This is a genomic window from Actinorectispora metalli, from assembly GCF_056323685.1.
The window spans coordinates 153,839-259,669 of the sequence record NZ_JBREYE010000002.1 but is presented as its reverse complement, the minus strand read 5'-3'; the positions used below and the strand labels follow the sequence as shown (position 1 = coordinate 259,669).

Below are 105,831 nucleotides of genomic sequence, written 5' to 3'. Positions count from 1 at the left end.
GTGCCGCTCCCATTCGGAGCGGCACCGACGCCCAGGCTCAGACCCCGGAGACCGACCGGATCCACGACCGGTACGTACCGACGTGGGTGTGGGTGGATCGGTCCACCTTGTTGCCCGCGATGTGCACGCCCACCTGGATCTGGTTGACGAACACCGGGCCACCGGAGTCGCCGCCGTTGGTGAGACCGTCACCGCGCTGAGCCTTGATCAGCCCGCCGCTCACCGAGGTCACCTTCATGGTCGCGACCTTGAGGTACCGCTGGAGAACGTTGTTCTCGTTGTAGCCCCAGCCGTAGACCTTCTCGCTGTCGCCGACCTTCACCCCGCTGCCGAGGGTGGCGTAGGTGGTGGACACGCTGCGGTCCAGTTCCACGAGCGCGATGTCCCCCGAGCTGTGCCGGTGGATCGCCCTCGCGTTGGCCGGGGTGCCCGCCTGGTGGTCGACGTTGCCGATCTTGAAGCTGTACGTGGCGTTGTCGTCGACGCAGTGCGCCGCGGTGAGGACCCACCGGGCCGCGATGATCGATCCGGAGCACCACTGCTGGTTGTTCCGAAGCAGCATCGCGCCCCACGGTCCGCTGGACGCCCGCTGGCCGTCGATGATGTAGGACGAATCCGAGGCGGTGGGCGCCGCGGTGGCCGAGGGAGCAAATGTCCCCAAGGTCATTGCAGCCGCAATCAGTGCGAAAGCAGGGAATTTACGCACGTCTTCTCCATTGAATTGTCGAATAGAGCGGCGGAGCAGGGAGCCAAGCCGCACATTCGGATCTTCGAGATCCGACGGGATTGTCACATTCCGGCGCAACCATGAACAAGAACCGCGTTTTCATACACGCAGACGGTCAATACTGTTGAATCCCGGCCGGAGCTGGGCGCCACCCCCTACCAGCCCACTGCTCCGATATGTACGATTATCAGTAGTTTCAAGCATGTTTGCGCATTCTTCGACCCCGGGTGGTCAGGGATGGACAGAACTTCGCTGGTGGCGTGGGTGCGCGAGGTCATCGCACAACCACCCGCCGTGGTGCTGGTCGGCGGCGCATCGGGCATGGGTAAGTCGTGGCTCGCCGCCCAGGTCCTCGCGACCTCGCGGGCCGAGCGCCGCGTGGTGGTCGCCTGCGCGGGTCTGCCGGATGAACCGCATGTGGTGCTGAGGGAACTCGTGCGCGGCCTGGTCCAAAACGGTGGTGAGCCTGCCTCGGCGGCGGCGGTGATCGCCGCGGCCGACGAGGCGGAGCAGCGAGGAAAGCCGGACTACCGCACTTGCGCGCTGCTGCGGGACCTCACCGCGGCCGAGGTCGCGCGGACCGGCTCCGTGCTAATCGTGCTGGATGACCTCGATCTTGCCGATCGGTGGTCTCGGCACGTGCTGCGGTGCTGCGCCACCCGGCTGCCGGACGGCGTCGCGATGGTCATCACCGGGCGGCTCGGCCCTCGGTGGGGACCGGGCGTGGCGACGGGCCACCGCCTCGAGTTGGGGCCGCTGACGACGGCCGAGGTGGCGGCGCTGGCCTGCGAGCACCATGGCACCGCCCCGGACGGGTGGACCACCGAGGTGCACCGGCTGACCGGCGGGGTGCCGCTGTACGTCGGCGAGGTGCTGGCGCGAATCCGACCCGCCGACGGCGACCCGACGCACGCCCTGGCCCGGTGCGGAATACCGGCCGCCGTCGCGGAGGTGATCACCGACAGCCTGGCGGATTTGCCCGCCACCACGCGGACCGTGCTGACCACCGCCGCGCTGCTGCGCGGCCCGATCACCGCCCCGATACCGGCCGACGTGTGCCGCACCAGCACGGCGAAGGCGGAAGCCGCGCTCCTGCGCGCGGTCGACGCAGGCCTGCTGTCCGTACGCGGCGACGGCGCTTTCGAGTTCCAGCCGCCCCTGATCGGGCTCGCCGTGGCGCAGACGATGCCGACCGGCGATCGGCGGCGCGCGCACGCCGCGATCGTCCGCGCACTGCACCGACTGGACGGCGACGCGCTGCCGCGGCTGATCCACCACTGCCGCGCGGCGGGCGACCTGGCCGCGGCGGCGCGGTACGCGGAGCGGGCCGCGGACCGGGCGGTGCGCGCGGGGGATCCCGCGGAGGCCGTGGACCTGCTGCGTGAATTGCTGGGTGAGCAGGCACTGCCGCGACGGGCCCGCGCGCGGCTCGCGAGCAGGCTGGGGCGGCTGACGCTGGGCAGTCAGTCCTACAACGACACCGTTGGCCTGCTGCGGACGCTCGTCGCCGACGATCTGCTGCCCGACGGGATGCGCGGTGAACTGCGCCTGCACCTCGGCCTGCTGCTGACCAACCAGGCCGACGACGCTGACGCGGGCCGTGCCGAGGTCGCCCGAGCCATCCCCGAGCTGCGAAAGCGGCCCGCGTTGGCGGCCCGCGCGATGTCGGCCCTTGCCATGCCCCAATTGGGGACCTGCCCCGTGCAGGAACACCTGTGGTGGCTGGCCGAAGCGGAGCGGACCACCCCGCCGCGCGGTGACCCGGCGCTGCTCACCGCGATCAACGTCAACCGCGCGAGTGCCCTGATGCAACTTGGCGATCCGCGCGCCTGGGAGGCCGTCGCCGCGCTGTCCGCCGATGAGGCGACCGCGGCGCAGCGGCAGGAGCTGATGCGCGGCTACGTCAACTTCGCCGACGCCGCGATCGCGCTGGGCCACCACCAGGCGGCGGCCAAGTTCCTGGCGGCGGCCGACGCGTTGCTCGTGGACGCGGCGCCCTACGTGCGAGATGTGGCCGCGGCGAACCGACTGCGCTTGGCGTTGGCCACGGGACAGTGGGCGGGCCTCGCCGAGCAGGCGCAGCGCCATCTCGACACCGGCGCGCCCACTCCGCGCTCCTCCGCCGAATCGCACCTGGTCCTCGCGCAACTCACCTTCGCCCGCGGCGAATGGGACGACACGCGGCGCCTGCTCGCCGCGCCGGTGCTGGACACCGGCAAAGCCTGGTTCGGTACCGCCGTGCTCGCCGCGGCCGCCACCAGGATCCGGCTGGCCGCGGTGCGCGGCAGAGCACCCGACGCGTCGGCGGAACTGGCCAGAGTATTGGCGGTGCTGCGTCGAAAAAGAGTGTGGGCGTGGGCCGCGGAGTTGGTGGACGCGGGCGTGGACGCCCTGCTCCACCAGTCCGACCTGGACACGGCGAGGGCGCTGCTCGAGGAGTTCGCGGCCGATGTGGCCCACCGCGACTACCCCTTCGGGCATGCGCTGCTGCGGTGCGGGCAGGGCAGGCTCGCCGCCGCCGAGAACCGCACCGACGACGCCGTGGCGCTGCTGACCGAGGCGACGGCGCTGCTCGCCGCCCTCCCCCGTCCCTACGAACAGGCCCGCGCCACCGAGGCGACCGCCCGCTGTCTGTTCGCCGCCGAACGCCACGGCCCGGCGACCGAGTTGGCCGGCGAGGCCGTGCGAGCCTTCACCGCGCTCGGCGCGACCTCCGACGCCGCGCGCTGCGAACACCTGCTGCGCGAACACGGTGGCGCCGTGGGCGGCGGACCCGGCAGGCGCGGCTACGGCGGCGAACTGTCGCCCCGCGAGCACGAGGTGGCTCGCCTGATCACCACCGGCCACACCAACCGCGAGATCGCGGAGGTGCTGTTTCTGTCGCCCCGCACCGTGGAACGACACGTCGCGGGCGTACTGCGCAAACTCGGCGCGCGCACCCGAGGCGAGGTCACCCTGCCCGACCGCGAGACCCGGTGAAACGCGACGGTGCGGCCGGGCCACCCGACCGCACCGTCGCCTCTGTCAGGCGATCAGCCGAAGCACAGTGGCGCGTTGATGTGCTTGTGACAGCGGACCGTGTGGCTGCTGGAGCCGGTCTGGTTCTTGCCGTCGGTCACCGTCAAGGTCACGGTGTAGTTGGCGGCGTTGTTGGGGTAGGTGTGCGATGCGGTCTTGCCGGTGGCGGTGCCGCCGTCACCGAACTTCCAGGCGTAGCCGGCGACCGACCCTTCCTCGTCGGTCGAGGACCCGCCGTCGAAGGAACACGCGCCGCCCTTGCAGCGAACGGTGAACGCGGCGGTGGGCGGCAGGTCTCCCGCCTTGGCCAGCAGCCGGGTGGCGTTGGTCTTGCCCTCGTTGTCGGTCACGGTCAGCCGAACGCTGTAGTGGCCTGCCTTGCCGTAGGTGTGCGATGCGGTCTTGCCGGTGGCCGTGCCGCCGTCACCGAACTCCCAGGCGTAGCTCGTGATCGTGCCGTCGCTGTCCTTGCTGGCACCGGCGTCGAACGAGCAGGCCGTAGTGCTGTTCGAGCAGGCGGCGGTGAACGAGGGGCTCGGCCTGCCGGGATCGGCCGATCCCGCCGGGTAGTCCTGAGCCGACCCGACGTCCAGCAGCGGCTCCTTGACGTTGTCGCCCGAGTCGTCGGTCCACGCGGTGTTGGCGGTGTCGATCAGCTTCTGCCGCACCGCCATCACGCCATCGCGCCCGGTGGCCCGCTTCCCGTTCGCGGTCAGCAGTCCCGCCGCCCCCGCCACGTGCGGCGAGGCCATCGAGGTCCCGCTGAGCGCCTGGTATCCACCGTTGAGGTGCGTGGACAGAATGCAGGTACCGGGTGCGGCGATCTCCACGGTGGCACCGAAGTTGCTGAAGTCCGCCAACGTGTCGTCCTGATCGGCCCGACAAGTGGACGCGGCCCCACCACCGGGCGCGCCGTTGAAGTCCGCGAGCGCCGACACGGTGATCACATCGGGGTGACTGGCCGGGAAGAACGTCTTGGCGTCCTTGTGGTTGTTGCCTGCCGCCACGACGAACACGACGCCCTTGGCCACCGCAGTGGAGATGGCCTGGGTCATCGCCTCGTTGGCGCAGTTCTCGCAGCCCAGGCTCATGTTGGCGGCTTCGATCTCGTCGGCGTGCGCCGCGACCCAGTCCACGCCCGCGACCACGCCTGACAGCTGGCCGCTGCCGTTGGCGCCCAACACCTTGGCCGACCAGATCCGCGCGCCCGGCGCGACACCTGCCACGCCGACCCCGTCGTCCCGGGCGCCGATCGTGCCCGCCACGTGGGTGCCGTGACCGTGGTCGTCGGTGCCCGCGTTCTCCGTGCACGAGGTGCTGTTCACACAGTTGGCCTGTGCGACCACGTGCAGGTCGGGATGCTTCGAGTCGACGCCGGTGTCGATCACCGCGACGTCGACGTCCACGCTGTAGTCGTTCTTGCCGTTGATCTTCAGATTGGGGTTGTTGGTGGCGAATACCCGGTCAACACCGGTCGGCACGGTCTGATCGGTGGTACGCACCACGTGATCGACCTCGACCGACTTGACCCGCGGGTCGCGACGCAGCGCCGCAACACCCGCCGGGGACAGGGAAGCCGAGAATCCGCTCACCGCATGCCGGTACAGGTGCCCGACCTGTCCGCCATGCCTGCCCACCAGCCCGGACGCGAACCCCGCCGGGTCGCCTCCGCCATCCTTCAACACCACGATGTAGTCCACGGGCGCATCAGCTGCTACCGCGCCAGGCGCACCCGGAGTTGCCGCACACAGTGCCAGCACCCCCAGCCCGGTAAGCAATGCCCTCTTGATCCGCACGAGTTGATCCTCCTTGCGCAGGGTTTTCGGGAGGTACCGCGGATTTCGCCGCGATAGCGCCATCCTCAAGTCGGATCAACGCCGTGATCAACGCCGGAAACCGTGGGTGGTCTACCCAATCCACGCACAACCCGTGTCCCACGGTGCGTTCAAGCACCATCAGTCCTCGATACGGACCTGGCATCCGCCAACCGGGCGTTGGCGAAGCGGGCGTTCTTCAGGTTGCAGTGCGCGCACTGACGCCCGCCAAATCACAGTTCTCGATCACCGTCTGGGTAAACGTGGAGCCAGTCACCGTCGCACCAGACAGCGTGGTGTCGACAAACCGGCACTGTTCTATTTCCAGCGACTCCATTTTCGCGGAGAGGCATCTGATTTGGCTGGACTTCGACCCATGCCGGCGATCGTACAACTCGATCACCGTCCTCCTGCCGGGCTCCTCATTTATCCAAATCTTCTTTCGAAAGGTCAGGAGAGAATCAATAAAAGCAATAGCGCAACGTCCGAATTACTCGAACGGAGCACTCCCCCGCGTGGCATCGCCGACCGAGCGATGAGTTTCCGCCGTACCGTGAGTCTTCCTCCATGAGCGCAGGATCGAGCGAAGGAGAAGCTGTGAAGAACGATGTCTGGCCGATGGTGCATGCCGAGCGTGCGGCGCTGATCGAGGATCTCTCCCACCTCGATGACGAGCAGTGGACCCAGCCGTCACTCTGTCCCGGCTGGACCGTCCACGACGTGGCCGCCCACCTGGTAGACACCGCTCGGACCACGCGCCTCGGTTTCGTGGTGGGCCTCGCCAGCGCACGATTCGACTTCGACCTGCAAAACGCACGCGGCGTGGAGCGCGAACGCGGTACCTCCCCGCAAGACACGGTGCAGCGGCTCCGTGAGGTGGTATCGCGGACCTCGACCCCGCCCGCACCCCTCGACAGCAGGCTCGTGGAAGCGGTCGTCCACGGTGAGGACATCCGCCGCCCTTTGGGCATTCCCCGCTCTTACCCACAAGAGGCCGTCGTGAGGTCGCTGCGCCTGCAGACCCGAACCCCGGCGTCGTTCGGCGGTGCCAAAGAGCTGATGGCCCGGGTCCACCTCACCGCAACGGACACCGACCTGTCGATCGGAGACGGCCCGGAGGTGCGCGGAACCGCGCTGTCACTGCTCCTGGCCGTCTCCGGACGACGGGTGGCGCTGGATGAGCTCGCCGGGCCGGGGCTCACCACGCTGGCCTCGGCTACCTGACAAGCAGCCTTCGGCGGATGCCGAGCTGGTCACAGTGCCAGGCGGGGCCAGGATGCGGTGTCCCTCAGCAGCTGCCGGTCGTGGGTGGCGATCAGCACCGCGGCCGGAGTCGACTCGAGCGCAGCGGACAGCTCGTCGACGAGCGCGGCCGAGAGGTGGTTGGTCGGCTCGTCGAGCAGCAGCACGTGCGGTCGGCGGGCCAGCACCAGCGCCAGGTCCAGCCGCCTCCGCGCGCCGACCGACAACTCGGTCACCGGCCGGTGCAGGTCATACCGTTCCAGCAGGCCCAACTCACCGAGGCTCGGCAGATCCGACCGGGCACGGTCGTACAGCTCCACCGCCGTGCCCGGACCTGGCCGGTCGGACTCTTGGCCCAACCATCCGACCCGCACCGGCCGGGCGCGGGTGACGGTGCCCGTGCTCGGTTCCAGCTCGCCTGCCAGCACGCTCAGCAGTGTCGACTTGCCCGCACCGTTGGGCCCGGTGACCACCAGCCGGTCCCCGGAGTCCAACGCCAGGTCGACCGGCCGCGCGAGCCTGCCCGCCACGGTCACGCCCTCGGCTCGCAGCAGCGTCGCGCCGCGGTGCTCGGGAAGCTCGGGCATGGCGAACCGGGTCGGCGGTGGCGGCACGGCCACCACATGCGCGGCCAACTCCTCCTGCCGTCGGTGCACGGCCCGGACCAGGCCGGGAGCCCGGGTGGCCCGGGAGTGCTTGCCGTGTCCCTTGGCGGGCCGCCAGTTGTCGCGCAGCCGGTTCTGCGCCGCGGACAGGTCATCGGCCAGCCGCTGCCGCTGGGCCAGTTGCTCGGTGTGCAGCGCTTCCCATCGGGCACGCTCGGCTCGACGGGCCTGAACGTAGGCGGGGTAGCCGCCGCCGTAGGTCCGCGGCCTGCCGTCGCTGGACGGATCGAGGTCGACCACCGTGGTCGCGACATCGGCCAGCAACGCCCGGTCGTGGCTGACCAGCACCACCACACCCGGGTGAGCCCGCAGCCGCTCGGTGAGGTGATCCAGTCCCGCCGCGTCGAGGTGGTTGGTCGGCTCGTCGAGCAGCAGCACCGAGTGCCCCGCACCGAGCAGACAAGCCAGCCGCACCCGGTGACGCTGCCCGACCGACAGGGTGCCGAGCGGCCGGGCGCGGTCGTCGACGGCGCCGAGCGCGGCCAGCGAGACCTCGACCCGCCGGTCGGCATCCCATGCGTCCAGCGCCTCGACCTCCGCGAGGGCGGCGGCATAGGCGTCGTCCGCGCCGGGTGGGCCGTCGGCGAGCGCGTCGGTGGCGCGCTCCAACCGAGCCAGAGCCCCACGCACAGCGGCCAGCTCGACGTCGATCAGAGCGCCGACGGTGTCGGAAGGGCCGAGCGGGATCTGCTGGTCGGCAACGCCGACCGAGCCCGCCCGGTGCACGTCACCGCGGTCGACGGGCAGGTCACCGGAAAGCACCCGCAACAGGGTGGTCTTGCCACGACCGTTCTCCCCGACCACAGCGACCCGATCACCCGCGGCGGCGACAAGGTCCACCCCGGCGAGCACAGGCCGCCCGCCGAAGGAGAGGTGAACGTCGGACACCCGAACATGCGCGGCCCGCACGGATATAAACGAAAGATCAGCTGACATGAAGAAACTGCCTCCAACAAGAAGTGATGAGCAGAAAGGACGAAGACGGCACCGCGTTCCGCGGTACCGGTGGAGGCGTCGTCCCTCAGAGGAACAGAAGTTGCTGCATCACGCTCACCAGCGTAGACGGGCCGATGTGCCGGGTCATCCGAATTTCCTCGGATACGCACCACCCCGGCCGCACGTCAGGCCAATGCCCGTCTTCCTCGTAGGCTGAGTCCCACCCGTGATCGACAGGAGGCTGCGGTGACCGAGACAACGGCGGCCGAGTTGATGGCCGAACTGGCCGCGCTCGAGGACCCGAAGATTCGCGCGGTGAACGAGAAGCACGGTGACGATCACGGCGTGAACCTCGGCAAGCTGCGCGCGGTCGCGAAGCGGCTGAAGACGCAACAGGAACTCGCGCGCCAACTCTGGGAGACGGCCGATACCGCGGCGAGGCTGCTGGCCACCCTGATCTGCCGCCCCAAGGCGTTCGAGCGCGATGAGCTGGACGCCATGCTGCGCGAAGCACGCACCCCCAAGGTGCACGACTGGCTTGTGAACTACGTGGTGAAGAAGAACCCGCACTCCGAAGAGCTGCGCCTGGCCTGGTTCGCCGACCCTGACCCGGTGGTCGCCAGTGCGGGCTGGGCACTGACCACCGAACGCGTGGCCCGCAAGCCCGAAGGCCTCGACCTCACCGGTCTGCTCGACGTCATCGAGGCGGAGATGAAAGGCGCCCCGGACCGCCTGCAGTGGGCGATGAACCACTGCCTGGCGCAGATCGGGATCGAGCACCCCGAGCACCGCGCACGGGCGATCGACATCGGCGAGCGCCTTGAGGTGCTCAAGGACTACCCCACTCCCCCGAACTGCACCTCCCCGTTCGCGCCCACCTGGATCACCGAAATGGTGCGCCGACAGCAAGACAAGTAGAAGGCTTCGATCCGCTCGTACGACCACTCCTCAGGGCTGGGATCGGTGATGACCCCGAGGCAAGGCGATTCGGTGGGCAATAGATTGCTTCTCGTGGCCGGCCCTGACGACAGGCTCGGCCCTTTCGATGTGGGGGTCGAGATGATGGGTGCCGGACGGTGGGCGGCTGGAGCCGCCGCGCTGTACGCGTTGTGGGGTCTGCTGCACATGGGACTGGGTGTCTCTATGGTGGCCGGTGGCCTCGCCGATGGGGTGCCCCAGGCTGAACTGGCGGCGGAAAGCCTGCTGTTCTTCATCTGCGTGACCGTGTTCGGCGCGCAGGCTGTCGTTGTCGCCATGGCCATGAACCGGGTCAACAGCCGTCTCGGCTACTGGCTGAACGCGATCGTGCTCGGTGTTGTCGACGTGGCGTTCCTCGTCTTTCTCGTAGTGCCTGGCCATGTCGACCTCATCGGCGGAACCGCGGGGCCCGTCATCTGGCTGCTGGCCACCGTATGCGCCACTGTCGCGCTCCGACGCCCGGCTCCCCGTCGATGACGGAGAGCCGGGCAGGGTCGGTCACATCGGTTCGACCGGCAGCCACAGCTCGCAGGTCGCGGTGCTGAAGTCCGCCGCCCGTTCGAGGACCGCGACGATGGAGGGGCCCGGCCGCAGACTCCACGGGTTGGACGGGAACCACTCGGTCGCGGTCGCGGCCCAGGTGTTCTGCAGGGTCTGCGGATGGGGCCCTGCCGTGCGGAAGACCGCCCACCTGCCCGCCGATACGTCGATGGCATCGAGGTCGTCGGGAGCCGGTGTGTCCCGGGACAGGGCGACCCCGTGCAGGTAGGTCAGTTCGCTGCCCTCGGTGCCATCGGGGTCGAGGTCGTCGCAGACCTGCAGCAGACCACCCGGCTCGGTGTCGCCGAGTGCCTTTAGCCGGGCGTGTTCCTCCTGCGGCAGTGCCGCGACGTGCTGCTGAATGTGCGGGTTGACGCCCCGGTGGATGAGCGGAACCCGGGCCGCGTGTCCGACGAGCCGGAACGCGGGGCGGTCGACGATGCGGGTGTCCATGGGGATGCTCCCTTCGACGCTCAGGCGGAACCTGAGCTGCGGTTGTGTGCGAAGGGGGCCTCCATCACGGCGAACCTCACCAGGACCCGCGCCGTGGACCGCCCGGAACGCGCGCCCGAACGCCTCGGTCGAGCCGTAGCCGTGCCGGACGGCGATGCTCAGCAGATCGTCCTCGCCCCGGACCACGTCCGCGGCGGCCACGGTCATCCGACGTCGGCGCACGTACTCCGACAGCGGCATGCCCGCCAGCGACGAGAACATCCGACGCAGGTGGTACTCGGTGATGCCGAGCGCCCTGGCCAGTCCATTGACATCAAGCTCTTCGGTGAGGTGCTCCTCGACAAGGTCGACGAGCCGGTTGAGTGCCGAGATCACAAGGCCCCCCTTTCGACATCAACACTGATCGAAGGCACCCCGGCCGCGCCCGACCGCAGCGAACCGATCCGGTCATTCAGCGGACGACGTCGTAGACCAGCTTCTGGATCCCGTTGGCGTAGTACTCGCTCTCGACGAGCTTGAGGCTCTGCTTGTCCTTGTCGGTATCGCTGAACAGCCGCTTGCCCGCGCCGAGCAGGACCGGGAAGACCAGCAGGTGGTAGCGGTCGATGAGACGGGCATCTGAGAGGTTGCGGTTCAGGGTGGCGCTGCCGTGGATGGTGATCGGCCCGCCCTCGGTCTCCTTGAGCGCGGCCACCTCGTCCAGCGAACGGAGGATGCTGATCTCGCCCCAGTTGGACACCAGGTCCGCCTCCCGCAGCGTGGTCGACACGACGTACTTCGGGATCGCGTTGTAGCGGGGGAACTCCTCGGTCATGCCCGGCCACACCGGCGAGAACGCCTGGTAGCTGACGCGGCCCATCATCATGGCCGCGGATTCGTCCTGCTCACGGCCCTTGATCTCATAGGCGGCCTCGTCGAACTCGATGTCGTTGAAGGTCCAGCCCGAGTTGCGGTAGCCCGGTTCCCCTCCGGGCGCCTCGACGACGCCGTCGAGTGAGACGAACGCGGTGGCGATCAGGGTGCGCATTGGTTGCTCCTTGGTTGTGCTGAGAAGCCGTCGTCAGTGCGTCGAACGGGACAGGCCGGTTTCGACAGCTCCCGCCGGGAAAGTTTCGACGCGCCGATCCTGTCCTGTTCATGGCTCGTGGACCAGCCCAACCACCCGGCCCGGATGGGACGATCCGGGCCGGGAGCGGCCTGCCGATCAGGCGAACGCGGCGAACATGCCGGGCTCGTAGGAACCCCCCTTCTGGTGCAGGATCACCGCGAGCCGGTTGGCCGCGTTGATCAAGGCGACCAGGGAGACCAGCGCGGCCGTCTGGTCCTCGTCGTAGTGCTTGCGCACCTGCGCCCAGGTCTCGTCGGACACGCCGTGGTGGGCATCGGCAAGCCGCGTCCCCTCCTCGGCGAGGGCCAACGCGGCCCGCTCCGCCTCGGTGAACACCGAGGACTCGCGCCAGGCGGCGACCAGGTGGAGCCGGACCGCGGTCTCCCCGGCGGCCGCGGCCTCCTTCGTGTGCATGTCGATGCACCATCCGCAGCCGTTGATCTGGCTGGCGCGCAGGCTCACCAACTCCTGGGTGGCCTTCGGCAGCGTCGACTGCTCGATCACCTGGCCCGCGTTGGCGAACCGCTTCGCGAACTTGACGCCGATCTCGTTGGTGAACAGGTCGATACGAGGTTCCATGATCCGTCCTCACTCGTGGTGTTCGGGACGAACACGAGATGCCCGCGACCCCATCCGTGTGACGAGACGTGCGTCACCAGCCGTATTGGCTACCGTCTCGGTGTCACAAACCGGCGGGGCGCGGTGTCCAGTGGGTGACTCGGCCGGAAGCGAAGAGGAGCCACCCATGGCAGGAACGTCGCAGACCGCCCCCGACCCCGCCACCGAGGCGTTCCTCACCCACCGCAACCTGCTGTTCACCGTCGCCTACGAGATGCTCGGCTCGGCCGCCGACGCCGAAGACGTCCTCCAGGAGACCTGGCTCCGGTGGGTGGGCGTCGACCTGGGCACCGTGCAGAACCAGCGGGCATACCTGGTCCGGATCACCACCCGCCAGGCGCTGACCCGGCTGCGGACGCTAGGCCGCCGCAAGGAGTCCTACGTCGGCTCCTGGCTGCCGGAGCCGCTGCTCACCGCGCCCGACGTGGCCGAGGACGTCGAGTTGGCCGAGAGCGTGTCGATGGCGATGCTGCTGGTGCTGGAGACGCTCACGCCGACCGAGCGGGCGGTGTTCGTGCTGCGCGAGGTGTTCGACGTCGGCTACGACGAGATCGCGGAAGCCGTCGACAAGAGCCCGGCGGCGGTCCGCCAGATCGCCCACCGGGCCCGAGCACACGTCGCGGCCCGCCGACCGCGCGGAGTCGCCTCCCCCGCCGAGACCCGAGACGCGCTCGCCGCGTTCCAACGGGCGGTCGAAACGGGCGACCTGCAACGCCTGTTCGACATCCTCGCCCCGGACGTAGTCCTCATGGGTGACGGCGGCGGAGTGAAGCAGGCCGTGCCACGGCCCATCGTGGGCGCCGACAAGGTGGCCCGCCTGCTGGCCGCGGGCCTGAGCAAGGTTTCCGCCACGGTGTCGCTGCGGCCCGCACAGGTCAATGGCTACCCGGCGCTGATCGTGCGGTTCGACGGCGAGATCGACACCGTCATCGCGGCGCGCATCGACGACGGCCTCATCACCGGGCTCTACGCCGTGCGCAACCCCGAGAAGCTGTCCCACATGGACCGGGAAACCGCCTTGCGCCGCTGAGCGTCGCGACGCTACCTGCGGTCGGGCCTGGGCGGAGGACGTGACCGGGTCGCGCTAACGGGAGCGTGTTCGCAGGTGCGCTCGTTCGCCTTGCGGTCCGAACAGGACGAGTGTCTCGACAGGGTGACCGTCGGCTGACCCGAGCCAGTGCGGCAGGGTCGTGTCGAACTCGGCGGCCTCTCCGGGCGCCAGCGCCATGTCCCGGTCCCCGACCACCAGCCGAAGCCGTCCATTGAGGACGTACAGCCACTCGTATCCACCGTGCGTCTGCGGCGTGGGTTCGGCCGGTTCCGGACGGCTCGGGATGAGCATCTTGAAGGCCTGCACGCCGCCCGCGCGGCGAGTCAGCGGGATGAACGTCATGCCGTGGCGGTGGATCGGCTTCAGGTGAATCCGCGGGTCCCCCGTCCGAGGAGCTCCGACAAGATCGTCAAGAGGCACCCCGTATACGCGGGCCAGCGGCAACAGCAATTCCAGCGTGGGCCGCCGCCCGCCGCTTTCCAACCGCGACAGGGTGCTTTCCGACGTCCCTGTCGCCGCCGACAAATCGGCCAGGGTCAATCCGCGCTGCTTGCGCAGCGCGCAACCGGGGACCGACCGCGCCCAACACCTGGTCCATCTCCTCCGCCATACCGCCGACCTTGCCATACCGGCAATTTTCCGTGCCGGTTGCGCCGGCTCGACGCCACAGTGGCGAACATGAGCACTCACAACCAAGCCGCCCGCTTCTGGGACGACCTTTACAGCCAACGCACCGCCGAGCCCGCACCCAAGGTGAACCCAAGGCTGGCCGAAATCGCCGGACGGCTACCCCCGGGCACCGCCCTGGACGTCGGCTGCGGAGCAGGAGGAGACGCACTCTGGCTGGCAGGCCAGGGCTGGCGAGTGACCGCGGTGGACATCTCCGCGTCAGCCGCGCACTCCCTCCAGCAGCAAGCAAACCGAGCCGGCGTATCCGTCACCGCGCTGTGCGTCGACCTGTCCGAAGACTTCCCCACGGGAACCTTCGACCTCATTTCCGCGCAGTACTTCCACACCCCGTTCGCCCTGCACCGCGCCCACGTGCTGCGGACCGCCGCGCAAGCGGTGAACCCAGGCGGTCTGCTGGTCGTGGTCGACCACGGCTCCACCGCGCCGTGGTCCTGGAACCAAGACCCGGACGTCTACTACCCGACACCCAAGGAAGTGGCCACCGAACTGGCCCTCGACCCAACCGAATGGTCAATCGAACGCGCGGACACCCCGCAACGCCAAGCCACCGGCCCCGCAGGCCAGACAGGCACCGTCACCGACCACGTACTGGTCATTCGCCGAACGAGCACCACTCCGGAGGGACCGCGATGACCACGAAGCGCCCACGCGACACAAAGCCGCCCTCGACCGGGCCCGGCGAGAAGGAGGTTCTCATCGGCTTCCTCGACTACCTACGCGCCGCCGTCGCGGCCAGGGCCGAAGGGGTGCCGGAAATCCAGGCCCGCACCCCCGGCGTGCCCTCCGGCACCAACCTGCTCGGACTGGTGAACCACCTGACCTACGTGGAACAACACTGGCTTCTCGGTCACGACGTAGCCGACTGGCAAGCCACCTTCCACGCCGCCCCGGAAGACACCGCCGACACCATCATCGCCACCTACCGGGAAACCATCACCGAAGCGAACAAGGAGGTCGCGTCCTGGGACACCCTCACCGAATCAGGCCCCCGCCCAGCCAGACGCGGCCAACCGAGGCCAACCCGGCGGTGGACCCTGGCCCACCTGATCGAGGAAACCGCCCGGCACGCTGGACACGCCGACATCCTGCGAGAGCTGATCGACAACACCACCGGACGCTGAAACACCGACTGCCCGTTGCGCCCGATTCCAGCGCCGCTACCAGTACTGATGCCGCTTCCCGTCGGTGTCGGCGACAAAGATGACCGCATCGGCACCGTCCAGGTCCGCAGGGCGCAACGGGATGTGGCCGGGCACAATCGGCTCACCGGCGTTGATCGACTGGGGAAGCGCAGCGCGCAGAGTCGGCGTCGGGAACAAGGCGCGACGGGTGGTCGCCTCGGCCAGCACACCCTGAAGTGTGCCCGGATCGCTGTGCGGGTTGGCATCAGTTGCCACAAATACGTACCGCTCCCCCAGGGTGAGCGCAACAAGTGCCCCAGCGCCGAACCAGCTCACCTGGTCCTCGCCCAAGGGCTTGTGGCTCAACGGCATGGTGGACTGCGCACGCTGAAGGTGCACGTTGTGCGCGAACACCAGGCTCGGGCCGCGCCGCTGTTCCCGGGCAACGATCGCAAGCAGGTTGTCGGCCATCATCTCGTCCCGCAGACTGGACAAGGTCGCGATCCGGTCGGCTGCGCGGCTAGCCATAGCCGCGTGATAGCGCAACAGACCCTGAGCAGTGCGCGCATGCGCGACGGCGTGCTCGTACCCACGCGGGTCGGCTGGGCGCAACCCAGGAGCAGCGCGTCGCAACCTAGAGGCGAGGTCGTCGGCGACGATGCGTAACGCGCGAACACGGTCGGAGTCGCCGATGGACGCCGCCGGTTCGTACATGGCCTCCTGATTCGCCCAATCCGCCTCGTCGCCAAGCAGCGCGTCGAGGTCACCTGACTCCGGCCGCAACGCGACGGGCAGGTAGTCGATCACCGAGAACAACGCATGCCGCGGACTAGGCGCAGCGTAGATCTCCAACGGCGCGTCGAACCCATAGAAGCGAACCCGGTCCCGCGGCGCACGGTCAGCGTTGTAAGCCCGAAGCCATTCGACGAGTTCCCGGTTGCCCGGCACGGCGCCGAACCGGTGACTGAACCCTGTGTCGAGCACCCTGTCGACATCCGCCGTCGCGCCACCCACGTACTCATCGACAACAGACGCCGCAAAGAAGTCGGTCTCCAGCACGATCGACCGATACCCCTGTTCGACCAGGTGCCCAAGGAGCTCGTTGCGCAACAACGGAAACGCCGCGATCCCATGCGTCGGCTCCCCCAGCGCGAGCAACGCAGGCGGCTCGCTCCGCCCGGCGAGCAGCTCGTCGACGGCACGGCCCAGGCTCGCCGTGTCGTCAAGTTGGCAGCCGATCCCACGCAGCGATGTGGCAGTGGACATGAACACCCCTTTTCCGAAAGGACTGCCCTCAACCGTATCGTTGAAGAATCGGTTGAAACTTTTGTAGCATCCAGCTGGCGTTGAGAGATCCAAGCCTCAAAAGGAGGTGCAACCTGCGCCCCGTCGACCTTGCCCGAGAACACGAGTTGTCCGCTCAGGCGGTCCGCAACTACGAGGACGCAGGCATCCTCCCGCCTGCCGAGCGCAGCGGGACCGGCTATCGGCGCTACACACCCCTGCACGCCCAAGCCCTGCACACCTTCCTCGCGTTACGCGCAGGCCACGGACACCAGCAGGCAATGGAGATCATGCGCGCGACCAACCGGGGCGACACCGAGTCCACCTACCGGCTCATCGACGCCACACACATCGCGCTCCGCACCGAACGCGACACCCGCACCGAAGTCGCGGCAGCCCTCGGCACCCTGTCCACCACGACACCCAGCCCGATCAGCGGCCGGCCGCTCACCGTCGGAGAACTCGCCCGCCGACTCGGCGTGCACCCCGCCACGCTGCGCACCTGGGAAACCGCAGGCATCCTGCGCCCCGGACGCAACCGAGCAACGGGCTACCGCGAATACGGCCCTGACCGCGTGCGCGACGCCGAGATCGCCAGACAACTCCGCCGAGGCGGCTACCCCCTACGCCAAGTCGCGCAATTCATCGACTCCCTGCACGAAGCAGGCGGAGCGGACGCGCTGAGCACCTTCCTCGACTCCTGGCAGGACCGGCTGACCACCCGCAGCCGCAACCTCCTCGCAGGCGCAGCCCAACTCCATACCTACCTCACCCTGCTCGACCAGCCATAAACGGCCCGGCCTGCGCGGTTCGGCTCGCGCAGAGTGGTCCCACTACCCTCGCGGCGATCTTGTCGAACGCTCCGTCGGCCTCAGGCGCTACGAGGGGTGGGCATGCCCTGGTGGAAGCCTCCGCCGAAGAACAACAGCGCCTCACCGGGCTTCCGGGCCGCATCCAACACCGCGCCCAGGAAGATGGAGTGGTCCCCTGCGTCATAGACCTTGGTCACCTCACATTCCAACCAGGCCAACGAACCGGCCAACAGCGGCACACCGTTCCGCTTTCCCGGAAACCATTCAACTCGGTCGAACTGCGCGATCCCCTGCGGCCTGCCGCGACTGGCGAAGTAGCGGGCCAGGTGCTCCTGGTCAGCGCTGAGCACGTTGACCCCGAAACGGCGGGTGCGCAAGATGGCCTGATGCATCCGTGCTGTTCTGCCCACGCAACACATCACCATCGGAGGGTCCAATGACACAGAACTGAATGCATTCGCCGTCATGCCGTGGTAGGCGGCCCCCCCGGTGGTGAGCACGGTGACCCCGGTCGCGAAGCGGGACATGACATCCCGCAGCACGTCCGGTGGGGTCATCGACGGCAACGCCGGATACGAAATATCCGACAGCTGAGGTTCGCTTGTCATATCAGCTTCTCACCGGCTGTCCGGACAAATCCACAGCGGCGCCGACCGAGTACGGAGCCAATGCATCACGCAGCTGAGCGGGGATGCGAGTAGGCACGGTCGATTTATTGGATCCGCGCATGCAGGCAATCCGCTGCTTACCGCGGGCCACCAGGACTTCCAACCCGTCCTTGAGATGCATATAGTCGAAGACAAACTCGATCTGAGTCTGCGTCAGACTATCCAGTCGCATGCGTAACGACAGCTCGTCGAAGGCGGTGATCTCGGCAAAGAACTCGCACTGCGCACTCAGGGTGAACAATTTCAAATCATCGTGCATGATCTCGGCCAGCACGTCGGGTGCCTTCTCCACCAGGAACTGCTCTCGACAGTGACCCTGCCAACGCAGGTAGTGAGAGAAGTAGACATTGCCGACTACGTTGGTCTCCTCGAAACCCACCCTGTGCCGGACCTCGTAGTATCCAGCCATATCCGTCCGTGGCTCCTCTCCCGATCGGACAGCAATCTCGAAAGCTTCCGTCCTGGCCACTGTTCACGCAGCTGGACCGAACATCCGCGGGTCGCAGACGTCCGCAGCGCCCGTCGGGGCGAAAGAGAACGCGAATGGCGCGTGTTCGGGCGTTACCCGCTCCAGACGCACAGACACGTACTCGACTCGGCCCGAATGAACCATGACCGGCTTGGCGGCGGGGACCACCAGGATGTTTCGCTCATCCTCGACCACTCCCTCCGCCACGGCCGACACATACCAACGCCCTGCGGGCACCCCGGAAATCACCACTCTCTGATCGCCGATCTGCCGCGCATAGGCATAGGCCACCGGGGCACGCTGCGGAATACAGTCGGCATACACGCCTACCAGCACGTTCGCCGACGCAGCCGCCGCGGACAGCTGGACCGTGACGGTTCCCGTGACGGCTTCCGATACGACACACGGCGCCATAAGGCCGGCCTGTTTCATGGCCTGATACGTGGGCAGATGGAAAAAATCCGGTGAAATTGACACATGGAGATCGCGCACACGCGGATCCCGATATTGACTAGGGGTCATTCCGACCGTTTGAGCGAACCGAGTGGTGAACGTGCCAACACTACTGTAGCCGACGCTACACACTATATCGGCCACAGACTGCGAGGTGGTGAGCAACAACCGTTTTGCTTCAAACATCCGAACTGCCGCCAGATACTTTCCCGGCGTAACCCCAGTTGCGTTGGCAAAAATTCGACAGAAGTGGAATCGACTCACAAAGACCGAAGAGGCGATATCGCCCAGATGAATGGGCTCATGATATCTGGAATTTATGTACCTGATCGCCTGCTGCACGCTGGCGCGCATTCTGACCCCCAGACATGATTCCAATACTTATACAGAACACCACCGCTAAGTGTCCTGATCACCGAATCATTATCAAAACCGATATCCAGCCGACCGCGAATAGCAGTTGAACGACCTTATGCCCCCAACAGCACCCCAGCCCCAGTAAGCACCGAACAAGGCAGCTGCTTCGACCGGCCTATGATCACAACTCGGCGATCGAACGCTCCTGGAGTAAAGACTGACACGGTGCCAGTTCCCAGAACCAGGACACCAACCCGACATTCCCCCGACACTCGCCTGGTCGCCGCTGGGCATCTAGTCAGTACCCAAATGGCTCAACGCGAGGGCGAGACTCCGCCATTTCTCATCGTCACCCTATGTCGTTCTCGCGTAAAGATCCATACGTAGTAGTGCGTCCCCGGGCCGAACCGATGGGACTACTACGGCAGCAGCACTTCGGTGTTTTCGCTGGTGGTAGGCCCATAGGGGCCGGTGATCATGTGGACACCCGCGCCGCGGTGATCGCGTTGTGACGCAGAAAACTGTGGGGCGTCTGCCCCGCTGCCATCGCAGATAGTCAGCCCGCAGTGTCGAATCCGGCCGAGCCGCACTGGCGACTCGAGCCAATTTCCACCGGGTGGAAGCGTTTCGGCGAGCTCAGGAGTATGTCGCGGTACTGGTCAGTGACCTGCCATGCGGTGCGGGACGGCGAGCAGGGTGAACCACACCTGCTCAGCGGCACCGGACAGATCCGCCCCGCAGTTGCAGCACTCGGCCGGTGGGTCCACCCGCTCGGTGCGATCCGGTGTCGTCCAACCACGCCCATCCCGCAACGGGCTTATGCCTGTTGCTTCGCGTTTATCGCAATGGAAACCTTCGCCTGCCGAACCGACGAGTTCGACGAATCCTGCCCCAACTGCTGCTTCCGCGAGGCCAGTTCAGCCTCCATTGTGGCCAACGGTGCCATCTGTCGTTCCACCAATTATCGGAGCTCACCGCTCCGCGGCAATGTCCTTATAGGAGGGACTTTCGATCAGCGGATACCACAACATGGTCCACTCGACGTCACACCAGATCAGCCGCCACGGCGCCCAGGTCGGGACCTATACGTAAATGGACATATTCATCAAGCACAACTGAGGTAGCACAAATGGAGCAACAGATCTACATTACGATCGGGAGTTGAAGGCTGCCGTACCAGGGGGAGGCGCCTTACCAGGGGGGAGGCAGGGGTTGGAAAGCAAGCTTAGTGCGTTACTTCGTCACCAACGCCTACAGGCCGGAGTCACCCAGGACGAGCTGGCCGCGCGGTCGGGAGTTTCCGCACGCACCATCAGCCGGATTGAAAACGGGCAGCATCGACCGCGACCGACGACCGTACGCGAACTCAGCGTTGCACTCGGCCTGCCCGACGCCATAGGGGAACCACTCCTTGCCGCGGCGCGAAGCGCTGTTCCCGAGCAGACACCCGGACCTGGAAAGCGCTCGTTTCTGCCGCGCAGCCCGGGAAAACTGGTCGGGCGCTGTTGTGAGGCCACAAATCTGCGACTGGCCGTGGCCGACGCGGAAGGGCATGAGTCATGGATCTTCCTGATCGACGGCATGCCGGGTATAGGCAAGACGGCGTTCGCTCTGCACTTCGCCGACAGCATGGCCTCTCGTTTTCCCGATGCACAGTATTACCTGGATCTCCATGGGTTCACTCCAGGACGCTCGCCGATCACGACACAGGAAGCCCTGGAGAGGCTCCTACCCATGGCGGGTCTGCACGAAAGTCAGGTTCCGACCGCCCTGGAAGGGCAATCCGCGATCTGGCGGTCGACGCTGGCAGCGCAGCGGTCCATCCTGGTGTTGGAAAACGCCGCTGACGCGGACCAGGTCCAGCCACTACTGCCAGGCACAGCCAACTGCCTGGTGCTGGTGACGTCTCGCCGCTATCTATCCATTCCGTCCAGTACATTGTCCGTGTCGCTGGGAGCGCTTTCCCTGGACCAGGCGATCGAACTATTCCGTCAAACGGTGGGCCCGCAGCGGCTGATCGATGAGTCCGAGACCGTGGCCGAAATCGTCGAACTGTGCGGACGGCTGCCACTGGCGATCTGGATCGCCGCCATCCGCCTGGTTCGTCGTCCATCGTGGACAGTCGGACAACTCGCCGCCCGGCTACGCAACAGCCCGTGCAGGTTGGTCGAGCTGGCCGTCGACAATCAGGAGGTCTCGACAGCTTTCAGCGTGTCATACCAGCGCCTGAATCCAGCCGCCCGTCGTGCGTTCCGCCTGCTGGCGCTGCACCCAGGCGATGACTTCGAGCTGGACGCGGCGGCCGCCCTCATCGATGCGCCACCCGACGAGGCGTACCAGCTGTTGGAGACGCTTGTCGACCACCACCTGCTTCTGCAGCATTCGTTCACCCGGTACAGATTCCATGACCTTCTCCGAGAATATGCCTCGCATACCCTCATGGTCGAGGAATCCGACGCCGAACGGCGCCACGCCCGCACGCGGTGGTTCGGCTACCGCAATCAGCTGCGCGGCACGGACTCGACAACCGATACCCCCTTCCCCCGAACCAGGTACCTGCAACCACCTCTTCCCGAGCTCCAGCTGGACGGCCGCTCGCCGCATTCGGCAGCCCGGATCCGGGAAGCGGCACGACTCACCCTGCCGACAAATGTTCTCTCTTGTGCGGACATGTTCCGGAAATAAGTTCGACGCGGGCCCAAGGGCGGACGAAACCGCACGGCCCGAGTAGAGAGCAGACCAGAGAACATCGAATCCTGTCTCTGGAACGTGGACTGAATATCTCTGGTGACACCGACCGAACCCGACCTCACAGTGGATGTCAGCCACCGCCTGTGCAGCGTGGAACCCCCATCGATCACCACCCACGCCATACACCAGCAGAAAGGCCAGAGCATGACTACGGTATCCCCGTTGATCAACGACCTCACAGCAGCGGCTGCGGAGATCGACGACATGGTGGCTGATCTACCCGAAGACGGCTGGGGGCGTCCCACGCCTGCACCGGGCTGGACGATCAAGCATCAAGTTGGGCACCTGTCATTCATCTTTCGTATCGCGGGTCTCGCCGCGGCTCAACCTGATGCGTTCAAGCAGCTGACCTCCTCGATCTCCACCTCGTTCGACGCCGCCGTCAACGGTGCGTTGCAGGAATACCTCCGTGCCCCCGCCGCTTCGGTGCTTCAGCGGTGGCGTGCCGAGCGGGATGCCGGAATCGAGGCATTGGCCGCATTGCCCGAGACGCAGATGGTGCCCTGGCTGGTGCGACCGATCCCGGCTTCGGTCCTGGCCTGCGCAGGGATGATGGAGCTGTTCGGACACGGGCAGGACATAGCTGACACGCTCGGCGTCAAGCGGGTGAGTACGGACCGGCTCCAATACGTTGTCGGTTTCGCGGTGCAGGTGTGGGACTTCGGCTACGAGGCTCGACACCTGTCTCCGCCCGACACGACGTTCCGGTTCGAGCTGACCAGCCCGTCCGGAGCCGTGTGGGTATTCGGCCCCGACACTGCCGATCAGCAGATCTCCGGCCCCGCCGAGGACCTCTGTCTCCTCGTGACCCGCAGGCGGCACCGAGATGACCTCTCGCTGACCGCTGTCGGCCCGGATGCCGATCAGTGGCTCGACATCGCACAGGCTTATCGCGGTCCCGCAGGCCCTGGCCGCCAGCCGGGTCAGTTCGACGATGAGCGGTGATCAAGCACTGAAGGAGCGGTCTGTGTTCGAGCCGGCCAGGGCCTGTTCCCTGGCCGGCCGCGCCGGTTTCCAGCAATACGCTCGAATCTCCGGAGCGCCGCTTCTGCACTTGCTCCTAGCTCATCACCTTTGGTTCTGGAAGCGGGACGATAAATTTCCCGGTGAACCCCTCCATACGCAGGCGAGAAACCAATTCATCGGTTATGTGCCAGGAAAGCAATAGGGCGTATTCCGGCTGATCCGGGCCGCAAAGGTGCTCCTGGTGGCGAATAGGAATGTGTGTACCAGGAGACAATTTTCCTATTTTTCGCGGACTGATCTCTGAAATGAATTCGATGTCTTCCGGCCCCAGCGAGCAGAAATTGAGCAAAGTCACCGCACGAGCGGGGGAAGAAGCGGCAGCCACTCGGGAGCCGTCGCTTTTCAACTCCTTGAGCAAGGCGAGCAAATTTTTCCGGTGATCCTCCACCTGGACGGCAAACCGCTCGTACGTCGCCATATCAGTAAGACCGAGAGCATCCTCGTTACCGCGAAGCGCCCTGACGGATTCGCGCACCTCGTGCATGCCGGCAAACCCCGCATACACGCGGATTGAACCACCATGAGTTGGAATCCGGTCGACATGAAAGATTTCCAACCCGTGGCGCTCGAAAGCAACTTGGAGCGCAGTGAGGGAATAGTACCTGGAATGCTCATGGTAGGCGAAATCGTATTGCATCGTTTCGAGAAGATCAGGCAGATAATGGGACTCTGAAACAAACGTCCCGTCATTTGCGAGAATCGTGCTCGCGCCTGCCAGAAAGTCAGCCAGATCGGTGATGTGAGCCAAGGTGTTAAGCGCCAGGAAAAGATCGGCTGGACGATTCTCCCGGAGCAGTCGCGACGCAAGCTCCACACTGAAGAATTCCTTGACGACTGGTGATCCCGCTGACGAATCAGAACCGTTGGGATCAACCCCGAGGACATCGAAACCATGTTTAGCCAACTCGTCCAGCAAGCTGCCGTCATTGCTTCCGATTTCTACTGCGAAGTAGCGCTTCGAGCCATGATCGGGTCGTGCCTGGTGAAATTCTGCCAGGACCTCCGCAAGTTCCCGAAGGTGCCTGCGGTACCCCCCGGTCAGCCCCGCAAGATGATGGTAGTCGCCAGAGAAGAGGATTCGGTCACTGACCGGGTCCATCACTTGAACCAGACTACACCGCGGGCAAAAACCAAGGTGGAGCGGCCAACTTTGTTCTTTCTCGATCTCTGAGGAATTTTCCAGAAAGAGACAAGCCGGCTGCCGGCCAAGCGACAAGAATTCAGTGACTTCGACATCTTGACACGTCTGACAGAACGTTGTGACGTTACCCACGGCCCACTCCCACTCTGAACAAATGATGCTCACCCGTTGGCTTCAAGCAAACCGACCGCCGATCACCATGATCTGGTCAACCAAATTCATGCAACATCAACAGCGCATAGGCGGCCAGCGTAGAATTGTCTTTTATCTGACCCCTGTGAATCATCTGCTTAAATTCTGATCGCAACACCCAGCGGTGTTGCATATCTTGCTCGCTGATCTCACGATCGGGTACTCCCTGCACTAGCTCGGTGGCCACGACAACGTGAAATCTCTGACTCGATGCACCATGCCAGCTGAACAGACTCCCCAAATCGGTAAAGGACTGGGCACGCAATCCGGTCTCCTCGGCCAGTTCAGCGCGGGCCAATTCGATCGGGTCGACCGGGCGCCAATCCGGGAAAGAGCCCTGAGGAAACTCCCAGAACCGTCCGGCAACTGGATACCGGTACTGGGAGACCAGATGAAATCCATCGTTTTCAGTTGGCACGATCACTGCGAAGTCCGGCCGATCTATTACCGAATAGATACCCCGTGAACCATCCTGACGCTCGATCTGATCCTCTCGCAGTGCCAGCCAGGGGTTGCGATAGACCTCCCGAGACGAAAGCTGGCGCACCGGCAGAAGGTCACCATCCGTAAGCTCGGTCATCACACAATCTCCAGTTCCCCACTGCTCGGCCTGCAACGGTCGGATGAGCTCGAACGCTAATCGGCCCGCCTGCTTCGCCGCGTCTTCGCGCTTGCCTGCGCCGCGCCGGGTCCCTGCGGGCACCGATTTGGACGTCGCAGCACCACGAGACCGCACGGTCTGAGAAGAAAACGAGCAGGCAATCAACAAATCTTGCTCTGGGAACGAGCCGTCCGCCGACGGTGTCGTCCGGAGAGGCGACGGGAGGACATAGCCGCGTGAACCGTCAGATCTCGTTCGGCCGCACCGGTCTTCGAGTCGGCAGGCTGGCGATAGGAACGGTGAACTTCGGCGGACGCACCGAAGAACCCGAGGCACGCCGAATCCTGGACACGGCGTTGGCACACGATATGAACTTGATCGACACCGCCGACATGTACGGGTGGAGGGTGCACCGGGGTTATACCGAGGAACTGATTGGCCGCTGGCTGGCGGGCTCGTCCCGGCGTCGTGATGATGTCATCATCGCGACCAAGGTCGGTGAGCCGATGGGCGACGGCCCCAACGATCAAGGGCTGTCCGCACATCACATCATTCGAGGCTGCGAGGCGTCGCTGCGGCGACTCGGGACCGACACGATCGATCTATACCAAATGCACCGGTACGACCCGGACGTCTGCTGGGAAGTGGTGTGGCAAGCCATGAGCCAGTTGATCTCCCAGGGCAAGGTCCGCTATGTCGGATCGTCGAATTTCGCCGGCTGGCACATCGCAGGCGCTCAACATGCGGCCCACCAGCGCGGACTGGTCGGCTTGGTCTCCGAACAGTGCATATACAACCTGCTCACCCGGGAACCGGAATTGGAGATCTTGCCCGCTGCCCGTGCGTACGACCTCGCAGTGCTGGCCTGGGCGCCGCTGCATGGCGGGCTGCTGAGCGGAGCGATACGCAAGGCGCGGGACGGCACGGGTGCGAAGTCGGCGCAAGGGCGTTCCGCGTCGGCGTTACCGGTCAATCGGCCCGCCATCGAGCGGTACGAGCAGGTGTGTGCCGAGCTGGGACGTGGTCCAGCGGAGGTCGGACTGGCCTGGGTGCTCTCGCGGCCGAACGGCGTCATTCCGGTGATCGGTCCACGCACCGTCGGTCAGTTGGAGAGTGCGCTGCGGGCACTCGACACCCCGCTGTCCACCGAGACACTCGACCAGCTGGAGAAAATCTTTCCTCCGGTCGGTCACGGTGGCCCCGCCCCGCGTGCCTGGATCGACTGAACATCGTCCGCCGCGGCCATGACAATGAGAACCACGCGATGATGACGTAGGTCGTTGTCCACTGAAGCGGACAACGACCTACATCCTTCTCGCCGGTCAGGCAGCCCCGTTGGCCGCGCTCGGGTCGTGGAGCGGAGAGTTCTGGTAGGCGAACAGGCGCCACTGCCCATCCTGGCGGGTGACCAACCAGGAGGCCCGGATGGCGCCGCTGTCGGATACCTCGGTCTCACCTGGTTGCAGAACGCCACCCTTGCTCAGCAGGATCGCGGCGTCCGGGCCGAGAGCCCGGATGCTGATCGGGCTCCCGGTGACCTGGGTGCCCTTGAACCGGCCTGCGAACGCCTCCTCCATATAAGAACGGACCTGGTCCCGACCGGCGCAGAAAACACCGGGAAGGATCATGGTGCCGTCGTCGGTGAAGACACTGGCAAAGGTTTCCGCGTCCGCGTACGCCCAGGCGGCCACGACTTTCTGGGTCAGCGCGGCGATCGCTGCGTTGTCTGCGTCGGTGGTCATGCTGTCCTAGTCCTTTCTGACAGTCAGATGTAAAGCGTGTTCGGCTCAAGGCCACACAGCACCCGGCCGTACAGTTCCCTGTTCGTGTTCGGGTTCAGGAGGGCGTGCATGCTGACCGCTTGAACGTCCCGATTGATCCGTTGGATGGGGATTCCGGAGTAAATGGAAGATCCGCCGCTGGCGGAGGCGAAAATATCCACTGCTTCCTTGGCCAACCCGACCACCGCACCGACGTCGGCTCGTGCCTTGACTCGCTCTTCGAGCTTCCACTCGGCGCCGGTTTCGCATTTGGCGTCGACCAGGTTCGCGATCCGGCGCGCATGAAAGTCGGACTCGTCGATCTTCATCGCCGCCGAGGCCACCTGGAGGTGGGTAATCGGCGCCTCGCGTTGACTTTCGTACCCGGTATAGGTGATCTTGCGGTCCGGCAGCCGGTGTAAGAAGGCATCGCGAGCGCCGTTCGCCATACCCACAATGGCTCCGACCGAGGCTGCCGAGGCCATGGGCAACAGCGGTCCACGATAGACGGGTGAGTCACTATTCACCGCGGGGTTGGCCAGGCCTTCCAGCACAACGGGCAGCGGCAGGACGCGTTCCTGGGGAATGAACAGGTCCTTTGCCACCGTGCTCACACTGCCGGTACCGCGCAGTCCGGACGTCTGCCAATCGTCCACGATCAACAGATCCGCCATCGGTACCAGGGCCATCACCGGGTAGGGCTCTCCCGTCGGCGGCACCAGGATCGCGATGATCTCCTGCCAATGAGCGTGGTGCGCGCCGCTGATGAACCCCCACTTGCCGTTCACGACGATGCCGCCATCGACCGGCGCGGCCATAGCCGACGGGCTCAACGTGCCGCACACCCGGACATCCGGCGTGGCGAACACCTCGTCCTGCACCTCACCCGGGAACTGGCACGCCATCCAGGTCGGAATCCAGTAGACCGACGCGACCCACCCGGTCGACGCGCATCCCCGTCCGAGCTCGATACCGACCTCGAGCAGCGTGCGACAGTCCGCCTCATATCCGCCGTACCGCGTGGGACGACGCAACTTGAACACGCCGACATCGGCCAGCGCTTCGACCGTCTCCTCGTGCAGGCGGCGGTTCTCCTCGGCCCAAGCCGCATGCTTATGCAGGAGCGGAATCAAATCCGAAGCCTTGCGCACGAGTTCCTCGCGCACCGGGATCGTTGTAGCCAACTTAGCCTCCAAGCAACGGAACCAGCGAGAACGAACACCAAGTGACGCAAGGCTCGGCCGACGTGCGCCGATTCGAGCCTGTCCCGACTGGGCCCCTCGCGCATCTCCCGACTTGCCCGGTCTCCTGGCAAATGGCTCCGATGGCAGTCGAGAAGACGCGCCCCTCGACACCGAACTGCTCCCCTGTAGAACGCGGTCCCCTCAGCCGCCGCCACTGACCAGGGAGGAAATCGCGTGGAAGTGGATCTGTCATCCGAGGAAAGCGTCAAGGTCGCGACGCTGGAAGCATTCGCGGACACCATCGTCCCGGGCGAGAAGCGAACTCCCGATGATCGCGCTGTCGCAGGCGTCGTCACCGGTGGAGGCGCGGTCGCCGCGGGCGCGCTCGAACTGCTGAACACATCGGCCACCGGCATCACCGAGGGGCTCGATTACCTCGCATCCGCGCTGAACAATCATGCGGGCACCTTCGCCAAGGAACGAGGGCTCACACTCGACCAGGATCTGCCTGCATTCGTGGCCCTGTCGTTCGAGCACAGAATGGCGCTGGTTCATCAGCTCACCGTTCCCGGTTACCCGGAAAGGGACGGTTGGATCGCGCTCGCCATGTTCTGCAACATGGCCTTCGACAGCGCGGCGCACATGCACACCGCCGACGCGATAGCCGCCGGGCACCCTGGACTGCTCGCCATGGGGTGGGGACCACCGGATCAGGATGGGCTCTGGCGCTTCCCTTCCTATTCCTACGGTCGGAAATTGGCGGAACTCCACCCCGACACGACACCCTCAGGGAGCCCGGCATGACCAGTCCGGACAGCACCGATGTCCTCATCGTCGGCAGCGGGTTCGGCGGCGCGATTACCGCCTACCACCTGGCCGCCGGTGGTGCGAAGGTCACCATCCTGGAACGTGGGCCGTGGCTGGAGAGTCACGAGTTCGAACACGACTTCCTGCTCGGCACATCCTCCACCCGGATCTTCGACTTCGTCGTTGGCGACGGGATGAGCATCCTCGGCGGCAACTGTGTCGGCGGCGGCAGCGTGGTGTACTTCGCCGCGATGCCGCGGGCTCCTCGATTCGTGTTCGAGCGTCACGGCAGCATCGGACGCAGGATGTGGCCCGCCGGGATCACCCGCGACACGCTGGATCCTTGGTACGACAGGGTTTCCGAGGCACTTCCGGTATACAAGCAGGACTGGTCCGAGGTGTCCTATGCCGGTGGTCTGTGGGCGGCGGCCTGCCACCATTCCGGCCGCACGGCGAACCCGGCCCCGGTCGCGGTGGACAACTCTCGCTGCACCAACTGCAACTGGATGATGGCGGGCTGCCGCTTCGACGCGAAGCGCTCCCTGCTCACGAACTACCTGCCCGCGGCGCTGGCGCATGGCGCGAAGATCCGTCCGCTGCACGAGGTGCAGAAGCTGGAGCGCACCGATGACGGCGGATACCGGGTGCACTACAACACCATCGACGTCGAGGACTACCGAGTGCACACCGGCGGCGGAACCATCGACGCGAAGATGGTGATCCTCGCGGCGGGGGCAGGCGCCACCCCGGTCATCCTGCAACGCTCCGAGCCAAGCCTCGGCACGATTCCCCACGCCGTCGGACGGTATTTCTCCGGGAACGGCGAGCGCCTGAACACCGCGGTGCTCAACGAAGACCGGGTACGCGAGGTACTGGGACTCAGCCGCAGCGCCGACGTGGCCTATGAGGCCAATCAGATCGGCAAGGGCCCCACGGTGGCCTGTTGGGACCGGTTGGACGGCACCCTGCCGGAATACTCGCGCTACTCGCTGGAACAGCTGTACTTCCCACCAGGGCTTGGCACCACTCTCGCCCAGGCCCCCGGTGAGGAAGCACCTGCCTGGTTCGGCGCGAAGAAAAAGGAAATGCTCGAGCGCTGGAAGTCCTGGTTGATCATCTTCCAGATGGTCGAAGACGACAACGAGGGTGTCTTCGGCCCGCCGCCGCCGACCGGCAACGCCTACCGCATTTCGCAGCAGATGCTCGGCAGGGGCCCGCTGAGCTACGACCCGACGGAGAACACCCGCCGGGCCTGGGCGATGGCGGACGCGGAGTGCAAGGAGATCCTGGAAAAGGACGGCCTGGCCACGGTCACCGCGTGGACCAACGACGTCATCGGCGCCTACACCGTGCATCCCCTGGCCTCCTGTCGCATCGGCGACGATCCGGCGACCTCGGCCCTGCACCCCAATCACGAGCTTCGTGGGCATCCGGGCATCTTCGTCACCGATGGCTCGTCGGTGCCCGGCGCGCTGACGGTGAACCCGGCGATGACCATCGCCGCACTCGCCGAGCGCGCGGTGCCGGGCATCGTCCGTGCCGCGCAGGAACGGGGTATCGAGGTCACCTATGGTGCCCCGTCACCGGACGGCGCGACCAGTGGTCGCCGCGGGGTGGCGAAACTGGCCTTGGTCACCGAAGAACAACGCTGACCACACCGGCTCGAAGCAGCGTGCTCGAAACAATCCGAGACGTCGGGGTTCTCTCGCCTCGGAATGCACCAACAGCGGATAGAAATACCGCAAATAAGGAGGCGTGTCGTCCCGTTGCTGTCGCGACGATGGTTCCGTAGGGGATGAACCGCTTTCGGGGCAAGGAGTGTTGATGCGAGTTCTGTTCTGTGTCTACCCTAATTCGCGGGCGCATTTGTATCCGGTCGTTCCGATGGCGTGGGCTTTGCAGAGCGCGGGCCATGAGGTGCGGGTGGCCACACACGCCAGCGCGGTCGATCAGGTCGTCGCCGCGGGCCTGACGCCGGTCCCCCTCGGTGATCCCCATCAGCCGCTGGTACGGGAAACGGCCGACTGCGATCCCCCGAAACACCCGGACGAGGTGGAGCAGTACGCCGAGATCTTGGGGCTCAGCCCGGAAGACAAGGAACACTGGATCACCTACTTCCAGGTGATGCTCTGTCCTAGTTCGGACTATATCCGGGTGGACCGGCCGGAGCCGGAGGACCTTATTCGCTTCGCGCAGACCTGGCAGCCGGACCTGATCGTCTGGGATCCGGTCTTTCCGGCAGGAGGCATCGCGGCTCGGATCGCCGGTGCGGCGCATTGCCGACAGCCCATCGGACAGGACCTCTTCGCCTGGTCGATGGACCGACTCGCCGAACATCGCGATGAACTCGTTGCCGCTGGGCTCGACCCGAATCCGATGGCCACTCTGCTTCAGCCGTTGGCCGAGAAACATGGACTCACCGTCGATGACGATCTGCTGTACGGCCAGTGGACGACCGAGACCATGCTCGACGGATTCCGGCTGCCGACGAGCACCAGGAAGCTGCTCATCCGGCACGTGCCCTACGGAGACCCCAAGCCCCTCCCCGACTGGCTGTATCAGGATCATCCGCCACGAGTGGCCTTCACCCTGGGCGAGTCGACTCGCAGGTTCGTGGTCGGCGACTGGGACCGAACCCCCAAGATCATGAAGGCGCTGGACGGGCTCGACATCGAGGTGCTGGCCACACTCACCGACCGGCAGCTTCATGGCGTGGAGCGGGTACCGGACAATGTGCGCGCGTTCGAATGGCTCAACCTCCAGCACGTTCTGCCCACGTGTTCGTCCATCATCCATCATGGCGGCAATGGAACGTTCATGAGCGCGCTGGTCGCCAAAGTTCCCCAGCTCGTCTGTGACATCGAAGGCGAAACGCTGTTGATGCGCCTTATCGAGAGTGATCCGGGCCGGATGGATGTCGGTACAGTCCGCAGCGGCCTCGAACTCGATGTCTCCGAGCCGGGCGAGATCGAGAAGCCCGCAACGCTGTGGGAACTACCGGCCAAGAAGCTGGAGGCGACTCCGGTATCCGAATTCATGATCGCCAAGGGCGCGGGAGCGCGGCTGGACCACCGGGCACAGTCGATCTCCGAGATGCGTGAGCTGATCTGGCATGTCACCACGGATGCCGGCTATCGGGAACGTGCGGCGATGTTGTACGAGGAGTGGGCCGCCATGCCGAGCCCAGGTGAGGTCATTCCGGCGCTGGAGCGACTGGTCGCCGCGCACCGCCGCCGCTAGCCATCTCCCGGCCATGGAGAGAGCGCGTCGCAGCCGAAGCAATCCGGCTGCGGCGCACTCGCGCTAGTCAGGCTGCCCCCTTATCGGGGAGACTGAGCCACCAGTTGTTGGCCCGTGCCCACTCGATGGTCTTGCCCAACCCATCGTGCAAGGAAGTCTCCGGACGCCAGCCAAGCACCCGGCCTGCCTTGGCGTTATCCGGTACCCGTCGACTGAGGTCCTGATAGGACGCTCCCAGCTTTTCCGCGGTGTCGACCTCGACGATGACCTTGGAGCCGGTGAGCTCGGCGATGTGTCGCACGGCTTCTCCCACCGTCGTCTCCACCATGCTGCCGATGTTGAATACCTGGCCTGTCGCGCCGCCGTGGTCCCCAGCACGAATGGTTCCCTCGACGGCGTCGTCGACGTAGGTGAAACAGCGGGTCTGCCGCCCGTCGTCATAGATCACCAATGGGCGGCCGTTGACCGCCCGGTGCACCGAGCGGCTGACGACATAGGCGGGACGCTGCCGCGGGCCGTACACGTTGAAGTAGCGCACGATCGTTGCTTCGAGGCCGAATTGCCGCGCGAAGGCAAAGGTCACATGCTCAGCCAGGGCTTTGCTTGAGGAGTAAGACCATCGATCCGATGATGTCGGACCGAGCACCCGGTCGCTGTCCTCCGCCCACGGCACCGCGGGATTCTTGCCGAATACCTCACTGGTCGAACTGAGTACCACCTTGGCCCCGGTGTGACGAGCGGCTTCGAGCACATTGCGGGTACCGGAGAGGTTGATGTCGATGACATCCAGCGGCCGGGCCAGGTACTGATCGACCCCGACCACAGCGGCGAGGTGATAGATCACGTCGGCGCCCGCGGCCGCACGGCCGAGCGCCTCGCCATCACGCAGATCTCCCTCGAGATACCGCACCCCATCATGGGCACCCTCCTGCGGGGAAGCCACGTCGAAAACCGTCACCTCATCACCACGGTCCCGTAACCGCTCGACCAGGTGATGCCCGATGAACCCCGCACCGCCGGTGACGAGAACAGACTTCTGTTTCGGCTCGGCCATCAACTGGCCTCTGCCCGTGCCGGGTCGCCCAACGCGTCGCCGCGACCGATTCCGCGGTAGACGTATCCCGACGCGATGAGCTGTGCGATATACGCTTTGGGGTAGTAGGCACGTCCGTCGAAGACGATGCACTGGTCGGCCACCGGCAATACCCGGAAGTCGATATCGGCGAAGTCCCGGTGAAACGCCAGCACTGCCACACAGTCGGCCTCCCGCACGGTGTCCTCTACCGTCGCAGAGGGTGCGATCCCGAAGAGAGCCTGGACCTCCTCGGCGTCGACAAGCGGATCGTGCACGCGCACAGTGACCCCGACTTTCGCGAGCGCTTTCACGGTGCCCACAGTGGGTGTCGCGCGTAGATCACCGGTGTTGTTCTTGAACGAGAGTCCCAGGACTCCCACTGTCGACTGTGCCGGGTCCTTACCTTGGCGCAACAACTCGTCCACGATCAGCTGAGCGGCGTACTCCGGCATGTCGGTGTTGACCTCGCGGCCGACTGCCGCTGTACGAATGTCCACGCCGCGTTGTTTCGCCGACTTCCAGACCATCCATGGGTCTTTGGTCAGGCAAGATCCTCCGACGCCCACGCTCGGCGACAGGATGTTGAGGTTCCCGTTTCCCTTCGGAATCATATTGGCGGCGGACACGACGTCGAGAACATCCACGCCAAAGAGCGCGCAGAACTTGGCCAGCTCATTGGCTAGGGCGATGTTGAGGTCAATCCACCAGTTGCTCGCCAACTTCACGATTTCCGCGGTTTCCAATGAGTCCAGGCGAACGACTTCAACATCCAGCGCCATTCGCCAGAACTCGGTGACGTCTCGGACACTGTCCTCGTCGTAGCCGCCTGCCGCGATCGGGAAGGTGCGCAACTCAGCCAGCGCGGTCCCTTCGGCGAGGCGTTCGGGGGTGACCGCCAGTCCGAAGTCGACACCGCAACGCAGGCCGCTGCGTTCCAGCTCCGGCAACATGATGTGCCTGGTCGTACCTGGCGGGACGGTGCTCTTCAGCACCACGAGTTGCCCGGGTCTCAGATGGGGACGCAGTGCTCGGCAGGCGCCGCGCAGCTGCTCATCGAACAGGGAGCCGTCTTCGCGCACGGGAGTACCGACACAGATGAGGATCACATCCGCCGCCGCGCTCTCGGCGAAGTCGGTGGTCACCCGCAGTCGGCCCGCCTCGATGCCACGGAAGACCAGTTCGGCCAGCCCCGGTTCTTCCAGGCGAAAGAATCCTTGTGCGAGTTCCTCGGGCAATCGCGCGTCGGTGTCGATCGCGACGACATCAAATCCACGATCAGCCAGTGTCGCGGATATGCACGAGCCGACGTAACCAAATCCGATAACAGCGACCGCGGGGTGCCCGTCCTCAGGCAGAAATCGCATCCGCGCCTCCAATCAGTGGTCGTGGCCTGGAGACAGGCCACCGGCTACCGATCATTTTTCTGCGAAACGGAGCACAAATCTCCTTCTCACGTGCTGACGAATACGTATCCCGGAGATCCGCTCGTCAGGCGAGCCAGGTGCTGATCCGGCGGGCGGCGGCCATGCTCGCCCAGGAGGCCAGTTCCACCAGCGTGACGTCATCCGCTCCGGTGCGCCTGAAGGCGTCCACCATGCCCTCGTCGACCTGATAGGAGGCGAACACCACGGCCAGTGCCAGCCGTCCGGCGGGCTGTTCCGTGTCCGGCAGCCCGGCAACCGCACTGTCCATCCAGGACCGGCTGATACCGGGAGCTGTTCCGTCCCAAGCAGACAGTCGACTGTGGACGAGTGCACGGACCTCGTCAGGTACCGACCGCGCACCCGCGGCATCAATCGCCGCGAAGGCGCGGGCGAACGCCTCGGCGACAACGGGACTGCCCTCCGCCCAGCCCAGGTCGCCTGCCACCGGCGCGGCGGGCAGCAGTTCCAGCGAGGCCCCCAGTCGCGGGCCGCAGGCGGCCGAGGATCTCAGCACACCGCCGAGCACTTGCTTGGCCTTCGGCTTCGCATTCTCCGGGACGTGCGCGGGGAACGGTGAGTCGCGCAGGAAGATGTTGACCATGCGGTTGTAGTAGTGGAACGCCACGGCGACACCGATCAACTCGGCCACCTGGTCGGGTGGGCACGGTAACGCTGCACCACCGTTCGCCGTCGCGCTCTCCTGCGCCCAGACGCTCAGCGGATCGCTGGCGGTTGCGTCTCGTCCGGTGATGGCGTCCAGCGTCATGCCGTGCACGTCGAGGCAGTAGGGACAGCTGTTGGCCTGCGACACCCCGACCGCCACGGCCTCCTTGCTCGCCCGATCGGCGTTCCCGTCCGCGAGCAAGGTCTCCCGGAGGATCATCCATGAGGCCGCCATCGCGTGCGGCGCCACGGAGTGGAGCGCCACAGGAGGCGCGAGCATGCCGAAATCGCGCTCTACCTGCCGATAGATCTCGGCCACCAATCCCGTGGCCCGGCGACGCGGAACGACCGGCACATGGCGGGTGTCCCGGAGTGACCTACGCACTGCCAGGCGGACCAAACCTGCGACCATCCTCAGCTCCTGTCGGTTGCGTCCCGGCGAGCTATCACCGCACCCACTACGAAGTCCGGGTACTGCTCGGCGATGGCATCGACATCGGGAAAGATCGTCACGTCGCCCAGCCCCGCAGCCTCGAACGTGGCATGCCAGGCCGCCGGGGTCAGGAACCCGTGCGTCGGCCGTCGTACCGGATCTGTGATGACGTCGGTGAACGTGTCCAGAAAATCGAAGATGATCTCGGCGTGGATGGAGCGCGCCAGCTTGGTGGGACGCACGCATTCGGACACGACGACAGCCCCACCGGGTTTGAGCGCTTTGGCGGCCTCGGCGACGACGAAATCGAGGTCGGGTGCCACGTGGAAGCAGTTGACGGAGTAGACCACATCGAATGTGCCCGGCTCGACGCCCTGTTCGGCCCAGGATTTCGTCATGTCCAACCTGGCCGTCTCGAGGACCGTGGACCGTGACGCGGCTGCCTTCGCCACCTGGTCGCCGAATCGCGCGAAGGTCTCGGCGACCTCGGTGAACCGGTATCGCGCGATACCGGAGCCGAGTTGGGTGAGAGCCCACTCCGCCGCGCTGCCGCAGCCGCCCCCGACCTCAAGGATTTCCAACGGGCCCTTGAGCCGGGAGAGGGCCTCGGCCCCGATCTTGTTGTTGATCGCGTACAAGATGTTGTCGTTGGAGAAGTAGTTCAGCCAGAGCTGGAGCTTCGCAGGCGCGAACAGGATCTCGTCACCGGTCACCTCGCCGCGGAAGAACCGTGGCGCGCCGTCGACCAGCGTGCGGAGGATCTCCACGACAACGGCGGCGCCGGGCTCCGCATCGACGAGTTCGGCCGCCACCGCCTCGAAATCCGCCGCAGGCACCGTCCCCGGATAAAAGCGATCGTTCTCGGATCCGAGAATCTTCGCGTCACGAAGCTTCTCGTAGAGAGCCCGCAAGGCGATCGTGCGGCGCCAAGGGATCGCCAGCTCCCTTTTGGCCTGATGAACCGTCATGCCCTGGGCAGGCGGAAGTGCGCCCATCAAGGACAAGATGCGATACGCGGTCGCGTCGACGAGGCGGCCAAAGGTCTCATTCGCCGCCAGGAACCGGGTGGGGAACAGCTCCCGGCACCGCTCGTCGGTGATGGCGGCCCTCAGCTTCGAGAATTCTCCCGCCTTCGGATGTCCGACGAGATCAGTCATGGTGTATCGGCACCTTCCTCACGTTGGCCACGACGATCACGCTGCCGAATCGTCCGTGGCCGACTCCCACCGGTCGACCAGCATGGCGAGGCCGCCCCCCATGCGCAGCGACAACATCGGCTCCGGCTCGGGATGGCTGCCGGGTATTTCCACCAGACGCAGATCGCGCATCAGGGTGGAGATGATGAAGGTGGCCTCCATCATCCCCAGGTGGTTCCCCACGCAGAACCGGGGACCGGCGCCGAACGGGATGTAGGCGTAGCGGGGCCGGTCGGAGGCCGCGTCCGGATCGAACCGCTGCGGGTCGAACCGTTCCGGATCGGCCCAGTACCTCGGGTGCCGGTGCAACAGGTACGGGCAGATCAGGACCTCACCCCCGGCCGGGACGTGGTAGCCGCCGACCTCGTCGGCCTCCAGCGCCCGCCTCGGCAGGATCCAGACCGGCGGATACAGCCGCATGGCCTCCTGGAGCACCATGTTCGTGTAGGGAAGGGCGGTCAGGTCCTCGAAAGTCGGCCGACGATCGCCGTACACGGCCACCGCCTCCTCGTGTAGCCGCTGCCGAACTCGCGGATGCCGTCCGATCAGATGCAGCGTCCAGCCGACGGTGCTGGCCGTCGTCTCGTGCCCGGCCAGCAGCAGGGTCACCAGTTCGTCCCGCATGCGGCCGTCGGCGACCCGCTTGTCGGTCTCCTTGCCGGTGGAGGCGATGAGCCGGGTCAGCACATCGTCACCCGATTCGGACGGGCCTGCTTTCCGCTGCGCCACCAGGGCTTTCACGATCCGCTCGAGATCGGCGCGAGCCTTGCGGAACTTCCGCTGCCGCTTCGATGGCAGCCAGTGCGGTACCAGGCCCAGGGTCTCCATCTCGAACATGGCCTGATCCTGGACGACCTCGAAGGAGTGGCTGATGGTGTGGAACGCGCCGAGGTCGGCATCGAGCAGCGTCTCCCCCAGCACCCCCAGGGTCACGGTGGTGACCTCGGACAGCACATCCACCGGCAGGCCGGTGCCCTGATGGGCGCGCAGCCGGTCGACCAGGCCAAGCGCCTCGTCCACGATCACGTCCGCCTTGGCGGCGATCCGCTTGTGTTGGAAAACCGGTTGGATGGTGCGGCGCTGCTCCTTCCACAGCGTGCCCTCGCTGGTCAGCAACCCGTCGCCCATCGCCCTCTTGGCCTCGGTGTACCCGATGCCCTTGTGGTAGTTGGCGGCGTTGTCCGCGAGCACGTGCTTGGCATGGTCGGGGTGGTTGAAGATGTAGAGCTTCTTCGGACCGATCGCCACCCGGACCGCGTCGCCGTGCTCGGCGACCGCGCGGCCCATCAGCCCGAGCCGGTCCGCACGCAGATCCCGAAGGATCGCCAGGGCCTCCGTCCGCGGAGGCCCTGGCGGTACCCGGCCGGCGACCATCACGCCGCCACCTGCTGAGACTTCGATCCTTCGACGACGGAACCGTTCGAGTTACCGGCTCCGTTGGCGAGTTGCCCGGCCTCGAACTGCTTCCGTGACCTGTCCACGAAGTGCAGGCCCCACAGGAACAGTCCACGGATCAGGCAGACGATCGCGGTGGCGAAGAACAGCCCGTAGGCGATGTGCGCCACCATGAACAACCCGTAGAAAATCGCCACACCCGCGCCGAACACGAACTGCGCGCCCGGCTTGGACGGCGTGGTGCCGGGGTCGGTCACCATGTAGTTGGTGTAGAGCACGAACGCGACACCGGTCATCACGGTCAACGCGCTGGGAATGGCCGTGTCGAACAGCAGACCACGCAGGATCGCCTGTAGTACGAAGAAACTCAGCCAGCCTGCGATGAGCCACATTCGCTTGGTCAGCATGGCGTTGAGCACGGTGCCGGACACGAGAATGATCCCCACGAGAATCCAGCTGCCCACGTCGTTGAGGTGCTCGGTGAAGTGGTACGGCGGCGCGATGCTGCCCCACGGGAACAGGATCAGGATGATCAGGATCCCGAAGTTGGACGGGTTCATGTAATGCCGCAGTTGGCCCCGCACCGGGGCCCGCAGTATCCACTTGGTGGCCACCGCGAAGACCACCCCGAACATCATGACCCAGATCCGGTCGTTGACGTAGATCAGCATGTTCAGCGCGAGGCTGGTGATGTGCGCGGGCAACAGGAACTCGATCAGCCCCTTGAGGCCGCCACCAAGGTAACGGGGCGCGCGGCCCTCGACCCTGGCGCCGATCGCCTCGAGTACCAACTCGGTGGCGTAACCGGTCGCCAGCGCCACGAACGGCCACGTCCACGGCTGCTCGAAACCGAGGAACAGGTAACCGGCGATGTTGAAGACCGAGATCGAGATGGCGAACCTGCGTAACGCGATGATGACCTTGGGATCATGCCGCTTCGGGGAAGCGGACGTAGTCGGGACGCTCATGCCTCTCACTTCTCCTTGGCCTGGTCGCCGAGCACGAAGGTGTGGCGGCCCTGGCTGAGCCGAAGCTCCTGCTCGTGGGCCTTGCCTTGGCGGTCGCGCCACTTCAGCTGCACCTGAACCGGGCCCTGCGCATCGCCGAGTCCGATGTGCACCTCGTTGCTGCGTCGGCCCGCGTGTCCGCTGCTGCCGTCCACTCGCTCGATGTACTTCTTGCCGTCCGCCGTGGTCACGGTCACCTGGGCGCCGACCACCGGGGATCCGGGTGCGAGTGCGCTGCCCGGCGAGGACGGCTGGTCGTGCAGGAGTCGCAGGTCGAGGTAGCCACCGGTGTCCGGGGCCTTGTTCTCGTAGAAGATCGGTGCGTCGAACTGCCGGGCGATCGCCATATCGAGCCTGCCGTCACCGTCGGCGTCGCCGACGGCGATTCCCCTGGTGGGTACCGGTATGGCGAGACCCAGCTCGGGAGCCAGGTCGGTGTAGCGACCATCGGCGCCCTTGGCGAACAGGTGTAGCGCCTGGTCTCCCGCCAGGTCGTCCCCGGCGTTGGTGTTCGGCCACAGGCTCGGCGGAGCGACGAGGGCGTCATTGGCCATGGCCAGCTCCTGTAGCTGTGGCCAGCGGTTGGTGTAGCCCTTGACGAACCCGTTGGACACGGCGATGTCCAGCTCGCCCCGGTTGGCGAAGTCCGCCATCTTGACGTCCCAGCTCCATCCGGACCAGGCGGTGCCGTCCTCCCCGCTGTCGTCCCGGAACGGCGCTTTCCCGCTGCTGAGCTGGGCTCGCAGATCTGCCTGGTCCTTGGCCGTGTTGATGTAGTGGAAGTTGCTCTCCACGATGCCCCAACCCGTGGTCAGGTTGGTGACGAACATGTTGAACATGCCCTTGTGACTGGTATCGCCGAAGTCGACACCCATGCCCTTGAACGAGTCGTTGGCGATCCGCTTGGACTTCGGCGTGCCCGGCGTGCGATCGGTTGTTGCGGTGTTGAACTTGACCTGACCCGGCTTCGACACGTTGTACAGCAGATAGTCGGGGCCGAAGTCGTTGGCGATGTAGATCTCCGGCAGCAGATCGCCGTCGAGGTCGGTGGCGCTGGTCGCCAGGGTCCAGCCGAACCGGGCGTCCCCGGGAATCGCGTCCTCGGCGAGTTCGAAGGTGGCCGTCGGGTGCTCACCCGCGGTGGCGCCCTTGAACCGGTAGATGTACTTCCCGCCGCTGTTGGTGGCGTGCGACAGCGAGTGGTTCATCGTCACATCGCCGTCTTTGCTCGGATCGAGCACCGGGCCGTCCGGGAAGTAGTTGCCGATGAAGACGCTGAGATGACCGCTGCCGTCGAAGTCGCCGATGGTGGCGGCGTTGCTGTTCCACTGTGGACCGGTGTACCTGCCATTGGAGCTGACTCCCGGCACCAGTTCCACGGGCTCGAACGAGTCGGCGGCGAGCGTGCCGTGCTCGGCCTTCTGTAGGTACAGGATCGGAGTACGGCCCCAGTTGTAGACCAGCAGGTCCATCCTGGCGTCCTCGTTGAAGTCCCCGGGGACGCATCCCATGGGTGCCATGGTGTCGTCCATCGGCAGCGGCGACGGGTCGAGCGCGATCGGCGGATAACGCTTGTCGTTCTTGCCCGGCGTCGGCGTGATCACCACCTGATCGGTGCGTGAATCGACCAGGCACAGGTCGTTGGGCAGCCCATCACCGTCAAGATCGTTCATGGCGATGGCGGCACCCACCGAGGACACCCACGCGTCGATGTGCTTGTACGCCTGGTTGACCTTCCTGATCGACTGCTGCTTGTCCGCGGCCGGGAGCGCGAGGCTGTGCCCGGCGAACGAGTAGTTGCCCGCCAGCTCGTTCTTGTCCTCCGCCGAACTTTCCGGCAGCCGGACCAGGAAGAACATGGTGACGATGAGCACGAGTGCGATGACTCCGGTCAACTGCCTGCGCAGCAGGCCATGTAACGCCCTCACGGGTTCACCCCTCCCACGGAAACGAACTCCTTGGCGACCCGCTGCCGCCACACTTCATAGGCGGGCACGTCGCCTTCGACCTGGTCGACGGGACGCATCGTGTCCGCAAGCCGCGCCGCGTCCTGCGGCGTCGTCTCGCACAGCACCTTGGTGGCCAGACCGGTGTGCGCGGGGACGATGCCGACGCTCACCCTGGCCTGTGCGGCGAACGCGGAGGCCTGCGCCAGGTTGCTCGCGTACCCGCCCGCGCGGCGGGCCAACGTGCGCAGCTCCGTCTCGTCGACGCCACCGGCATAGGTCGCGGCCAGCCCGGCACCGCTGTAGAGATTGCCGCGGCGGGACTCGGGGAACGCTTCGATCTGGTCGGCGACCCGGTCGGGGTCGGTGCCGCAGACGAACCACATGGCCCGGCCGATGCCCTGGTCGATCGCGTCGTTGGCGTAGGACGCATGCCTGCCACCAGGCCAGGGAAAGGCCGGGTCCCGGTATTGCCCTTCGACATAGCGAGCGGTGTGGAAATAGGCCTGGTGGAAGCCGTAGCCGTCAAGCACCAGTGGCAGCAGGAGCGGATCGATGTCCGCGGGCTTGGGCCAGCGGAATCGCGGCAGCCTGGCCATCGCCCAACCGACACCGACATAGATCAGGTAGCGGTAGGTGTCGCCGAGCGGACGTCGCAGGAACCGCTGGACGTTGTCCGAGCGACCGAACGGCAGTCCGTCGAGCATGGCGAGGGCCATACCCGCGCCCTCGTAGGCGAATCCTCGGAGCCAGTCCGGGATCTGCTCAAGCCGACGCTCCGCATCGGCGGGCGTGCCGGCTTCCATCGCGTACGCGTACCCTTCCAGAAAGGCCTTTCCGATGCTTTCAAGCCTTTCCTGCGCAGCAGGAGACTTCCTGTAGAACCCTCGCTTCTCAAGGCTCGTCTCAGACACGTTCGGCGTCAGCAAACGGCGACGCAGCATTCGCCACGAGCTACTCAATTTAGCTCCCCAAGTTCGATCAACCGGTGCCGTTACGGCGATAAGAATGACAGGTCCACGCCACAGACACTTCTTTACATTTGCCCGGCATCACGGCGTGCCAGAAGCGTGTGCTGATCACTGCGCTCTGCATCGGAAATTTCATCGTCCGTAAAATGATCACGAATTCTGTTGCGCAATCGCTCGTAAGGCGGAACATCATTTCCGAGCGAGTCGGCCGCACCGCTCACCTCGGCCTCAGCCTGATCGACGAGCAGATCCGCCGCTGCCACGGACAGCGCGGAGAACACCTCGACGGCCATCGCCGAGTACTCCGGCACATACCCGGCGAGCGTCCGCCCCTTCAATGCCAGGAGCGCGCCGAGCGCAACCTGTGGCCGGTGTGGACCGGCCGACACCAGCATCGTGGCCAGTCCATCGGCCGGACATCCACCGGCGAAGGTCGCGGCCAGACCCACCCCGCTCCACAGGTCCGGCCTGCGGTCGGCGGGGAACCGCGCGACGGCCGCGGTCACCGCCGCCGGATCGGCACCGTTGATGAACCACAGCGCCCGCCCGATGCCCTGATCCACCGCACGCGAAAAGTAGTCAGGCGAACCCTGCCACGGGTAGGGCGATGGTCTCCGCTGCTCGTCGACGTACCGCCGGGTGTGGAAATAGGCCAGGTCGAAGCCGTATCCGTCCACGGCCAGCCAGGTCATCATGGGGTAGTAGGGCAACCCGGTCAGGTCGGGCACGATGGTGCGCCAGAGTGGCCGAGGCAACCGCGCCATCGCGAACCCGATGCCGATGTAGGCGAGCAGCAGATGTGGCGCACCAGGCCCCATGAGCAGATCGCGAGTACGCAGGCCCCTACCGCCCGCCATCGCATCGCGGACGGTGAACGCCATCGTCGCGCCCTCGTAGGCGAAGCCTCGCTGCTCCTGCTCCACCAGCGCCAGCCGCCGTTCCACCTCCCGTAGACCGCCTTCGGCCATCCCCCATTCGAACCCGCACACCACCGCCTGCGGGATCGACTCCAACCGCTCGGCGACCGGCGAGCCCGCCGCGGGGAACCCGCGTTCGGCGAAACCGACGGCGGACAACCGGGGCGCCAGGATCAACTGGCGCAATGATCCGAGAAACGACTGCATCGATTCCTCCCATGACGGTGGCTTCACCAGAGTGAGCCGGGAGGCGGTGCTGTCGCATCTCCCCGAGTGCCCGTCTTCGAACTTGCCATTCCACAATCTCAGCGTTTCAGAAGAAGGCATTCAGCGGAACGCCGGTGCACGCTGGCTCGAGCGGCAATACGCGTGTCGCACGCCTGCCATCCAGCTGGACCGGCTCCCGCAAAAGCCGCCAGCACAAAGAAGGGCGTTGCTTGGGGACGGGTGATCACCGAGAATGGGCGGTATACGTTGACTACCAATCGGATCGCGATCATCGGCATCGGACTTCGTTATCCAGACGCCGCAAGTACCGGGGATCTCTGGGAGAATGTCCTGGCAGGCCGCCGCGCTTTCCGGCGCCTGCCGGACCAGCGGATGAACCTGGCGGACTACTACTCCCCCGACCCGGCGGCGCCGGACCGGTTCTACGCCAGCAAAGCGGCCGTGCTGCGCGAATTCGAGTTCGACCGGGTCAAGTACCAGGTCGCCGGCAACACCTATCGGTCGACCGACCTGACACACTGGCTGGCCCTGGACGTCGCGGCGGCGGCGCTGGCCGACGCCGGGTTCACGGACGCCGTCGGTCTCCCCCACCGGACCACCGGGGTGGTGCTGGGCAACAGCCTGACCGGTGAGTTCTCCCGGGCCAACCTGATGCGGCTGCGCTGGCCCTACGTGCGGCGCACCCTGGCTGCCGCGCTGACCGCCAAGGGCTGGGCGGATGACGAGACCCGAACCTTCCTCAGGGACCTGGAACCGGTGTATAAGGCCCCGTTCCCTCCCATCAACGAGGACACGCTGGCCGGTGGGCTCGCCAACACCATCGCCGGGCGCATCTGCAACTACTTCGACCTCGGGGGCGGCGGCTACACCGTCGACGGAGCCTGCTCCTCGTCGTTGCTCTCCATCGCCACCGCGGCCACAGCACTGGTCGATGGTGATCTGGACGTCTGCCTCGCGGGCGGGGTCGACCTGTCGATCGACCCGTTCGAGGTCATCGGCTTCGCGAAGACCGGCGCGCTGGCCACCACCGAGATGAAGATCTACGACAAGGATTCCAACGGATTCTGGCCAGGCGAGGGTTCCGGCGTCGTCGTGCTCATGCGCGAGGAGGACGCCAGGGCCCAGGGTCGGCGGATCTATGCGTCGATCACGGGCTGGGGGATCTCCTCCGATGGCAAGGGCGGCATCACCCGCCCTGAGGCCGACGGCCACCGGCTCGCCATCGACCGGGCCTACGCCAGGGCCGGATACGGGGTGGACACCGTCGCCTACTTCGAGGGCCACGGAACCGGTACGGCGCTCGGGGACGCCACCGAGTTGGAGGTGTTCGCCTCGGTCCGGCGCGACCTCGATCCGCACGTCCGACCGGTTGCGGTCAGCTCGCTCAAGGGCAATATCGGACACACCAAGGCCGCCGCGGGGGTCGGCGGACTGATCAAGGCGGCGCTGTCGGTCCACCACCAGGTCATTCCGCCCGCCACCGGGCACAACCAGCCGCACCCGCTGCTCACCGTCGAGTCCGCTGCCGTGTACGTGCCGCACGAGCCCGAGCTCTGGCCGGTGGACAACCCGATCCGAGCCGGTGTGTCGGCCATGGGATTCGGCGGCATCAACACGCACATCGCGCTCGAGCAGGCACCAGACACCACTCGCCGGGCGACGTTGTCCCTCGATACGACGGTGCCGGTCGACGGTCGGCAGGACGCGGAACTGCTCCTGCTGGACGCGGGCGATCACGCCGGGTTGCGCGAGCGGGTCGCCGGGCTGGTCGAGTTGGTCCCCGCGCTGTCCTTCGCCGAAGTCGCCGACCTGGCTGGAACGCTGGCCGGACAGCTGTCCGGTGGGAGCGTGCGGGCCGCGGTCGTGGTCACCAACCCCGAGGACGCTCTGAGCAAGCTCACCCGGCTGCTCGCCGCACTCGACGCGGGAACCACCCCGCACCTGTTCGCCGCGGACGGGGTGTTCCTCGACCACCGGGTGACCGCCCCGAAGCTCGCCTATCTCTTCCCCGGCCAGGGCTCCGGAAGTGGCGCGGTCGGCGCGATTCGCCGCCGGTTCGCCGCGGCGAGGGCGGTCTTCGAACAGGCCGCCCTGCCCATCGGTGGCGATCAGGTGGCCACCCAGGTGGCACAACCCCGCATCGTCGCCGGTTCGCTGGCCGCGATGCGGGTGCTGCGCACGCTGGGTATCGACGCCACGACGGCGGTCGGGCACAGCCTCGGCGAGCTGACCGCGTTGGCATGGGCAGGTGCTCTCGACGATACGGAGGCGCTACGGCTGGCCAGGGCACGCGGCGAGGTCATGGCCCATGCCAGTCAGGGTGGCGGCGCGATGGCAGGCCTCGCCATCCTCGCCGCGCAGACCGAACCGCTACTCGAAGGCACCTCGGTGGTGATCGCCGGGTACAACGGGCCGACCCAGACGGTGATCGCGGGCGAGGCGGGCGAGGTGGACCGTGTGTGCACCGCGGCCAAGGCAGCGGGTATCACCGCGAACAGGCTCAACGTCTCGCACGCCTTTCACTCCCCGCTGGTCAGGCCCGCTGCCGTGGCGTTGGCTGAGCGCCTCACCGAGTTCACCTTCGATCGGCCCACCCGCGCGATGATGTCCTCGGTGACCGGCGACCTGCTCCCCGCCGACACCGATCTCCGGCGCCACCTGTATGACCAGGTGCTGTTTCCGGTGAACTTCCACGCGGCCGCCGCCAAGGCCGCCGCCGAGGTCGATCTCGCGGTGGAAGTCGGCCCCGGCCGGGTGCTCGCGGGCCTGCTGAAGGAGATCGCACCGAACACACCGGTGCTCTCGGTCGACACCGACAACGCGTCGCTCAGTCCATTGCTGTCCGTCGTGGGGGCGGCGTTCGCTCTCGGGGCCGCGATCGACACCGAGGCGCTGTTCGCGGGCCGGGTGGTGCGACCGCTGCGACTCGACGGTGGTTTCACCTTCCTGTCGAGCCCGTGTGAATCCGTCCCCGACCTCGCGGCCTCGATGACCGAACTCCGGGCTGCCGGCGCGGTCGACACCTCCACCGGGATGACGGACCTCCCCGGCCAGGACGAAGGCGATTCCACCCTCGACCTGATCCGCAGGCTCGTCGCCGAGCGGATGGAGTTGCCGCTCGAGAAGGTCACCGCCGACACCCATCCGCTCGATCACCTTCACCTCAGCTCCATCACGGTCGGCCAGCTGATCAACGATGTCACCCGGTACCTGAACCGTCCCCCTCTGGAGATGACGACCAGCTTCGCGACCGTCACGCTCGGAGAACTGGCCAAGCTGATCGATGAACTGGCCGAAACGGCACAGGAAGGCGGCGGTCAACTCGGCGGCAGGACGGAAGCAGGCGGGGTGGCGGCCTGGGTACGGCCGTTCTCCGTCGACTACCTCCCCGCCCCTCTTCCGGCCGTGGCCGCGGGATCCGGTCCGGCCGGAAGCTGGCAGGTGTTCGCACCGGCAGGCCACCCGCTCGCCGAGCGGCTGGGTGTCGCGCTGGGCGAAGCGGGCATCGGCGACGGCGTCCTGCTGTGTCTGCCGGACAGCGGCGAGCACCACGGTGAACTCATCCTCACCGCAGGCCAGGCGGCTGCGGCCGCAGGCACCCGATTCGTCGTGGTACAGGGCAGGTTCGGGGCTTCCGGTCTGGCCAGGACCGCGCACCTGGAGACGCCGGGGATGCAGACCACCATCGTCACACTGCCCGATCTCACGCCGTCGGCGGTGAACGTCGCGGTGCCGTGGGTGACCGCCGAGGTCGCCGCTACCACGTCATTCAGCGAGGTCCGCTACAACGCCGACGGACAGCGGACGGCGCCGGTGCTCCGCGTGGTACATCCACCCGCGGAGCCGACCGGGGAAACGCCGCTGGAAAGTACCGACGTGCTGCTGGTGACCGGCGGCGCCAAGGGAATCACCGCCGAGTGCGCGCTGGTCATGGCCAAGGACTCGGGTGCACGACTCGCGCTCATCGGCCGGGACGACTCGGGCCAGGACGAGGAGATCGCGGCCAACCTGGCCAGGATGACCGCGGCCGGAGTGGATTACCGCTACGAACGCGCCGACGTGACCGATGCCGACCAGGTGGCCGCAGCGGTGACGCGGTTCCAGGCCAATCTGGGCCCGATCACCGCGGTGATGCACGGCGCGGGCCGCAACGAACCGACAGCGCTGGCCACGCTCACCGCGGAGCGGTTCCACCAGACGGTCGCGGTCAAGGTGGCAGGCCTGCGAAACGTGCTCCAGGCGGTCCAGCAGGACAAGATCAAGCTGTTGGTCACGTTCGGCAGCATCATCGGCCGCGCCGGGCTCCGCGGCGAGGCCCACTACTCGACCGCCAACGACTGGATGTCCGAGCTGACCGTCGAATTCCAGCGGAAACATCCTCGGGCACGGGCGCTGGCACTGGAGTGGTCGGTCTGGTCCGGCGCCGGGATGGGTGAGCGCCTTGGCGTGGTCGAGGCGCTGGTTCGCGAGGGAATCACGCCGATCTCCCTGGACAATGGTCTCGGCATCCTGCGTCAGGTGCTGGCCGATCCCTCGATCGGACCGGTGCTGACGATCACCGGGCGCATGGGTGGTCTGCCGACCCTGCCCGTGGACACGAGTCAGGAGCTACCGCTGAGTCGGTTCGCCGACAAGGTACTGGTGCACTACCCGAACATCGAGCTGATCACCGAGGTGGAACTGTCCTCGGGCAGCGATCCCTACCTGGCCGACCACCAGTTGGACGGCAACCTGCTCTTCCCGGCCGTGGTCGGCATGGAGGCCATGACCCAGGTCGCCACGGCGGTACTCGGCAGGACCGGCGTCCCGCTGCTGGAGGACATGGAGTTCCTGCGGCCGATTTCGATCCGTCCAGGCACCACCACCTCGATACGGCTGGCGGCGCTGGTGCGGGACAGCAAGACGGTGGAGGTGACCATCCGCGCCGAAGACACCGGGTACAGCGCTGACCATTTCCGGGCCACGCTCCGGCTGCCTCAACCGCCGCTGATCGACGATCATTCCGCACGACCGGCTGTCCAGTTGCCTGCCGTGCCGGTCGACCCCGCCGAGCTGTACGGGGAGGTTCTGTTCCAGGGCAAGCGGTTCCAGCGGCTGCTCAGCTACCGAAGGGCGAGCGCTCGTCATGCCGTCGCCGAGCTGTCCACGACCGCACCCGCACCCTGGTTCGCCACCTACCTGCCGCAGGACCAGGTGCTGGCCGACCCTGGCACACGGGACGCGGTGATGCATTCGATCCAGTGCTGCGTTCCCAACGCGACGCTGCTCCCCCGCGGCATCGAGAAGCTGTACCTCACCGCACCATCCACACAGGACACCCCGTTCGTGATCATGGATGCGCGGGAACGCACACAGGACGGTGACGACTACACCTACGACGTCGATGTGCTCCATCCTTCCGGTCACGTGATCGAACGCTGGGAGGGTCTGACCTTGCGGGCGGTGCGGCCGAGGGATGCGTCCGGGCCGTGGGCACCGGCACTCCTCGGGTCCTATATCGAGCGGTCGGTGGAAAGAGAGCTCGGTGGCCGTCGGGCAGTTGTGGTCGAGCCCGATCCGGTGGATGGGCACAACTCCGAGGACCGACGGAGGCAAACCGAGCTCGCCGCGAGCCGCGCCCTTGGCGGTCCGGTGGTGGTGCGATACCGCCCGGACGGAAAGCCGGAGGTGGACGGCGTCGCGATCTCGGCTTCGCACGGAGCGGGCGTCACGCTGGTGGTGGCAGGCACCGACGGGCTGGGCTGCGATGTCGAGGCCGTCGAGCCGCGGGCCGCGGAGGACTGGGATGCCCTGCTGGGAGACGGTCTCCGCGACGTCCGCGACCTGGTCGCCGCGGATTCCGGGGAAAACTCCGACCTGGCCGCCACTCGGGTCTGGTGTGCGGTGGAGTGCCTGCGCAAGGCGGGTTCCGTATCGCGGATGCTCACCGTTGAGAAGGTGGGGAGCGAAGGCTGGGTCGTGCTGTCGGCCGGAGACGCCCGGATCGCCACTTGGGCCACCACGATCAGTGGTCTGTCCAACCCCGTGGTATTCGCAATCCTGTCAGCAGACCGCTGACCGGCAACGAAAACTCATCGGACCCTCCCGGCCGTTCGCCACGGTTGGAAGGGTCCGATGAGTTTCCTCGCGACATCGAGTCTCACTATGTGGCGTGATACCCAAAACCCCTCTGGAGGACAGGTGTCCCACAGCCACGGAACACACGGCGCGCGGGCGGCACAGCTCGGAGGACTGAGTGTGCTGAACAGGGCGGCGGACTACGCCCTGGCCTGCGTCCAGCCGGTCACTCCGGAGACCATGCCGCGGCCGACACCCTGCACCCGGTGGACCCTCCAGGAACTGCTGGCGCACATGAACGACTCGCTGGCAACGCTGCATGAGGCGATCGACTCAGGTCTGCTGGACCCCCATTGCCCTGCGGAGACCGCCCGCCCGATCACCGAGCTGGTGCCCACTTTCCGCCACCGGCTCCGTCTGTTGCGAGAGGCGGTGGCCAGGCCGCCGCGGCACGCCACCGTCGACATGATCGGCGCGGCGGTGACCACCGGCGTCGTGGCCGCGACCGGTGCGCTGGAGGTGGCTGTACACGGTTGGGATGTCGCCGTCAGCTGCGGACAGCCGCTTGAGATGCCAGCCACGATGGCCGACGAACTGCTGGATCTGGCGCATGTGCTGGTCTCCACGCCGGATCGGAATGTCCGGTTCGGCCCGCCGGTCGAGGTATCCCCGTCGGCGAATGCCGGGGAGCGGCTCGTCGCCTTCCTGGGTCGCGTACCTCCGTCAGCACGCTGAGGGAATCACCGTCGGTGTTGCGAACAATGTGGTGGCCCGAGATCAAACCCGGCGTCGATGTTTATTCCGTGGTGCACGTGCGGCGGAACCGCAAGCAATGTCAGTTCAGCTGAAAAGTTGCGATGCTTCCGGTCCGGAATCCAAATGGGCATCTTCTCAATTGCTACTCATCCCGCCGTCTGTTGTCGCTGAGCAATCCAGGAGATGTTCACCCGCGCGGCGAATGCAACGATGAACCGGATAGTCATTCGAGCGGAATGCCGATGCCTTTGCCGAGAAATACCCGGTGAGCCGGTCAGTATCCGCGGAGCGAAGGCTACTGGCCGATCTCCGCTTACCAGAACCACCAAGAACGTGACGGAACCTGTCCGGGGAAGCGACACGCGAGGGAGCGCCGAACGATGGCGAACGCTGCTGGGGATCGTGCGGTGGTCCTGGGTGCCGGTATGGCAGGCCTACTCACAACGAGAGTGTTGTCCGAGTTCTACCGCGAAGTGATAATTGTCGAACGCGACGCGCTGACCGAGGCCGCCGACCATCGGCCCGGTGTGCCGCACGGCCGACACGCACATGCCCTGCTGGCCAAGGGTCAGCTCATTCTCGAGGACCTTTTCCCAGGACTGGCCGCCGAATTACACGAAGACGGCATCCCGTCCGGTGATCTGGCGGGCAATCTGCGCTGGTACTTCCAAGGCAGGCGGCTGCAACAACCCCGTACCGGGCTGCTGAGCATATCGGCCACCCGCCCGGTACTCGAGGCACACGTGAGGGCGCGGGTACTCGCGTTGCCGAACGTGACGCTGATGGACCGCCACCACGTACTCGGTCTGCTGACCACGGCGGACAACAGCCGGATCACCGGGGTGCGCGTCTCGGCGGAGCACGAAGAGGCCGAATCCCGCCTGACGTGCGACCTGGTGGTCGACGCCACCGGCCGGGGTTCGCGTACACCGGTCTGGTTGGACGAGATGGGCTATGGCAGGCCGGTCGAGGAACGGGTGAAGATCGGCCTGACGTACGCCACCCGGCACTATCGGCTCGCCGATGACCCCTACGGGAGCGACCTGTCCATCAACCCGGTCGGCTCCCCGGACAATCCCCGTGGTGCGTTCTTCCCCAAGCTCGCCGATGGAAGTTCGATGTTGTCGATGACCGGCATTCTCGGCGACCAGCCACCGACCGACCATGAGGGCTTCGAGGCGTTCGCCAAGTCGCTTGCCGCACCGGAGATCTACGAGGCGATCCGGGCCGCGGAGCCACTGGACAATCCGGTTGTTTTCCGGTTTCCGGCCAGCATCCGCAGGCGATACGAGCGGATGACCCGCTTTCCGGACGGGCTCCTGGTGATCGGTGATGGGGTGTGCAGCTTCAATCCCGTCTATGGCCAGGGCATGACAGTCGCGGCGCTGGAGGCGGTGGCACTGCGGGAACTGCTCGACGACGCCTCAGCCATCCGGCCCGCCCGGTTCTTCCGCAGGATCGCCACCGTGGTCAATGCGCCCTGGGACATCTCGGCGGGAGGCGATCTCAGTTATCCCGGTGTGCAGGGGAACAGAACGTTGAAGGTCAAGCTGGGCAACGCCTACATATCTCGACTGCATGCCGCCGCCGCCGACGATCCAGCGGTGACGGCGGCATTCTTCCGGGTGGCCGGGCTCGTCGACCCGCCGCAGGCCCTGATGCGACCCGGGCTGATGGCGCGAGTGTTCCGGCACGCCATGAGCACCCGGGGTCGGACGGCAGGCATGCCGTACCCGAGCAAGGACGTCAGTACGACGACCAGCTGAATCACTTTCCAGTTCTGCACCATTTCTGGGGACGAGTCCGGCGCAGCGGAACTCGACATCGCACTGGGGGAACTTTCCTCCGCCCGGTCATACTTTTTCCACCGATTTGGAGTGAAAGAAATGCCCCTTGTGGAGCACGCGCCGTCCGTCCAGTTCGACGGCGAAAGCCTGGGCATCGAACAGGTCCGGCAGGTAGCAGAGGAGAACGCGGCCTGCGTGGTAGCGCCCGCCGCGCTGCACAAGGCAGCGGAGAGCCGAAAGCTCTTCGAAGAGGTCGTCCACAATGGAATCCCGGTTTACGGTGTCACCACCGGGTACGGGGAAATGATCTACATGCTGGTCAGCACCGCCAAGGAGGTGGAGCTGCAGACAAACCTGGTCCGCAGCCATGCCGCAGGGGTGGGCCCCCTGTTCAGTGAGGCCGAGGCAAGGTCGATCGTCGCCGCGCGACTGAACTCGCTGGCCAAGGGATACTCCGCTGTTCGCACCGAAGTACTGGAACGGCTGACGCTCTTCCTCAACAAGGGGATCACGCCTGCGATCCCGGAGATCGGCTCACTGGGGGCGAGCGGTGACCTGGCCCCGCTCTCGCACGTCGCCTGCACGCTGATCGGCGAGGGCTATGTGCTCCGTGACGGCCAAGCGGTGCCGACGAGCACCGTGTTCCGGCAGCACGGTATCCAGCCGCTGGAGCTGCGGTTCAAGGAAGGCCTGTCACTGATCAACGGCACCTCCGGGATGACGGGCGTCGGCTCACTGGTGGCGAGCAGAGCGCTCGACCAGGTGCGGCAGGCCGAGATCGTGACCGGCCTCGTGCTGGAGACGATGCAGGCGTCGGCGGCGCCATTCCAGCCGGAGGGGCACGACATCGCCAAACCGCATCCCGGCCAAATCAGCACGGCGGCCAACCTCCGCCGGCTGATGGGAGGTAGCCAGGCACTCAAGCAACACGCCGAACTGCGCACCGAATTGGCCAACTACACGCCGGACAGCGATGACGTGCAACGGACCAAGGTGTATCTGCAGAAGGCCTACTCCATGCGCTCGATTCCTCAGGTACTCGGCGCGGTCAGGGACACCATCAGCCACACGGCCAGGGTGCTGGAGATCGAACTCAACTCGGCCAACGACAACCCGCTGTTCTTCGAAGGCAAGGAGGTTTTTCACGGGGCCAACTTCCACGGCCAGCCGGTGGCATTCGCGATGGATTTCCTGACGATCGCCCTGACCCAGCTCGGGGTGCTCTCCGAACGCCGCACCAACCGGATGCTGAACCGGCATCTGAGCAACGGCCTCCCGGAGTTCCTGGTCACCGGGGACCCCGGTCTGAACAGCGGGCTGGCGGGGGCCCAGTACCCGGCGACGGCGCTGGTCGCGGAGAACCGCACCATCGGCCCGGCGAGTACGCAGAGCGTGCCGTCCAATGGCGACAACCAGGACATCGTGAGCATGGGCCTGATCTCGGCTCGCAACGCCCGCCGGGTACTGCAGAACAACAACGTGATTCTGGCGGTGGAGTTCATCGCCGCGGCCCAGGCGGTGGACATCTCGCGGCGGTACTCAATGCTCGGCGACAGCGCCAAGGCGACCTACGACGCGATTCGCGAACTGGTCCCGTCGCTGGACCGCGACCGGTACATGTCCGACGACATCCAGCGCATCGCCGCGGCCATCTCGGACGGTGTGTTCCTGGACGCCATTCGATCCGCGGACATCGAGCTGTGCTGAACGACATCGGGGCCGGGTACTCACCAGCCCCGGCTCTGACAAAAGCGGACTTCGCCAGGACAGTCGAATGAGCACCGTATCGATTGGCAGGTTTTATCTCAGGGAGAAATGTATGGCTCCCCATCCAACCATTGCCAAGAATTCGGGTCCGCCCTAAGTGATCTTGCTGAGTACCCATCGGTGCCAGGGTGCTCAGCAGCCTGCGGGCGCAACGAGTGTCCTGGCGGACTCGCGCGGGTCGCTCCTCGGCACGAACGGAGATGTCTTCTCAGCACCGCTGCGACAGGCTGAGAACACCGCGTTCATTCGGCGGGAGCTTGGGACGAAACTCCGGCCGGAAGGGAGAAATCGTGACGAACTCACAGATCGCGGTCTCCGATTTGGTCGCCGAGCAGGAGGATCTCGACAAAGTCCTGGCCGGATTGCACACCGCTCAATGGTCGTTGCTCAGCCCGGAACCCGGCTGGACCGTTGCGCATCAGGTGGCTCATCTGACCACCACATTCCGGCGGATCACGATAAGCGCGGCGCGACCGAGGGAATTCAGCGGGCTTATCGCGGACCAACCGATCGGTCAGACACTGCCTGCCTTCGTCGACGAACCGCCCGGGGTGACGCTGTACCGCTGGAGACGGACGTGTCACGACCTGGCGGCAGCACTCGCCACGGTCCGGCCGGAACGGTTGCTGCCCTGGCTGCCCCGGCCGCTACCTCAGCTGATCATCACGGTCATGGGCATGGCGGAGCTGTTCGCCCACGGCCAGGACATCTGCGACGCGGTGGGCATCTCACCGATCAGAACGGACCGGGTCCGGCACGTCGTCGGTCAGGCGGTGCGGAACTGGTCACTGGGTTGCCGGGCACGGAGCCTGCCGGTACCCGACGCCCAGTTCAGGTTCGAACTCATCTCGCCATCAGGTGCTCTGTGGACGTTCGGTCCGGCCGACAGCTCGCAGCTGGTGAGTGGCCCGGCGGTCGACTTCTGTCTGCTCACCACCCGGCGCCGGTCGCCGGATGACCTCTCCCTGAGTGTGTCCGGCACCCAGGCCCGGCAGTGGCTGGACATCGCGCAGGCCAACTGGGGGCCGACAGGGCTCGGGGACACATCCGATCACGTCACTCACGGTCGCGGACGCCGAGTCGCGGGCATGGGAGAACAGCGCCGTGGATGATCTGGCCCTCGACCCGGCAATGACCGTCGCGAGCGACCCCTCCGCCGCTCAGCGGTCGCTGTGGCTGCTGAACGAGTTGGACCCGACGTCCCGCGCACACACGATCCGCCGCGTCTATCACGTCACCGGCCACCTCGATCCCGCCGCGCTGCGTGACGCGTGGCTGGCCACCGTGCGCAGGTACCCGGTGCTGCGCACCGTCTTCACCGAACGACAGGGCCATCCGGTGTCCGCCATCGCACCGGATGGGTTCACCTGGGGCCGGGTGCGGGTGGCACCAGGACAGGACGCGCGGGCGAAGGCCCGCCGGATGGCGCGGTTCTGGGCCGCGATCCCGGTCGATCCGACTCAGGGCCCGCTGGCCAGGCTGCTGGTACTGAGGATGGCCGACGGCGAGCACCTGGTGGTGGCCGCGGCGCACCGGATGATCGCCGACGACCGGTCGATGTCACAGCTGTTCGACGAGTTGGCCCGCGCGATGAACCGCACCCCTGCCCGGCGGACGCTGTCGATCGGCTTCGCAAGCCATGCCGCGAGGGAACACGCGTGGACCGCGACCCCGGACTATCGCAGGCAGTTGGCGTGGTGGACCGGGCAGTTGACCCCGCTGTCCCCCGCGTTGAACCTCCCGGCGCACCGGCGTAGGCCGAGCGGGCCGTCGGCGGCCATGGGCGAGATACCCCTGCACTGGGGTGAAGCCTTCGGCCACCGGCTGCGGTCGGCGGCCACCGCGGCGGGCTGCACCCCGTCGGATGTGGTGCTCACCGGGTACATCGCGCTGCTGCACCGCTACGACCCGCGGCATCAGGTGAGCATCGGGCTCCCTGTGTCCACCAGGATCGGCCCCGAGACACGGGACGCCATCGGCCCGATGACCAATCTGGTGGTACTGCGCGCCGACCTGACCGGTGCTCCCACCTTCGGCGAACTGCTGGTCAGGGTGACGCGAGGCAAGGCAGCGGCGCTGAGGCACCGGCGGGTGCCGTTCAGCGACGTGGTCCGGGCCGTCAATCCGCCGCGGGACCCCCGCAGGCTGCCGCTGTGTGACGCGGTTTTCGTGGTGGGCGAGCCTGCCAAGCCCGAACTGCCGCTGGGCACGGCCACCGGGGTACTCGAGCCGGTCGACCTCTCCGGGACAGCCAGCGGTGCTGACCTCGCGCTCACGGTCGACGACGCAGGCGCAATCGGGTCGTGCGTGCTGTCCTACCGGACCGGGTTGTTCGACCGACCGGGCGCGCAACGGATCCTCGATCAGCTACACACGCTGCTGAATGTCGCGGTGGCCGCTCCGACCACACCGGTGACGGGTCTGCCGCTGGAACCCGCGGTACAGCTCGACGCCGCCACGGCGGCCGCGGATCTGATCGAGGCGGCCGACCCGCCGACCCACACGGTCGCCGACGTCGTGCGCAGGAACGCCGGGCTGCGTCCGGACGCGGCTGCCGTGGACTGGCAGGGTGCGATCCTCTCCTACCGCGAACTGGACGCGATCGGCGACGCGATCGCCCATGCGCTGTGCGCCATGGGCGCGACCGGCAGACCGGTCGTGGTGCGCATGCCCAAGGGGCCCCGGCAGATCGCCGCGCTGCTCGGCGTCTTCCGCGCGGGCGCACACCTGGTGTGGGCAGGCACCGATGATGGCGGTGTGCGCGCTTCGATCCTGGCGCACCGGCTACGGCCCTGCTGTCTCCTCGTGGACCGCGGTGACCGGCCTGCTTGGTGGCAGGGTCCGGTGCTCGACGTCGCGACGCTCTCCTCGCCACCGGTGCCCGCGCCACCGCTGCCGCAGGTCGACCTCGACCACCCCGCCTATCTCGCGTTCACCTCGGGATCGACCGGAACCCCCAAGGAAATCGTGCAGAGCCACGCCGCACTGGCCCAGTTCACCGGCTGGATGGCGAAGGAGTTCGAGCTGGGGCCCGGCAGCCGGATCGCCCAGTGGGTGTCCCCGGAGCACGACCCCGCCCTGTGCGAGGTGTTCGCCACGCTCGTCGGTGGGGCGCTGCTGTGCCCCGTGCCGGACGAGGTGCGCCTGCACCCGGAGCGGCTGACGGGCTGGCTGAGCACGCAACGGATCGAGGTGATCCAGACGGTGCCCAGCTTCGCCAGAGAACTGCTCGGGGCGCAGGCCGTCCGGCCGCCCGCCCTGCGGTGCCTGCTGTTGATGGGCGAGGCGGTGCCCGGCGAACTGGTCGATCGGCTGCGCGAGAGGCTGCCCGGCACCAGGGTGATCAACGTCTACGGTCCGACGGAGACGATCGCCGCGACCTGGCACGAGATCACCAGGCCGGGCGAAGCGACGGTGCCGATCGGCCGGTCCATTCCCGGCCGCCAGGTGCTGGTGCTCGATGAGGACGACAGGCCGTGCCCCGCCGGAGTCACCGGCGAGATCGTCATCCGCAGCCCGTATGTCACCCCCGGTGCGGGCGGCATCCGCTTGTACCGCACCGGTGACCTGGGACGCGGGCGGTGGGATGGGCTGCTGGAATTCCAGGGTCGCCGAGATTTCCAGGTCAAGCTACTGGGCAACCGGATCGAGCTGACTGAGCTGGAGGCGGCGTTGGCCGCCCATCCGACGGTGAAGGAGTGCGCCGCCGTCGCCCTGACCGATCCTGACGGGCTCACCAGCGGACTCGCCCTGTACGTCGTGCCGCATGAGGTGCCCACCGACACGGCGGTGGCAATGGCGGGCTGGCGGGCCCGGTTGCGCGGGCGGTTCGGCGCGCTGCCGCTGCCCGCGGTGTTCACGATCGTCCCATCGGGCCTGCCACGCACCGTGGTCGGCAAGGTAGATCGCCGCAGGTTACCCCCGCCGCGCCCACCACGGGCAGGCACTCGCCGCGCGGCGACGTTGCTGGAACAGCAACTGATCGCGATCTGGTCGCAGCTGCTGGGCACCGACCCGATCGAGCCAACCGACACCTTCTTCGGAGCAGGCGGGCACTCCCTGCTGCTCCCCCAGCTCAGCGAACTGATCGCTGATCGAATCGGCGTCCGCCTCCCGCTGTGGTCCTACGCAACCGATCCCACAGTGCGGGAGCTCGCCGTGCTGCTTGCGGGCAGCGACACAGGAAACCGACTCCGAGAGGAGGACTGACCCCATGGTTCACCTGATCACCGTGCGTCCCACGACGGAACTCGAACCCGTCGTGGACATCCTCGAACGCGATGGCGCGATCATCATCGAGGATTTCGTGGACGCCACAACGCTCCGCGGCCTGTGGGACGACCTCGGCCCGGCGTTGGACGCCGCGGGCCACTGCAGCAAGGGCTACGACGGGCACCGCACCCGGCGGATCTCCTCACTGCTGGCCAGAACCGATCATCTGGTCCCGGTCATCACCCATCCGCTCTACCTCGGTGCGGCCCGCAAGCTCCTGCAACAACCGGGACACATGTGGGTTGGCCGATCCCGCATCGAGGTCACGCCGAACATCCAGCTCAGTGCGACCCAGGCCATCCAGATCGACCCCAAGCAGGGCAAGCAGCCGCTGCACCGGGACGACGCGCTGCACCTGCGTCAGCATCCCGGCCCGCCGAGCCGGTTGCAGCTGATGCTGGCGTTGACCGACTTCACCCAGGAGAACGGCGCGACGCTCGTCATTCCCGGCAGCCACCACTGGGACGACGAGACGCCACCCCGGTACGACGGGACCACGCCTGCCGCGATGCCGGCGGGCTCCGCGCTGCTCTGGCAGGGCGGCGTCTTCCACGGCGGCGGGGCCAACACGACCGACCGACCCCGGGTGAGCCTGACCGTGTCACTGGATCTCGGCAACCTCCGTCAGGAGGAGAACCAGTATCTGGCCGTGCCACGGGAGAAGGTCCTGACCTACCCCGAAGAGCTGCGCCGCCTGCTCGGGTACGACCAGTGCCCGCCGGGCGTCGGCTGGTTCGAGATGCAGGACCCGCAGCTGGCACTGATCCACGACGACCTCGAACAGGCCCGCTCCGCCGCAGCCGCGGCAGCACAGGGCTGATCCATACCGAACAGGAGGAACACAGATGACCCGCGAGCAACCCGTCGTTGCGGAAGAACGCATCGCACAGATCTGGAGGGAAGTGCTCGGCGCTCCGGACGCACCGCCCGAGGCGACCTTCTTCGAGCTGCGCGGACAGTCCATCTCGGCGGTCCGGATCGCGGCCCGGATCGAGGAGGAGGTCGGCGTCGACGTGGACATGGGTGACCTGTTCGAGGACCCCGACCTGACGACCTTCATCCGGGATGTGCTGGCCAAGGCGCGAGCGACCGCTGACAGCGGGCGGGCCTAGATCTTCGATGCGGTGACGATCATGTGAACCGGGCCGGTGCCACCGTGCGGCAGGAGGGTGTCCCTGATTCATCCATGACGAAGGACCTGCACACCCTCCTGACTTCACGGGTGCATCGATCAGCCAGTCCGTCCATCGGGGAACATCGACCAAGGAGATGAGAATGGCCCTGCTGCGGCGTCGCCTGCCGAGCGGCGAGGAGATCACGCTGGTCGATCCCGGCGAGACGGCCCTGCTGTACCGGGAGGTGTTCGACGATCGCACCTACCTGCGGCCGGGCTTCCCCTCATCGGCGCCCAGCGTGATCGTGGACGTGGGGGCCAACATCGGACTGGCCTCCCTGCTGTTCAAACAGTGCTTCCCCGAGGCACACATCATTGCCGTCGAACCCGCCCCCGAGACCTATCTCGCGCTGCGGGAGAACTTCGCCAGGCACATCCCGGACGGGGCGACCCACAACCTGGCGGTGACCGGTACCGACGGGATGGCGCACTTCGGTTACTACCCGAAGGCGCCTGCCGAGTCCGGTTTCTACACCGACCAGGACGGTGACAGCGCGCTGGCCACCGAAGTCCTGGTTCGTACCGGTTTCCCCGAACTCGAGGCTGAACGATTCGCCAGGGCCCGGCACCGGCTGACCACCGTGCGATGCCGGACCGTCACGCTCTCCACGCTGATCCGCCAGGCGGGAATCACCCACATCGACCTGCTCAAGATCGATGTGGAGAAGAGCGAACTGGACGTGCTGGCCGGTATCGAGGACGCGGACTGGGATCGGATCGGCCACCTCGTGGTGGAGGTGCACGATATCGACGATCGACTGGCCGTCGTCCTCGACCTGTTGCGGCGCAGGGGATTGCGGACCCAACCCACCCAGGACGCCCGGCTCAGCGGCACCGGAATCCACCTGATCTTCGCATCGAGAGATCCTGGAGCAGCGATCTGATGGCAAGACAACACTTCGCCCCCAGCGATATCGGCGACATGTACGACGAGCACTCCCGGATAGCGGCGGCGTTCCGCGACGGCCAGTCACACATGGCGTACTGGTACGACGACGAGGACCCGGTACCGCTGACCGAGGCGGTACACCGGCTTACCACGAAGGTCACCGACACCCTCGGACTGCGTGGAGGGGAGACCGTGCTGGACGCGGGCTGCGGTCCCGGGGAGACGTCGGTATACCTGGCCACTCACTGGGGCGCGCGGGTCACCGGCGTCACGATCAGCGCGTTCGAGGTTGAAGCCGGACGGCGCAGGGCGGAGGCGGCCGGGGTGGGCGACCTGGCGCGGTTCCAGCACGGCGACTACTCCCAGTTGCCCTTCGCGGATGGGACCTTCGACGCCGTGCTGGCGATGGAATCGCTGCTGTTCGCCCCCGATCTGACCCAGGTGCTCGGCGAGCTGTACCGGGTGTTGCGGCCGGGCGGCAGGCTGTCCATCTCGGATATCAGCCTGGAATCCACGGCCGAGCCGGAACGCGTCGAACGGTTCGCCGCCGCGGTGAAACTGAATGTGCTGATGCCGCTGCCGGAATGGCTCGTCCAGCTCAAAGACGCCGGATTCCGGGTCGAGGAGTTCACCCAGTGCGGACCACGGACGTTCGGTCGTAAAGCAAAACTGATCAAGGCCTCGATGCAGCGCCGCACCGAAATGGCCGCCCAGTTCGGCGAGGAGGCGGTCGCCAAGTTCTCCAGCGAGCAACAGGGCGTCTTCCTGCCCCGCCGGGACCAGATCGGGTACATCATCATCGCCGCGGCCAAGCCCCGCCACTGACGGATGAGCCGTACGGTCCCACCTGCCTCGGCCGGACGGCTGTGCGGTACCGTGTGGCACGTCACTGTCCGGGGGGATGCGGCGGTGGCCGACATCTCGCCGTTGGGGCCGAGGGGGTAGTCGTGGGAAGAGCCACCACCAAGCCCGGACGCAATGAGGAGAGCGACGTCGTCGACGCCGTCCGGGCGGAGAACCACGCGGCATTCGCCGAGCTCGCCGAGCGGTACCGCCCGGAACTTCAGGTGCACTGCTATCGCATGCTCGGCTCCTTCGAGGACTCCGAGGACCAGGTACAGGAGACGTTCCTGCGCGCCTGGCGCAAGCGGGATACGTTCCAGGGCCGTTCCACCTTCCGCGCCTGGCTGTACCGCATCGCGACCAACGCCTGCCTGGACTTCATCTCCCGACGCCAGCGTGAACCCGTCGTCTCCAGCGAGGGTCGGGCCGCGAAGAACGGCGGCGAACCCCCGCTCGAGATCTCCTGGCTACAGCCTTATCCGGACCACCTGCTCGATCTGGTCGCACCGGACGAGAGCACACCGGACGCCAGTGTGGTGGCCAAGGAGACGATCGAACTCGCATTCCTGGCGTCCATCCAGCACCTGACGGCGAAACAGCGAGCGGCGCTGATCCTGTGCGATGTGCTCGGCTCCCCCGCCAGCGAGGCCGCGTCTCTGCTGGACGCCAGCATCGCGTCGGTCAACAGCGCGCTGCAACGGGCACGGGCCACGCTGCGTGAGCGGCTGCCTGCCCGGCGGCTGGAGTGGGCGCCCTCCTCGGACCCGACCGAACAGGAACGGGCCCTGCTGCGCCGCTACATGGATGTCTCCGAGCAGGCGGACATCGGCGCGCTGGCCGAGCTGCTCAGCGACGACGCGAAGCTGACGATGCCGCCGCTGCCGCTGGTGTTCCAGGGCCGCCAGGTCATCCTCGACTTCATCGCTCCGGTGTTCGATCCGGCATCCCCGCAGTACATCGGGCTCTGGCGGCGGATACCGACCAGGGCCAACCGGCAGCCCGCGGTGGCCGCGTACACCAAGCTGCCGCACGAGACGGTGTACCGGGCGCGGCTGCTCGATGTGCTGCGCGTCGAGGACAACCGGATCGTGGAGATCACCACGTTCTCATCCCACCTGTTCACCGCGTTCAACCTGCCCGAGACCCTCTAGTGTCCTGAATCGGACACCGGCGCCTTGCCCGCGATGAGATCCGGGCCGTTTCCTCGTCTCAGTAGATGTCACCTCTTTTTCCAGTGGTATGGCATCGAGAGGATCGCCGACGTGACGACTGAGCAGGCGCCGCCCAAGGCGGGGTGGCGCGAATGGCTGGGGCTCGCCGTACTCGCCCTGCCCACGATGCTGGCCATGCTTGACATCAGCGTGTTGTTCATCGCCTTGCCGCACCTGAGCGAGGATCTGGGCACCAGCGGCACCCAGCAGCTGTGGGTCACGGACATCTATGGCTTCATGATCGCCGGGTTCCTGGTCACCATGGGCACCCTGGGCGACCGGATCGGGCGCCGCAGGCTGCTGCTGATCGCCGCGGTCGCGTTCACCGCCGCGTCCGTACTCGCCGCGTACTCGGTCTCCACCGAGATGCTGATCCTCTCCAGGGCTCTGCTGGGCGTCGCAGGGGCCCCCATCATGCCGTGCAGCCTGGCTCTGATGATGGGCATGTTCAAAGACGCCAAGCAGTTGGGAGTCGCCTTCGCCGTGTGGTCCACCGCCATGATGGTCGGCATCTCGCTCGGGCCGGTGGTCGGCGGTGCGATGCTGGAATCCTTCTGGTGGGGCTCGGTGTTCCTGCTCGGCGTCCCGGTCATGGTGCTGGTGCTGATCCTGGGGCCGATAGTGCTGCCGGAATCACGCAACCCGAAACCAGGCAGACTGGACCTGTTCAGCGTGGTGCTGTCGCTGGGCACGATCCTGCCGTTCACCTACGGGCTCAAGGAACTGGCCAGGACCGGCTGGAGCGTCGCCCCGGTGCTGTGGGTGCTGCTGGGCGTCACGGCGGGCGTGGTGTTCGTCGGCAGGCAACGCAAGCTCGCCGACCCGCTGCTCGATTTGCGGCTGTTCGGTATCCGGGCGGTGAGCGGCGGGCTGCTGGTCTCGCTGACCTTCGCGGCGGTCCAGGGCGGCACCTCGTTCTTCGCCATATTGCACCTCCAGGTGGTCGAGGGGCTGTCCGCCCTCGAGGCCGGTCTCTGGTTGCTGCCGCCCTCGCTGGCGCTTGTCGCCGGGATCAACCTGACCCCCCTGTTCACCCGGCGCGTCCGACCCGCGTACGTACTGGCCGCGAGTGCCGTCGTCGGGGCTGCGGGTCAACTGGTGCTTACCCAGACCGATCAAACAGGGGGCCTGGCAACCCTGGTGGCAGGCCTGTGCCTGGTCTACCTCGGGGTCGGCCCGGTCGGCCCGCTGGTCAACCAATTGGTCATGGGCAACACCCCACCGGAACAGGCCGGTTCGGCGGGCTCCCTGTCCGCGACCTGCGGCGAGTTCGGCATCGCGTTCGGCATCGCCGCGATGGGCAGCATCGGCGCTCTGGTCTACCGCACCACCGTCTCGGTTCCGCCGCAGGTACCCGCCGAGGCCGCGGGCCCGGCCGCGGACAGTGCCGTCGGCGCGATCGGTGCCGCCGAACAGCTTCCCTCCGGCGTCGCGGACGAGCTGATCACTGCGGCCAGAGAGGCTTTCAACACCGGGATGCACACGGTGTCCACGGTCGGCGGCGTCCTGCTGATCGGACTCGCCGTGCTCGCCATCGTGGGGCTACGCACCATCGCCCCCTACGGCGCGACACCCGCCGAAACGGAGAAGACCACCTCACCGAGCGCGAACTGATTGGTTCGCGTACCCCCCGGAGCACGGAGCCCTGCCCGCGTCGATCGCGGCGGGGCTCCGTGCGCGAGTGGCCGGTCAGCGGCGGAACTCCGCGGTCAGAGTGCGCAGCTGAGGGATGATGTCGGTCGGGCTGGGCGTGGCCAGCCAAGTCTCGTGCACCGACTGGGCGCCTCGGCGGTAGAACGGCTCCGACACCACTTCGGCGATCTGCTTGCGGATCTGCTCGACGGACTGGGTCTGGTGATTAAGCCGGAGACCCGCTCCGCGGGCGGTCACGAAATCCGAGCAGACAGTGGCCTCCACCTTCTTCGCGGGCAGCACCCAGTGCGCGGCCGGATGGTCCTGGGCAACGTCCTCTCGCACCCCGAATTCCCGCCCCAACCGGTAGATGCCGGTCTCCGGGACGCCGGTCTGCTCGGCCCGCAGCAACAGCAGGGACTCCTCGGTGTCGCACACCAACTGGGGCACCCGCGTCGCGGCCGCGGCCGAGAACGTGCCGTTGCCGCCATGATGGATGAGGGCCGCACACGTCGGCATGAGCTGGGTGAGGGGAACCCACTCGATCACTCGCACATTGTCCGGTACCCGGGGCACGCCCTCGAGTTGCAGCGTGTTCAGGGTGGCGATCACCTCCACGTCCAACTCGGCGAGCGCCTCGAACAGCATCGGCGTCCTGCCCCAGTCCCCGGCGATGAACCGTCGGGTCGACTCACCGAGCGACAGCGCGACACGTGGTCGCTCCGGTCGTTGGTACAGCCAGTCCTGGAACACCTCGCCGCCGGTGTAGGGCACCCAGCGGACCGGGACCTTGGGGGCGCTGGTCGGCAGGCTCAGGCCAAACGGCAACGGATCGATCGTCCAGTGCCCGAGCAGGAGCCGCTCGTCGCACGGTATGCCGTACCGCTCGGCAAGGGGCCCCACCAGATCGGCCAGTGGGTTCTCCCGCAGACCCGCCGCCCACAGCTTGTCCCGGTGCTTGGCCAACAGGTCGAGGCTGTAGGCGAAGTAGTCCAGGCCGGGTACCAGCCGGGCGTGCGCCGCCCCACTGACCGCGGCCGCCACCGCGCCCGCAGGCATCGTGGGATCCCAGATGATCAGGTCGGGCCGCCAGGCGCCTGCGAAGTCCACCAGCTCCGCCGCCTGCGGCAGGTCCAACCGGACGTAATCGGATACCGGGCTGAGCAGGTACTGGTAGAAGACGATCCAGTGTTCCCGCTCGGTATGGTCGAGCCCCATGACGTCCGCGTAACGGGTCACCTCCACCGGATCCGGGGGAGGCTTGGCGTCATCCCGCATCCTGGCCTCGTGCGAATCGACCGGACCGAGCCGAACCGGAGTCAAGCCGGTGGCCGCGATGGCGGCGGCGAAGCGGCCATGCGAGGCGATCCGCACCTCGTGTCCCGCACTCTGTAGCGCCCAGGCCAAGGGAACAATGGGATAGAGGTGGGCCAGCGACGGATAGACCGTGAAGACGACGCGCATTCACTTCTCCTTCAGCGATGGACGCCGAGGTTCGGGCCTGCCCGAACCGTGTCGGCGATCAGCTCGCAGATGCTCCGGATCTGCTCTTCGCCGACGGCCGTGCCGGTCGGCAATGCCAGCACTCGTTCGGTGAGCGCCTCGGTGCGCGGCAATGGCAGAGGTGCGTGCAGCTCTGCCCGGGATCGGAACGGTTCGATCTGGTGGAGGCCGGGGTGGAAGTAGCGCCGGGACAACACGTTGTTGGCGTGCAGCACCGCGTGCAGCTGATCGCGATGCACTCCGCTGACGCGCTCGTCCACCTCGATCACCAGGTACTGGTAGTTCGCCCGCTCCCCTGCGGCCTGCGGGCGCACCCGGACACCGGGTACCGAGGCCAGGCTCTCCACGTAACAGGCGTGGTTCCGCTCGTTCGCCTCGATGAACCCGTCCATGGCCTCCAGCGAAGTCAGTCCCATGGCCGCGGATATCTCGTGCATCCGGGCGACGGTTCCGGTCCCGGTCACCTCGCGGTTGCCGTTGAACCCCATGTTCCGCATGCCCCGGGCTCGTTCGGCGAACTTGTCGCCGTTGGTGACGATCGCGCCGCCCTCGAAGCTGTTCACGAATTTCGTGGCGTGGAAACTGAACACCTCCGCCAGCCCGAAACCACCGATCGGACTATGCCGGTAGGTGTTGCCGAAGGCATGAGCGGCGTCGAACAGCAAGGGAAGACCATGCCGTGCGGCGACGTCGGCCAACGGGTCGATCGGGCATGGGTAACCGAAGACGTGCACGCCGAGAATTCCTCGGGTGCGCGGTCCGATCAACCGCTCGACATGCAGCGGATCGGCGCCCGCCGACTTCTCCTCCAGATCGCAGAAGACCGGTACAACGCCGATCCAGGCCAATGCCTGGACCGTGGCAACCCAGGTGAAGGCGGGCACGATCACCTCGTCGCCCGCCTCGATGCCCGCCGCCCTTATCGCGATTTGCAGGCCGGTGGTGGCGTTACAGGTCGCGATGCAGTGCCGGGTGCCTGCCAGGGCGGCGACCCGATCCTCGAACTCTCTGACCAGCACGCCGTCATTGCTCAGCCACACACGGTCCAACGCGCCGTTGATCCGTTCCATCAGCCGTGACCGATCGCCGATATTCGGCCGTCCTACGTGCAGCGGTTCGCTGAACTTCGGCCTGTCGACGATCATCGAGTCCCCTCTCCGGAATTCGTGTGCTCGTTGCTGAACAGCTGGAACGTGCCGAGATGCGATTCAGCGAATGTGCAGTCCGGGGACGTACATGATCCATCGGCCACCTCCGTCCCGGAACTCACGCTCTTTCGCCATGATTTCTTCGGCGTGGTTCCAGGCAAACAGCAAGGCATAGTCGGGGTACGGATCGGAAAACGCCGCAGGCGGGCGCACCGGGATGTGCGACCCAGGGGAGAGCCTGCCCTGTTTCTCCGGAGTCGAGTCGCACACATAAGGAATGAGGTCCGCATCGATGCCGCAGTAGTTCGTCACCGTGGCGCTCTTGGAGGTCGCACCATAGCCGAGCACCCTTTTCCCGCTTGCCCGCAGTTCGGTCAGCAGGGCGACCAGGTCGGTACGGATGCCGTCGAGCTTGGCGCCGAAGCGATCGAAGGTCCGCTGCTCGTGCAGCCCCTTGGTCCGCTCCTGCGACAACAACTCACGCAGCGATTCCGTCGGCTGCCGCGCACCGGGCCGGGCGACCACGAAACGCAGAGAGCCACCGTGGACCGGCAACCGCTGCGCGTCGACCAGCTCCAGCCCGAACCGGGCGGCCAGCCGCCGCACCGGATCGAGCGCGAACAGGTAGAAGTGTTCGTCGTAGATCTGATCGAAGTAGACGTTGTCGAGGATGTCGCCGAGATACCGGTCCTCGAACACGAAGATGCCGTCCGGCGCCAACAGCAGGTCCACACCGCGGAAGACCGAGTCCAGGTAGGAGATGTGGCTGATCGTGTTGGCCGAGTAGATGAGATCGGCCCGACCGTGCTCCGCGCTGATCCTGCTCGCGGTGACCTCGTCGAAGAACTCGACGAGCACGGAGATCCCCTTCTCGGCGGCGACCTCGGCGGCACCGGCAGACGGGTCGACCCCCAGATGCCGGACACCGGCCTCGCTGATCGCCTTGAGCATGACGCCGTCGTTGCTGCCGATCTCCACGATGAACTTGTCCTGGCCTGCCAGCTCAGCGGCCAGGAACCGTTCCGCGGTGAGCTCGAAATGCTTGCACATCATGGCCGAACCCGAGGATCGGTACGGATAGTCGGGACGGAACATCCAGCCCCTCGGCACCTCCTCCAGCTGCTGCACCATGCCGCAGCCCCGACAGGCCCCGATACCGAGGTCGAAGAACGGCTCGACGTCCAGCTCACCGGGTTTCATGAACGCGTTCGACACGGGTTGCCGACCGAGGTCCAGGTACTTCGATACGGCGCCGCGGCAGATCCTGCAGGCGAATTCAGCTGATTGAGACTCTGAAGATCTCACATCCAGCAACCCCCTCCCAGGGAGGCATTATCAGCAGTCTTCAAGTTTCGTCACGCAAATAGAATGCATGACAAGAAATGTCAACGGCTTCTCTGGATATGCTCTTCATGGGACAGCCCGACATGATCGACCGCATGACGGGGGTAAGATACGATCAACAAGGACGATCTACACCGGATCAACCCGGCGGACGACCATGTGGCTGTAGTTCGCGATTTCCCGGAATGGCGACACCGTGGCCATTGCCATTTCCAGGGTGAGCAGGTCGGCGAAGAACGACTCCGAAACCGGGCGCCCATCGCGGGGCAGCAGGTCCCAGAAGGCTCGCACCCCATAGGTCTCCACCGATGACAGCCCGGCGGCGGACAACCCCGGCGCCAGCTCCTGCGGCCGGTAGTCCCTGGTCAGGGCGCGGAAGACCTTGTTCGGCTGCGTCTGCCTGCCGAACGAGGCCAGAGCGCCCGCCGGATCGCGGTTCACCACCGCGGTCTTCAACACGCGGGCATCGGGATTGCTGATCAGCAGGCTCAACAGCCCACCGGGCGCCAGTACGCGGCCAAGCTGACGCAACGCCGCGTCGGCATCCGTCAGGTACTCCAGCACGCAGTGGCAGAGCACCAGGTCGAAGCTCGCCTCGGGGAACACCGTGTCCAGTGCCAGCACGTCACCCGGTATCAGTTCCACCGACTCCGGGACGGCCGACCTCGCCTGCTCGAGCATCGTCTCCGCGAAGTCCACCCCGGTCACGCGATGGCCGAGGCCTGCGAAGCGGGCGGCCATGGCGCCAGGGCCGCATCCCGCGTCCAGGACCCGCACCGGCCGCTCACCGAGGTGTGTGCCGAGTTGCCGCATGATCATCTCGGCGCGGAGCCTGCCCCATGGCGCGGCCATGTAGCCCGCGAACTCGGCGGCGCCGTCGTTGAAGACGGTCGCACGGTTCTTCGTCACTGGCGTTCCCTGATCTCGACGAGCAGGAAAGGCACCGTGGCACGGCACCGAGCCACGCCACGGTGTCTCGTCTCAGGCCTCCATCCGCTCGCGGAGGTACTTGGCGGTGACCGATTCCTTGTTCGAGGCGAGATCGGCCGGGGGACCTTCGAACACCACCTGTCCGCCCTCCTTGCCCGCGCCGGGCCCCAGGTCGAGTACCCAGTCGGCACGCGAGATGACGTCCAGGTTGTGTTCGATCACGATCACTGTGCCGCCCGCGTCGACCATCCGGTCCAGCAGGCCGATCAGCGTGTCCACGTCGTTCATGTGCAGACCGGTCGTCGGCTCGTCCAGCACGTACACCTGCGCGGCGTTGCCCAGTTCGCTGGCCAGCTTCAATCGCTGCCGCTCACCACCGGACAGGGTGCTGACCGGCTGCCACAGGGTGATGTATCCCAGCCCAACGTCGTCCAGCGAACCCAGCGTCGCCTGGATCTCCGGTTCGGTGAAGAAGTCCTTCGCCTCGATGACGGACATCTGCAGGACCTCGCTGATGTTGCGCCCACGCAACTTGTGTTTCAGGACGTCGGCGGTGAACCGCTTGCCCTCACAGGTGTCGCAGGTGCTCACTACCGGGTCCATATGCGCCAGGTCCGTGTAGATCAGCCCGAGCCCCTGACAGTCCGGGCAGGCACCCTTGGAGTTGGCGCTGAACAGGTTGGCGTTGACCTTGTTCGCGGTGGCGAAGGCCTTGCGGATCGGGTCCAGCATCCCGGTGTAGGTGGCCGGGTTGGATCGCTTCGAGCCCCGCAGGACGTTCTGATCGATCAGGACCGCGTTCGGGCAGTGCTTCGGCAGGCATCCCTGGATCAGCGAGCTCTTACCCGAGCCCGCCACCCCGGTGACCACGGTCAGCACACCTTCGGGAATCTCCACGGTGAGGTCGCGCAGATTGTGCAGCCGCGCGTTCTCGATCCGGAGTTTCCCGGTGGGTTTGCGCACCGCTTCCTTGATGTCCTGATGTCTGCTGAGGTGCTCGCCGGTGACCGTGCCGGAGGTGCGCAGCCCGGCGAAATCACCCTGGTAGACCACCTCCCCACCGTTGCGGCCCGCGTGCGGACCGAGATCGACGATGTGATCGGCGATGGACATGACCTCCGGCTTGTGCTCCACCACCAGCACCGTGTTGCCCTTGTCCCGCAGGCGCACCAGCAGTTCGTTGAGCCGATGCACGTCATGCGGGTGCAGGCCGACGCTGGGCTCATCGAACACATAGGTCATCTCGGTCAGGCTGGAGCCAAGGTGCCGCACCATCTTGACCCGCTGCGATTCACCGCCGGACAGGGTCGAGCTTTCCCGATCGAGGCTGAGATAGCCCAGTCCGATATGGACCAGGTTCTCCAGCTTGGCGGCCAGCGAAGAGGTGACCGGTGCGATGGAGGGATCGGTGATGCCCTGGACGAAGTCGGCCAGCGCGCGCACCTCCATCGCGGCGCACTCGGCGATGTTGACGCCGTCGATCTTGCAGTCCAGCGCCGCCTTGCTCAGCCGCGCCCCGCCGCAGTCGGAACACGGTCCGGTGCGGACGATCTTCTCGAATGCCTCCCGCAGGTAGGGCTGGAGTTGAGCGACGCCCTTGGACACGTAGAGCCGCTTGAACCGGGGCAACAGGCCCTCGTAGCTCATGTTCCACGCCTTGCCACCCGCCATCGTCTTGACCTTGACGTTGTTCAGGTTGAGCAATTTGTCAAGCTCGTCCTCGGTGTATTTCTTCACCGGCTTGTCATTGTCGAAGAAGCCCGAGCTGATGAAGATGTTCCAGTTCGTGGTGTCCGGCGCGAACGCGGGGAACTGGATCGCCCCCTCGTTGAGCGATTTGCTCCGGTCGAGCAGCGCGTCGAGATCGATGTTCGAGGCCTGGCCAAGGCCCTCACAGCCCGAGCACATTCCCTGCGGATCATTGAAGGAGAAGACCTTCTGTCCGCCCGCCGCGGGTTTTCCCACCCGGGAGAAGATCAGCCGGAGCAGCGTGTACGCGTCTGTCGCGGTACCGACCGTGGAGCGTGCGTTTCCGCCCATCGGCTGCTGGTCCACGACGATCGCCGCGGTCAGGTTGTCCAGCGAGTCCACATCGGGCTGTCCGTATCTGGGCAGCAGCGACTGGATGAACGTCGGATAGCTCTCCTTGATCAACCGCTGTGATTCCGCGGCGATCGTGCCGAAGGCGAGTGAGGACTTCCCGGAGCCGGAAACGCCGGTGAACACGGTGATCTTCTGTTTGGGGATGTCCAGCGAGACATTCTTCAGGTTGTTCTCGCGGGCACCTCGAATCTCGATGTCGCGGTGGATGACCCTTCTCCATTCCAGTCGGGGGAGGTAAACCCGGTGGAGGGTGACGCGGACCAACCCTCCACCGGGCGCTTCGGGCGCTGTTGGCTACTTCGCGAGGGACTTGCTGACGATGTCGGTCAGCGTCGCGGCGGTAGAGAAGTCACCGGAGGTGTAGCGGTTCTTCATCAGCGCGAAAGACGTTCCAGTCGCCGGGTCGGCGTCCGCGTGGGTGCCGGTCATGCCGCCATAGCCGAATTCGGTGGGGGGCGTCGCCGGAGCCGGGTCGAACCGGCCCGTGAAGTAGCCCAGCGTCTTGGGCATCGGGAACTGCATGACCTGGTCGACGTCTTCCACACACACGGTGCACATCCGCTCCAGCCGCTCCGGGGACACGAGCCGGACCCCGTCGACCTCGCCGAGTAGCGCGGCGTACATGCGGGCGATCGCCCGCGCCGACATGGTTCCACCCGCGGGCACATCGGCCTTCAGGAAATTCCGGCTGTTGTACAGGTCGACGCTCGGCTGCACCGAGGGCGGTGCGATCTTGAAGATCGGGTGATCGGCGGGGAGTTCGAACGCGGGCGGCTCGTCCAGCGGCACCTCGACCAGGCGGGCGACCCGGTCCATCGCGGAATCCGGCACGCCGAAGTACATCTCGCCGCTGATACCGAGCGGCCCGGCAAGCTCCTCCTCGAGCACCTGGGACAGCGGCTTGCCCGCCGCCCGGCGAATGATCTCGCCGACGATCCACCCGAAGCTCATCGCGTGGTAGCCGCTCTGGGTACCCGGCTCCCACCAGGGCTCGCTTGCCGCGATGGACGCGGTCATCTTGTCCCAGTCGCCCAGGTCGTCCGGGGTGATGTCCTCGGCCAGGGCGGGCACGCCCGCCTGGTGGGTCAGCGCGTGGCGCACGGTGGCCTTTCCCTTGCCATGCGCGGCGAACTCCGGCCACAGTTCGGCGATCGGGGTGTCGTAATCGAGCGCACCACGCTCAGCCAGCAGATGGGCCAGGGTGGCGGTGATGCCCTTGCCCACGGACGCGGCGAAGAACAAGGTGTCCTTGGCGACCGGCCGGTTGGTTTCGGGATCCGCGACACCGGCGGTGGCGTCGACCACCAGTTCGCCGTGCTGATAGACGGCGACCTGCAGACCCGTCTCGGCACCGGACTCGACCAGCTGGTCCATCGCGTCCTGTACCGCTTTTTGCACGTCCTTCATGATCACTTTCCCTCGATCGATGGTCAGTTGCCCGACGCCATGCGCCAGGATGGCTTCCTGCGCCAAAGCCCTCTGTACGTATGACTCTCACCGCGCGGAAAACTCATCGGTCACGCGAACAACCTCACGCCGCGATCGTCAGCGCGGACCGGCTTGCAGCGACCGGACGAACCGGCGCACGTCGCTGACCAGCAATTCCGGCTGTTCCATTGCGGCGAAGTGTCCACCCTTGTCGAATTCGGTCCACTGCGAGAGGGTGGGCAGCGCCCGCTCCGCGAACGAGCGGATAGGCCGGGTGGCATCCTTGGGGAAGACGGCCACACCGACCGGCATGGTCAGTGGCCACGGCCCGCCCCAGATGCGCATGAAATCCTGGGTGGTCCTGGTGGTCTCGAAGTACAGTTGGGCGCTCGGGCCTGCCGTCCTGGTGAGCCAGTAGATCGTCACGTGGGTCAGCAGGGCGTCCCGGTCGATCACCTCTTCCGGTCCGGTCACCGAATCGGTCCACTCCTTGAACTTCTCCACGATCCACGCCAACTGTCCGACCGGCGAGTCGGTCAATGCGTAGGACAGCGTCTGTGGCCGGGTGGACTGGAGCTTCGAATAGCCCGTTCCGTCCTCGAGGAAATGTGCCCCGTGCTCCAACTTGGCCATATCGTCGGCGTTCAGCGACTGCACCGCGGTGGGGTCGTCCTCAGGGGGGAAGGTGACCAGCATGTTCAGGTGCACCCCGGCCACGTGCTCCGGATCGACCGAGCCGAGCCGCAGCGAGGTCACCTTGCCCCAGTCGCCGCCCTGGGCGACGTACCGGCGGTAGCCGAGCCTGCGCATCAACTCGGCCCAGGCCCGCGCCACCCTGGTGATGTCCCAACCGGGGGTGCCGGTCGGGGGTGAGAAGCCGTGTCCGGGAAGCGACGGGACGACCACGTGGCACGCGTCGGCCGGATCACCGCCGTATCGGCGGGGATCGGTCAGCGGCTCGATCACGTCGACGAACTCGGCGACTGTTCCCGGCCAGCCATGGGTCATGATCACCGGCATCGCGTCCGGCTCCGGCGACCGGACGTGCAGGAAATGCAGCTTCGTGCCGTCGATGGTGTCGATGAACTGAGGGAACTGATTCAGCCGCCGCTCAGCGGCGCGCCAGTCATAGTCATGCCGCCAGTACGCGGTCAGGTCCCGGAGATAGTCCAGCGGCACCCCACGGCTCCATCCCGAACCGGGGATCTCCGTCGGCCACCGGGTCTCATCGATCCGCTTCCGCAGGTCTTCGAGTTCGGACTCCGGTATCTCGATACGAAAGGGAACCATGTCGGCACCTCGCATTTCGTGTCGGGCGATGGTCCTCCCGGCCGAGTCTTCACTCGCCGATCCACCCGGGCATCTCCTTCCGTGCGCCGCCACCAGGCCCCGGCGACCACGCGCGAATGCGGGGATCACCGGTCAGTCGGCGACGATGACGACCTTGCCAACATGACGCCCGGACGCCAGATACCGATAGGCCGCCGCCGCCTCGGAGAACGGGAACGCACGGTCGATCACCGGCCGCAGCCCGGCACGGCCGATGGCCGCGTTCATCGCCTCGAACGTCTCCCTGCTACCCACGTGCATGCCCTGCATGATCAGCCCCTTGCGCAGCACCCGGACCGGGTCGATCCCGCTGCCCTGGCTCAGCACTCCGATCACGCTGATCCGCCCACCGGTCCGCACCGCGCGCAGGGATTCCAGCAGCGTGCCCGCCCCGCCGACCTCGATCACATGGTCGACTCCGCCGCCGGTCGTCTCGTGGATCAGGCTGCCCCAGTGCGGTGTCTCGGCGTGGTTCACCAGCAGCGCGGCACCCAGTACGCGCAGCCGATCGAGCTTGGCATCGCTGCCGGAGGTGGCCGCCACCCACGCGCCTGCCAGCACGGCGAACTGCAAGGCGAACACCGACACTCCGCCACTGCCCAGCGTCAGGACGCGCTGGCCGGGGGCGACGGCCCCACAGGTGACGACGGCGTGCCACGCGGTGGTGGCGGCGCACGGCAGGGTGGCGGCCTCGGGGTATCCGAGGTGTTCGGGAATCGCGACGAGGGCCGCCTGGTCGAAGACCACGTATTCGGCCAACACCCCGTCGACCGGGCCGCCCAGCGCGGAGGCGATCTTCGAATCGGTCGGTGGCCCGGACGTCCAGCCCGGCATGAAGACGCCCGCCACCCTGTCCCCTGCCGCCCAGCGGTCCACCAGGGAGCCGGTCCGCACGACCTCGCCCGCCCCGTCGGAGAGCGGAACCAGGTCGGGCTTCATCCCCTGTCCATACCGGCCATCGGCGATCAGCAGGTCCCGATAGTTCACCGACCAGGCCCGCATGCGCACCAGCACCTCGTGCGGCATCGGCTCCGGCACATCGCGCTGATCCACCCGGAGGGCGTCCGGGCCGTGGAACTCGGGCAGGTGGAAATACCGCACGGGGTCTCCCTCAGGCCGCGCCGTGCCTCCGGTCGGGAACTCCGCCCACGGCGGCCACGAAATTGGTGATCATGGTCATGCCGCCCCTGGTGCAGATGCTCTCCGGGTGGAACTGGGCCGATTCGATCGGCAGGGTGCGGTGCCGCATCCCCATGACATAGCCATCGTCCAGCGACCGGGAGGTGACCTCCAGACAATCCGGCACGGTCTCCTCCACCACCACCAACGAGTGATACCTGGTCGCCGGAAAATCGGGCTTCACCCCGGCGAACAGTCCCTTGCCGTCGTGCCGGATGCGGCTGACCTTGCCGTGCATCAGGTGCTCCGCCGGCACCACGCTGGCTCCGTAGGCCAGCCCGATCGCCTGGTGCCCGAGGCAGATGCCGATCATCGGTATCTCACCGGCGAACTCGGTGACGATCTCCACGTGACCCGACTCGGCCGGACTACCTGGTCCTGGTCCGAGCAGGATCGCGTCCGGACGGGCACGACGCATCTCAGCCAGGCTCAGCGCGTTGCTGCGCACCACGACCGGCTCGGCGCCCGCGGACATCAAATACTGCTTGAGTATGTAGACGAAACTGTCGAACGCGTCCACAACCAGCACTTTCACCGCAGTTCCCTCCCGGTGACCGCCCAGTACGCCGCGCCTGCCTTGGCCAGGGTCTCCGTCCACTCTCGCTCGGCGACGGAGTCGGCGACGATGCCGGCGGACGCTCGCGCGCGGTAGCACCCGTCCCGGTGGATCAGGGTGCGGATGCAGAGCGCCAGGTTGGTGTAGCCGCCGACGTCGATCAGCCCGATCGCGCCGGAGTACAGCCCCCGGCGGCTGCGTTCCAGTTCCTCGATGATCTCCATCGCCCGGATCTTCGGCGCGCCGGTCATGGTGCCCGCAGGGAACAGCGCGGTGATGATGTCGAAGGCGTCCCTGCCCGGTTCCGCCTGTCCCACCACGGTGGAGACCAGGTGGGACACGTGCGAGAACCGTTCCACGACCAGCGCCTGCGGCACGGCGAGGGTATCCCGCAGACAGATCCGGCCGATGTCATTTCGGCACAGGTCCACCAGCATGGTGTGCTCGGCGAGTTCCTTGGGGTCCTTCCGCAGCGAGCGCGCCGCCTCGGCATCCTCGCCGTCTCCGCGATGGGGAATCGTGCCTGCGATGGGCCGCATCGTGACGGTGCCGTCCTGCACCCGGACGAACAATTCCGGGCTGGCCCCGATCACGGTGTGGCCCGCGAGCGCCGAGAGGTACATATACGGCGACGGGTTGCGCTCACGCAGCCGCTGGTACACCTCCAGCGGATCGATGGTGCTCGATATCCCTATCTCGTGACCGATCTGCACCTGGTAGATGTCACCGACCGCGATGTGCTTGAGGCTCTGCCGCACCGCCTCGGCGTACTCCTCGTAGCTGGTGTCATCGCGCACGGAGGCAGGCGGCGGTTCCCCGGAGGTCCGCGGCGGCGGTCCCGCCGTCGCCAACCGCCGGGTGATGTCCGCCGGGTCGATGCCAGGCCACAGCGGGGACTCGGCGAGCACCAGTTCCGACTCACCGCTGCGGACGTCGGAGATCAGGTATCCCTGGCAGAGCACCAGTTGTACGTCAGGAAGGTCGGGCCGCGGCTCGATCAACCGCGGCAGCCGTTCGATGTATCCGGCGACGTCGTAACCGAAGTGCGCCAGGAAGCCGAAGCGGAAACACCCGGCCGACCCCGCCGTCTCGAAGCTGTCCCGGACCGCGCGCAACACGTTCCACAGCCGGTCGGGTGCGGGCAGCCGCAGCTCTCCTCCGATGTTCGTCAACAGCGGCCGGACACGGCGAAGCACGGCATCGCGCACGGCGGGCACTCCGTCCACCCGCACCACCCCACTGCTCACCGACACGGTGAGCAGGACGCCGAACCCGGTGAAGTCGTGCCGTCGATCCTGCTCCGGCCCACCCGCCGACTCCAGCAGGTGCACCTGCTCCCGGCCGAACCGCTCCGCCAGCGCCGAGTACGCCCGCAACGCGTCGATCCGCGGCACCGGGTGCCGCACGGTGCGTACCGGAATTCCGGCGGTGTCCTGGCTCTTCATCGCTCGCTCGCACCCGAGGTGATGGCGTAGCGATGCGCGACCTCGCGGGCGATGAGCGCCGCGTCGTCCGGTGCCGACCGGTTGTCCACGATCCTGGCGGCCTTCCAACTGACGAACGCGCCGGTATTGGTCACCGGATCGAGTTCGTCGTCGATGACCACTTCGACCGGAACCCCGAGCGCCGCACGCACCCGATCGGCCACCTTGGCCGTGACCGCGCCGGGAGCACCGGTGATTCCGGGTAACAGGTCAAGGTGCACCGTGACCGTTTCCCCGCGGGCTCCCCCGTCGATCACCACCTGGTACCCGAGACAGCCCACCACGTCGCGCATGATCGCGGCCTCCAACTCGGCCGGATGCAACTCGACTCGCCCGATGGCGATCCGGTCGGCGACTCGGCCGTGCACGTCGATCAGCGATCCTGCTCCGCCGCAGGCACATCGCTCGTCGGTGACCGTGACCAGGTCGCCGGTCCGGTATCTGATCAACGGTTTGCTCCCGTCGATCAGCATGGTCAGACACAGCTCGCCGGTCCCGGTGCCACCGAGCACCGCGTCGCCGTCGGGTTCGATGAGCTCCACCAGGTAGTTCGGGTCGGACAGGTGCAGCCGTCGCTGTGCGCAGCCGGTGGCGATGGCCAGCGCCTCCTGCGACCCGTACAACGTCGGCACCGCCCGCGCGCCCCAGATCGAGGCGATGTTGTCGGACAGCTCCGGGGTGCAGATCTCGCCGAGCACGAGGAACATCCCGATGTCGAAGTCCGTACGCGGGTCGTAGCCGTAGTGCAGTGCGGCCTTCGCCAGGCTGAGGCACAGCGCGGGAGCGCACACCACCACCTCGGCGCGCAACTCCTTGAGCAGCCGCAACGCCTTCTGGAACCCGACCCGGCTAGATTCCGGCCAGATCTTGGTGTGGCAGGAGTCGAGCCGCTGAGCCACCTCGCCGAAGGTGTCGCCGAACGCGTACAGCTCCGACGGGCCCATGAGGGCGATCACCGGCATCCGGGAACCGAACCGGTCGGCGAACAGCCGACGCCAGGACTGCTCGACGTGGATGTTGCTCTGAGCGATCTCGTTCGCGCTGCGTGGACACGGAATCGCCGCCCCGGTGGTACCGGTCGTCTCGTAGTAGATCGCCGCCTCGGACACCGGCCCGCTCAGCACCGAGTACATCGCCGTGCGCAGATCCTGTTTGGTGGTGAAGGGCAAGCGGTGCAGATCGGCTGGGGTGATCGCATCCACATCGAAGCCCGCCAGGTGCTCGCGGTAGAAATCCGATCTCTTGGTGACGTGCCGCAATACCGTGGTCAGCCTTGCCGCGTACCACTCCCGCCAGTCTGCGGATGACAGATCCTGCGCGTGATACCGGCGGCTGAACCGCTCGTAGTCGGGTGACAGGTGAGTAGCTGACATCGCCTCGGCCTCCGTGGGTGCCAGTGGCTTGACAGGGACTGTTGTCCGGCAGCCCTCGGCCGCTCAGCCGATCGGTGAGTGACGGCTGGCGAACCAGGCGTCGTCGCGTTCGTTGGCCCGGTCGGTGTCCAGGCCGTCCCGTCCGGTGAGCTCGCGGTGTTCGGCGATGACCTCCATCATGTCGACCATCCGATGAAGCATCCGGTCGATCATCTGCAGCCCCTCGTCGTCGTACTGGGCGTCTCCTGGCTGATTGCCGTAGACGATCGCCGGAAATCCGCTGCCGATCAGCACCATGCGGTTGAGCAGGACGTTGGTCACCAGGTGGCTGTGCACCTCGGTGTGGGCGTACCGGCGTCCGGTCACGATCACCCCGGCCACCTTGTTGGTCAGTGGCCGCTCGAATCGCAGATACCCGACGCCGGATCGCTCGATGAACGCCTGCATCAGCGCGGACGTCCCGAATCCGTGTACGGGCGCGGCGTAGAGGATTCCGTCCGCCAGTGCCATCTGCTCCACCACCGAGGCGACGTCGTCCTGCACCGCGCACGGCACCGTGCGGGAGTTGCAGTCACCGCACGGTCCGCACGGGGTCATGCGCAGATCAGCCAGCCGCACGATCTCCAGCTCAACGCCCCGCGTCGCGAGAATCTTCGCGGCATACTCCAGTACGTAGAGGGTGTTCCCCTCCGATCGCTCCGAACCGTGGATCGCCACGACCTTCTTGGGTTTCGCACTCACCGCAAGCCCCCCCCTCTCACCAGTCGCCGACTACGCCGAGGGCGCGGGCGTGCGTCGCAGCCGCCGCTTTCCATACCGGATGATCGGCTGTTCGACCAGGTAGTAGCTCACTGTGGCGGCCGCGGCCGTGCCCAAACCGACGATGATCAACAGTGGGAAGAACCCGATCTGGTATCCCGCCTCCACGATTTCGAACTGGTTCATCGGCGCGGTGCGGCCGTTGATGTTGCCCTCACCCACCGCGAAGTCGAGCACGACGACGTGCCAGAGGTAGAGGCCGTAGGAGATGCGACCGAGGAAACCCACCACGGGGTTGGTCAGCGTGATGTCCGCCAGCCGAGAGCGCACCTCCGGCACGGTCAGCGGAGCGATCAGCAGACCGGAGAACAGCAGGGCCAGCAGATGGTCCAGCTGTAGCTGCGCCACCGACCATGCGTCCAACCCGAACTGCTCACCGAGCGGCTTGGCCAGGTTCAGCAGGTAGACGCCAAGGGCGATCAGCCAGCACAAGTTCGGCCACTTGCGCACCAGTCTCCAGAATCCGGGGCTCCGTCCCGTCACATCCGCATAGGCGGCCAAGGTCGCCAAGGCCATACCGATGGCCAGCGGACCGACGTAGTGCGGCGGCCAGAAGGCCAGGTCGGTCACGCCGTACTGGGTGTCGACCCGTACCGACGGCAAGCTGCAGTACACGTGCCAGCCCCAGCCGATGACCACGAGGGGGATCAACCCGACCAACACCCGCCGCGTCCGTGCCCACGGGTCGGCGGCCCGGCGGGCGTACCGGCCGATGAGCCAGGCGAGCGGGGGCAGGGCGAGGTAGAACGCGAACTCGGTGGTCACCGTCCACGTCGGCTCAATGCCCGCGGGCCAGTCGGCCATCCGGAACGAGTGCAGCAACAGCACCGGACGCAGCACCGACCAGATCCCGGTGATGGAGTACAGGTTCAGCGTCAGCAACGCCACGGCCAGGACCAACCAGTACGCGGGTAGCAGCCGCAACGCGCGCCGCACCAGGAACTGGCCGCCAGATGGTGTCGCCGTACCGCGAAGCGCGGACCTGACGAACGGGCGGAACAACAGGTAACCGGACAAGACGAAGAACGGCGGCAGGAATAGTTCGAGTCCGGAGAACAACCAGCCCCAGAACGGAACTCCCGGCCTATCCACGAAAGGCAGGACGCCACCGGTGGAAGCCACGTGATAAAGGAGTACCAGGGACGCACAGATACCGCGAATACCCCCCAGCCTGGGGTTGTGTGCAGTGGGCACGGCACCTGTGCCGCGCTCGTCCAATACATCGGTGGTGGTCATTGTTAAGCCCCCATGTTCGGTGGTTTCCCGCCGCCCCCAGCGCCGGGTGCTATGCGACGACCATTCGTCGCAGTGAAATTCCTGTCAGCTTCGGACGGTTTCCGACTGCTGATCGACGTCCTTCATCACGTAGAACTCGAAATCCACGAATTGCCCGAACATCGCCACCCGCAGTTCCGCGAGGGCGGCCCGCACGGCTGCCCGCACCGCCGGAATATCGGCGGATTCCAAGCACTGAAGGGAGGCGTAGCAATCGATTAGCCGTCGTTTCTGGTCCTCGGTGAGCTCACCGCTGGCGTTCGTCATGGAATCTCGCCGCCTTGATCTCGAATCGGGGAAGGGTTCCTCTGCCTGCGATCTCCACCTGTGGCCGGAGCCCGATCTCGTGCTTGACCTGATCGCTGATGCGCTCGGGCAGGTCCGTGATGTCGGTGCCCGGTTCGGCGACCACCTCGACCCGCAACAGCACGGTGTCCAGGCCGCGATCGGTACGCAGCACGGTCTGGTGCTCACTCACCTCGGGGAAACCACGGAGGACGTCCTCGATCATGACCGGGGTGAGCGAAATGCCCCTGATCTTCTTCAGGTCATCGACACGACCCAGAATGCCGCCGTCGTACCAGTCCCAGGTCCGGCCGCAACCACATTCGTGCCATGGCCGCCGGATCACCAGATCCTCCGTCCAGTGGCGGAAGATCTGCAGGCTCTCCCGGCCAAGGCCGGTGGTCACCCGCACACCCTGCTCGCCGTAGCCCACCGGGAGGCGGGTCTCCGGGTGCAGGACCTCCTCGATGACGCCGGACTCGATGATGTGGCAGCAGTTGCGCGTCGTCGGGCATTCGAACATCGACACCGCGCCCAGTTCCGTCGTCCCCGCCGCGTTGTACACGCCGGCTCCGAAGGCCTTGGCGATCGCCTGCGTCGTCGAGTCCGGTCGCGGCTCCGCCCCGGCCAGGATGATCTTGACGTTCGCCTCGGTCGCCAGGTCGACGCCCATCTCCCTGGCCGTCTCGATCAACCGCATCGCGTAGCTGGGCGTACAACCGAGCACCTCGATCTGATGCTCGACCAGCAACTGGATGCGGACCTTGGAATCCAGGCCACCGGTCGGAATGACCATGCATCCCATGCGTTCCAAGGCGTAGTGGATCCCCCAGAAGCCCATGAACAGCCCGTAGCCGAACGCGGCCATGCCGCGGTGACCAGGGCGTACCCCCATGCCGTGCAGCGCCGTGCAGAACGTGTCCACCGAGAACGCCCAGTCCCGCGCCGTATCGAACGTCCGGATCGGCGGATGGCCACTGGTTCCGCTGGTCTGGTGGTACCGAGCGGCCAGCGCCGGATCGGTGGACGGCCAACTGCCGAAGGGCGGCGCCAAGTGCTGCGCCGTCATGAGATCCGACTTGTACAGCAACGGAACCCGGGCGAAGTACTCGTCAAGCGAGTCGATGCGATCGGGCAGCCGTTCCCGCCAGAACTTCGAATTGCGCCTCGCGTACGCCAGCGCGTGCTGCAGCTTCCGCCACTGCCACCGAACCAACTCCTCCCGCGGCATGGTTTCCGTCGTCGGATTCCAATACTCGCCGTGTCCAGGCCGGACGCGCTCGGGCGACACCATTGCACCTCACCTAGAACCTGGCCGTTCGATGGTCGAACCCCACTGTCGATATCGTCATCGAGGACTGGTTCGCGTTGCTTCTTGCGAAATGCTGCATTCGTCGCCGATCAGAACCGGCAGCGTCCGGTGGCCGCGCACCAGCCATCGCGGGCGATAGTCGGCCTGTCCCGCAGGAGCAAGGTCGCGGAAGCGACGCAGCAGCATGGGCAGCGCGATCTGCGCCTCCATCCGGGCAAGCGCCGCTCCCACGCACAGGTGCATGCCACCGCCGAAGCTCAGCGGCTTGTTGTCGGGCCGATCCGGGTCGAACCGGTGCGGCCGCGGGAACCGACGGGGATCCCTGTTGGCCGCGGCCAACAGAAGCAGCACCTTGGTGCCCGCGGGCACCAAGGTGCCCAGCAGAGAGACATCGGCGGCGGCCCACCGGGTGGTGGCCTGCACGGGCGGCTCGAACCGCAGGCTTTCCTCCACGAAGCCCGCCGCCAGTCCCGGTTCGGTGCGCAGCCGCGCGGCGACATCCGGATGCTCGAAAGCCAAGTGCAGGGCATGGCCGAGCAGATGGGTCGTGGTGTCGAACCCCGCCACCAGCAGCAGCACCAGGTTGCCCACCAGTTCATCCCGGCTGAGCCGATCGCCGTCGGAGTCGTGAACCCGCACCAGGGCGCTGATCAAGTCGTCTCCGCTGTCTCGGCGGCGGCGGTCGATCAGGTCACCGAAGTAGGCGGCCAAGGCGTCCATCGCCGCATCGGCCTTGTCGAGCGTCGACAGGTCGGTGTTGCCCTCCAGCGCGACGGTCACATCGGCGGACACCCTGCGGAACCACATCTGGTCGTCCTCGGGGACGCCGAGCAACTGCCCGATCACCGCGACCGGGAGCCGGAACGCGAACTCCGCCATGAAATCCACCGGCGACCCGTCGGCTGCCTTGGCCGCCATCCGATCGAGGAGCCGGACGACCAACTGCTCCACCACGGGTCGCAGGGCGGCTATCCGCCGCGGTGTGAACGCTCCTGTCACCAAGCGCCGCATCCTCCCGTGGTCGGGCGAATTGGTGTAGAGCATCGAATCGGTGAATCCGCGCAGCGAAGAATGCTCGCGCCAACCGGGGAGGGTGAGGTCGTGGCTCTTCTCGTCCTGGACGGCCAGCAGGGGCTCGCGCAGAGCCTGCGCGCACTCGGCGTAGCCGACGGCCGCCAGCATGCCCTCCTTGATCCGCACCAGACCGCCGTGCGCCCGGACCGCCTCGTAGTGCGGGTACGGGTTTCGGCGCCCCTGCGGGGACAGCAGAGCGGCAATCGCCTCAGCGGGCCGCATCACCGGCGGTTCCTTCCCGCACCCGCAGTTCTATGATCGACAGTGCGCTCGCCGGGTGCACCGCCACCATGTCGAGTCCGCAGGCCCTGGCCAGCGCGACGAGCTCGGTCGCTGCGCGTTCCCTGCCGCCGTAGTAGACGAGCATCCGAAGGTCCATCGCGGGCGGCGGCGACTTCCCGTCGGCGCCGATCCTCTCCACGATGAACACCGCACCCCGCGGGCCCGCCGCTTCCGCGCAGCGGCTCAGGATCACCCCGGTGGCGCGGTCGTCCCAGTCGTGGAGGACCGAGGAGAGGACGTAACCTCCCGCGCCAGGCGGCAGGGGCTCGAAGAAGCTGCCCGCCACCACATCGGCGCGGTCGGTGAAGCCCGCTGCCGCCAGCGCCTTGCGTGCCACCTCCGCGGTGTCGGGCTTGTCGAGCACGGTGCCCCGCAAACCGGGATACCTGGTCAACATCGCGATCAGCAGCGAACCATCGCCGCCCCCGACATCGACAACATGGCCAAGCGACCCCCAGTCGAAACCCGCGACGATGTCGGGTCCCCTCACCGCGACATCGGCACCCATCCGGGCGTCGAAGGACGCCGACCGCGCAGGGTCCGATGCCATGTCCTCCCAAAAGGAACGGCCGAAATGACGGGGGAAGGCCGCCTCTCCGGTGCGGATGCTGTGCAGCAACTCGACGAAGGACAGTTCGGCGCGACCGACCGCGCCGTCGATATCCAGCATGTCCCGCAGTCCCGAGGGGTGGCCGCTGCGCAGCGGCTCACCCAGAGCAGCCAGCGAGTACCGCCCGGACTCCGCTCGGCTCACCACGTTCTTGGCAGCGAGGAACCGCATCAGCCGCTCAAGGGCATCCGGATGGGCCCGAACAACCTCGGCCAACTCCGCCGCGGTTTGCGCTCCGGCGAGGAGATGGTCCGCGAGGCGCAGTGTCGCCGCCACGCGAATTGCCATTGCGGTGCCCAGATGCGCCATTGCCCACAATTCAGCGCTCATTGTGTCCCCGCCTGCCAACACGGCCTCCTACACCACATCCATCCGGCTTCGACACGCTCCTTTGAGGATGGCATTCGAGGGTTAGGACAACTTCTTCCATAGTGCTTCTCAACCATCCGCCGATGGTCCACGCAAACGGTTGACGGATGCCTTCAAAGGGCTATGAGAGGGCTTTGACCAGCATGAGCTCCAGTTTTTACACACATTTAGGGGGCTATGCAGATTCGCACCATATCCATTTCGGGCGAAACGGACAATCTTAATGATCGTGTAAAAACAGAACCGATCTCATCGGAAGCATCTGGGCGAGTGGGCCGTTGCCTTCCATCCCGCCTCTGGCACCGCTGAGCCCGACCCGTGTCCGGGCCTGTGACGCACCGGTCGCGTTCACCACGGAGGACAACGGGCGGGCCGGTGCGGTCGAACGGCCCGGCATGATGCTGCCGGAAAGCACATTCTTCCGCACATCACACCGCAATCGGACACCTCGACAGGTAACCCTCTTGAGGGGGTTTCGTCATTCAACGCCGTTCGTCGTCAACCGTAGTTGAATCATGCCTCTCGGCAGCTCGATGTTGCCCTCGACGGCAGGCGACCACACTCGAAGCCGGGCGTTGAATTCCCCCGGTGAACCGAACTCGCGACCAAGCGGAAACGAGCGCTTCACCCACCAGGCCACCAGCCGATCATGCCCGGGTCGACTGCGTCCAACGGATCCCGTGATCACCGTCGCCGGCGTCGCCTGAAATCCCTGCAACAACTCACGAATCCGCTACTCCACCCTGTCCACAATGGAACCGCGGCTGCCGCGTAATTCGACAGCGCATCCGGGGTCATTTTTCGTGTATCGTCGATATTCGTCCTGAAACTATCGCGCAGGGGGGCAGAGCACACTATTCAGCGATCCCGAATTCAGCGCACGTGTGAAGATGCGATCGCAGTCGATCCGCTGCGACAATCCCGATTAGGACTGTTCACAGCGATTGGATCGAGTATTCCCGCACTGACGGAGGACGACGTGAATGCTGCTGGGCTGCCGGAAGGCAAACATGTCCCGGTCAACCAGGCAGTGCGCGACTACCTGCTCGGCTCCTGCACTCCCCCACATCCCGCGATCCGGGACCTGGCCGTGCGGACGGCGACGATCGGCGCCGCCGCGGGCATGATGGTGCCCACCGAGCAGGCAGCGCTGCTGACCATGCTCACCAGGATCATCTCGCCGATGACGGTGATCGACATCGGCACGTTCACCGGTCTGTCCGCGTTGTCCTTCGCCCTCGGCCTGCCGCCGGGCGGCAGGGTGATCACCTGCGATGTGACAGACGAATGGGAACCCATCGCCCGCGAGCACTGGCGACGGGCAGGCGTGGCAGAGCTCATCGACTTCCATCGCGGCCCAGCCGAACGCACCCTGCGTGGTCTGCCCGCCGACACCACAGCGGACATCGTCTTCATCGACGCCGACAAGCTCAACTACCCCAAGTACATCCGGGCAGCCGTTCCGCTGCTGCGGTCAGGGGGCCTGCTCATCGTGGACAACGTCCTGCTCGACGGCTATGTGCTGGATCCGGAACTGGCTGGTACGCCGCTCATGCGACTGTGCGCCACTGCGCTGCGCGCCGTCAACGCCGAACTCGCCGCGGACGACCGGTTCGACACGGTGATGCTGCCCATCGCCGACGGGCTCACCATCGCCAGGAAGAGATGAACCGAGATGACCGCACAACAGCCGACACGACCGCTCAGCGGCCAGGAGTACATCGACAGTCTGCGCGACGACCGGGAGGTGTTTCTTCACGGCGAGCGGGTGAAGGACATCACCCGACATCCGGCTTTCCACAACCCCATCCGAATGACCGCCCGGCTCTACGACTCCCTGCACGATCCCGCGAGACGGGACGTGATCACCACAGCGACCGACGCGGGCGGTGATGGCTACACGCACCGGTTCTTCACCACACCGCACAATGCCGATGATCTTGTCGCCGATCAGCGTGCCATCGCCGAGTGGGCGCGGCTGAGCTATGGCTGGATGGGACGGAGCCCGGACTACAAGGCCTCCTTCCTCGGCACCCTCGGCGCCAACGCCGAGTTCTACGAGCCGTTCGCCGACAACGCCCGGCGCTGGTATCGGGAAGCGCAGGAGAAGGTGCTGTACTGGAGCCACGCCATCGTGCACCCGCCCGTGGACCGCAGCCGTCCGCCGGAGGAAGTGGCGGACGTGTTCGTCCATGTGGAACGAGAGACCGACGCCGGCCTCATTGTCAGCGGCGCGAAGGTCGTCGCCACGGGTGCGGCCCTGACCCATCACACGTTCATCGCGCACTACGGCCTGCCGATCAGGGACCGCAAGTTCGCCCTGGTGGCCACCGTGCCCCTGGACGCACCAGGGGTGAAGTTGATCTGCCGCCCCTCGTATTCGGCCACCGCGGCCGTCATGGGCAGCCCCTTCGACTACCCGCTGTCCTCCCGGCTCGACGAGAACGACACGATCTTCGTACTGGACAAGGTCCTTATCCCGTGGGAGAACGTGTTCATCTACGGCGACCTGGGCAAGGCCGCGATGTTCACCGGGCGTTCCGGGTTCCCCGAGCGATTCACCTTCCACGGGTGTACCCGCCTCGCGGTGAAGCTGGAGTTCCTGGCAGGCCTATTGGCCAAGGCCCTGGAGACCACCGGCACCCAGGATTTCCGCGGTGTGCAGACCCGGCTGGGCGAGGTGCTGGCATGGTGCAGCCTGTTCTGGGCCCTGTCCGACGCGGCGGCTCGCAATCCGGTGCCATGGCGTAACGGCGCGGTGCTGCCCAATCCGCAGTACGGGCTGGCTTACCGGTGGTTCATGCAGCTGGGGTATCCCCGGGTCAGGGAGATCATCCAGCAGGATGTGGCGAGTGGGCTGATCTACGTCAACTCCAGCGCGGAGGACTTCCACAACCCGGACATCCGGCCCTACCTGGACCGGTACCTCCGTGGATCGAACGGTATCGACTCGGTCCAACGGATGAAGACGATGAAACTGCTGTGGGACGCCGTAGGTAGCGAGTTCGGTGGGCGACACGAACTGTACGAGCGCAACTACGCGGGAAACCACGAGAACACCCGGGTGGAACTGCTCACCGCACAACTCGCCAATGGCCAGGTGGACGGGTACAAGGCCTTCGTGGACGAGTGCATGGACGAGTACGACCTGGACGGTTGGCGGGTACCGGACCTGAGTACGTTCACCGAACTTCAAGGAATCCGGAAGGGCCTGCTGGACGGCTGAGACCCGTGGCAGGCCGGCCCCACGGACCGGCCTGCCACGGTGTCACCGCAGAGGGGCGTCCGGAGCGTCGATCGCGGTGCGCAGCACCGAGCAGAAATCAGCGATCATGGCGTCGATGGTGTCCTGCTCGAAACGATCGAAGCTGCTCACCACCGTACCGATCATCTCGTCCCCAGGCCCGATCTCGAAGTTCCACAGGATCGCGTCGTCGGGGATATCCGGTCCCACCGACAGCGGCGCCCGCCGCAACAACGCGGTACCGGTCAACTCCGATCCCGCCTGCACACGCGGCATGAAGGTGGTCGGCGCCATCTGGAATCCGGGGACGACCATGCCACCCTTTTCCAAATTACCGATGATGTCCGGAATCCCCTGCGCCAGTTGGATAAACGGGATCTCATGAGGAATCGCCTCGATACAGGTCGCCCGAACCCGTGCCAGCACGTCGTGAAAGGTCACACAGCCCTGGATATCGGTGCGCATCGGGAACATGTTCACGAAGTAACCCACGATGTCCTCCACCGCGCGATCGCGGCGACCGGGACCGGGAGACAACGTCCAGACCACGCCGTCGGTGGCGTCGGTGAGCCGACGCAGATGCACCAGGTAGACCGAGAACAACACCATGAAAGGGGAGCTACGCGCGGACCGGGCGAATTCCAGGATCCGCGTGCCCAGTTCCGCCTCGATCGGGAACCGGTTCCAGCGACAGCCCTTCGACGGACCCGGCGCGGGTTCGTGGTCGGCGGTCAGCGCCATCGGCCGCGCACCCGTCAGCTTGTCCCGCCAGTAGGCACAGGCAGCCTCGACGCTGTTGTTCCGAAGCTGTTCCTGTTGCCCGTCGATGTAGTCGCGGTACTGGCGTACGGCGGGCAATCGAGGCTCCTGGCCCTGGCAGCGAGCCGCATAACACGCCATCAGGTCCCGGAACACCAGGTGCAGGGACCACACGTCCAGCAGCATGACGTAACCGCTGAGCACCAGGATCGAATCATCATCGTCCAGCCGTCCGAGATGCGCACGCAACACCGGCTGCGCGTCGACGTCCTCGATCGGTTCCGCGTAGAACTCCGCGTCGAACGCCTCCGCCACCTCATCGCGGGACCGGATGTCGTGCGTCGGAAGGTCGTGGATCACCAGCACCGGCATAGATGGTGGGTGGATCTGTTGTGCCCACCCGTCGGGGCCGCTGACCACCGAGGTCCGCAGAACCTCATGCCGGGCAACCACATCCGCGAGCGCCGACTCGAGGGCAGCGGTGTCGACCTTGCCGGTCAGTCGCCAACTGTCCCCGGCCACCGGCCTGCTACGCAGACCAGCCGAGCCGTCCGTTTCGAACTGCACCCGCATGAAGTCCTGTTCCAACGACAGGGGAATTCGTGGTAGGTCGGCAACTGGATTCACCATCAGCCACTCCCCTTCGTGGAAACCGTCTCCCGTGCGCGGGCAGCCGCGTAGTACTCGGCGATGGCGTGGAAGGACTCTTTGGGCTCCCAGCGATAGCCGGATGCCGGATCGTCATATCGGTCCCGGATCGTCTTGACGATCGACGTGCTGGCGATGTCCAGGTCGAGCGCCGGGTCGCTGGAATGCGGATGGGTCGGGTGGATGAACTCGAAGGGGGAGGCCCCGATAACCCCGGACTGCTCGAAGATCTCCAGCATCCGCAGGTGGAATTCGGCCTGCACCCGCTCGTCTCGTACATAGCCGTCCAAGACCGTGGGCTGTGGCTTGTCCCGCGCCACCACGTCGAAGCACATGATGCCCCGTTCTACGGCGCCCGCGTAGCTGGCGGTCCCGTATTCGGTGATCACGATCGGCAATCCCCACCTGTGGTAAGCGGTCAACTCGTCGACGTAGCCCTGGCGCGTGGGGTGGTAGGAATACAGGTAGGTCAACGCGATGAGGTCGAATCGGCTCCAGTCCACATCCTCGAAAGGCGGAGCAGAGTAAGTCACCTGACCGCCGAACTGCTGACGAATTACCTGAACCGCCCTGTCGAGGAACTCGTTCAGCCGCGTGTTGGCCTCCGCCATGTCAATCGTTCCGGTCGGTACCAGGAAGTTGTGCTCCACGTCGGGGAAAAGGTTCGCCATTCGCTCGTGGTAGGCCTCACCCGGCACGATTCCCGGCGTCACGACGAGGTGTTCGCTACCGGCGATGACGGCGATGCTCGCGCCCTGTCCACGCAGACGTTCCGCCACCCTGGCGGCCTCGGCGAGATGCTCCAGGATCTCCCGTTGCGGCCGATCGAGCAGCCTGGGCTGCAACCAGACATGCAGGCCGCGTTCCACGGCAGCAGCCGCCGTTTCGGCCAACCGAGTCAGATCGGTTCCATAGACCGTGATCGAATTGCAGTGCAGCCGCTCGCTGATGGCACCAACTTCATCCAACATCCTCGCCTTGTCCCATACCACCCGGGACAATTCACCCTGACCTGTCTCAAAATTGGATCCGGTGTCATAGGAAACGCCCCGATAAGCAAGCCCCGCACTGCGTAATCCGATGTCACTCCGCACGCCACCATCACCTCCATTGCTGTCGCCGATCCACCGGCCCCACCATCGCAGCCAGCAGGAATCGGCACGCCTCCCCCATTGCGGTCTCCCGCGAACCGGATCCTCCAGATCGACTCGACGAGCCCAAGAAGTGTTCGTCAAGACATCGCGTCCCACTGTGCGGAGCTCCTTCGACTCCGCGACTCAGGCGTGAACGCCGCCGGCAAGGGCGCCTACGCGGTCCAGCACGGCGCGCGTGTAGCAGGCGGTGTCCGCGGTTCCGCCGAGATCAGGGGTGCGGATGCCCTCGGCCAACGCGCCGAAGGCCGCCGCGAGGAGTTCCGCGCTCGCCTCGGCATGACCGAGGTGGTCGAGCATCATGGCCGCCGACCACATGGCGCCCAACGGGTTGGCCCTGCCCTGCCCGGCGATGTCGGGGGCGGACCCGTGCACCGGCTCGAACATCGACGGGAACTCCCGCTGGGGGTCGAGGTTGGCGGCCGGGGCGACACCGATGCTGCCCGCCACCGCAGCGGCCAAGTCGCTGAGGATGTCGCCGAAGAGGTTCGATCCGACAATCACGTCGAAACGCTCGGGTGCGAGCACGAGCTTGGCCGCGAGGGCGTCGATGTGCTCCTTGTCGGTGCGCACGCCCGGGTGCCGCTGCGCCACCTCCGCCACCAGCTCGTCCCAGAACGGCATCGTGTGCACGATCCCGTTGCTCTTGGTCGCCGACGTCACGTGGCGCCCGCGGCGCTCGGCCAGCGCATAGGCGTACTCGACAATGCGGGTGACGCCCTTGCGGGTGAACACCGCCTCCTGCACCGCCAGTTCGTCCGCGGTGCCCCGGCCGAGCCTGCCACCGATCTCCGAGTACTCGCCCTCGACGTTCTCTCGGACCACGACGAGGTCGACGTCCCCCGCACCCGCGTTGCGCAGCGGGCTCGGCACCCCGGCGAGCACCTTGATCGGGCGCAGGTTGACGTACTGTCGGAAGCCGCGTCTGATGGGGATCAGCAGCCCCCACAGGGACACATGGTCGGGCACGCCGGGCCAGCCGACCGCCCCCAGCAACACGGCGTCGTGCCCCCGGATCCGATCCAAACCGTTGGCAGGCATCATCGCGCCCTCGGCCAGGTACCGCCCGCAGGACCAGTCGAAGGAGTCGTAGGTAAACCTGACCCCGTGCCGACGGCCGACGGCGTCGAGCAGTGCCCGAGTCGGCGGGAGCACCTCGGTGCCGATGCCGTCACCGGGGATGAGGGCGATGCGGTAGCTGGTCATGGGTTCAGTGCACCGCCGGGCAGGACCACCCGTCCAATACGCAGTTCTTCCCGCGCTGAGAGGCTGCGGCTATCGGTCCGGCGTCTCAACCCTGGACCTGGCCAGGTCGAGGAAGGCGGCGGCTGCCGGGCTCCGCCTGCCCGGTCTGTGCACCAGGGAGACCAGGAGGAGGTCGGGGCAGTCCAACGCTCGGACGGCGGCACCCGCCGACCTCGCCAGTAGCCGCCATGAGTCGCTGACCACTGCGATACCCACGCCTGCGAGGACGAGAGGGAGGACGGCCTCCCGGTGTTCGACCTCCACAGCGAACCGGCTGCCAGGGGCCTGACGTCGCACGGCCTCGGCCACCCTGCGCATGCCGGTGCCCTGCTGACCGACGATAAGCGCCGCGCCTGCGAGATCGGCCGGGCGCACCGGGTCCCCCGGAGGCAGCGTCGCCTCGTCGCGGCTCAGCAGGGCGAAGCGCTGGGTCTCCAGGTGCAGGACCTCCAGGTCGGGCGACTGCGCTGCCGAGGCGGCGGCAGCCACCACCCCGAGTTCGGCGTCGCCGGTCATGAGCATGTGCCCCACGTCGGTGGGCGTGCTCGCCGCGCGGACAGAGACCTGCACGAGCGGGTAGGAAGCGGCGAAGGCGGCGATCATGCCGGTGAGCGGGCTGACCGACTGCGACGGCATCGCGGCCAGGACCAGCTCCCCGCCACGGAGCCCGTCGACGGACTCCACCGTCGCACGGGCCAGGTCGAGCCCGTGCATGACTTCGCGGGCGGGGGCCACCAGAGCGCGTCCGGCAGCGGTGAGCACCAGACGGCGGCCCGTTCGGTGGAACAGCAGGCTGCCGAGGTCCCGCTCGAGTGCGCGCAACGCCTGGGATACCGAGGGTTGGGCGACGTAGAGCTGCTCGGCGGCCCGGTGGACGCTGCCCGCGTCGACGACCGACAGGAAGTACCTGAGCTGACGAGCATCCACGGACCGACCTCCTACTGATAGCCCCTGCCTATCAGCTTGCCAGCAACCCGGTCTTGGACCGGCACCCTGATCGCAAGGCTTACTGGCCGTCATCGTGGCGGCCGCACAGGCGCCGTCCGCCCCCCGCCCTGAGTCGCAAGGAGGGCCCCGTGTCGGATGTCTGGCTCCTTGCCCACACCGGCATCACCATCGTGGGCATCGTCGTGTTGATCACCTGGCTGAAGACGCCGCCGATCTTCGGTCTGCTGATCGGCGCCACCTACCTCGGCCTGGCCACCGGCCTGGGCGTCAGCGGCACGACACAGGCCCTGGCCGTCGGGTTCGGCGGCGTGATGGCCGAGATCGGCATCCTCATCACCTTCGGTGTCGTCATCGGTTCGCTGCTCACCACCACGAACACGTTGCAGCGCGTCATGGAACGGCTGCTGGGCTCCTTCGGCCAGAGGCGCATCCCGATGGTGTTCGCCGTCTCGCTGTCGACCCTGTTCACGTCCATCTATTCCGATGTGGTCTTGGTGCTCACAGCGCCGCTGGCCCGCCGCTTGGGTTCCCGTCTGGGCTCACGGGGTGTCGCGCTCATGGGCGGTGCGCTGACCGCAGGCATCGAGGTCGGCTTGGTGTTCGTTGTTCCCGGCGTGGCCGCCCTCGCCGTGGCGGGCCTGCTCGGGGTGCCGCTCGGCGAGATGTTCCTGCTCGGCCTCGTCGTCGGTCTCCCCACGGCAGTGCTGACGATGCTGGTCTTCACCGTGCTGCTGCGCAGAGTGCTGCGATGGAACCCCGCCACCGACGAATTGGAGAATCCCGACCGTACCGACGGGCCCGACGCTGAGCGTGCCGGTGGAAGTCCCGGCACCACGAACCGGCCCCCGGTCACGACGGCCCCCCGGCCACCAACCGTTTCGCAGCTGCCTCTGCTGCTGTCCCTCTCCCCGGTGCTGGTGACCCTGGCGCTGATCGCCCTGGGCGCACTCGCCGACGCCTTCGCCCTGCCGCTGGGCCCGGTAGCACTGCTGAGCGACCCCGTGATCGCCATGGCGCTCGGTGCGGGCCTTGCTCACCTGCTTGCCCGGCGTGTGCTCCCGCGGTCCGAGGTCAACGCAGCTGCCGGCAAGGCACTGGCGGTGGCAGGCCCGATCCTCGTGCTGTCCGGCCTCTCCGGCTCGGTCGCCGAGGTGATCGGCAAGTCGGGGCTGCGGGACGTACTGGCCGAGTCATTCACCGCAGGCTTGCTGCCACCGCTGTTGCTGGTTTGGCTGGTAGCCGCGATCCTGCACATCGCGATGGGATCCATCTCCATATCGGCGATCACCGCAGCGGGCATCCTGGCCCCGATCGCGGGCTCACTCGGTGTCCCGGTGGTGCTCGTTGCACTTGCAGCCTGCTCTGGCGCGCTGTTCCTGCCACACGTCAGCAGCAACTTCTTCTGGATGTTCCAGTCACTGCTGGGCCTGAGCACCCGGGGCACGTTCAAGACCCACACCGTCGCCATGTCACTGGCCTCGGTGATCTCGCTGCCGATCGTGCTGCTACTGAACATCGTCATCTGAGGCAGACATCAGTCCCCGACGTGCGGCGGCTCCCGCGCCGAGAACGCCAGCGTCGTCATGCGCCTTCCGGAGAATCATTCGCCCCGGACGATCAGCTGCGTGTCACGGGGCTCCGATAGAGGATCATCGTCGCCGACGAAACGCGATCCGCTGCCTCTGACGCGTCCCCGATTTCCTCCGAACCGGGGACGAGATGTCGCGATGAGCATCGAGTCCACATTCCCAGCTCGCCACAAGCCCCCTCGTGCACCATCTCAGGTGTCGCGCTTCGGACTGTGCTTGCTCACCTAGTCGCGTACCGCCGTACTTCCGGTGTCCCTATCGCGGTGAAGATGCTGGGCGCGTTCTGCCAGTGCCGGGCCGCGGCGTCGGCATATCCCAGCTCGACTTGTACCAGGCCTGAGACGTGCGGTGCTCGGGCTTCATCGAGAGGACTTTGGTGGTACCGGTGCAGTTGAAGGCTGCGAGGTAGGTGGGGATGGCTCGGTTGGACGTGGGGGCCTCTGTTGTCGGCTGGAGTTTGTCGGTGTTCACACGCCGAATGCGAGCAATACAAAACCTTTTTCGCTGGGATAGAAGGGCCAGTAGCCGGATTGGACGTAGAGCATGCCGTGCGCGATGACGGCTCCGCCGCCGCCGGAGAGGGCGCTGCCTCGGCCGGTTAGGCCGTTGACGCCGGTGTAGTCGCGGATGGTGTCGTGTTCCCACAGCACTGTGCCGCTGGCCGCGGAGTAGGCCCGTATTTTGCCGTCGTTGCTTCCCAGGTAGACCACGCCGGGGCTGGTGGACACGGCAGGCGCGTGTGCACGGGTGCAGCTTGTTGGATGTTCGGCGGCGCCGCCCCATTCGCATCCGTTGGCCGGGTTGGGTGTTTGCCAGAGGATCTTGCCGGTTGCGGGGTCGAGCGCGAACAGCGTGCCGGGTTCGGCGAAGTAGGTGGCGACGTACAGCCGGTGGCCGTCGAAGCTGGTTCCCCACTGGATGCCGCTGATGCCGCCGTTGGGCAGTGGCTGGGACAGTTGACGTTGCCACACGATCTGACCGGTGGTGGCGTCGAAGACGTGATAGATGCCTTTCTTCTGGCCCACGCCGACCAGTCTGCGTCCGTTGGCGGTGAAAATGTTGGGTGTGGCGCCGATGTCGAAGTCGAGGTTGCTGCCGTCCTTCAAGGCCGGGCAGTAGCCCTCGTCCTGGTATCGGCAGGTGGAGCGCCAGGTGTCGGACGGAGTCACCTGTTGCTTCCACTTGACCGCGCCGGTGGCGGGGTCCAGCGCGAGCAGGCTGTCGAAGTCACCGGCCTTGCCGGTGTAGTTCTGGCCAGTGCCGACATACAGGGTGTGGCTGGCCCGGTCGATCACCGGGGAACTCCACACCCCGGCACCGGACGGCTCGTATTTCGTCGCCCCGCTGGGCCAGGTTCCCACTTCTTGGGCTGGCGACACCGTGTAGTAACGCCAGACCAGCTCGCCGGTATCGATGTCGATGGCGTCGAGGTGACCGCGGAACCGGCAGCAAGGGTAGTTCTTGTCGTCGTTGTTGTCTCCGCTGGCGGTGTTCTCCCCGCTGGAGGTGCCGATGTAGACGCGGCCGTCGTGGACGATCGGGGAGCTGGTGTGTATCGCGTATGGGCCGGGATCGTGTTGCTTGGCCCAGAGCAATCGGCCGGTCCGTTGGTCCAGGGCGTAGAGATAGCCTTGGTAGTCGCCGAAGAACACCTTCCCTTCGGCCACGGCGGGCCCATCGGCGGCGGCGGTGAAACCGCGGGTGACGGTGGTCATATCGAAGGTCCACTCGGTGGCACCGGTCTTTGCGTTGAGCCGGTAGAACTTCCCGTCCGGGCCACCGAAGTACATGCTGCCGCCCACCACAGCCGGTTGACTGCGCAGCGGCACTGGTGAAGGCGGGGTGCCCGGTGTCATCACGCGGGGAAAGCCGAACGCCCATTTGAGTTTGAGGTCACCGACATTGCCTGCGGTGATCTTGCGTTCCGCCGCGTTGAACCGGGACCCGACGTGATCCTTCTGCCACATCGGCCAATCACCGGACCGGATCCCACCGAGGTCACCGGCGGTGTCTGGTCGCGCCGCCGTCGTCGACCCAGCACCCAGCAGCGCTACAACCGATATCAACACCACCAGCATGGCAGGCAGACGATGCCGCGGGTGTCCCGTCGCCAGTGTCATGCTTCCCCCAGTGCACAGCTCGTCGGCCAATGCCCGAAGTCATCTTCGGCGCCAATCCCCATCCAACATGTCGATCACCATCACCCGGAAGCTCCGAAGGAAGCCGGGCAGGGCTACCAAAGTCGGTATACGACCAAGACTTCAGTAGGTCGCGTAACCACCATCGAATGAACGTTGGAGGTTCGCCTCCACACCAGCACCTACCCGCGGCAGAGGGGTCACCACTCGAAGCAACCCGGCGGTTCTTCCGGCAGGATCCGGGAAACCCAGGCTTCGCAGGGCCCGTAATACCCGGTGCAGCGCCGTCAACTCCGTTCCGGCGACGGGCCTGGGTCGGCCGCTGCACTGACCCGGCCGGCCGCGTACCTGACCGTTGGTGGCACCGGGTGCGGCACAACGATGATTGGGGCGCACCCGCTGCGGGTGCGCCCCCTTCGTTTACGGTGAGATCAAGACCAGAACTGAGCATTGATGGCCGCGCAGCCGTCACCCCTCAGAACGTGATTCGCACGGGCGGTGAGGCAAGCACCGGTCGACTGGTTCTGCCAATGGAACATCCCGCCGCCCACCGACTTGATGTACCAGCGCTGATAGGTCTGCGTGTTGCATTGGAAACGGCGAACCCCGAACTGCCTGCTGTCGTTGATGCACAGTCCGGTGTGGACGTTCTTCGGCTCGACACTTCCATCACTCAAGCGCCGCGGAATCCATTTCTGGTAGTTGGATCGGTTGCACGGGAAGGTGCGGAACCCGAACTGCGCACTGTCGTCGATGCACTCGCCGTTGGCGTTGTTCGCGTACGTTTCCCGATCTTGGGCGGAGCCGATCGCCCCTCCGAGCTGCGTTGTCCCGATGCCGCCTCATCAGCCGAGTTCGCAGCAGCGGTTCCGGAAGTCGCCGTGAGCAGTACTCCTGTCAGGAGCACGCTCGCTACCCCGACCACCCATTCCGCGACTACGTCCTCAAGTTCGCACACCTTCTGAAACGGGTTTTTGTTCTCGACCAGCAGCACGCCGCGCACGTCAGTCGGAGCCCGGCTATGGGCAGGCCGATCCAGGGCCGGCTCGCTGAAGCGTCGGCGACCACGCCGCCTATCTGCCACAGGAGCGGTCCGCGCAGGAGCACTTCTGTGTCGGTGTCATCGACGGCACGGGTGAAGGGCGTGCCTACGAGGTTCGCGAAGGCCGTCTGGCGCTCCAGCGTCCACCGCTTGGAATCGCCCTATCGGACTCCTCCGCGAACCGAGGTGGCGATCATGATTGGTTTCCGCTCACCCGACAATACATGCATTTTCATCGAAATGTGTCAACCATATAACCGGGGACCCCGCGCGCAACAAGCCTTCCACCCCTGTCCAAAACTGTGAAGAATAGTGCTCTACCTGCTCAAACATCAACACAACCGCTCGATACGAGACTCAGGTGATCCACATAGACACTCGACAAGCGAGCCCGAGGCGTTCCACATGACCTTGACATCTCCGCTTGGAACCCTCCACTATTTTTGGTGAGTCTAAGAGCGTTGCGGGTAGCACCACTGGGGTCGATCCGTAGGGGTCGTGGCGAGGGGGAAGAATGTCCGAACATGCTGCCCTGCTCCGAGCAGATTCGCATGAGGAAAATACCCCCGGGTCACCGGGATGGCAGCCAAGCCGACTGGACGAACTGCCGATCGTAATTCTGCCGATAAGCTCTTTGTTGATTGACAGTTCTCCAAGGCGAACCGGCGCAAATGACGAGCATATCAAGTTGCTCGCCGAATCGGAGGAGCGCTTACCTCCCATTATCGTACACGGTCGATCCGGGCGGGTAATCGATGGAGTGCACAGGTTTCACGCCGCAATACTTCGTGGCGAACACAAGATCGAAGCAAGAGTGTTTGAGGGAACGGACGCCGACGCTTTCCTGCTCGCAGTGCAGCTGAACGTGGCGCATGGACTGCCGCTGACCCGTGCCGACCGCACCGCGGCCGCGGCCCGAATCATCCAGTCGCACCCGCAGTGGTCCAACCGGAGGATCGCCACCGTCACCGGGCTCTCCGCGGGGACTGTCGGCAAGCTGCGCTGGAGTTCAAAAGCGCACAATGCCCAGTCAGCCATGAGGGTGGGCAAGGACGGCCGGGTGCGGCCCGCCAGCAGCTGGGCGGCCAGGCTGAAGGTCGCCCAACTGCTGACGGAGAAGCCCACCGCGTCGATCCGCGCCATCGCGAACGAGGCAGGCGTCTCGCATTCCACCGTGCATGCCATGCGGCAACGCGTACGTGCGGGCCAGTTTCCGATCTCGCAGCGACAGGAATCCGAAAAATCTTCGCCTGCATCCGAGTTGCCGGAGAACCGCACTCTTCGAGAAGCGACCGAGACGTCAGGCCCGGCACGTGGCGGTGACGTTGTCGCCACCCTGGCCAAGCTGAAGGCAGACCCTTCTCTCCGGTTCAAAGAGGAGGGTCGGTTTCTGCTTCGCTGGCTGGGCCAGCACCAGCTGGAAACGAAGGAAACCAAAAAGATTCTCGACAAGGTGCCCGACCACTGCGCGGGCTTGGTGGCAAAACTGGCACGCGAATACGCAAGGGTGTGGAGCGAATTGGCAGAACAGCTCGAAAGGCGCTGAATTCTCCTACCCGACGACATGGCTTTGCGAGCCCCTGCGCGGGCCTCGCCTTATACGACGTCGTCCGTGGACCACGGCAGCGATCGGCTACTCAACAAGGCACTACTACTCACGTGCACCGGCATAGTCGGTCAAAGGTTTGGGGGCGGCCATGGGTCGACCGGTGATTCGGACCATCACACTGGGACTGGAGGGTCCGCATCCGCTGTCGGAAGCCGGACTCGCGGACGCCGTCACCCGGCTGCGGGTGGTGGAGGCCGCCTATCAGCAGGCCGGCTACGAGGTGCAGACGGTCCGTATCACGGCCCCTCCGGTGTTCGACGACTTCCCGGGCAGGCCCGACGAGCTGATCTCCTACGCCCGCCGCCTGCAAGGCGACCTCGACCGCCTCGGCATCGACCACTTCTCGCTGGGCCCGGCGCGGGCCACCCGGCGGGATGCCCTGCTGGAGCAGGTCGCAGTGATCGAAGACCTAATACCGGACCTGCCCGCGCTGAGCTGCGCCGTTCTGATCGCCACGGCGCAGCACGGCATCCTGGCCGACGCGGTGGTGCCGACGGCCCGCGCGATGCTGCGGATCGCGCGGCGGACCGAGGCAGGCGTGGGGAACTTCCGGTTCGCGGCCCTTGCCTGCGTGCCGCCCGGCCACCCGTTCTTCCCGGCCGGCTACCACCAGGGGCCGGACACCCTCACCCTCGGCCTACAGGGGGCGGGCATCGTCGCTGCCGCGCTCTCCCACGGTGACGGCCTCAGCCCCGGGACAGTCACCGCGCGAGTGCGCGAGGCGATGATCACCGAAGCGACCCCGGTGGTACGGCTCGGACAGCGCCTGGCCGAAGAGTCCGGGGTGCGTTTCGGTGGCATCGACCTCTCACCGGCGCCGTCGGTCGACACCAGCATCGGCGCCGCCATAGAACTCGCCCTCGCCGGCAGGTTCGGTGCTCCCGGCACGCTTGCCGTGGTTGCAGCGATCACCGAGGCCCTGCGCAGCACCAACCTGCCGACGTGTGGCTACAACGGGCTGATGTTGCCGGTCATGGAGGACACCGTGCTGGCGCGTGAGTGGGCCGAGGGCCGCCTCGGGATGCACCAGCTGTTGACGTACTCGACGGTCTGCGGAACCGGCTTGGACACCGTGCCGCTGCCGGGCGACACCTCCGTCGACGAGATCGCCGGTCTGCTGCTGGACGTGGCGACTCTTGCCATCCGGCTGACCAAGCCGCTGTCCGCCAGGCTGTTCCCGCTGCCTGGCAGGCAGTCCGGTGACCACACCACGTTCACCTCCCCATACCTGATCAACCTGCGCCTGCCGTGACCGCGAAAGACCCGGCTTCCGCTCCGGGGTCCGGTCAGCTCTTGTGGTGCAGCTGCCGCAGGAGCTCGTAGTTCGACGGCAGGTCCGCGACCAGCGTCTGCTGCTGGTGCTTCACCTTGGCGAACAACAGGTCCGCGGCCTGGATGGACTCCGGTTTGTACGTCAGCGCAGGCAGCGGCCGGTCGGGCAGCATCCCCATCCCGGTGAAGATGCAGTAGTAGCTGCCGTTGGTCCAGAAGTTGTTGAACTCCGCGTCGAAGTTGCCGTAATAGCCCCCCTCGTCGGTCAGCGGCGGGTTCACGGGCACACCCGATTTGTACATGGCCACCTTCTCAAGGATTCCATCCGTCAGCGTCAGTTCCTTGTTGGCCTGCCAGAAGGGTGTGTCGGTGCGCGGCGAGTAGTAGAAGTGCGCCTGCAGGAAATCGCGTGTCTCGTCGAAGGTGGTTTCGATCTGGTGGTTGAACCGGTCCACCAGCACCGGGTCGAAGCGGCGGTCCGGGAAGTACTTGGCCAGCTGGAAGATGGCAGCGTAGATGAAGTAGATCCCGGTCGACTCCAGTGGTTCCAGGAAACAGGAGGCCAGACCGATGCTCACGACATTGTTCACCCAGGCTCGGCGGTTGCGGCCGACCCGGAACCTGATCTGGTTCAACTGAGTGTTTTCGGGGTCCAGGTCCCACAGTCTGCAGAAGTCCTCGGTGGCCCGGTCCTGGTCCGCGAATTGGCTGGAATAGACGTAGCCGGATCCGAACCTGCCCAGCAGCGGGATACGCCAGGTCCAGCCGGAGGGCATCGCGATCGCCGAGGTGTACGGTTCGATGCCGTTTGCCTCGTCGTCGTGCGGCACCGAGGCGGCCACCGCGCTGTCGCACAGCAGGTGGTCGTTCATATCGATGAACGGCTCGCCGAGGGCTTCGTTGATCAGCAGCCCGCGGAAGCCGGAGCAGTCGATGAACAGGTCGCCATCGAGGGTGTGCCCGCCCTCCGTGAGCAGTGCCGTGACGAAACCCCGGTCGTCCTTCTGGACCTGCCGCAGGGTGTCCTGGACATGCACCACTCCCTGCTTCTCGGTGGCGAAGCGGCGCAGGAAGTCGGCGACCAGCTGCGCGTCGAAATGCCATGCGTAGAAGGTGGCAGGATCGCCGTTCAGCGAGCGTGGCGCCTTCTTCGCATCCATGATCGCCGGTTCCCGGAAACAGGCGTAGTCGAAGGGCTCATCGGTATCACCGATCAGCCGCTTGTACGACCAGTAGTGCGACAGCGGGATCTGCTCCTGCGAAGGAAGCAGCCCGAACGGGTGGTAGAAATGGTCCGGCCTGCCCTGCCATTCGCGGGCGGTGGGGCTGCCCTCACCCGGAGTGCGCCAGTTGATGAATTTGACCGCGGTCTTGAAGCTGGCATTGCACTCGCGCATCCACTCGTCCTCGGAGATGCCGAGGTAGTCGAAAACGACCCGGTGGAGATTCGGCACCGTGGCCTCGCCGACACCGATCGACGGTATGGCGCCTGACTCCACGAGGGTGATCTCCACCGTACCCTGGAGGGCCTTGCCGAGATATGCGGCGGTCATCCATCCTGCGGTTCCTCCGCCGAGAATCACGACCTTCTTGATCCTGTGATCCACTTTATCCCTCTCCGTTCTACAAGCTACTCAAAGTGCTTTCTTTTTCGGCACGAGCCGCAATGGGAGTTTGCGAAGTCCCCACGTGAAGTTGGAGGCGTTGTACTGCGGTTCTCCGCACAGTTCGATGTCTTCGACCCGGTCCAGGAGTTCACCGAGGAAAACGGCGAGTTCCAGTCGAGCCAGCCGGGCGCCAAGGCACAGATGGCGGCCTGCGCCGAAAGTGAGGTGGCGGTTGGGCGAGCGATCCACCACGAACCTGTCGGCGTCGTCGAACACGCGCTCATCCCGGTTGGCCGAGACGTTCCAGACGGTGACCCGGTCGCCCACCTCGAACGACTGGCCCCCGATGGTGGCAGGCCGCGTCACGGTGCGCAGAGCATGCACGCCCGGGACCGTCCACCGCAGGATCTCCTCGACGGCCTTCGGGATCGCGGCCTCGCCGCCGGCGCTCAGCTTGCGCCACTGGTCGGGATTCTCCGTCAGTGCGAGCACGCCGCCTGCCGTCGAGTACCGGGTCGTCTCGTTGGCGCCCGCGAGCACGCCGTTGCAGTTGAAGATGATCTCCTCATCGGTGAGCAGCCGGTCCTGTTCGGACCCCTCGGCGGCCCGCCGGTCGCGCGCCACCCGGCTGATGAAGTCCTCACCGGAGCCGCCTCGGCGCTGGCGCAGCAGATCGTCGAAGTAGAGGAAGATCTCGCTGTGGGCGCCGCTGCGGGTCTCCTCGTCCTCGCCCTCGAACGCGTCGGTGGTGACACTGCCGACCCAGGCCCAGTCCTCGCGGGGCAGGTCCATCACCGCACACACCACGTAGTTGGGGATCAGCTTGGCCACCTCGAGGAAGTCAATCGCGCCCGCCTCGACAGCCTCGGCCACCACCTCGCGCACCACGTCCCGCACCAGTCCTTCCAACCGGGAGAGCTCGCCGGCACCGAAGGTCTTGGACAGCACACGCTTGAGGTGGGTGTGGTCGGGTGGATCGGACACGATGAGCATCCGCTGCGACACCGCCGACACCGCGTCCTCATTGCTGCCCAGCCGCATGCCGAACCGGGAGCTGAAGGACTCGGCGTCGGTGTAGACGGCGGTCACGTCCTCGTGCCGGGTGACGACCCAGAAACCACCCTCGGCGTCCGGGTGCCAGTGCATCGGGTCATTGGCCCGCAGCCAGGCCAGCACTCCCCAGAATTCGTTGCTGGAGAACAGTTCGGGGTCGGTCAGGTCCACGATCGGCGCTTCGATCACTGTGAGCTTCCCTTCGTGTCGATCGGCGACCGGCAAGCCATCGAGCGCAGCAGTTCCAGAGCGGGAGCAGGCGTCTCCAGGCAGAAGTAGTGGCCGCCGGGAAACACCCGTTCCTGGTACTCGCCGCCCGCATATGTCCGCCAGCCGGCCACGTGCTCAGGCGAGACGGTGAGGTCATCCCGGCCGCCCCACGCCTCCAGCAGGCAGCCGACCACCGGCTGGTCGGGTTCGGCGAAGCTGAGCGACAGCCTGGCGTCCTTCCGCAGGACTTCGAGCATCAGCTCCCGGCTGTCCTCATCCATGTCCTCGGTGCTCAGCCCGCGGGCGTCGAGCAGGTCGGTCAGCTCGCGCTCGTCGTCGACCAGGCCGCGGCCCGCGCCGAGCCACTCCTTGGGCGGCCTGCACGCCGCCACCACGAGAGCACGCGGCCAGGCTCCCCACCGAGCCCACAGCGATCTGGTGACCTCATAGCCGAGCAGCCCGCCGAAGCTGTGTCCGAACAGAACGGTGGGGTGGCCGGTGGGAACCAGGTCGGTCAGCTCGGCCACCACCGCATCGACTGCTTCCTCCATCGTGGACGGTTCCGGATCCGCCCACCGGGTCTCCCGGCCGGGCAGCTGAACCCCGACCACGGAGATGTCGTCGCCCAGCGCGGTCTGCCACGCTGCGAACTGCCCACATCCCGCACCCGCGGGCGGCACACACACCAGCAGCGGACGCCGGTCGGGGCGTGGATGCCAGGGCACCAGCCAGGAGCCACCCATCACGCCTCCTCCGGCTGGGCTTGCGCGAGCAGCTCCAACTCACGGGCCAGCGCGGCGGCTGTGGGCTCGGCCAGCAGATGCTTCACCGACACCGGCAGTCCGGTGCGCCTTCGCAGTGCTCCGACCGCGCGGGCAGCCAGCAGCGAGTGGCCGCCAAGCTCGAAGAAGTTCGCCTTGACGTCGCGGACGGGATGCGGCAGCAGGTCGCTCCAGACCTCGCAGACCTGATGCTCGCGTTCGGTGCCAGGGGCGCGTCCCGCGGTCACCACGCGGGAAGTGCGAGCCAACTCCGCCCGGTCGATCTTGCCGGTCGGCAGCGCGGGCAGCACGCTGACCACATCCACCGCCGAGGGCACCATGAAACCGGGCAGCCGGGCGGAGCAGTGTTCGCGGATCTGCCTGGTGCACTCGGCCTCATCCGTGCCGGGGACCGTGGTCACCGTCAGGCCCAGACTGTCCCCTGTGGACATCACGTAGGCGGCGGCCGCCCGCACGGCGTCGATGCCCAGGGCGGTCCGCTCGACCTCCTCGAGTTCGACCCGGAAGCCGCGCACCTTGACCTGCTCGTCGGCCCTGCCACGGAACTCCAGCTGCCCATCGGGCCGTTCCCGCACCAGGTCGCCGGTGCGGTACATGCGGGCGTCGCCGCCCAGGAAGGGATCGGGCAGGAACCACTGTTTGGTCAGGCTGGGACGGTTGCGGTAGCCGCGTGCCACCGCGGGACCGCCGACGTACAGTTCGCCCTCGGTGCCCTGCCCGACCGGCAGGCCGTTCTCGTCCAGCACGTAGGTCAGATAGCCGGGCAGCGCTCTGCCGATGGTCGCCGGGTCGTCGCCGCGGCTGCTGTCGGCCCAGGTGGCAGCGATCGTCGTCTCGGTGGGGCCGTACACGTTGAGCACGCGGGGGATGTGCGAGAGCCGGGTGAGCAGGCTTGGCGGGCAGGGCTCGCCCGCCACCACGACCACCTCCGCGGCGGGAATCCGCTCCAGCGCCGACACCAGCGTCGGCGTGAGGCACACGGTCGTCGGCTCGTGCTCGGCGACGAGCGCGGACAGGTCGCCGGTGCCCTCCGCGGCCGCGAAGTCGATGACCGCCATGCCCTGTCCGTGCAGCAGGTACAGCAGCGTGCACCACAGCCAGCCGTCGAACGCGGGCGAGACCGCGTTGATGGCCATGCCGCCCGGCTTGAGTTCCAGGCTCGCGAGTGCGTCGAGGAAGGCGCCGAGATTACGGTAGGTCACCTCCACGCCCTTGGGCCTGCCCGTGGTGCCCGAGGTATAGATCACGTAGGCGCAGTCGTCCGCATTCGGTGCCACCGGGTCGGCGGGCCGTGCGCCGGTGACCTCTGAGCTGATCACGCGGACCCGCTGCGGTGCCGCGCCCGCAGGCAGCCGATCGGCAAGCAGCACCTGTGCGCCCGCGTCGCGCAGCACGAAGTTGATCCGGTCCACCGGGTGCCGCTCGTCGACAAGTACCGCCGTGGCGCCGAGCGACCAGACTGCGAGAAGGGCGGGCAGCCCGAGCCGGGATCTCCCGAGGAACAGCCCGACCGAGGTCTGCGGGCCAACCCCCTCGGCCGCCAGCTTGCCGGTCAGCATCCGCGTCCGATCCTTCAGTTCAGCGAAACTCAGGACTCCGTCGAATGCGTGGACAGCGGTTTGCGCGCCGCTGTGTTCTGCCCACTTCCATACCGCATCGGCCAACCGGCCGGTTCCGAGCACGACCGAGCAATCTTCCGCAAATTGCGTCATTTTCTCTCCCTGCGCACGCGAGTGCCAACTCGACTCAAGCGCCTTGAAAACAAGGCTCGGATATCTGGCGGAAATTCGCAAGAACAAGCACGTGTCCAATTAGGTTTTCCATCGCGTGACGGAGGTGTTGCCGCATGGGAAACTCTGCCGCGGTTGCGGCATCGTCAGGGCACGCAACAGCGGCAGACCGGCCGATCACGTTGGCGGACAGAGGTTTCCGTGACACGGTCGGACTGGTACGCGCAAGCCATCCGCATGCCGAAAAAGCCGCGCAATCACCGCGGAAGCAGGACCAAAAAGGCGCAGTGTGCCCAGTCCGCGAAATTCAGTGCATTCTGCGGAGCCGACCCGCCCCCTCAGGTGGCTGGAATAGCACAATACGGATTGCGGCCAGCCAGGCACAGCAGCCGATCGAAATCGCCTGCGCCGGAAACGGGCTCGACGACCGGACCGAATACTTCCCCTGGACCGCGGGCCTCGTCCGGAATTCCGGACGCGATCCCGAGCGCGGCGACTGTCAGCTCCGCCGGTGGCTGGAATGGCAGCCCGATGGACCTCGCCACATCCCAGCCGTGGACCAGGGAATCGGTGAAGTGGAAGCCGATCGCCACCAGCGCGGGCAGCGGCCCCGGTAGTTCAGCCAGCACCATCCGCCGGTCGGCGATGTCCTCGGCCAGATATGCCGCGATGGCCAGGCCCGCGGAGTCCCGGTAGGCCGCCGCCGGATCATCCCCGAGTTCACCGCCGTCCAGCGGGCAGGCCACGTCGGCATCCTCGCCCATGGCCGCCGCCGCGAATCGCTTGTTCTGACTGATCATGTGGCGCAGCAGCTCACCCACGGTCCAGGCCGAGCACGGGGTAGGCCCGCCGAGTTGTTCCGGCCGGACAGCGGCGATCACCTCACCGGCCAGTTCCAGCGCCCGGCGGTTCAGCTGCCGCACCTCCATGCGAGGCCGTGTCCCCTCATCGTCGGACCGCATCCCCTCACTCGCCTACCTGCTGGTCGGCGATGACTCCCTGTTGCAGGAGGCGGGAGAGTTCGCGTCTGCGGATCTTCCGGGTCGCCGTGT

Annotated in this window: 84 protein-coding genes and 1 pseudogene (1 of these 85 running past the window's edge); 31 read left to right on the top strand and 54 right to left on the bottom strand. The window is 66.4% G+C overall.

What is annotated here, in order from left to right; translation table 11 throughout:
• Window positions 1–37 precede the first annotated feature (37 nt).
• A complete protein-coding gene (locus ACU6XJ_RS21450) occupies window positions 38–667 on the bottom strand; it encodes a S1 family peptidase (RefSeq protein ID WP_476314579.1) in 630 nt (209 codons plus the stop codon).
• Window positions 668–964: 297 nt separating this feature from the next.
• Here ACU6XJ_RS21450 and ACU6XJ_RS21445 point away from each other — a divergent pair, with 297 nt between their 5' ends.
• Complete coding sequence (locus tag ACU6XJ_RS21445) at window positions 965–3,706, top strand: LuxR C-terminal-related transcriptional regulator (RefSeq protein WP_476314576.1); 2,742 nt, start codon at window positions 965–967, stop codon at window positions 3,704–3,706.
• Between the two features lie 53 nt (window positions 3,707–3,759).
• Here ACU6XJ_RS21445 and ACU6XJ_RS21440 read toward each other — a convergent pair whose 3' ends face one another.
• Both ACU6XJ_RS21440 and ACU6XJ_RS21435 read right to left on the bottom strand, forming a co-directional pair.
• Window positions 3,760–5,541, bottom strand: coding sequence for a S8 family serine peptidase (locus tag ACU6XJ_RS21440; protein WP_476314573.1), 1,782 nt, complete (start codon window positions 5,539–5,541; stop codon window positions 3,760–3,762).
• A gap of 217 nt (window positions 5,542–5,758) precedes the next feature.
• Window positions 5,759–5,962, bottom strand: a complete 204-nt coding sequence (locus ACU6XJ_RS21435) for a hypothetical protein (RefSeq protein ID WP_476314570.1) — start codon at window positions 5,960–5,962, stop codon at window positions 5,759–5,761.
• Window positions 5,963–6,156: 194 nt separating this feature from the next.
• Between ACU6XJ_RS21435 and ACU6XJ_RS21430 the strand changes: the two genes are divergently transcribed.
• A complete protein-coding gene (locus ACU6XJ_RS21430; RefSeq protein WP_476314567.1) occupies window positions 6,157–6,783 on the top strand; it encodes a maleylpyruvate isomerase family mycothiol-dependent enzyme in 627 nt (208 codons plus the stop codon).
• Between the two features lie 29 nt (window positions 6,784–6,812).
• On the opposite strand, the gene ACU6XJ_RS21425 is transcribed toward ACU6XJ_RS21430, so the two are convergent.
• A complete protein-coding gene (locus ACU6XJ_RS21425) occupies window positions 6,813–8,402 on the bottom strand; it encodes an ABC-F family ATP-binding cassette domain-containing protein (RefSeq protein WP_476314564.1) in 1,590 nt (529 codons plus the stop codon).
• A 246-nt stretch (window positions 8,403–8,648) separates the two neighbouring features.
• On the opposite strand from ACU6XJ_RS21425, the gene ACU6XJ_RS21420 reads away from it, so the two are divergent.
• Both ACU6XJ_RS21420 and ACU6XJ_RS21415 read left to right on the top strand, forming a co-directional pair.
• Window positions 8,649–9,320: a DNA alkylation repair protein gene (locus ACU6XJ_RS21420; protein ID WP_476314561.1), complete on the top strand. Its 672-nt coding sequence runs from the start codon at window positions 8,649–8,651 to the stop codon at window positions 9,318–9,320.
• Between the two features lie 93 nt (window positions 9,321–9,413).
• Window positions 9,414–9,857 (top strand): hypothetical protein, encoded by a 444-nt coding sequence (locus tag ACU6XJ_RS21415; protein WP_476314558.1) that lies wholly within the window; start codon window positions 9,414–9,416, stop codon window positions 9,855–9,857.
• 21 nt (window positions 9,858–9,878) lie between these two features.
• On the opposite strand, the gene ACU6XJ_RS21410 is transcribed toward ACU6XJ_RS21415, so the two are convergent.
• The 3 genes from ACU6XJ_RS21410 to ACU6XJ_RS21400 form a co-directional block, all read right to left on the bottom strand.
• Window positions 9,879–10,748: an AraC family transcriptional regulator gene (locus tag ACU6XJ_RS21410; protein WP_476314555.1), complete on the bottom strand. Its 870-nt coding sequence runs from the start codon at window positions 10,746–10,748 to the stop codon at window positions 9,879–9,881.
• A 76-nt stretch (window positions 10,749–10,824) separates the two neighbouring features.
• Complete coding sequence (locus ACU6XJ_RS21405; RefSeq protein ID WP_476314552.1) at window positions 10,825–11,400, bottom strand: dihydrofolate reductase family protein; 576 nt, start codon at window positions 11,398–11,400, stop codon at window positions 10,825–10,827.
• A gap of 177 nt (window positions 11,401–11,577) precedes the next feature.
• On the bottom strand, window positions 11,578–12,060 hold the full coding sequence (locus ACU6XJ_RS21400; RefSeq protein WP_476314549.1) for a carboxymuconolactone decarboxylase family protein: 483 nt from the start codon (window positions 12,058–12,060) through the stop codon (window positions 11,578–11,580).
• Window positions 12,061–12,226: 166 nt separating this feature from the next.
• Here ACU6XJ_RS21400 and ACU6XJ_RS21395 point away from each other — a divergent pair, with 166 nt between their 5' ends.
• Window positions 12,227–13,129, top strand: a complete 903-nt coding sequence (locus ACU6XJ_RS21395) for an RNA polymerase sigma-70 factor (RefSeq protein WP_476314546.1) — start codon at window positions 12,227–12,229, stop codon at window positions 13,127–13,129.
• 54 nt (window positions 13,130–13,183) lie between these two features.
• Here the strand turns inward: ACU6XJ_RS21395 and ACU6XJ_RS21390 are convergent.
• Window positions 13,184–13,760 (bottom strand): annotated as a pseudogene (locus tag ACU6XJ_RS21390) (helix-turn-helix domain-containing protein).
• 68 nt (window positions 13,761–13,828) lie between these two features.
• On the opposite strand from ACU6XJ_RS21390, the gene ACU6XJ_RS21385 reads away from it, so the two are divergent.
• Window positions 13,829–14,473: a class I SAM-dependent methyltransferase gene (locus ACU6XJ_RS21385; RefSeq protein WP_476314543.1), complete on the top strand. Its 645-nt coding sequence runs from the start codon at window positions 13,829–13,831 to the stop codon at window positions 14,471–14,473.
• On the top strand, window positions 14,470–14,961 hold the full coding sequence (locus ACU6XJ_RS21380; RefSeq protein WP_476314541.1) for a DinB family protein: 492 nt from the start codon (window positions 14,470–14,472) through the stop codon (window positions 14,959–14,961). The genes ACU6XJ_RS21385 and ACU6XJ_RS21380 overlap by 4 nt, the downstream gene beginning before the upstream one ends.
• A gap of 36 nt (window positions 14,962–14,997) precedes the next feature.
• Here ACU6XJ_RS21380 and ACU6XJ_RS21375 read toward each other — a convergent pair whose 3' ends face one another.
• Entirely contained in the window at window positions 14,998–16,227 is a 1,230-nt protein-coding gene (locus ACU6XJ_RS21375; RefSeq protein WP_476314539.1) for an erythromycin esterase family protein, read from the bottom strand.
• Window positions 16,228–16,340: 113 nt separating this feature from the next.
• On the opposite strand from ACU6XJ_RS21375, the gene ACU6XJ_RS21370 reads away from it, so the two are divergent.
• Complete coding sequence (locus ACU6XJ_RS21370) at window positions 16,341–17,036, top strand: TioE family transcriptional regulator (RefSeq protein ID WP_476318571.1); 696 nt, start codon at window positions 16,341–16,343, stop codon at window positions 17,034–17,036.
• Between the two features lie 80 nt (window positions 17,037–17,116).
• On the opposite strand, the gene ACU6XJ_RS21365 is transcribed toward ACU6XJ_RS21370, so the two are convergent.
• The 3 genes from ACU6XJ_RS21365 to ACU6XJ_RS21355 form a co-directional block, all read right to left on the bottom strand.
• Window positions 17,117–17,614 (bottom strand): flavin reductase family protein, encoded by a 498-nt coding sequence (locus ACU6XJ_RS21365; RefSeq protein ID WP_476318570.1) that lies wholly within the window; start codon window positions 17,612–17,614, stop codon window positions 17,117–17,119.
• A 52-nt stretch (window positions 17,615–17,666) separates the two neighbouring features.
• Window positions 17,667–18,134: an acyl-CoA thioesterase gene (locus tag ACU6XJ_RS21360; protein WP_476314536.1), complete on the bottom strand. Its 468-nt coding sequence runs from the start codon at window positions 18,132–18,134 to the stop codon at window positions 17,667–17,669.
• Between the two features lie 63 nt (window positions 18,135–18,197).
• A complete protein-coding gene (locus ACU6XJ_RS21355) occupies window positions 18,198–18,989 on the bottom strand; it encodes a helix-turn-helix transcriptional regulator (protein WP_476314534.1) in 792 nt (263 codons plus the stop codon).
• Window positions 18,990–20,216: 1,227 nt separating this feature from the next.
• Here ACU6XJ_RS21355 and ACU6XJ_RS21350 point away from each other — a divergent pair.
• Both ACU6XJ_RS21350 and ACU6XJ_RS21345 read left to right on the top strand, forming a co-directional pair.
• Window positions 20,217–21,689 (top strand): ATP-binding protein, encoded by a 1,473-nt coding sequence (locus ACU6XJ_RS21350; protein WP_476314531.1) that lies wholly within the window; start codon window positions 20,217–20,219, stop codon window positions 21,687–21,689.
• A gap of 210 nt (window positions 21,690–21,899) precedes the next feature.
• A complete protein-coding gene (locus ACU6XJ_RS21345) occupies window positions 21,900–22,700 on the top strand; it encodes a TIGR03084 family metal-binding protein (protein WP_476318568.1) in 801 nt (266 codons plus the stop codon).
• 115 nt (window positions 22,701–22,815) lie between these two features.
• Here ACU6XJ_RS21345 and ACU6XJ_RS21340 read toward each other — a convergent pair whose 3' ends face one another.
• Window positions 22,816–24,054: a class I SAM-dependent methyltransferase gene (locus ACU6XJ_RS21340; RefSeq protein ID WP_476314528.1), complete on the bottom strand. Its 1,239-nt coding sequence runs from the start codon at window positions 24,052–24,054 to the stop codon at window positions 22,816–22,818.
• A 76-nt stretch (window positions 24,055–24,130) separates the two neighbouring features.
• Window positions 24,131–24,817, bottom strand: a complete 687-nt coding sequence (locus ACU6XJ_RS21335) for an NUDIX domain-containing protein (protein ID WP_476314525.1) — start codon at window positions 24,815–24,817, stop codon at window positions 24,131–24,133.
• Window positions 24,818–24,915: 98 nt separating this feature from the next.
• Between ACU6XJ_RS21335 and ACU6XJ_RS21330 the strand changes: the two genes are divergently transcribed.
• Window positions 24,916–25,941 (top strand): aldo/keto reductase, encoded by a 1,026-nt coding sequence (locus ACU6XJ_RS21330; RefSeq protein ID WP_476314522.1) that lies wholly within the window; start codon window positions 24,916–24,918, stop codon window positions 25,939–25,941.
• A gap of 96 nt (window positions 25,942–26,037) precedes the next feature.
• On the opposite strand, the gene ACU6XJ_RS21325 is transcribed toward ACU6XJ_RS21330, so the two are convergent.
• Complete coding sequence (locus ACU6XJ_RS21325) at window positions 26,038–26,457, bottom strand: SgcJ/EcaC family oxidoreductase (RefSeq protein WP_476314519.1); 420 nt, start codon at window positions 26,455–26,457, stop codon at window positions 26,038–26,040.
• A gap of 23 nt (window positions 26,458–26,480) precedes the next feature.
• A complete protein-coding gene (locus ACU6XJ_RS21320; RefSeq protein WP_476314517.1) occupies window positions 26,481–27,641 on the bottom strand; it encodes an acyl-CoA dehydrogenase family protein in 1,161 nt (386 codons plus the stop codon).
• A 264-nt stretch (window positions 27,642–27,905) separates the two neighbouring features.
• Between ACU6XJ_RS21320 and ACU6XJ_RS21315 the strand changes: the two genes are divergently transcribed.
• The 3 genes from ACU6XJ_RS21315 (at window position 27,906) to ACU6XJ_RS21305 (ending at window position 31,706) form a co-directional block, all read left to right on the top strand.
• Window positions 27,906–28,463 (top strand): DUF5987 family protein, encoded by a 558-nt coding sequence (locus ACU6XJ_RS21315; RefSeq protein ID WP_476318566.1) that lies wholly within the window; start codon window positions 27,906–27,908, stop codon window positions 28,461–28,463.
• Window positions 28,460–30,118 carry an FAD-dependent oxidoreductase gene (locus tag ACU6XJ_RS21310; protein ID WP_476314514.1) on the top strand — a complete coding sequence of 553 codons (1,659 nt, stop codon included), beginning with the start codon at window positions 28,460–28,462 and terminating at the stop codon, window positions 30,116–30,118. Before ACU6XJ_RS21315 ends, ACU6XJ_RS21310 begins: the two co-directional genes overlap by 4 nt.
• Window positions 30,119–30,290: 172 nt before the next feature.
• Window positions 30,291–31,706 carry a nucleotide disphospho-sugar-binding domain-containing protein gene (locus tag ACU6XJ_RS21305; protein ID WP_476314511.1) on the top strand — a complete coding sequence of 472 codons (1,416 nt, stop codon included), beginning with the start codon at window positions 30,291–30,293 and terminating at the stop codon, window positions 31,704–31,706.
• 67 nt (window positions 31,707–31,773) lie between these two features.
• On the opposite strand, the gene ACU6XJ_RS21300 is transcribed toward ACU6XJ_RS21305, so the two are convergent.
• The 9 genes from ACU6XJ_RS21300 to ACU6XJ_RS21260 form a co-directional block, all read right to left on the bottom strand.
• Entirely contained in the window at window positions 31,774–32,760 is a 987-nt protein-coding gene (locus tag ACU6XJ_RS21300; protein ID WP_476314508.1) for an NAD-dependent epimerase/dehydratase family protein, read from the bottom strand.
• Complete coding sequence (locus tag ACU6XJ_RS21295) at window positions 32,760–34,145, bottom strand: nucleotide sugar dehydrogenase (RefSeq protein WP_476314505.1); 1,386 nt, start codon at window positions 34,143–34,145, stop codon at window positions 32,760–32,762. Before ACU6XJ_RS21295 ends, ACU6XJ_RS21300 begins: the two co-directional genes overlap by 1 nt.
• Before the next feature lie 124 nt (window positions 34,146–34,269).
• On the bottom strand, window positions 34,270–35,280 hold the full coding sequence (locus ACU6XJ_RS21290; RefSeq protein WP_476314502.1) for a carboxymuconolactone decarboxylase family protein: 1,011 nt from the start codon (window positions 35,278–35,280) through the stop codon (window positions 34,270–34,272).
• A gap of 2 nt (window positions 35,281–35,282) precedes the next feature.
• Entirely contained in the window at window positions 35,283–36,458 is a 1,176-nt protein-coding gene (locus ACU6XJ_RS21285; RefSeq protein WP_476314499.1) for a class I SAM-dependent methyltransferase, read from the bottom strand.
• A gap of 36 nt (window positions 36,459–36,494) precedes the next feature.
• Complete coding sequence (locus ACU6XJ_RS21280; RefSeq protein ID WP_476318564.1) at window positions 36,495–37,871, bottom strand: cytochrome P450; 1,377 nt, start codon at window positions 37,869–37,871, stop codon at window positions 36,495–36,497.
• A complete protein-coding gene (locus ACU6XJ_RS21275) occupies window positions 37,871–38,860 on the bottom strand; it encodes an enediyne biosynthesis protein (RefSeq protein WP_476314496.1) in 990 nt (329 codons plus the stop codon). Before ACU6XJ_RS21275 ends, ACU6XJ_RS21280 begins: the two co-directional genes overlap by 1 nt.
• A gap of 5 nt (window positions 38,861–38,865) precedes the next feature.
• A complete protein-coding gene (locus tag ACU6XJ_RS21270) occupies window positions 38,866–40,827 on the bottom strand; it encodes a CRTAC1 family protein (RefSeq protein WP_476314493.1) in 1,962 nt (653 codons plus the stop codon).
• Window positions 40,824–41,789: a DUF1702 family protein gene (locus tag ACU6XJ_RS21265; RefSeq protein WP_476314490.1), complete on the bottom strand. Its 966-nt coding sequence runs from the start codon at window positions 41,787–41,789 to the stop codon at window positions 40,824–40,826. Before ACU6XJ_RS21265 ends, ACU6XJ_RS21270 begins: the two co-directional genes overlap by 4 nt.
• A gap of 92 nt (window positions 41,790–41,881) precedes the next feature.
• On the bottom strand, window positions 41,882–42,940 hold the full coding sequence (locus ACU6XJ_RS21260; RefSeq protein WP_476314487.1) for a DUF1702 family protein: 1,059 nt from the start codon (window positions 42,938–42,940) through the stop codon (window positions 41,882–41,884).
• Window positions 42,941–43,207: 267 nt separating this feature from the next.
• Here ACU6XJ_RS21260 and ACU6XJ_RS21255 point away from each other — a divergent pair, with 267 nt between their 5' ends.
• The 12 genes from ACU6XJ_RS21255 to ACU6XJ_RS21200 all read left to right on the top strand — a co-directional run bounded on the left by ACU6XJ_RS21255 (window position 43,208) and on the right by ACU6XJ_RS21200 (window position 63,331).
• Window positions 43,208–49,018: a type I polyketide synthase gene (locus ACU6XJ_RS21255; protein ID WP_476314484.1), complete on the top strand. Its 5,811-nt coding sequence runs from the start codon at window positions 43,208–43,210 to the stop codon at window positions 49,016–49,018.
• A 180-nt stretch (window positions 49,019–49,198) separates the two neighbouring features.
• Complete coding sequence (locus ACU6XJ_RS21250) at window positions 49,199–49,753, top strand: TIGR03086 family metal-binding protein (protein WP_476314481.1); 555 nt, start codon at window positions 49,199–49,201, stop codon at window positions 49,751–49,753.
• Window positions 49,754–50,154: 401 nt separating this feature from the next.
• Window positions 50,155–51,540 carry an FAD-dependent oxidoreductase gene (locus ACU6XJ_RS21245; RefSeq protein ID WP_476314478.1) on the top strand — a complete coding sequence of 462 codons (1,386 nt, stop codon included), beginning with the start codon at window positions 50,155–50,157 and terminating at the stop codon, window positions 51,538–51,540.
• Window positions 51,541–51,660: 120 nt separating this feature from the next.
• A complete protein-coding gene (cmdF, locus tag ACU6XJ_RS21240; protein WP_476314475.1) occupies window positions 51,661–53,268 on the top strand; it encodes a tyrosine 2,3-aminomutase in 1,608 nt (535 codons plus the stop codon).
• A 350-nt stretch (window positions 53,269–53,618) separates the two neighbouring features.
• Window positions 53,619–54,440, top strand: a complete 822-nt coding sequence (locus ACU6XJ_RS21235) for a maleylpyruvate isomerase family mycothiol-dependent enzyme (protein WP_476314472.1) — start codon at window positions 53,619–53,621, stop codon at window positions 54,438–54,440.
• The gene (locus ACU6XJ_RS21230; RefSeq protein WP_476314469.1) at window positions 54,433–57,537 is read left to right on the top strand and encodes a non-ribosomal peptide synthetase; all 3,105 of its coding nucleotides are present in this window, start codon (window positions 54,433–54,435) and stop codon (window positions 57,535–57,537) included. The genes ACU6XJ_RS21235 and ACU6XJ_RS21230 overlap by 8 nt, the downstream gene beginning before the upstream one ends.
• Before the next feature lie 4 nt (window positions 57,538–57,541).
• Window positions 57,542–58,420 (top strand): phytanoyl-CoA dioxygenase family protein, encoded by an 879-nt coding sequence (locus tag ACU6XJ_RS21225; protein ID WP_476314466.1) that lies wholly within the window; start codon window positions 57,542–57,544, stop codon window positions 58,418–58,420.
• A gap of 25 nt (window positions 58,421–58,445) precedes the next feature.
• Entirely contained in the window at window positions 58,446–58,712 is a 267-nt protein-coding gene (locus tag ACU6XJ_RS21220; RefSeq protein WP_476314463.1) for a phosphopantetheine-binding protein, read from the top strand.
• A gap of 163 nt (window positions 58,713–58,875) precedes the next feature.
• Complete coding sequence (locus tag ACU6XJ_RS21215) at window positions 58,876–59,658, top strand: FkbM family methyltransferase (protein ID WP_476314461.1); 783 nt, start codon at window positions 58,876–58,878, stop codon at window positions 59,656–59,658.
• Complete coding sequence (locus tag ACU6XJ_RS21210) at window positions 59,658–60,488, top strand: SAM-dependent methyltransferase (RefSeq protein ID WP_476314458.1); 831 nt, start codon at window positions 59,658–59,660, stop codon at window positions 60,486–60,488. The genes ACU6XJ_RS21215 and ACU6XJ_RS21210 overlap by 1 nt, the downstream gene beginning before the upstream one ends.
• Window positions 60,489–60,610: 122 nt before the next feature.
• Complete coding sequence (locus ACU6XJ_RS21205) at window positions 60,611–61,657, top strand: RNA polymerase subunit sigma-70 (RefSeq protein ID WP_476314455.1); 1,047 nt, start codon at window positions 60,611–60,613, stop codon at window positions 61,655–61,657.
• 111 nt (window positions 61,658–61,768) lie between these two features.
• Entirely contained in the window at window positions 61,769–63,331 is a 1,563-nt protein-coding gene (locus ACU6XJ_RS21200) for an MFS transporter (protein WP_476314452.1), read from the top strand.
• Between the two features lie 75 nt (window positions 63,332–63,406).
• Here the strand turns inward: ACU6XJ_RS21200 and ACU6XJ_RS21195 are convergent, their stop codons facing one another.
• From ACU6XJ_RS21195 to ACU6XJ_RS21115, 17 genes are all read right to left on the bottom strand, one after another.
• The gene (locus tag ACU6XJ_RS21195; protein ID WP_476314449.1) at window positions 63,407–64,813 is read right to left on the bottom strand and encodes a nucleotide disphospho-sugar-binding domain-containing protein; all 1,407 of its coding nucleotides are present in this window, start codon (window positions 64,811–64,813) and stop codon (window positions 63,407–63,409) included.
• Window positions 64,814–64,824: 11 nt separating this feature from the next.
• Window positions 64,825–65,997 (bottom strand): DegT/DnrJ/EryC1/StrS family aminotransferase, encoded by a 1,173-nt coding sequence (locus ACU6XJ_RS21190; RefSeq protein ID WP_476314446.1) that lies wholly within the window; start codon window positions 65,995–65,997, stop codon window positions 64,825–64,827.
• A 63-nt stretch (window positions 65,998–66,060) separates the two neighbouring features.
• Entirely contained in the window at window positions 66,061–67,305 is a 1,245-nt protein-coding gene (locus ACU6XJ_RS21185; RefSeq protein WP_476314443.1) for a methyltransferase domain-containing protein, read from the bottom strand.
• 168 nt (window positions 67,306–67,473) lie between these two features.
• The gene (locus tag ACU6XJ_RS21180; RefSeq protein ID WP_476314441.1) at window positions 67,474–68,253 is read right to left on the bottom strand and encodes a class I SAM-dependent methyltransferase; all 780 of its coding nucleotides are present in this window, start codon (window positions 68,251–68,253) and stop codon (window positions 67,474–67,476) included.
• Between the two features lie 72 nt (window positions 68,254–68,325).
• Window positions 68,326–70,641, bottom strand: coding sequence for an ATP-binding cassette domain-containing protein (locus ACU6XJ_RS21175; protein ID WP_476314438.1), 2,316 nt, complete (start codon window positions 70,639–70,641; stop codon window positions 68,326–68,328).
• Between the two features lie 30 nt (window positions 70,642–70,671).
• Window positions 70,672–71,784, bottom strand: coding sequence for a serine hydrolase domain-containing protein (locus ACU6XJ_RS21170; RefSeq protein WP_476314435.1), 1,113 nt, complete (start codon window positions 71,782–71,784; stop codon window positions 70,672–70,674).
• 138 nt (window positions 71,785–71,922) lie between these two features.
• A complete protein-coding gene (locus ACU6XJ_RS21165) occupies window positions 71,923–73,095 on the bottom strand; it encodes an epoxide hydrolase family protein (RefSeq protein ID WP_476314433.1) in 1,173 nt (390 codons plus the stop codon).
• 132 nt (window positions 73,096–73,227) lie between these two features.
• Window positions 73,228–74,235, bottom strand: a complete 1,008-nt coding sequence (locus ACU6XJ_RS21160) for a zinc-dependent alcohol dehydrogenase family protein (RefSeq protein ID WP_476314430.1) — start codon at window positions 74,233–74,235, stop codon at window positions 73,228–73,230.
• A 10-nt stretch (window positions 74,236–74,245) separates the two neighbouring features.
• Complete coding sequence (locus ACU6XJ_RS21155) at window positions 74,246–74,848, bottom strand: anthranilate synthase component II (RefSeq protein WP_476314427.1); 603 nt, start codon at window positions 74,846–74,848, stop codon at window positions 74,246–74,248.
• Complete coding sequence (locus ACU6XJ_RS21150) at window positions 74,845–76,314, bottom strand: anthranilate synthase component I family protein (protein ID WP_476314424.1); 1,470 nt, start codon at window positions 76,312–76,314, stop codon at window positions 74,845–74,847. Before ACU6XJ_RS21150 ends, ACU6XJ_RS21155 begins: the two co-directional genes overlap by 4 nt.
• The gene (locus ACU6XJ_RS21145) at window positions 76,311–77,726 is read right to left on the bottom strand and encodes a phenylacetate--CoA ligase family protein (protein ID WP_476314421.1); all 1,416 of its coding nucleotides are present in this window, start codon (window positions 77,724–77,726) and stop codon (window positions 76,311–76,313) included. Before ACU6XJ_RS21145 ends, ACU6XJ_RS21150 begins: the two co-directional genes overlap by 4 nt.
• Window positions 77,727–77,789: 63 nt before the next feature.
• Complete coding sequence (locus ACU6XJ_RS21140; protein ID WP_476314419.1) at window positions 77,790–78,467, bottom strand: flavodoxin family protein; 678 nt, start codon at window positions 78,465–78,467, stop codon at window positions 77,790–77,792.
• Between the two features lie 30 nt (window positions 78,468–78,497).
• On the bottom strand, window positions 78,498–79,781 hold the full coding sequence (locus ACU6XJ_RS21135) for an acyltransferase family protein (protein ID WP_476314417.1): 1,284 nt from the start codon (window positions 79,779–79,781) through the stop codon (window positions 78,498–78,500).
• 84 nt (window positions 79,782–79,865) lie between these two features.
• Window positions 79,866–80,087, bottom strand: coding sequence for a DUF6052 family protein (locus tag ACU6XJ_RS21130; protein WP_476314414.1), 222 nt, complete (start codon window positions 80,085–80,087; stop codon window positions 79,866–79,868).
• The gene (locus tag ACU6XJ_RS21125; protein WP_476314411.1) at window positions 80,068–81,396 is read right to left on the bottom strand and encodes a phenylacetate--CoA ligase family protein; all 1,329 of its coding nucleotides are present in this window, start codon (window positions 81,394–81,396) and stop codon (window positions 80,068–80,070) included. Before ACU6XJ_RS21125 ends, ACU6XJ_RS21130 begins: the two co-directional genes overlap by 20 nt.
• 57 nt (window positions 81,397–81,453) lie before the next feature.
• Complete coding sequence (locus tag ACU6XJ_RS21120) at window positions 81,454–82,713, bottom strand: cytochrome P450 (RefSeq protein WP_476318562.1); 1,260 nt, start codon at window positions 82,711–82,713, stop codon at window positions 81,454–81,456.
• Window positions 82,700–83,713 carry a methyltransferase gene (locus ACU6XJ_RS21115; RefSeq protein WP_476314409.1) on the bottom strand — a complete coding sequence of 338 codons (1,014 nt, stop codon included), beginning with the start codon at window positions 83,711–83,713 and terminating at the stop codon, window positions 82,700–82,702. The genes ACU6XJ_RS21120 and ACU6XJ_RS21115 overlap by 14 nt, the downstream gene beginning before the upstream one ends.
• Window positions 83,714–84,731: 1,018 nt before the next feature.
• Between ACU6XJ_RS21115 and ACU6XJ_RS21110 the strand changes: the two genes are divergently transcribed.
• Window positions 84,732–85,421: an O-methyltransferase gene (locus tag ACU6XJ_RS21110; protein WP_476314406.1), complete on the top strand. Its 690-nt coding sequence runs from the start codon at window positions 84,732–84,734 to the stop codon at window positions 85,419–85,421.
• 6 nt (window positions 85,422–85,427) lie between these two features.
• Entirely contained in the window at window positions 85,428–86,978 is a 1,551-nt protein-coding gene (locus ACU6XJ_RS21105; protein WP_476314404.1) for a 4-hydroxyphenylacetate 3-hydroxylase family protein, read from the top strand.
• A gap of 42 nt (window positions 86,979–87,020) precedes the next feature.
• On the opposite strand, the gene ACU6XJ_RS21100 is transcribed toward ACU6XJ_RS21105, so the two are convergent.
• From ACU6XJ_RS21100 to ACU6XJ_RS21085, 4 genes are all read right to left on the bottom strand, one after another.
• Window positions 87,021–88,385 carry a condensation domain-containing protein gene (locus ACU6XJ_RS21100; RefSeq protein WP_476314403.1) on the bottom strand — a complete coding sequence of 455 codons (1,365 nt, stop codon included), beginning with the start codon at window positions 88,383–88,385 and terminating at the stop codon, window positions 87,021–87,023.
• On the bottom strand, window positions 88,385–89,497 hold the full coding sequence (locus ACU6XJ_RS21095; RefSeq protein ID WP_476314401.1) for an abortive phage infection protein: 1,113 nt from the start codon (window positions 89,495–89,497) through the stop codon (window positions 88,385–88,387). Before ACU6XJ_RS21095 ends, ACU6XJ_RS21100 begins: the two co-directional genes overlap by 1 nt.
• A 183-nt stretch (window positions 89,498–89,680) precedes the next feature.
• Entirely contained in the window at window positions 89,681–90,760 is a 1,080-nt protein-coding gene (locus tag ACU6XJ_RS21090) for a tartrate dehydrogenase (protein WP_476314399.1), read from the bottom strand.
• A 69-nt stretch (window positions 90,761–90,829) separates the two neighbouring features.
• Window positions 90,830–91,726, bottom strand: coding sequence for a LysR family transcriptional regulator (locus ACU6XJ_RS21085; protein WP_476314397.1), 897 nt, complete (start codon window positions 91,724–91,726; stop codon window positions 90,830–90,832).
• Window positions 91,727–91,875: 149 nt separating this feature from the next.
• On the opposite strand from ACU6XJ_RS21085, the gene ACU6XJ_RS21080 reads away from it, so the two are divergent.
• Window positions 91,876–93,273 carry a GntP family permease gene (locus tag ACU6XJ_RS21080; RefSeq protein ID WP_476314395.1) on the top strand — a complete coding sequence of 466 codons (1,398 nt, stop codon included), beginning with the start codon at window positions 91,876–91,878 and terminating at the stop codon, window positions 93,271–93,273.
• 530 nt (window positions 93,274–93,803) lie between these two features.
• On the opposite strand, the gene ACU6XJ_RS21075 is transcribed toward ACU6XJ_RS21080, so the two are convergent.
• Both ACU6XJ_RS21075 and ACU6XJ_RS21070 read right to left on the bottom strand, forming a co-directional pair.
• Window positions 93,804–95,303, bottom strand: coding sequence for an outer membrane protein assembly factor BamB family protein (locus ACU6XJ_RS21075; protein WP_476314393.1), 1,500 nt, complete (start codon window positions 95,301–95,303; stop codon window positions 93,804–93,806).
• 602 nt (window positions 95,304–95,905) lie between these two features.
• The gene (locus ACU6XJ_RS21070; RefSeq protein ID WP_476318560.1) at window positions 95,906–96,163 is read right to left on the bottom strand and encodes an RICIN domain-containing protein; all 258 of its coding nucleotides are present in this window, start codon (window positions 96,161–96,163) and stop codon (window positions 95,906–95,908) included.
• A gap of 867 nt (window positions 96,164–97,030) precedes the next feature.
• Between ACU6XJ_RS21070 and ACU6XJ_RS21065 the strand changes: the two genes are divergently transcribed.
• Window positions 97,031–98,062 carry a ParB/RepB/Spo0J family partition protein gene (locus tag ACU6XJ_RS21065; protein WP_476314391.1) on the top strand — a complete coding sequence of 344 codons (1,032 nt, stop codon included), beginning with the start codon at window positions 97,031–97,033 and terminating at the stop codon, window positions 98,060–98,062.
• A 163-nt stretch (window positions 98,063–98,225) separates the two neighbouring features.
• The gene (locus tag ACU6XJ_RS21060; RefSeq protein WP_476314389.1) at window positions 98,226–99,377 is read left to right on the top strand and encodes a DUF711 family protein; all 1,152 of its coding nucleotides are present in this window, start codon (window positions 98,226–98,228) and stop codon (window positions 99,375–99,377) included.
• A 34-nt stretch (window positions 99,378–99,411) separates the two neighbouring features.
• Here the strand turns inward: ACU6XJ_RS21060 and ACU6XJ_RS21055 are convergent, their stop codons facing one another.
• The 6 genes from ACU6XJ_RS21055 to ACU6XJ_RS21030 form a co-directional block, all read right to left on the bottom strand.
• The gene (locus ACU6XJ_RS21055; protein WP_476318558.1) at window positions 99,412–100,980 is read right to left on the bottom strand and encodes a tryptophan halogenase family protein; all 1,569 of its coding nucleotides are present in this window, start codon (window positions 100,978–100,980) and stop codon (window positions 99,412–99,414) included.
• A 51-nt stretch (window positions 100,981–101,031) separates the two neighbouring features.
• Entirely contained in the window at window positions 101,032–102,246 is a 1,215-nt protein-coding gene (locus ACU6XJ_RS21050; protein ID WP_476314387.1) for a cytochrome P450, read from the bottom strand.
• Complete coding sequence (locus tag ACU6XJ_RS21045) at window positions 102,243–103,010, bottom strand: thioesterase II family protein (RefSeq protein ID WP_476314385.1); 768 nt, start codon at window positions 103,008–103,010, stop codon at window positions 102,243–102,245. The genes ACU6XJ_RS21050 and ACU6XJ_RS21045 overlap by 4 nt, the downstream gene beginning before the upstream one ends.
• On the bottom strand, window positions 103,010–104,761 hold the full coding sequence (locus ACU6XJ_RS21040) for a non-ribosomal peptide synthetase (protein WP_476314383.1): 1,752 nt from the start codon (window positions 104,759–104,761) through the stop codon (window positions 103,010–103,012). Before ACU6XJ_RS21040 ends, ACU6XJ_RS21045 begins: the two co-directional genes overlap by 1 nt.
• 356 nt (window positions 104,762–105,117) lie before the next feature.
• Complete coding sequence (locus tag ACU6XJ_RS21035) at window positions 105,118–105,708, bottom strand: TIGR03086 family metal-binding protein (protein ID WP_476314381.1); 591 nt, start codon at window positions 105,706–105,708, stop codon at window positions 105,118–105,120.
• 37 nt (window positions 105,709–105,745) lie between these two features.
• Window positions 105,746–105,831: the 3' end of a class I adenylate-forming enzyme family protein gene (locus tag ACU6XJ_RS21030; protein ID WP_476314379.1), read on the bottom strand. The gene runs 1,573 nt beyond the window's last position; only the last 86 of its 1,659 coding nucleotides appear in the window; its start codon lies beyond the right edge, outside the window; the stop codon is at window positions 105,746–105,748.

Excerpts from the sequence above, each read along its gene's own strand:
- ACU6XJ_RS21400 (WP_476314549.1), bottom strand. The coding sequence starts at position 12,060 with ATGGAACCTCGTATCGACCTGTTCACCAACGAGATCGGCGTCAAGTTC.
- ACU6XJ_RS21300 (WP_476314508.1), bottom strand. The coding sequence starts at position 32,760 with ATGGCCGAGCCGAAACAGAAGTCTGTTCTCGTCACCGGCGGTGCGGGG.
- ACU6XJ_RS21075 (WP_476314393.1), bottom strand. The coding sequence starts at position 95,303 with ATGTGGCAGAAGGATCACGTCGGGTCCCGGTTCAACGCGGCGGAACGC.
- ACU6XJ_RS21115 (WP_476314409.1), bottom strand. The coding sequence starts at position 83,713 with ATGAGCGCTGAATTGTGGGCAATGGCGCATCTGGGCACCGCAATGGCA.
- ACU6XJ_RS21165 (WP_476314433.1), bottom strand. The coding sequence starts at position 73,095 with ATGGTTCCCTTTCGTATCGAGATACCGGAGTCCGAACTCGAAGACCTG.
- ACU6XJ_RS21170 (WP_476314435.1), bottom strand. The coding sequence starts at position 71,784 with ATGAAGGACGTGCAAAAAGCGGTACAGGACGCGATGGACCAGCTGGTC.
- ACU6XJ_RS21190 (WP_476314446.1), bottom strand. The coding sequence starts at position 65,997 with ATGATCGTCGACAGGCCGAAGTTCAGCGAACCGCTGCACGTAGGACGG.
- ACU6XJ_RS21375 (WP_476314539.1), bottom strand. The coding sequence starts at position 16,227 with ATGTCCACTGCCACATCGCTGCGTGGGATCGGCTGCCAACTTGACGAC.
- ACU6XJ_RS21195 (WP_476314449.1), bottom strand. The coding sequence starts at position 64,813 with ATGCGCGTCGTCTTCACGGTCTATCCGTCGCTGGCCCACCTCTATCCC.
- ACU6XJ_RS21385 (WP_476314543.1), top strand. The coding sequence starts at position 13,829 with ATGAGCACTCACAACCAAGCCGCCCGCTTCTGGGACGACCTTTACAGC.
- ACU6XJ_RS21045 (WP_476314385.1), bottom strand. The coding sequence starts at position 103,010 with ATGGGTGGCTCCTGGCTGGTGCCCTGGCATCCACGCCCCGACCGGCGT.
- ACU6XJ_RS21285 (WP_476314499.1), bottom strand. The coding sequence starts at position 36,458 with ATGACTGATCTCGTCGGACATCCGAAGGCGGGAGAATTCTCGAAGCTG.
- ACU6XJ_RS21220 (WP_476314463.1), top strand. The coding sequence starts at position 58,446 with ATGACCCGCGAGCAACCCGTCGTTGCGGAAGAACGCATCGCACAGATC.
- ACU6XJ_RS21210 (WP_476314458.1), top strand. The coding sequence starts at position 59,658 with ATGGCAAGACAACACTTCGCCCCCAGCGATATCGGCGACATGTACGAC.
- ACU6XJ_RS21360 (WP_476314536.1), bottom strand. The coding sequence starts at position 18,134 with ATGGCTGGATACTACGAGGTCCGGCACAGGGTGGGTTTCGAGGAGACC.
- ACU6XJ_RS21345 (WP_476318568.1), top strand. The coding sequence starts at position 21,900 with ATGACTACGGTATCCCCGTTGATCAACGACCTCACAGCAGCGGCTGCG.
- cmdF (WP_476314475.1), top strand. The coding sequence starts at position 51,661 with ATGCCCCTTGTGGAGCACGCGCCGTCCGTCCAGTTCGACGGCGAAAGC.
- ACU6XJ_RS21450 (WP_476314579.1), bottom strand. The coding sequence starts at position 667 with ATGACCTTGGGGACATTTGCTCCCTCGGCCACCGCGGCGCCCACCGCC.
- ACU6XJ_RS21225 (WP_476314466.1), top strand. The coding sequence starts at position 57,542 with ATGGTTCACCTGATCACCGTGCGTCCCACGACGGAACTCGAACCCGTC.
- ACU6XJ_RS21310 (WP_476314514.1), top strand. The coding sequence starts at position 28,460 with ATGACCAGTCCGGACAGCACCGATGTCCTCATCGTCGGCAGCGGGTTC.
- ACU6XJ_RS21325 (WP_476314519.1), bottom strand. The coding sequence starts at position 26,457 with ATGACCACCGACGCAGACAACGCAGCGATCGCCGCGCTGACCCAGAAA.
- ACU6XJ_RS21150 (WP_476314424.1), bottom strand. The coding sequence starts at position 76,314 with ATGAAGAGCCAGGACACCGCCGGAATTCCGGTACGCACCGTGCGGCAC.
- ACU6XJ_RS21290 (WP_476314502.1), bottom strand. The coding sequence starts at position 35,280 with ATGGTCGCAGGTTTGGTCCGCCTGGCAGTGCGTAGGTCACTCCGGGAC.
- ACU6XJ_RS21120 (WP_476318562.1), bottom strand. The coding sequence starts at position 82,713 with ATGCGGCCCGCTGAGGCGATTGCCGCTCTGCTGTCCCCGCAGGGGCGC.
- ACU6XJ_RS21135 (WP_476314417.1), bottom strand. The coding sequence starts at position 79,781 with ATGACCACCACCGATGTATTGGACGAGCGCGGCACAGGTGCCGTGCCC.
- ACU6XJ_RS21445 (WP_476314576.1), top strand. The coding sequence starts at position 965 with ATGGACAGAACTTCGCTGGTGGCGTGGGTGCGCGAGGTCATCGCACAA.
- ACU6XJ_RS21090 (WP_476314399.1), bottom strand. The coding sequence starts at position 90,760 with ATGACCAGCTACCGCATCGCCCTCATCCCCGGTGACGGCATCGGCACC.
- ACU6XJ_RS21275 (WP_476314496.1), bottom strand. The coding sequence starts at position 38,860 with ATGAGCGTCCCGACTACGTCCGCTTCCCCGAAGCGGCATGATCCCAAG.
- ACU6XJ_RS21040 (WP_476314383.1), bottom strand. The coding sequence starts at position 104,761 with ATGACGCAATTTGCGGAAGATTGCTCGGTCGTGCTCGGAACCGGCCGG.
- ACU6XJ_RS21295 (WP_476314505.1), bottom strand. The coding sequence starts at position 34,145 with ATGCGATTTCTGCCTGAGGACGGGCACCCCGCGGTCGCTGTTATCGGA.
- ACU6XJ_RS21245 (WP_476314478.1), top strand. The coding sequence starts at position 50,155 with ATGGCGAACGCTGCTGGGGATCGTGCGGTGGTCCTGGGTGCCGGTATG.
- ACU6XJ_RS21105 (WP_476314404.1), top strand. The coding sequence starts at position 85,428 with ATGACCGCACAACAGCCGACACGACCGCTCAGCGGCCAGGAGTACATC.
- ACU6XJ_RS21405 (WP_476314552.1), bottom strand. The coding sequence starts at position 11,400 with ATGCGCACCCTGATCGCCACCGCGTTCGTCTCACTCGACGGCGTCGTC.
- ACU6XJ_RS21280 (WP_476318564.1), bottom strand. The coding sequence starts at position 37,871 with ATGGTCGCCGGCCGGGTACCGCCAGGGCCTCCGCGGACGGAGGCCCTG.
- ACU6XJ_RS21365 (WP_476318570.1), bottom strand. The coding sequence starts at position 17,614 with ATGACCCCACCGGACGTGCTGCGGGATGTCATGTCCCGCTTCGCGACC.
- ACU6XJ_RS21395 (WP_476314546.1), top strand. The coding sequence starts at position 12,227 with ATGGCAGGAACGTCGCAGACCGCCCCCGACCCCGCCACCGAGGCGTTC.
- ACU6XJ_RS21130 (WP_476314414.1), bottom strand. The coding sequence starts at position 80,087 with ATGACGAACGCCAGCGGTGAGCTCACCGAGGACCAGAAACGACGGCTA.
- ACU6XJ_RS21305 (WP_476314511.1), top strand. The coding sequence starts at position 30,291 with ATGCGAGTTCTGTTCTGTGTCTACCCTAATTCGCGGGCGCATTTGTAT.
- ACU6XJ_RS21260 (WP_476314487.1), bottom strand. The coding sequence starts at position 42,940 with ATGCAGTCGTTTCTCGGATCATTGCGCCAGTTGATCCTGGCGCCCCGG.
- ACU6XJ_RS21215 (WP_476314461.1), top strand. The coding sequence starts at position 58,876 with ATGGCCCTGCTGCGGCGTCGCCTGCCGAGCGGCGAGGAGATCACGCTG.
- ACU6XJ_RS21035 (WP_476314381.1), bottom strand. The coding sequence starts at position 105,708 with ATGGAGGTGCGGCAGCTGAACCGCCGGGCGCTGGAACTGGCCGGTGAG.
- ACU6XJ_RS21145 (WP_476314421.1), bottom strand. The coding sequence starts at position 77,726 with ATGTCAGCTACTCACCTGTCACCCGACTACGAGCGGTTCAGCCGCCGG.
- ACU6XJ_RS21425 (WP_476314564.1), bottom strand. The coding sequence starts at position 8,402 with ATGTCAGCTGATCTTTCGTTTATATCCGTGCGGGCCGCGCATGTTCGG.
- ACU6XJ_RS21265 (WP_476314490.1), bottom strand. The coding sequence starts at position 41,789 with ATGCTGCGTCGCCGTTTGCTGACGCCGAACGTGTCTGAGACGAGCCTT.
- ACU6XJ_RS21100 (WP_476314403.1), bottom strand. The coding sequence starts at position 88,385 with ATGGTGAATCCAGTTGCCGACCTACCACGAATTCCCCTGTCGTTGGAA.
- ACU6XJ_RS21065 (WP_476314391.1), top strand. The coding sequence starts at position 97,031 with ATGTCCGAACATGCTGCCCTGCTCCGAGCAGATTCGCATGAGGAAAAT.
- ACU6XJ_RS21380 (WP_476314541.1), top strand. The coding sequence starts at position 14,470 with ATGACCACGAAGCGCCCACGCGACACAAAGCCGCCCTCGACCGGGCCC.